The organism is Rhizobium sp. CRRU65, assembly GCF_048551595.1.
GTDB lineage: Bacteria > Pseudomonadota > Alphaproteobacteria > Rhizobiales > Rhizobiaceae > Rhizobium > Rhizobium leguminosarum_J.
Map to the genome: position 1 here is coordinate 55,002 of NZ_JBLYZH010000021.1, position 86,091 is coordinate 141,092.

The window sequence follows — 86,091 nt, forward strand, 5'->3', positions numbered from 1 at the left end:
TCGGATATCGGTTACGTAGGAGGTCGGTGAAATCAAATCGAGGCCGGCGGTGGTAATTTCCGGCAGGAATTTCATTGCTTCTCCGACCCGCGTTTTCGCGCGAACGCCAGACCGGAAGCCTAATCGCGACCGCCGGAGGCTGATAAGCAAACACTTTTCATTTTCGATGACGTCTATAGAATTTATGCTCTTATCTCGACGCTCGATTTCTTTCACCGATAGCATCGTCAGAAGTGGAGACATCGATGAACACCGTGCTAAGGCAAGCAGATCAGATCCGGCCCGTGGCCGACCGTATCGGCAGCGATGATGAGGCGATCGCCACCGCCCGCAGACTGGCGGCACAATTTGCCGCACGCGCCGCCGAGCGCGACGCCGAACGGATGCTGCCGTTTGGTGAACTCGATCTTCTCGCCCAGTCCGGCCTTCTGGCGATCACCGTACCGGCGCAATATGGCGGGCTTGACGTCTCCAACGCCGTGCTTGCCGAGGTCACCGCGATCCTGTCTGAGGCGGACGGTTCGATCGGCCAGATCCCGCAGAACCATTTCTATATTCTCGAGGCGCTCAGAACCGACGGCGGCGAGGAGCAGCAGCGCTATTTCTTCGGCCGCGTGCTGGCCGGCGACCGTTTCGGTAATGCGCTGTCCGAGCGCGGCACCAAGACGGTCGGCCACTACAACACGCGCATCACCCGCGACGGTCCGGGTTACCGGATCAACGGCCGCAAATTCTATTCGACCGGCGTCCTCTTCGCCGACTGGATCACCATCTTCGCGCTCGATCCGGAGGACCGGTTGACCATGGCCTTCGTGCCGAAGGGTACTGAAGGCGTCGAGATCGTCGACGACTGGGACGGTTTTGGCCAGCGCACCACCGGCAGCGGTACGACGATCCTCGACAATGTCTATGTCAGCGCCGATTCCGTGGTTTTCCATCACAAGGGCTTCGAGCGGCCGACGACGATCGGCTCCGTTGGTCAGATCATCCATGCCGGCGTCGATCTCGGTATTGCACGGGCGGCCTTTGCCGAAACGCTGGAGTTCGTCAGGACGAAATCACGCCCCTGGATGGATAGCGGCCTTGAGCGTGCCTCAGACGATCCGCTAACGATCGCCAAGGTTGGCCAGATCGCCATCCGGCTGGAAGCCGCAACGGCTCTGGTGGAGCGCGCCGGGCACAAGGTCGATGCCGCGCAGGTCGAGACGACGGAGGAAAAGGTGATCGCGGCCACGCTTGCAGTCGCTGCGGCGAAGGTACTGACGACCGAAGTGGCGCTCGAGGCCTCGAACACGCTTTTCGAGCTTGCCGGAACCTCGTCAGTACAAACAGGCCTCAACCTCGACCGCCACTGGCGCAATGCCCGCACCCATACGCTACACGATCCCGTGCGTTGGAAATATCACGTCGTTGGCAACTACCATTTGAACGGCGTAACGCCACCGAAGAATGGTGCGCTCTGAAACCTCCATTCCTACCAAGGAAAAGCCCCATTGCCGATGCCGGCAATGGGGCTTCGTTCTTCGATGGAAGAGTGGTCGCCTCAGCTGTAGAGACTGACCTCCGGTATCTTGTCGTTCAGCGCGAATTCGCCGACTTCCCTCGCCTTGTAGAAGACCGGGTCGTGCAGAGTATGGGTGCGGACATTGCGCCAGAAACGGTCGAAGCGGTATTTGTCGGCTGTTGAGCGTGCGCCCGTCAGCTCGAAGACGCGCGACGTGATGTCAAGCGAGACATGAGTGGCGTGGACTTTGGCGGCATAGGCTTCCGCCGCCGCGGCGCCGCGCTCGCGCTCGGTGACGTCGCGGCCGCGGGCAAGACCCGCCTGCACGGCGGCTGCGGCACTGTCGGCAAGGGCCGCCGAGGCCTTCAGCGCGGCAGTGAATTCGCCGACGCGTTCGAGGATATAAGGATCATCCGCCGCCCGCTCGACACCGGAGGTTATCCACGGCCGGGTCGTGTTGCGGACGTAATCGACGGCCGCGTGCAGCGCGCCTTCCGCGGTGCCGAGATAGAAATTAACGAAGACCAGCTGGATGAACGGCGTATTGAAGGTCGACAGCACCGGCGGTGCTGCGTCGGGTGCGGCGGGTACGCCGACGAAATCCTCCTCGTAAACGGGGAAATCATGAAATTCGACGCTACCGCTGTCTGACAGGCGCTGACCGATATTGTCCCAGTCGTCATTGGCGACGTAACCTTGACGATTGGTCGGCACGGCGAAACCGGCGATCTTGTCGTCGAGCGTCGCATTGGCATTGATGTAATCGGAGACCCGCGCTGCCGTGGAGAAGGACTTGCGTCCGTTCAGCACATAGCCGTTGCCGCGACGGGTGAGCACCAGCCCGGGATCGCGCGGATTGACGGCCGCACCCCAATAGAGGTTCCTGGCGACCGTATCGCTGCCCAGCGCATGGGCGCGTGCGGTATCAAGGGCCCAATAGATGTACTGGCTGTTGACATAGTGGTAGCCGAGCAGCTGGCCGATCGAGCTCTCGCCACGCGCGAGAATGCGCACCAGCCTCAGCCCGTCGACCCAATCGAGGCCACCGCCGCCGATCTCACGGGGATGCAGCGCATTGAGCAGGCCGGCATTCTTCAATTTGACGATTTCGCCAAGCGGCGGGCGGCCTTCGCGATCGAGGTCTGCGGCGCGCCCGGAAAGGTCGGCAGAGATATGCTGCGCACGGGCAAAGAGGTCTTCCCGCGTCGGGTTGCGGCTGGTCGCGAAGACGACATTGGACTGGCTCATAGGCGGAACTCCAATTCTCCAAAAAGATGATCCGGCGGGAGACGAGGCTCCCGCCGGAAGGATCGAGGGTGACCTCCTCAGAAAAGCTTGTCCGGAATCCAGTTGGCGGTCGCCGCATCGCTCGTGCTGAAGGCCGGGATCTTTTCGGCCAGCTCCTCGATCGTCTTGACACCGGCTGCGCGCAGGCTTTCCTGCGTCAGAAGGGTCGGCTTCACGGTGATTTGGTGGGGAACCGTCTGTCCGGCGATTTCGAGTGCTGCGGCGCGAATGGAGACGGCGCCGACGACGGCAGGATTGGTCGCCACGGTCGCGACCCAAGGGCTGCCTTCCTCGGTGATTTCCTGGATATCGGCCGTCGAGACGTCGGCCGAATAGATCTTGAGCTTGTTTGATATGCCGAGGTCGTTGGCGGCGAGCTTCACACCGCGGGCGAATTCGTCATAGGGGGCGAAGACGACCGATATATCGGGATTGGCGGTGAGCACGGCCTTTGCTTGATCGGCGGTCGAGGTCGCCGTCGTGTCGCTGACATTGCCGAAACGGGCCTTTTCGACCACGCCTTTATTGTCTGTCTTGAACTTGTCCCAGACCTCGTTGCGGCGGTCGAGCGGCGCAAAGCCCGCGACATAGACATAGCCGGCGTTGAAGCTGTTGCCGTTGTCCTTCACCACCTGTTCAAGCGCCAATGATGCAAGCTCGTGATCGCTCTGCTCCACCTGCGGAATCTTTGGGTTGTTGAGGTTGACGTCGAAGGCCACGACCTTGATGCCCTTGTCGAGCGCCTGCTGCACGACGTCGCCGAGCGATTCCGGCAGGCCGTGGTCGATGACGATGCCGGAGACACCGAGATTGATCGCCTGGAGGATCTGCTCGCGCTGCTCGGCGGCATCCTGCCGGCCGGGGAAGATGCGCAGGTCGATATCCAGCGCCTTGGCCTGGGCTTCAGCTCCCGCCTGGTAGGCCTGGAAGAAATCGCCGGCCGAGATGTAGCTGATTAGCGCTACTTTAACGCCGCCCTTGTCGAAGGGAGCGGGAGCACCGGATAAACCGTCGGCTTTTGCGCCTTGAATGAAAATGAACGGAATGACGGCGGCAGAGAGTGCGAGCCGTGCGAGGGATTTCATCGTCGCGTTCCTTCTAGCAAATCGGGGCGTCGTCTGACAGGTCTGGAAGCCCCTGCGACGCGTTGAATTATTAGATATAATCTCTATGTTTTTAGTAGAGTAAATGATCCGATTTTACCGGCTGCGGGAGATTCTTTGTTCCCTGAGCGTGGCTCGCAGCGGAAAGGCGTGCCTGGAGTTCGACCGCCCGGACAGGGCACACTCCGGCTTCGATTACAGTCCCGGACCTTTGTCGATGCCGCTTCTTCACATTGAAAATATCACCCGCAGTTTCGGGTCGACGCGGGCGCTTGCCGGCGCTGATTTTTCTATGGAACGCGGCGAGATCGTGGCGCTGATGGGCGCAAACGGCGCAGGCAAATCGACGCTGGTCAAGATCCTTTCCGGCGTGCTTCCGGCCGATGGCGGCATGGTCAGCCTCGATGGCCGCGCCTTTGCGCCACGTAGCCCGGCCGAAGCGGCAAGGGCCGGTGTCGTCACGGTGCATCAATCGACGGATCTCGTCGGCGCGGCCGGTCTGACCGTTGCTGATGCCCTGCTGCTCAACCGGTTTGCCGATCGCAGCACACCCTTCTTCGTCTCGCGCGCCGGCATCCGCCGTGCCGCGCAGTCCATGCTCGATGCCGCCGGCTTCACCCTGCCGCTGGACCGCGATTTCGGTGACCTCACCAGCGCCGACCGGCAACTGGTGGCGATCGCCCGGGCGCTTGCCAACCGCGCCGACCTCCTCATCCTCGACGAGCCGACGGCAAGCCTTTCCGGAGAGGAAGGCCGCCGCCTCTTCGATATTCTGCTCGGCCTGCGCAAGCGCGGACTGGCGATCCTCTATATCTCGCACCGTACCGCCGACCTCGAAGCCATCGCCGACCGCGCGCTCGTCATGCGCGGCGGCCGTGTCGTCGGCACCTTCGCGCGGCCGATCGATTTTTCGAGCGCCATCGAGACGATGATCGGCCGCAGACTGGATGCGGCCCGGCCGGATGTGCGGCCTGCGACCGGACCAGTGATTTTCGAGATGCGCGATATCAGACTGCTCTCTGGGGCCGCCTCCTTCGATCTGTCATTGCATGAGGGCGAGGTGGTGGCGGTGACCGGTGTGCTCGGCGCCGGCAAGAGCCGGCTGCTATCGGCGATCTTCGGGGTAACGGCGCTTGCCGGCGGTGCGATGTTCCTCGGCGGTCGGCCCTACCGGCCGAAAGGTCCGGCCGAAGCGATTGCATCGGGTGTCGCCATGGCGGCCGAAGACCGTCATCGTTCCTCGCTGATGCCGCCGGCATGGCCCGGCCATTCGCTGTCGGCGACGATCAGCCTGCCGCATCTTGGCAAATGGTATCCGCACGGTTTCCTTGTCGGCGGCCGTGAGCGACGCGAGGCCGAACAGGCGATCACGCGTCTCGGCATCAAGGCCGCGGGTCCACTCGCCTCGATCTGGTCGCTGTCGGGCGGCAACCAGCAGAAGGCGGTGATCGCCCGCTGGGAGGCGGAACCGAGCCGGCTGCTGCTGCTCGACGAACCCTTCCAGGGTGTCGACGTCGGCGCCCGTCACGACATCATCCGGGCAATTCGCGCCCGCACCGACCGGGCGACGCTGATCGCGACCTCCGACCCGGAGGAGGCCTATGAGGTGGCCGACCGCATCCTCGTGATCGACCACCACGTGTTGAGGCCTGCGGCAGACGGGGCCGCTCTTTCCTCTGCCATCCAGGGAATATCCGCATGACGACGATCGACGACGACACTCTTCCACAGGCAAGCGTCCGGCCGAGGGCCTCGCCGCAAGCCGATAACGGCCGTCTCGCCGCCCTCGGGGCGTTCCTGCGTGCGGGCGCGGTGTTCATCCTGCTGGCGCTGCTCATCGTCGGCTTCACCATTGCCCAACCCGCCTTCATCAATATCGCCAATCTGATGAGCATCCTGCAGGCGGTGTCCGTCGTCGCCATCCTCGGCGCCGGCGTCACCGTCACACTGGCTGTCGGCGGTTTCGACCTGTCGATCGGCGCGGTCGCCGCATCGAGCGTGATGGCGGCGAGTTACGCGATGATCGTCTGGGGCCTTGATGCCTATGCGACGGTGCCGCTGGTGCTCGCCTTTGGCGCCCTGATCGGCCTCGTCAACGCCTTCCTCATCGTGCGCCTGAAGGTGCCGGATCTCTTGGCGACGCTGGCGATGATGTTTCTGCTTTCCGGCCTGCAGCTGATCCCGACCGCCGGCCGGTCGATTTCGGCCGGCCTCACTTTGCCCGACGGCTCGAAGGCGACCGGCGCCTACGACCCCGCCTTTTTGCTGATCGGCCGCTACAGCATCCTCGGCACCCTGCCCGTTTCGGTGGTGCTGATGGCGGTGGTCGCCATCGCACTCTTCATTCTCACCGAACGCACCCGCATCGGCCGGCTATTGTTTGCGACCGGCGGCAACGAGGTCGCCACCCGGCTTGCCGGCGCCTCGACGGCGCGGCTGAAGACGCTCGCCTATGTCCTATCGGGCACGCTGGCATCGCTCGGCGGCATTGTCATCGCCGCCCGCGTCGGGCGTGGTGATATCTCGTCCGGCGGCTCGCTGCTGATGGATTCGGTCGCTGCCGCATTGATCGGCTTTGCCGTCTTCAACCTGCGGCGTCCAAACGTGCTTGGCACCATTGCCGGCGCGGTCTTCGTCGGCGTGCTGCTGAACGGCCTCACCATGCTGAACGCCCCTTACTACACCCAGGATTTCGTCAAGGGCGCCGTGCTCGTCGGAGCCTTAGCGCTGACCTACGGCCTCGGCCGCAGCAATCCCTAATTCCAAGGAAGAAAACATGACCCGCGAAATCAGGCTGAACGCCTTCGACATGAATTGCGTCGGACACCAGTCGCCGGGGCTCTGGCGCCATCCGCGCGACAAGTCCTGGACCTATAAGGATCTCGACTACTGGGTGCATCTGGCAAAGACGCTGGAGCGCGGCAAGTTCGATGGGCTGTTCATCGCCGACGTGCTCGGTGTCTACGATGTGCTGAACGGCAATGTCGATGCCGCACTTCGCCATTCGGCGCAGGTGCCGGTCAATGATCCGCTGCAACTGATCCCAACCATGGCCTACGAGACCGAGCATCTTGGCTTCGGCCTCACGGCGTCGCTCTCCTTCGAGCACCCCTACACCTTCGCCCGCCGCATATCGACGCTCGACCATCTGACCAAGGGGCGCGTCGGCTGGAATATCGTCACCTCCTATCTCAACAGCGGCGCGCTCAATATCGGCCAGCCGGCGCAGACGAAGCATGATGACCGATACGACCTCGCCGAGGAATATCTCGAGGTCTGCTACAAGCTCTGGGAGGGAAGCTGGGAGGATGGCGCCGTCGTCCGCGACCGGGAAAGCGGTATCTTCACCCATCCTGACAAGGTCCACCCGATCCGCCATGCCGGCAAGCATTTCAACGTGCCCGGCATTCACTTGAGCGAGCCCTCGCCGCAGCGCACGCCAGTGCTCTATCAGGCCGGTGCTTCCAGCCGCGGCAAGGATTTCGCCGGCGCCCATGCCGAGTGCATCTTCGTCGCGTCGCCGTCGAAGCCTGTGCTGAAGCGTTATGTCGCCAATGTCCGCGAGGCGGCCGAACGGATCGGCCGCAACCCGCGCGAAATCCTTGCCTTCAACCTGCAGACCGTGATCCTCGGCGAAACGGATGCGGAGGCGCAGCGGAAGTTCAACGAATACCGCAAATACGCCTCCTTCGAGGGCGCGCTGACGCTGATCTCCGGCTGGACCGGCATCGATTTCGGCCAGTTCGGACCGGACGAGGTGCTGCGCCACCGCCATACCAATGCGGTGCAATCGGCCGTCGAAACCTTCACGACAATCGATCCCACCAAGGAATGGACAGTGCGCGAAATGGCCGATTGGGTCGGCATCGGCGGTTTCGGCCCTGTTTTCGTCGGCTCACCGCAAACGGTCGCCGATCTGATGCAGGAATGGATCGAGGATACCGATGTCGACGGCTTCAACCTCGCCTATGCCGTGACGCCCGAGAGTTTCGAGGATGCCGTCGATCTGCTGGTGCCGGAACTGCAAAAGCGCGGCGTCTACAAGACCGACTACGCCAAGGGGACGTTGCGGGAAAAGCTTGGGGGAGCGGGGCCGCGCCTTGTCGCGCCGCATCCGGGTGCTGCCTATCGTAATCTGGCGGGAGAACCGGTCAGGCTTGCCGCCGGCGGCTGACCGGCAGTGATTGATCACAGCGCCGCGCGTCTTTTTAGACGCGCAAAGGTCGCTGTAACACTTTGAATTGCTGCATAATTCCTTAGAATTATGCAGTGGCGAATGCGCACAGGGCAGAAAAATATCTCGCCCGGCTTGCGCATTTGAATTTAATATCCGTCGCAATGATCTTTTCGCTTCGAATATAGTCTGGCGAATTGTTCACCGACCAGGAGGGGTCATGACCGTATCATCTATCTCGCGGCGCACGCTGATGAAGGGCACTGCCCTGCTGCTTGCTTCGACGGCGCTCGCCCGACAGGCGCTTGCGCAAGCTGCTCCCGCCGGCGGCCGGCTGATCGTTGCGGCCGATTCCGAGCCGAAGAACCTCAATCCTGCGATCGTCGCCTCGAACGGCGTCTTCTTCGTCGCAAGCAAGGTGATCGAGCCGCTGGCCGAAGCGTCGTTCGACGGCAAGGACGGGCTTGCGCCGCGCCTTGCCACCTCCTGGGAGGGCTCGGATGACGGCCTCTCCGTCACCTTCAAGCTGCGCGACGGCGTCACCTGGCACGACGGCAAGCCGTTCACCTCAGTCGATGTCGCCTTCTCCGCGCTCAATATCTGGAAGCCGCTGCAGAATCTCGGCCGCCTGGTCTTCGCCAATCTCGAAGCCGTCGACACGCCCGACGATTACACCGCCATCTTCCGCTTCTCCAAGCCAACGCCGTTCCAATTGATCCGCAACGCGCTGCCTGTCGTCACCAGCGTCGTCGCCAAGCACATCTTCGACGGCACCGACATCGCCACCAACCCGGCCAACAACACGCTGATCGGCACCGGCCCGTTCAAGTTCGCCGAACACAAGCCTGGCGAATATTACCGGCTGGCGCGCAACGAGAATTATTGGGACAAGGACCAGCCGAAACTCGATGAGATCGTCTTCCGCGTGCTGCCCGATCGCGAAGCGGCGGGTTCGGCGCTCGAAGCCGAGGAAATCCAGCTTGCCGCCTTCTCGGCGGTGCCGCTGGCCGATCTCGACCGCATCTCGAAGGTCGCCGGCATCAAGGTGATTTCGAAGGGCTATGAGGCTTTGACCTATCAGCTCGTCGTCGAGATCAATCACCGCCGCAAGGAGTTGGCCGACCTCAGGGTCCGTCAGGCGATCGCGCAGGCGATCGACAAGAAATTCGTGGTCGACACGATCTTCCTCGGTTACGCCGCCGCCGCGACCGGCCCGGTGCCGAAGAATGCGCTGCAGTTTTATACGCCGGATGTCGCGGCCTATGATTTCAATCCGGCTGCGGCCAACGACATTCTCGACAAGGCCGGATATAAGCAGGGCCCTGATGGCAACCGCTTTACGCTGAAGCTCCGCCCCGCGCCCTATTTCAACGAGACCCGCCAGTTCGGCGATTATCTTCGCCAGGCGCTGGCCGTGATCGGCATCAATGCCGAGATCGTCAATGCCGATGCGGCCGCACACCAGAAGGCTGTTTATACCGACCACGACTTCGACCTCGCCGTCGGCCCACCGGTTTTCCGCGGCGATCCGGCGATCTCCACCACCATTCTCGTCCAGTCCGGCACCCCAGCCGGCGTGCCCTTTTCCAACCAGGGCGGCTACGTCAATCCGGAGCTCGACAAGATCATCAAGCAGGCCTCCGAAACCGTCGACACGGCGGCGCGCACCGATCTCTACCGCAAGTTCCAGCAGCTCGTCGTCGCTGACCTGCCGCTGATCAACGTCGCTGAATGGGGCTTCATAACCGTTGCGCGCGACACCGTGCTTAACGTCTCGAACAATCCGCGCTGGGCCGTCTCGAACTGGGGCGATACCGCGCTGCAATCGTGATAGGATCGGCGGCAATTCCCTTCCAGAGGCCCTGTCAGGCGTGAAACGAGCCATCATCCTCCTGAGGCGCAGGGCGATCAGTAGTATTCCGGTGCTGCTGATCGTGGTGATCTTCACCTTTTTCTTGCTTGAGTCAGCCTCGGGCGATGCGGTCGACGCCTATCTCGGCTCGATCGGCGGCGGCGATGCGGCACTTAGGCAGTCGCTGCGCGAGAGTTACGGTCTCGACCAGTCCATGCTTGCGCGCCTCTGGCTCTATCTCTCATCGCTGGCGCGGCTCAATCTCGGCTGGTCGGTCGCCTTCGGCCGGCCGGTTGGCGCGCTTATTGCCGAGCGCCTGCCCAATACGCTGCTCCTGATGGGCAGCGCCACCGCGCTCTCCTTCGGCCTCGGCTCGGCGCTGGGCATTCTTGCCGGCGCGCGGCCGGGCAGCATGCGCGATCGGCTGCTGTCGATCGGTTCGCTGATCGTCTATGCCATTCCAAGCTTCTGGCTCGGCCTGGTTCTGAGTATCGCCTTTTCGGTGAAGCTGCGCTGGTTTCCGATCGCCGGCGTCGAGACGATCGCTTCCGGCAAGACAGGATTTTCGCGCGCGCTCGATATCGCCGATCATCTCGTTCTGCCGGTCGGCGCGCTCGCCCTAATCTATCTCGCCTTGTTCCTGCGGGTGATGCGCAGCGGCATGGTCGAGGCGTGGAAGCTCGATTTCGTGCTCTTCGCCCGCGCCAAGGGCCTGTCGCGGAGCCGGATCGTGCTGCGCCACGTGGCGCGCAATGCGCTGCTGCCGCTCGTCACCATGCTCGGACTGCAATCGGCGGCGATGCTCGGCGGCAGCGTGGTGATCGAGAGCGTCTTTGCGATCCCGGGTTTCGGGCGTCTGGCGCAAGAGGCGGTCAATGGCCGCGACGCGCCGCTGTTGATGGGCATCGTCGTCACCAGCGCCGTCCTCGTCATTTCCGTCAATTTCCTCGTCGATCTCGTCTATGCAGCACTCGACCCGCGCATCGGCGCTTCGGAGGGCGGCACATGAGCCGCCTGCTGCGCACGCCGGAAGGCGTGATCGGGCTTGTGATCCTTCTCGTCCTGCTTTCGGCCGGGCTGCTCGCCCCTATCCTTTCACCGGGCGATCCACTGAAGATTGCCGGCCGTGCGCTGCTGACGCCCTTCACCGATCCGGCTTTTCCGCTCGGCACCGACCGGCTCGGCCGCGACGTGCTGGCGGGCCTGCTTTATGGCGCGCGGACCTCGCTGGCCGTTGGCCTTGCGGCAGCGTTTTCGGCCATGGTGCTTGGGCTCTGCGTCGGCATGGCCGCCGGTTTTGCCGGCGGGCTCGTCGACGAAGCGCTGATGCGCGTGGTCGACGCCTTCCAGATCGTGCCGGCTTTTCTGCTTGCCCTTGCCTTCGTCAGCACCATCGGCGTCTCGACGCCTGTCGTCGTCATTGCCATTGCGCTCGGCACCTGGGCCGATCCGGCGCGGCTGACGCGAGCGCAGGTGCTTGCCATCCGCGAGCAGGATTACGTCGCCTCGGCAAGGGTGATCGGCATGCATCCGGCCGAGATCGCCTTCCGGGAAATCCTGCCGAACGCGCTGCCGCCGGTGCTGGCGCTCTCCGCCACCATCGTCGCCGGCGCGATCCTCACCGAGGCAGCGCTGTCCTTCCTTGGCCTCGGCAACCCCAATATCGCCACCTGGGGTTCGATGATCGCCGAGGGCCGCAGCGTGCTGCGCTCGGCATCCTATCTCTCCGTCATACCGGGCGCGGCGCTCGCCATCACCGTGCTCGGCGTCCATCTCTTCAGCGAGGGTCTCGGCAAGGCGCTCGGCGATAACGATGCGAGGGCGGCATGAGCGGCATCTTCTGCAGCCTGCGGCAGCTTTCAGTCACCTATGGGCGCGGCGCTGCTGCCGCGCTCGACAGTGTCGATCTCGATATCGCCGCCGGCGAAAGGCTGGCGATCATCGGCGAAAGCGGCTCCGGCAAGAGCACGCTCGCCCGCGCGCTTGCAGGCCTGCTGCCGGAGGGCGCTAAGGTCCGGGGCGAGATGCTCTGGCCTGCACTTGGCCATCCGCCTCGTCCCGGCCGCGATTTCGGCTTCGTCTTCCAGGATCCGGGCTCCAGCCTCAATCCCGTCCTGACGATCGGCGAGCAGATCGCCGAGGGCGCCAGGCGCCACCTCGGCCTCAGCTGGAAACAGGCCTATGCCAGGGCCGAAGAATTACTCGAGCGGGTACGGATACCGCAGCCCGACAAGGCGATGCGGGCCTTTCCGCATCAGCTTTCCGGCGGCCAGCGCCAACGCGTGGCGATTGCGGCGGCCATTGCCGCGAGGCCTGCGCTGCTGATCGCCGACGAGGCGACCAGCGCGCTGGACGTCGTCGTCCAGGCCGAGATCGTCCGGCTGCTCGACGGGCTGGTGCGCGAGGATGGCATGACGCTTCTCTTCATCACCCATGACATCGCGCTGGTCTCCGGCTTCGTCGATCGCATCGCCGTCTTCCGCAATGCGAGGCTAGTCGAGGCGGGCCCCGTCCGTTCGGTGCTTTCAGCGCCCAAGAGCGACTATACTGCCGCCCTCATCGCCAGCCATCGTGACCTCGCGACGCCGCCGCTGATCGCGGAGGAGCTACCATGAACGATGTGCTGCTTTCCGTCGAAAACCTGTCGAAAGGGTTTGCTTCTGCGGGCCGCCAGGTTGCCGCTCTCGACAATGTGTCGCTGACGATCGCGCCTGGGGAAACGCTCGGCCTCGTCGGCGCCTCCGGCAGCGGAAAATCGACGCTGTCGCGCATCCTGCTGCGGCTTGTTGCTGCCGATGCCGGCTCGATTCGCTTCGAGGGAGAGGATTGGCTCGCGCTGAATGGCGCGCCTTTACGCCGCCGGCGGGCGCGTATGCAGATGGTGTTTCAGGATCCGCTCGCCGCCTTCAATCCGTTGGCGAGCGTTAGTGCAGTGCTCGACGATCCGCTTCGCATCCACGGCGTCGCAAAAGACCGGCGCCCCGGCGAGATCGTCGATCTGCTAGAGCGTGTCGGCCTCACCGCCGATTATGCCGCCCGGCCGGTGCGTTCGCTCTCCGGCGGCCAGCGCCAGCGCGTGGCGATTGCGCGGGCGATTGCGACGCGGCCGTCGATGCTGGTGCTCGACGAGGCGGTCTCGGCGCTCGACGTCACCGTGCGTGGCAGGATCCTGGAGCTTCTGGTCGATCTGCAGAAAGAACAGGGCATTGCCTGTCTGTTCATTTCGCACGATCTGGCCGTGGTGCGCGCCGTTTCCCACCGCATCGCCGTTATCGATGGCGGACGGATCGTCGAGACCGGTCCGGCAGCGGCGGTCGTTGCCGCTCCGCAATCGGAGGCCGCCCGCGCGCTCGTGGGCGCCGTCCCCCGTCTCGTGACCGATCTTTGCTGAAGGAAGTATCCATGTCCGATCTTGGTTGGAATCCCCTGCATGCCGTGCCCTCCTATCCCGCGGAGCGCTACGCCGTCCTTGCCGACAGGATCGGCGACATATTGTGCAGCCGCAACGATATATTACTGGTGCAGGCCGAGGCGGTGGTGGCGCTGGAGGCGGCGGCGCTCAGCCTTGCGCGCCCCGGCCTTTCAGCACTCAACATCATCACCAGTCCCTATGGCGGCTGGTTCGGTCAATGGCTGCGGCGGGGTGGCGCGTCGGTCGCTGATATCGTCGCCGAACCGGGCCTGCCGATCGAGATCGAAACAGTCGCCAAAGCGCTCCAGACAGGTCCGAAGATCGATGTTCTCGCGCTGGTGCACGCGGAATCCGCAAGCGGCATTCTCAACCCCCTGCCCGAGATCTTGGCGCTTGCCCGGGCTCGCGGCGTCGTCACGGTTGTCGACGCGGTCGCATCGGTCGGCGGCCATCAGCTCGATGTCGACGGTCTCGGCATCGACATCGCCGTGATCGGGCCACAGAAGGCGCTCGGCGGTCCGGCTGGCGTGTCCGCGCTTTCGGTCAGCGGCAGGGCCTGGGATTTGATCCTCAGTGACGGCGCACCGCGCGATTCGATCTTGTCTTTGGCCGATCTGAAGAGCTGGATCGACGGCGGCCGGCGTGGCCTGCCGGGAACACCGGCGTCGCTGGAATTCTTCGCGCTGGAGACAGCGCTCGACCGCATCGAGGCCGAGGGTCTGGAGAATGTGGTCGCTCGCCATGCGCTGGCGGCATCGGCGACGCGAGCGGGGCTTGCCGCGCTCGGTGCCCCGGGATGGGTGCCGGCAGTAAAGGCGTCGAACCTGGTCACGGCAGTGCCGGTGCCGGAGGCGCTCGCGCCTGCCGCGCTGATCGCAGCTGCCGGGCAGCTCGGGGTCGAGCTGAGCGAAGGCGTTGGAACAGCGCCGGCCCGTCTCGTGCGGCTGAACCACACGGGTTCGCGCGCCGCATTCCAGACGGTGCTGTCGAATGTCGTGGCGTATGGCGCCGCTCTCAGGCAGGCAGGCCATCCCTCGGATATATCAGCCGCCTCGGAGGCAATATCCGCAGCCTACAGTCGATGAAAGCCGTATTCGGCCCTTGATAATCATGGTTCATCAAGGCAGGAGAGTAGTATCGCGGAGACTTGGTGCAGATGACAAGATTGCTGGATGCGCAGGGCCTGGAGATTTCACATGAGGGGCACCGGACCCGCCTGAAATGGCACCGGTTGCGCAAACGGTTTGCCGATCCGTTGTTCTCAGCCGAAGTGATGGCGGAGGGATTTGCAGCAGGCGCTTCGATGGAGCTCGATCTGCGCGTACGTGCCGACGGCGGTTTCGTCGTGCTGCACGACAAGGATCTCGAAGGCGAGACGACAGGACATGGACCGGTCGCCGAAAAGAGTATCGGTGACCTCAGCGATATCAGGATGCAAGAGGGCGACCGGCCGCTGATCCTCAGCGAGGATCTTGCCGCCATGATGCAATCGACGCATCCAGCCGCACTGCTGCAATTCGACATGAAGGATGACTTTGAAGCGATCGGCGCCAAGGGCGTCGCGCATCTGGCCGCGCATTTTAGGGATATCGCCGCCTCGGTGATTGTCAGCGGCGACAGTCTCGACCTCATCATCGCGGTCAAGGAGAAGCTTCCCCATCTCCTGCGCGGCATCGATCCGACCAACAAGCTCTACGATATCAGGATGGCCAACGGCTGGAAGGCGGTCGAGACGGAACTGCGCGCTGACCTGCGCGGCCCGACTGAACCGGACACGATCTATCTGCACTGGCCGCTGATCCTTGATGCCGCCAATCAAGGTCTCGACTTGATCGCGCTCTGCCGGGACGAAGGCAAACGCGTTGATGCCTGGACCTTCACCCTGAAGGATCCGGAGGCCGGTTTCAGCGAAGAGGAATGGCGAGGCTTTTCAGCGCTGATGGCCCTGAAGCCGGATCAGATCACCACCGACGAGGCGCCGGCGACTGAACGCGGCTGGGGCCGCCGCATGGCGAATTAACCGGTGGGCGTTGGAGCATGATGCCGAAAAAGGTGTGAGAGGCTTTCGCTACCCTGTTTCTAGGTTTGTCGCCTGCTTTTTGCAGTTTGCATCATTTTAAACTTCTGATGCTATCCATAGCCAGCAGACAAATGTTGGTGTCCGATATGCAAATTGTTGATGCCGAAGCAAATACTCGACAAGCAAATTCCAGCTTACAGGAAGCGTGGCATCTTGGATGTACAGGCCGTTCGGTTGAGGCCCTCACGCTGGCCGGCAAAATTCTTGTTGATGCCAAGGCGCGGGGCGACGATCGGCTCGCCGCGCAATGCGACACCGATATTGCCTGGTACTGTTTTCAAATCGGCAAGGCCGAACTTGGGCTGACGCATGTCCGGCGGGCGATAGACTTCTGGAAATTGCACGGGGAGCGCAAAGAGGAAGCCTGTGCCCGGGCCTATTTCGGATGGTTGCTCTTGGAACTGGGCTTGCCGGAGGAAGCGATCGAAGAAGCGACCCGCGCGTTGGATCTGGCCGACAAGGCCGCGGATCCGAAAGCACAAAGCCTGGCCACCAACGTCATAGGGATTATCTTCTGGTGCAACAAACAGCCCGACCGGGCCATCTTGATGAGCGAGAGATCTGTCGAACTCGCCAGATCGATTGGCAATAAGAACTATGAATGCTGGTGGCTTATCAATCTCGGCGGCGCTCATTCGGAAGGTGGATATATCGCGCGGGCGCTCGGCCAGCCGGAGGAAGAACACCAGATGCTGGTCAGGGCGCTGGCACTGACCGAACAGGCGCTCGACATCGCAATCGAGATCGGCGACAGCTGGGCCGCTCGCCTCTGTCTCGGCAACCAAGCCGAATTCTACAGCCACCTGGGCGAGCATGAGAAGGCGCTCCAGTGCATGGCCCGCTATCGGCTGTTTCAAGAGAACAGCTATGTCAGGGACAGGCAGCAATATCTCTACACTTTGGGCCAGATCTACAACAATTCCGGAAAATTCACCGAAGCCCTGTCGCCGCTGCTCGAGGCGGTGGAGCTGATCGACGCCGGCGGCAGTTTCGATTCCTATGTCCAGATCTATCTTTATCTGTCGCAGGCCTATGAGGGGCTGGGACAGTTCGATCCGGCGCTGGCGGCCCATAAAAAATACCACCAAGCCTATTTGCGCAATAGCGCCGAGAGTACGCAGCGACGCGCACGTCTCGCTGAAATCTACTATGAAACCAAACGGTTCAAGGAAGTTGCCGAAACGGAGTCGAAGCGCGCAGAAACGCTGGAGGCATCCTATCAGAAATTGCAGGAGCAAACCGATCTCCTTGCAAATGCCGTCTATCTGGACGCACTGACCGGGCTCTATAATCGCAAATATCTCGACAGCCGCTTTAAAGCGCTGACATCTGAGAAGCGTCCATATTCGATCGCGATGCTGGATGTCGATCACTTCAAGTCGATCAACGACGACTTCTCTCACATGATCGGTGACCGGGTCCTGAGTGCCATTGGAACCATATTGCGCAGCCAGTTGCGCGTTACCGATCAGGCAATTCGGTTTGGCGGCGAGGAATTCGTCGTCCTGTTCGCCGGCGCTCCCCGAGGGGCCGCAGATCTCTGCGAGAGGCTGCGTTCAGCCATTGAACGATGGGATTGGTCTGAGATCTGCAACGGGCTGCACGTCACGATCAGCATAGGTGTCGCCGTCTGCCAAGTCTCCGAACGAGATTTTGGCGATCGCTGATCAGAATCTCTATGCGGCGAAAAAGACCGGTCGCAATCGCGTTGTTGCGTAACGGGCGTTCCGGGCAAAGTTCGCAGTCTCAGAAATCGGGCGGATCCCGTCGCCGGGAGTGGTCTATCTATAGCCCCTCGATGTCGAGGATGAACGCGAACTCGCCAGCAAGCCCCGGCGAGTAGGCGATGACAGGTCCGCCCTGCGCAAGCAGCCTCTCGACCGGCGGCATCGCCACCGCAGCGCCGGCCTCTTCGGCGATCAACGCGCCGGCGAGCATGTCCCAAGCATTGAGGTGGCGTTCGTAATAGAGATCGGCAGCACCCTCGGCGACACGAACGAGGTCGATCGCGGCCGCACCCGTGCGGCGATAATCCATGCCGCGTTCGTGAAGCCGTTTGGAGAGCGCAAGATAGTCGTCGAAGCTCGTCTTGCGGGAATGGCCGAGAATGACAAGCGCATTTGCCGGATCGGCGGTCGCAGCCGCATGCACCGGCAAACCGTCCTTAAAGGCGCCGCCGCCGCGGACGGCGTGAAAGACCTTGTCGCCGGCGGCGTCGTAGACCACGCCGATCTCGACCTGTCCGCCGACGACAAAGGCGATCGAAACGCCCCAGTGCCGGAAGCCTCTGATATAGTTGGTCGTGCCGTCGATCGGATCGACGACCCAGGTGCCGCCCTTACCCGATCGTCCGCCACTCTCTTCGCCCATGAAAGTGTCATCCGGAAAGCGCGAGAGCAGCCCTTCGCGGATCGCCTGCTCGGCCCTCCTGTCGGCAACGGTGACGAAATCCTGCAATCCCTTGTTCTCGACGGCAAGCGCGCCGGGGTCGGAATCGTGCCGAAACCGGGCCGTCTCCCGTCCGACATCGAGGGCAACGGTGATGGCGACCTCCGCCCGTGCGCGGATGGCGGCGGCGTCGAATACGGAGTTCATCAGGCAGTCCTTCTTCTGATCAGTGTCACCGGCGTGAATTCGACACGCGCCGTCAGGTCCGGCTCGACGATGCGGCTCATCAGCAGGTCGACCGTCTTTTCGGCCTGGACGTCGCAGGGTTGGCGGATGGTCGTGAGATCATAGGCCGCCCAGCTCGCCTGAGGAATGTCGTCATGGCCGATGATGGAGAGCGGCGGCGCATCCTCGCGGCCGCGGCCCTGCATGATGCGATCGACCACGCCGCAGGCCATGTAGTCGTTGGCGCAGAACAGCCCGTCGATGCCGGATGCGGCAAGTTCGGTTGCAGCATCGTACCCGCTCCGGTAGTCGTTGATCCTGACCTGCAGAAACTGCGCCTCGACGCCGAGCTGCTTGCAGCGTGCGATGAAGGCCTCGCTGCGCCGCCGCGCCGTATAGGATATGGCAGGGGCAGCCATCACGGCGGGCTTTCGCACGCCGCTGTCGATCAGGTGGGTGGCGGCGAGATGGCCGGCCATGCGGTCGTCGGAGATGATGCGGTCGACGAAGGGAATGTCGTTGCCCTTGTTGATCAGCACGATCGGCACACCCTCGGCCGCGCACTGCTCGCAGATCTCGGTCGGCGGTGCGTCCGAGGTGACGATGACGCCTGATACGGCGTAATGCAGCAGCTGGCCAATGACCGTCGAAGTATCAGCCTCCGGCGAGGTCGGCAGTAGGATGGGGCGGAAATTGCGGGCGAGCAGCACTCTTGCCAGGTTTTCGATTTGCAGCGTGCGGAACGGATTGTCGAGGCCGGCAGCGACAAGGCCGACGAGATCGGAGCGTTTGTTGGTGAGGCTTCGGGCAAGATAGTTGACCCGGTAGCCAAGTTCCTTGGCGGCCTGATAGACCTTCTCGCGCGTCTTCGGCGAGACGCTGGCATCCGGCGTGAAGGCGCGCGACACGGCAGCGCGCGAGACGCCGGCCACACGCGCCACGTCGAAGGAGGTTACCTTGCGCGGTCCCTTATCCCTGTCTGCCAATTGCTTTTTCCTTAGCCGCAGGCGGCCGCATCAGATCGGGTAGATCCGTGCAGATGCCGAGAACCGGAAGCTTCATGAGGTCATCGAGGATGGCCGGCCGTTCCTCGTGCCAGAGCACGATCTCGCGGCCAGCCTCGAAGGCGCGGCGCATCAACACCTCGCTCACCAGATCCTGCGGACGTTCGCCTGCCCTCTCCCAGCACAGATGCAGGATATCGGCGCCGGCCTCGTCGCCGAGCGCGTGCGGATCGTGGCCGACCCGGATCAGCACCGAAAGCGGAAAATCGCAGGCCGCGTCGCGAAGTTCGCGCACCTGTGCCGTGTCGAAGGAGCCGAGACAGGCGAAACGCTGGTTCATCTCGACAAGGTGCTGCCAGCAGCGCAGGCCGGTTCCAGGCGCCTTCAGCTCGACATAGAGACCGGTTCCGGTCTCGCGGCCGAGTGCGGCCACCTCCGAAAAACTCGGCACGTCGACGCCGTCGAGGCGGGCGAGCTCTGCCGCCGTCATTTCGGAAATGCGGCGGTCGATGCCGAAGACACGCTCGAGATGGTCGTCATGCGAGACGACGACTACGCCGTCCTTGGTCAGCTGCGTGTCGAGCTCCCACATTTCCGCGCCGAGTTCGGCGGCACGGCGGAAAGCGGCTATTGTATTCTCGCGTTCATGGCCACTGGCGCCGCGATGGCCGATGCAGAAGGGAAGCCGGCCCTTGGCCGTTGGCCAACCGTAACGCTGGAAGAATACCGAGAAATCGCGGGTCATCAGAGCCTCCTGCCATTTTCGTCGAAAACGAATATGCCGCGGCTGTCGATCGCCCAGCGGACGTCGTCGCCGACGTGAACATCGCTACGCACCGGCTGGATCGAACGCAACAGCGGTCCGCCGGCAAGAGCCACGTCGTAGAGGTTCTCGCGGCCCTGCGTTTCGGCGAAGGTGACCTTGCCCGGGACGGCGATGTCGCCTGCCGGCGTGAAATGCTCGGGCCGGACGCCGAGCATCAGCTTGGTACCTTCGGCGGCACCGACGGTATCGGGCAGCGGCACGCGGATCTCGCTTTGCGGGATTGTGAATGCGCCCTTGTCCACGATGCCGCGCAGGAAGGTGATAGGCGGATTGCCGAGAAAGCCGGCGACGAAGGCGGTCTTCGGATCATTGTACATTTCGGCCGGCGTGGCGATCTGGACGATCTCGCCCTCCTTCATGATGGCGATGCGGTCGCACATGCTCATCGCCTCCACCTGGTCGTGGGTGACGAGAATGGCGGTAATGCCGGTTTCGCGCTGCAGGCGGCGGATTTCCGATCGCATTTCGAGGCGCAGCTTGGCGTCGAGATTGGCGAGCGGCTCGTCGAGCAGCAGCACATCGGGCTTGCGGATCAGCGCGCGCGCCAGGGCGACGCGCTGCTGCTGGCCGCCGGAAAGCTCGGCCGGCCTGCGGCCCATCAAGTTACCGATCTGAACGAGAGCCGCGATACGGTCGACCTCCTTGCGGATCTCGCCAGCCGGCATGCCCTTCACCTTCAGCGGAAAGCCGATGTTCTCGGTAACCGTCATGTGCGGATAGAGCGCATAGGACTGGAAAACGACGCCGACATTGCGAGCCTGGCTCGGCAGGTCGGTGACGTCGCGGTCGCCGAAGAGGATGCGTCCGCCGCTTGGCCGATGGATGCCGCAGACGGAAAACAGCGTCGTCGATTTGCCGCAGCCGGAAGGACCGAGCAGCGCCAGCATCTCGCCGTTGCCGACTTCGAGGGTCATGTTCTCGATGACCTTGGTGGAGCCGAAGCTCTTCGAAAAATTGTCGAGGAGGATTCGCATCAGCCTTTGCTCCCGCCGCCATAGATGTTCATGAGGTATTTGTTGAAGAGCGCGTAAACGATCAGCACCGGAACGAGGTAGAAGACGCCGACGGCTTTGAACATGTTGAAATCATAGTTGTTGTCGTCGGCGAGGAAGGCCGCGAGATAGACCGAAAGCACCTGCACCTGATTACCAGGTGCCAGCACCTGCGGCAGGATGAACTCGCCCCAGCCGGAGAGGAAAGAGAAGAGGCCAAGCGCCATGATGCCGGGCTTGACCTGCGGCAGCACGAGGCTGCGCCAGACCCGGAAGCGCGAGGCGCCGTCGACGACGCCGGCCATTTCGATTTCCCAGGGCACGGTGTCGTAAAAGCCCTTCATCAACCAGATGCCGAGCGGCAGGTCGATCGCCGCCTTTACCAGGATGACGCCGATCAGCGAATTGTAGAGACCGATCATCTGCAGCACGATGAAGATGGCGATGATCAGCGTCACCGACGGGAAGGCATGCAGGACCATGACGCCGGCGAGGAAGAAGCCGCGTGCCGGGACGTTCAGTCGCGATAGCACGTAGCCCGCCATCGACGAGACGATGAGCACGAGGCTGGTGGTGCAGGCCGCAAACAGCAGCGTATTCACGGTCACCTGCCAGATGTTCGCCTTGCCCTCCGTCGTCTGCCAGAGGAAGCGCCAGTGGTCGAGCGTCAAGCCGGAGGGCAGCAGTGCGTCCGCCTGCTTCACGGTCACCGTGTCGAGGAAGAGATAGACATACATCAGGAGCAGCGGCAGGCTGACGATGGTCAGCGCCGTTATGACAGGCCAGCTGCGGTAGTTTGCCGAGGGCTGCGATCGTTCGGCCATGGTCAATCCTCGATCAAGGGCTTGGCGACAAGCGTGCCGTAGTTGAAGACGCGCAGATAGAGGAGCGACAGCGTCACGCCGATGACGACGAGCACCAAGGCCATGGCGGCACCCAACCCGTATTCGAGGTTGCCGGCATAGTTCCTCAGCGCAGTGTGATAGGCCGAGAGCGCCCAGACCTCGGTCGCATTGCCCGGTCCGCCATTGGTGGCGAGCAGGATTTCATTGAAGGAGGCAAGCAGCGACAAGGTCTGGTAGCAGGTAACAAAGAGGATTGGCCAGCGCATCTGTGGCAGAATGATGTAGCGAATCTGCTGCCAGCGCGAGGCGCCGTCGACCTCGCTCGCATAGAACTGGCTCTTCGGAATGGCCTTCATCGCCGAGGAGAACACCAGCATGCCCATCGAGGCGCCGATGAAGCCGTTGATCAACACGACGAAGAACCAGGCGTTGTAAGCGTTGTCGAGAAGGTAGTTCTTTGGCGGATAGCCGAACTTGCCCATCAGGATCGAAATGAAGCCGGTATCCCAGGCAAGCCACTTCCATAGCATGACATAGATGACGACAGGGGTAATGCGCGGCAGGAGCCAGATGCCGCGGAAGATCGAGGCCGGCGTCGGCGGCATGTAATGCGTCCAAATGGCAAGTAGCAGCGCATAACCGACATTGAACAGCATCAGCACCAGCGCGACGTAGAGCACGGTATTCAAGAGTACACGCGCCATATCGGGTGAGGTGGTCATGCGCGAGAAATTGTCGGTCGTCCAAACCCAGCCGGTATAAGTGGCCTTGGCGACCGTTTCCTTCTGCTCCGGTGTCAGTTTGAAACCCAGACTATCCAGCGCCGAAAAGAGCTGCTCCTTGCTGTCGAAGCGGGTGTTGAGGACGGAGCGGTTGAACTGTTCGGAAATCTGCTTGACGTCGCGCGTCGAAGGCCGGTCGGCGAGATCCTTGAGCATGCGCTCGACGTCGCGGCGTGCCGTGAACACCTCACCTGCATGTTTGGCGCGCAATTCCCCAGCAATCCCCGGCGCAAGCCCGAGTCCTTCGACGGCCTTGAGGCCCGCCTCGTCGATCGTGTAGCGCGGTTCGGCCATCTCGGCGGCAATGTCCGGTATTGCCGATTTTAGCGCAATCATGGAGTTGGGTGCGATCTGATAGACGCCGCCGGAAATACCGGTCGCCGTCGTCATGCTGGTCATCGAAAAGACCGCTGTCAGAACGACCGGCATCAGGAAGAAAAGAACGATCATGATCGCCGCAGGCGCGATCATCACCAGTCCGAGCGTTCTGGACGATTTCATGGAAGCCCCTCATCGCGGACCGACCGGGCAGCGGGTTACCGCCGCCCGGAAGAGTGCTTCGACCTTAGCGGATGACGATCTTGTCGCCGAGCGTGCTCTTCAGCTCGCTCTCTGCATCACCGACCGCGGCGTCTACGGTCTTGGCGCCGGTCCAGGATGCTTCGAGGTTCTTCCACATGATGTTCCAATATTTGCCGAAATCGGAATTGTTCGGCATCGCATTGGCATGTGGCAGCAGGCGCTCGGTGGCTTCGCGGGTCCAGCGGTCGGCCGAATAGAATTCGACGGTGGATTCCGACTTGGAGATGCCGAGATGGGCCGATTTGACTGCATGCAGCGCGTTGATGCGTGGCTCGGAGGCGATCTTAACCAACTGGGCGGCGATCTCAGTGTCTTCCTGGTCGTGACCTGCGGTCAGCAGGTAGACGAGCGGATGGGTCAGCGTGTTGGCCTTGCCGCCTTCGCCGGCGGGGATCAGCGTGAAGATCACGTTGCCGAAGAAGTCCTTCAGGCCTTCCTGGTTGACAAGGCGAGCATAGTGCCAGGTGCCGCCGTCCCAGATGCCGGCCTTGCCGGTGGCGACTTCCTTCCACCACTGGTCGCCCGGCATGCCGATGTGGTTCTTCTTGGTAACACCGCTCTTCACGGCATCGGCGAAGAACTGATAGGTGCGGGTCATCGCGGCCTTGTCGAAAACGAGCTTGCCGCCTTCTTCCATCGTGCCGCCGAAGCTGGTGTAAAACTGCCAGTAATCAGGGCCGTTGCTGGTGCGCGGATAGAAACCATAGCCGGGCTGGACGAGGCCCTTATCCTGCATCTTCTTGGCGTCTTCGAGCAGGTTCTTCATGGTGTACTTGCCGTCCTGCACGCTCTGCGGCAGCGCATCCAGATCGGCGTCGCTGTAGCCGATCGCCTTCATGTAAGGCTTCCAGAAGAACATCGGACGGGATTCGGCGTCCTGCGGGATACCGTAGACGGTGCCGTTATAGGACGCGATCTGCAACAGGTTTTCATAGATGTCGCTGAGCGGCCAAGAGTCGAGATCGACATAATCCTCGATCGGTACGATCAGCCCGGCCTGCGACCAGGGTGCTATGTCTTCATGGCCGCTTACGACGATATTCGGAGCGGTCTTGGCTTCGGCGGCAAGGGTCAGCGCCTGCTTGAAGTCCTCCCAGGCCGAATAAGGCTTCTTCTCGACGGTGATCTTCAGGTCTTCGCCCTTAAGAGCGGCTTCACGCTGCAGCTGCTGGGCTGCGATCTCGATGGCGTCGAGGCGATAGACGTCGTTCGGGCCGGTGCCGCCGGCCCAGACGCTGATGTGAACGTCCTTAGCGAGTGCAATTGCAGAGGTCGACGCCAGGATGGCGGCTGCGACGGCAAGGGATTTCAGTGTCGGCAAAATAGTCATCTTCTTCGTCTCCCTAGAAGAGCAGTGTGAGGCCTCTTGACGGGTCAGCACTGCTGATGATGACCGTTCCGAAACCCCACGAAAACGTGGCGTATCCCGCTCTAGGGGTTGAACGTAACGGCCGAATGACAAAATTGAGCACGTGTGCAAAATTATTATGACGATGTCCGCGCGACTTGCAAGCGGCGGTTTTCGGCAGGCGTCTTTTACGCTTCAAATTGCGTATTTCCTGGGCTAGCATCACGTCATGAGCCTTGAATCTGTCCGCGCCTTCCTCAGCGCCCACGCACCCGATATCGAAATCATCGAAACCGCCGAGAGCTCCTCGACGGTTGCGCTTGCCGCCGAAGCCCATGGCGTCGAGCCGGCCCAGATCGCCAAGACGATTTGCCTGCGCGTCGGCGAGCAGATGATGCTGGTCGTAGCCGGCGGCACGGCGCGGCTCGACAATCGCAAGTTCAAGGACACGTTTGGAGCCAAGGGGCGCATGCTCGATGCCGAAGAGGTTGTGGCAGTCACCAGCCATCCGGTCGGCGGCGTCTGCCCCTTCGGCCTGCCCTCGCCGCTGCCCATCTATTGCGATATCTCGCTGAAACGCTTCGATGAAGTCGTGCCGGCCGCCGGCTCGACCAACTCGGCCGTACGCATCGAAACCGGACGGCTGGCTGAGCTGACTGGCGCCAACTGGGTCGATGTCTGCCAGTAACGCATCCGGGGAGCTTCACACTCGGGAAAGAGTACCTATATTAGCTCTCGATATGCCGTGATTGTGCATGACAGGAGATCAGGAATGCCGAGTGCCGTTTCGCGTTTTGCCAAGATCGCGGCCATTGCCGCACTGACGAGCGCTACCGTTTTTGCTTCCCTTGACGATGCAGAAGCGCGCCGCGCCGGCAGCGGCGGTTTCGGTAGCCGCGGCACGCGCACCTTCCAGGCTCCGCCGGTCACCAGCACCGCACCTGGGGCCACAGCACCGATCGAACGGTCGATGACGCCGCGTTCGCAGACCACGGCACCTGCCACCGCGCAGCAGCCTCTTGGCGCCCAGCGCCGTGGCTTGTTCGGCGGTTTCGGCCGTTCGATGATCGGCGGCCTGATTGCCGGCGGCCTTCTCGGCATGCTGCTCGGTCACGGTTTCGGCGGCGGCTTCGGCTTGCTCGGCATGCTGTTGCAGATCGCGCTGATCGGCGGCGCCGTCATGCTCGCCATGCGTTATTTCGCCAACCGCCGCCAGCCTTCCTACGGCGTCGGAGGCCAGAGCCGGTCCTATAACATGTCGCCCACGAATAAGTCGTCGTTCCAGATCCCGACGATCGGTTCGGGGGGCGGTTTCGGCGGGCAGTCGCGCGGCAATCGGCCGAGCGACGAGATCGGGCTGGCGCAAGCCGATCTCGATCAGTTCGAGGAACTGCTGACCCAAGTGCAGACCGCTTACGGCGCCGAGGATTACGGTACCTTGCGCCGGCTGACGACGCCCGAGGCGATGTCCTATCTCGCTGAGGAACTCGGCGAAAATGCCACCAACGGCGTGCGCAACCGCGTCTCCGATGTCAAGCTGCTGCAGGGCGCCGAGGCCTGGCGCGAGGACGGCCAGGAATATGCGACGCTCGCCATGCGTTATTCCTCGATCGACGCCATGGTCGAGCGCGACAGCGGCCGCGTCGTTTCCGGCGACGATCGCCGTCCAAGCGAGAGCACCGAGGTTTGGACTTTCGTGCGCAAGTCCGGCGCTGACTGGAAGCTTGCGGCGATCCAGGGTGCCGAGCAGCGCGCCGCCTAAAGCGACGCGCCAAATCGGTATTTTGCTCTAAAGCGCGTGGCGATCTTTCAGATTCGCCTCGCGCTTTAGATCTTTGCTTTTGCGTAGGCGGTATCGCAAAACCGCTCCACACTTTTGCGCGACATGCTCTAATTCACCGCGACCGGTTTTGAACGCATGCGGGAGACCGTCTCGCGTTCCGCCCGCTTGCAGCGCATCGGCGGCAGGCCGCGATCCATCAGGTCCATGTCTTCGAGCACCATGTCGCCCATCTTCTTGAAGGCACTGTCGAGGGCGCCGGCCCTATGCGCCGAGCGGATGAAACCCTTTAGGCTCCGCACCGGATGATCGGGTGGCAACGGTTCCTCAGGGTAGACGTCGCTCGCCGCGACGATATGGCCTGAAGAGACAGCTGCCATCAACGCATCGAAATCGATGACATCAGCGCGGCTGAGCAGGATGAAGGCCGCGCCCTTGCGCATGCTGGCGAAGGCCTCAGCGCTGAGAAATCCCCTGTTCTCGCTGGTCACGGCAGCGGCGACGAAGACAAAATCGCTCTTTGTCAGGACGTCATCGAGGCTTGCAGGCTCGACGCCGTTTTCCTCGAGGATCGATTGTGGCAGCCAGGGATCGAACACCCGGATCTTGGCTCTGAAGCCGGACAGGACCCGGCGCAGCGCTTTGCCGAGATCGCCGAAGCCGACGATGCCGATCTCGGAGCCGGCGATCAGCCGCGCGCTTGCATTTCCCTCGCCGCCCCAGAGTTCCGTGCCCTGGCGGAAAGCGACATCCGCATCGACGATGCCGCGCGCTAAGGCCAGCGCGAAACCGAGGCCGATTTCGGCGACCGGCTCGGCAAAGACCTGCCCTGTCGTCACGACATGGACGCCGCGTTGGAAGAGCACCTCATAGGGCATGTTGTTGAGCAGATTGCTTTCGACGTTGAGGATCGAGCGCAAGGCCGGCATTCTGGCCAGCGTTTCGGCCGAAAGTGGCGGCTGGCCGATGATGTAGCGTGCCCTGCCGAGGATGTCGTCGCCGAGCCCGGCGATGTTCTCGGGGTCGGCCTCGACGATCTCATATTTCTCCTGCAGTTCGGCGCGCGCCTTGTCGCTGAAGATCAGATCGAGCGTGCGCGGCTCGGGCGCGCTGATCGCCAGCGGCCGTTCGGTATTCGTCATGGGCGTCTCCTCCATCGCGGCAGTCTGCGCCGTCTCTGCCGGACGATTGATAGCCTCTGTGCGGAGTTGTTTCCAGTTCGATCTTGAGGCGCGGCGCGCCGGGAGAAGCTATCGAAAGTGGCATTTGCCTATCAGATAAGCAGTTGAATTGGCTTGGTATTTCTTGGCATTTTTATTTGACGGTATAAATTCTTTGAATTAGCCTATTCCCCGCGACTTTAGAACCATGCCCGGTGTTCGGCGGCCGCAGGATCTTCAAAACTCAAGGGAATCGAACAATGAAATCAGCATTAAAGACCGGTTTGTTCGCCCTTGCCGCCGCAGCACTTCCGGCCGTTGCCTATGCTCATACCGGTGTCGGTCAGACCTCTGGCTTCATGCACGGCTTCAGCCATCCTATTTCCGGTCTCGACCATATCCTTGCCATGGTGATGGTCGGTGTTTTCGCATTCCAGCTCGGCGGCCGTGCGGTCTGGCTCGTGCCGGCGACCTTCGTCCTTGTCATGGCTGTCGGCGGCGGGCTCGGTATAGCAGGCGTGAACCTTCCCTTCGTTGAAGTTGGCATTGCGCTTTCCGTCATCGTCCTCGGCGCAATCGTGGCGCTCAACGTCAAGGCTCCGACTGCGGTAGCGATGGGTATCGTCGGTCTCTTCGCGATCTTCCACGGGCATGCCCACGGCGCGGAAATGCCGGAAAATGCCGGTGGTGCCGCCTATGCCGCCGGCTTCATGTTCGCGACCGCGCTTCTCCATGCCGCCGGCCTCGGTCTCGGCTTACTGATCGCCAGCATCGGTGAGCGTCAGGGTCCCTTCGTCGTGCGGACGGCCGGCGGCCTCGCCGCTGTTGCCGGTGTCGGCATCCTGACGGGCGTGATCTGAGCCGCCGGCAAGACAGATGGTGCCCAGGCGCTTGGTCAAAAGCGCCATTACAGCTGCCGCGTGTCTTTTCAGATGCGAAAAGGACGCTGTAACATTTTGAATCGACGCATCGGCCTGAAAACCGATTCTGATTTTCAGGCCGATGCGCTAGTGGCGATTTGTCGGCTAAAAACCAGCCACACGCTGCACGAACCAGAAGGCCGAGACGGTGCCGATCAGGTAGGCAAGCCAGAAGTGCATGCGCGAAAAATCAAATAAACGTACAAGCCTAAAGCTGCCCACGGCGAGCAGTGCAATCGCGACGAAAGCCAGTTGACCGGCTTCCACCCCCAGATTGAACGTGAACAGGGCCAAAGGCACATCTTTCTGTGGAAGGCCGATTTCCCGTAGCGCGCCGGCAAAGCCGAAGCCATGCAAGAGGCCAAACACGAAACTGATAATCCAGGGATAACGGCTGGAAAGATCGCGCCTGCCGCGACCGCTTCGGATGATCTCGGCAGCGACGAACATGATGCTCAATGCGATCAGCGCCTCGACGGGCGGCTGTGGGAGTCGGGCGACGTCCAGCGAGGCGATTGCAAGCGTGATCGAATGCGCCACGGTAAATGAGGTGATGGTAAGCAGCAGCATTCGCGGGTTGCGGATCAGCAGCAACAGAGCAAAGACAAACAGCAGGTGATCGACGCCTTCCAGGATATGCTGGGCGCCGAGGAAGAAATAGGTCTTTGCCGTGCCCCAGGGCGTCAGGCTTTTAGCGATCGTCAAGTTCGGATCGGAAGGGGCGATGCGGCTTGTTTGGGTCGTGCCGTCCAGGTTGGTTAGCTTTGCCAGCGCATCGGTAAATGTCGATGATAGTCCGCCGATGAATACAGTTTTGCCACTGAGCCCGCCTGGGCATTTTACTTGCCATCGGCTGACATAGGCAGTGTCGATATAGCCTCCGACCGGGTCGGTCATCTGCTGGCAAGCGTCCGGCAAGTGAACAGACAATGCCATTTTGTATTCACCGCGCGCCGGCACCTTCCAGGTGATCGCATAGCTTTCCGGCGCGATCTCGTTGATTTCGAGAAAGGCCGGGCGAAGTTCATGGGCGTTGGCAGTACAAGTGGCCCAAAGTAAACACCCAAAAAACAGACCGAGGATGCGGCTCATGGCAGACTCGACGTCTTGATCGGCGATGTGTCGATGTCTCGCGGCCAGTTGATCTCGATGTCGTATTGCTTCTTCATCGCCGCATAGCGTGCGTCAGCGATGTCTTTGCGTCGGGCACTTTCCCAATCTGCAAGCACTGCGGTCCCAGCGTCGGAAAGTGCGGGCGGATGGCTCATGAGCCGTTCTGAAACGAAGACAAGATGAACGCCGTATGCCGACCGGATCGGCCCGTACCATCGGTTTTCAGGCGCGGACGCCAGTTCGGACACGAAGTCTTGACCGAAGCTGGTCGCGATCAGTTCGGCGTCGCTGAGCACCGTCCTCTCCGGCAGGAGCGAGGAGTCGCCGAGAGAGGTCATATCAATCGACGCGGCGTCGGATTTGAGTTTCGAAAGCACCGCGGTTGCGCTCAGATCGCCTTTGTCACCCGTGCGTTCGCTCCTGAAAAATATCTGCCGGAAGGCGAGCTTTTCAGGCAGCCGGTAGTCTTGCGCATGCGCCGTGAAATAGGCTTCGAGTTCCCCCGGTTTTGGCGCCAGCTCCTCGACGCTTGGCTCGAGCAGAAATTCCATCTTCTGCTGCATGCGCCGCCGGAAGACGGTATCGTCCTGGGCGAGACCCATCTTCTGACCCTCGCGGTAGAAGATTTCCTCCTTGATGTAACCCTCGACGAGTCCCTTCAATTCGTCCTCCGTCGGTGGACGTTGCCAGGTGCGGGAATAGGTGTCGAACATGCGTGCGAGTTGGCCCTCGTCGACAACGATGGCCAGATCCTCTCCAACAGTCATAGGCTGACGTGTCAGCGTATAGAGGCTGAAGACGACGACGCCAAGAATCAGGAAGTGGAACAGGGGTTCAACCAGGACTTTACGGATGAGCATGAGGCAGGCCCTCCGGCCATTGATTGCTAATGCATGTCGCGCAAAAATGTGCAGCGGTTTTGCGCTCACGACATGCGTAAAAACCAAGACCTAAAGCGCGATGAGCGAATCTGAAAGATCGCGACGCGCTTTAGACCTGGTACGAAAACGCGGGTGACTCCCAGATTGACGAGGTGGCAATCGAACGCCGCCACCTCTTTCAAGCCATCCTACCACGTTCACGTCGTCATGACGGGTTGTACCAGATCGGTGACGTAAGGGCGCGCTCCTGCAGCGTCATTGCGGTGCCGGGCAGAGGCTTTACGCCGAAGCGGTATGCGTCGTAGGCAGTCCATCGGGGTGTGGGGATTTCGATCACCCGGCCGTAATAGAACGCCCGCTGCGTCGGATCGAATTCCGGGTCCTTCCAAACAGCCATAAGTTCGGGATCACCAATCGTATTTGTCCACGTGGCGGTCGATAAATCCACCGTATTGCCGACAGGAGGCAATTTCCCATCTGCAGCAGGTTTCCGGTCATCGGACCAGACGACGTCGTATACCTTTTCTTGCGCATTGCCGTCCTTGTCCAACCATCCCTTGACGATCTGGTAGCGATCTAGGTTTGCTCCGATCGGGTCCTTGAGGGCGGCAACCAGGAATGTCGGCACCTTGCCGGTCGGTGCCGCGGTGAGATCACCGCCCATCGGCACGCCCTTTGTATAGCCGATCTCTGCCGGCATACGGTTCTGCGCGTCCTTTGCCTCGAAATCCCATCCTCCGAAGAAGCGAACCACCATCCGCGGGCCAGTCGTCGCATAGGTTTCCTTGCGCTGCATAGCATCCCACACAGCGGCCCGGGTGTTTTCTGTGGCCCACACGGCCGCGTAGCCCGCCGCAGACACCTCCCAGTCCATGATCTTGACACCAGTCTGTTTGTTGTCGACGAAAGTCGCCGTCATGCGATGTGGACTAGGCTCTTGCGGCGTCGTCTTGCCGAAAAAGTTGTCTTCCTCCATTGCGGCGAGCCCGGTATGGGCGTCGCTGCTGCTGATCAGCCCGAACTTGTAGGGATTGGTGCCGAGCTGCTGTTCGAGCTTCATCCCGTTCTTGTAAGCAGAACGCGCGTACTCGAATTCGAGCATCTCGTTCGTCTTGGCCACACTACCGTCCAGATTGCCCTTGTCCCAGATTTCGAAGTCCGCGAACTCGTCGTTCGGCGACAGGAAGGGGTGTGCCTCACCTGATCCCTTGGTTTGCGCCACTTCGTAGAGACGTTCCCACTTGGCGCGGGTCTGGAGATAATCCACGTCGATCTTCTTGCCGAACTGCTCGACGATGGGAAACATCAGGCCATTGCTGAGATTGCCGTTATGCGCGATTGCCAGCACCCGACCTCCCGTCTTCTGCTCGTAGCCCGCCATCCATTTCCAAAGATCGGCAGGATTGTCGCTGCCAAATGGCGGATACACAGTGAACGGCTCGACCTGGCTTGCCTTGTCAGCATTGTCCCGGAAAATAACATTGCGATGCAGGTTGTTGCCGTTGGTATTCGAGGTCCATTCATAACCGATGAAGGCCGTGAAGCGGTTCGGCTCGTTGAATTCTTCTGCGGCAGCGACCGTGTCCTGCCAGGCGCTTCGATAGGAGTCGGTTCCCGGAAAATACATGAGGTCTTTCGGGAACTTGCCGTGGGAGAACGCGACAATAATTTCGATCGCGGCGTCCGCGCCCTTGCCCGATTGCAACATGTCGTACCATTTGCGCCCCGTCGGATCGGCGAGCAAGTTTGGTTTGCCGGCAAACAGATCGGGGAAGAATCCCATGTTGTCGGAGTGGTCCGCGACCACCAGGAAGTCCAGAGGACGCGAAAGCTTCGCAGGCTGTCCCGAGGAAGCTGTGATCTGTTCGCCCCTGGCAAACCGATATGCGTCCCGGGGACCTATCCTCGCGCCGAAGGCTCCGGCATCCATCGAAAATGAGGTGTGAAGGTGCGTGTCCCCAAAGAAGGGGCGCGTTGGAAAATTTCTGTCGGCGTAAGGCGAATAAGGCCGCTGTTTCGGGAAAAGCTGCGCGGCTTTTTCTTTGTCGAGATCCCCGATATCAGTGTGTTCGGCCTCCTGCGACCAGACTGGGTGACACAAGCCGACTGCCAAGACGCCGGCTACAACTGCAGCTGCCCCGGTTACGGATTTAAGATTAGCGGTCATTGCGAATACCCTCCATTGAAATCAACAGCTGCGTATTCTGTTGCACCTGCGGCCCGATGGCTGAGGGTGTATTGCCGAGCCCTGAGCGAAGCTATTCGAAACAGAAATGTATATGTAAGTCTGTTTGCGTGGCCATCCCGGCGGGATTGATCCCCGAGGTTAGCTGAACACTACTTTAGCAATATGTAAAGTACATCACGGAAACATTGTGGAAACAATCTCAAGGCGGTGCGCCTCGATAACCACTTCGGGCTTACGGCTTCAATTGAAATCAGGAAGTAAAGCCACCAAGACATTACGATCCAACCAGAACGCTCGGCATGCACCGCGCATTGCCGAGCGTTTCTGCGCCATCGCTGCAAGTGCTGTAGACTTGATCCAAGTCAAATCGGCCTGCGCCGCACCCGGCTATATCTACTGCATGTTGCCCAAAAATGTGCAGCGGTTTTGGGATAACAACATGCATTAAAACAAAGACTAAATCGCGTCGCATGAATCCGATTGAACGCGACGCGCTTTAGCCCACCATCAACGAACGGACATCCAAATTGACGCAGGCCTGCCTTGCCGATTGCCGGCGAGACGCGAAAGTCAGTATAGTGATTTCAGAAATTTCTGAAATCACAGACGCAACGGAAACGACCATGAACCTTCCGCCTCTCGTCCAGTCCTTCGTTCTCCACTTCGGCGAAATGGGGTCCCGCTGGGGAATCAACCGCACGGTCGGCCAGATCTATGCCCTGCTCTTCGTCTCGCCCGCGCCGGTCTGCGCCGAAGAGATCGCCGAGTCGCTCGGCATCTCGCGCTCCAATGTTTCGATGAGCCTGCGCGAACTGCAGGCCTGGAACCTTGTCATCCTGAAACACAAGCCGGACGACCGTCGCGATTTCTTCACCACGCCTGATGATGTCTGGCAGATATTGAGGACGCTTGCCGAGGAGCGAAAGAAGCGCGAAGTCGATCCGACGCTGTCGGTTCTGCGAGAGATCCTGATGCAGCGGCCGGCCAGCGACGCCGAGCGGCATGCGCAGCAACGGATGAGCGAGATGCACACGCTGATCGAGCAACTGACGCATTGGTATGAAGACGTAAAACAACTTGAAACAGAAAGGCTCGCAACGCTACTCTCGCTGGGCGCGAAAGTGACCAAGCTTCTGGAGGCCAAGGACCGGGTCGTTTCGCTCGGCCGCAGCCGCCGGCCAAATCCTGCGAACAAGAGTTAGCGCCATGGGCACTGCTTTCTTCGACGCGAAGGACGGACGGGGCGCCGAGCCGGTGCCGGACGGCGATACAGTCTCGCCTGTCACCCGCCCCGATAATGTCAAAGGCGGGCTGCGCAGGGCGGCAATGCTGCAGGCGCTGGCCGCCGCCGTCTGGATCCCGCAGGCGGCATTGCTTGCCGTCTCGGTCGGCCGCATCGCCGATGGCGGCGGATTGCATGACGTTCTCTGGCCAGCCCTCGGCATCCTCTCCCTCGGATTTGCAAGAAGCTGTCTCGACGCGGCCGGCGGTCGCCTAGCTTTTCAAGCCGCCCGCGCCGAACTCAGCCGCAGGCGCCAGATCGCCGTCGCGGCACTTTCCGTGTCGTCGCCGGTCGATCGCGGCCGGCCTGCCTCGGGCAAAGCCGCAAGTGTCATTGGCGAGCAGGCCGAACTGATCGTGCCTTATCTCGCCCGTTTCCAGCCGGCACGGATGAAGGCGAGCCTCGTGCCGCTTGTCATCCTTGCCTTCATCCTTCCGGTCTCCTGGATCGCTGTGCTGGTTCTGCTGTTCGCCGCGCCGCTGATCCCGATCTTCATGTCGCTGATTGGCTGGCGCGCCCAGGCGGCCAGCGAAAGGCAACTCGTCGCGACCGGCAGCCTCAACGGCTTCCTGCTCGATCGGCTACGCGGACTGGCGACCATCCGTGCGCTCGACGCAGTCGATGCAACCGCGCTACGGCTGCGTCGGGAGGCGGAGTCGCTGCGTACGCGCACCATGGCGGTGCTGAAGATCGCCTTTCTCTCCTCGGCGGTGCTCGAGCTTTTCGCCGCACTCGGCGTGGCGATGATTGCCGTCTATGTCGGTTTCAGCCTGCTCGGCGAAATTCGCTTCGGCACTTGGGTGGGCCGGCTCGACCTGACCGAGGGACTGTTCATCCTGCTGCTCGCGCCGGCCTTCTTCGAGCCCCTGCGCGAACTCTCCGCTGTTTGGCACGATCGGGCGGCCGGCGAGGCGGCGCTGAAGGCCCTGGACGCCCTCGCTGCCGGCCGCCTGTCCATTCGAGGTGCAGCCGACGTCGCGCCGGCGGTATCTGCCGTCGCCGAGGCGCCGGCCATTCGTCTTGAGAATGTCGATTTTCGCTACGACGCCGGCGAACCGTTGATCCTTGACGGTTTCAACCTCGATATCACCGCTGGCGAACATCTGGCGCTTCTCGGCGCCAGCGGTTCCGGCAAGTCGACGCTTCTTTCGCTGATTTCAGGACTAGTGCCCTGCACCGGCGGATGCATCATCATCGGCGGCGTCGAACTTGTGGATGACAGCGCCCATGCCTTGCGGGCCAGCATGGCATGGATCGGCCAGCGACCGCATATTTTTGCCGGCACCATCGCCGGCAATGTCGCACTCGGCAGGCCTGGTATCCTGCGCGACGACGTGACGGATGCGCTCGACGCCGCCAGGCTCGGAAAAGTCGCCGCCGCCTATGGCAACCGGCCGCTCGGCGAAGGCGGGATCGGGCTTTCCGGCGGCGAGGCGCTGCGGCTTGCGATTGCGCGGGCGGCCTGCAATCCGCATCTCCGGATTATCCTGGCCGACGAGCCGACCGGACATCTCGACGCTACTACCGCCGCCGAGGTGACCGAGAGCCTGCTTTTGCTCGCCAGGGGCCGCACCCTTATTGTTGCGACTCACGATCCGTTGCTTGCCGCCCGCATGCATCGCGCCATGCGCGTCGATGCCGACATCGTTATAAGGGAGGCCGCCGAATGAGCGGATCTGCTGCAGACCTCAAGCCGATTCTGCATCTGTTCCTTGCCGAGCGCCGGCGTGCGCTGCTGCTCGGCGCAGCACTTTCGGCGGCGACGGTGACGGCTGGCATCGCCCTGCTCGGACTGTCCGGCTGGTTCATCACCGCCACCTCGCTCGCCGGCCTTTCAGCCGCTGCCGTCATCACCTTCGACGTCTTTGCGCCCTCAGCCGGCATCCGCCTGCTTGCCATTGTCCGTACGGCCGCGCGCTACGGCGAAAGGCTTGCGACCCACGATGCAACGCTCGGTGTGCTCGCCGCCCTGCGCGAAAGGCTGTTTCGTGGCTTTGCCGAGCCGGGTGCGGCTCGCACCCTGTTGCATCGTCCCGCACGGCTGCTTTTCCGGCTGACGGCCGATATCGATGCGCTCGATTCCCTCTACCTGCGCATTCTCGTGCCGGCTGCGGTCGCGATCGCTGCAGCCCTGGCGGCAAGCGTGGTGCTGGGGCTGATGCATCCCCTGTTCGGTCTTTGCTTCGGCCTTTTTCTCGCCGGTGCCGGCCTGGGCCTGCCGCTGATCGCTGGCCGGGCGGCGCGCAAACATGCCCGCAGACGCACCCATGGCATCGAGGCGCTACGGTCGCGAACGATCGATCTCATTGCCGGCCAGACCGATCTGCTGATGGCCGGCCGGGTTGCCGCGCAAAGGGAGGCGATTGCCGCAGCCGATCGTTACGCCGGCCGCGCCGACGACCGGTTGAACCGCGTCGAGACCCGCCTGACATTCGGCTTCGGCCTTGTCTCCACCGTGCTGCTGACAGCAGCGCTGCTTGCCGTCGCGGTCCTTGCGGAAACGAAGGTGATTACCGCTCCTGTCGCGGCACTCGGCCTGCTCGTCGCGTTTGCGGCAGTCGAACCCTTTGCGGCGCTGCGCCGTGGCGCACTGGAGCTCGGCAGGACGCTGCTTGCGGCACGGCGCATCGCGCCGCGGCTTGCCGTCGCGGCGGCACCCGAACCATTGCCGGCGCCGTTGCCGGGATGCGCTTTTTCGCTGGTGAAGGTGTCAGCCTTCCATGAAAACTCCGCCGTGCCGGCGCTCGAGGATATCGAACTTGCGCTTCAACGGGGCGAACGCCTCGCCGTCATCGGCAGCAGCGGTGCCGGTAAGTCGAGCCTGCTTGCTCTCCTTTCCGGTGAATTGCCGGCAAGGACGGGAGATGTTGCCGCGATGACGGCGACGCTGCTCACGCAACGGACGGAACTTTTTGAGGACAGCCTGCGCGGCAACCTGCTCCTTGCGAACACGGATGCGAGCGAGGCCCGGCTTCGTGAAGCGCTTGCCACCGCCGGCCTGCTTGCCGATATCGAGGCCATGCCGCAGGGGATCGATACCCGGCTCGGCGAAGGCGGGCTCGGTCTTTCTGGTGGCCAGTCGCGCCGGCTGGCGCTTGCCCGGCTTTTCCTGCGCGACACGCCGTTCTGGCTGCTCGACGAGCCGACCGAGGGCCTCGATGGAGTCACCGCCCGCGACGTGCTCAGCCGTCTGTCGGCCATGGCGACGGACCGCTCGCTGGTGATCGCCACGCATATCCGCCGGGAGGCATCAATCGCCGACCGCATCGCCGTCATTGAAGGCGGCCGCATCATAGAAGTTTCGGGCCGTGGAGAGGCGGCGTTCGAAAAGGCGCTCGACCGGCTTCGGCCGGACTAGAGCTAGACTGCATACCCTCACGCGCCGGCCGGTGCTGAGGAACGCCTTGTACCCCGTGGGACCGTGGGAGAAAAACAATGGAACTAGATATCGTCGCGTTATCGCGCTTCCAATTCGCGCTGACGGCGCTTTACCACTTCCTGTTCGTGCCCTTGACGCTCGGCCTGTCCGTGCTGCTGGCGATCATGGAAACCGTCTATGTCATGACCGGCCGCCAGATCTGGCGGCAGATGACCAAATTCTGGGGCGGGCTGTTCGGCATCAATTTCGTGCTCGGCGTCGCCACCGGCATCGTCATGGAATTCCAGTTCGGCATGAACTGGAGCTATTACAGCTATTATGTCGGCGACATCTTCGGCGCGCCGCTGGCGATCGAGGGCTTGATGGCCTTCTTCCTCGAGGCGACCTTCGTCGGCCTGTTCTTCTTCGGCTGGGACAAGCTGTCAAAGGTCGGCCATCTGGTCGCCACCTGGGCGGTGGCGCTGGGCTCGAACTTTTCTGCCCTCTGGATCCTGATTGCCAATGGCTGGATGCAGAACCCCGTCGGATCGGCGCTCAATCCGCAGACGATGCGCATGGAGATCACAAGCTTCTTCGACGTGGTCTTCAACCCCGTTGCCCAGGCGAAATTCGTCCACACCGTGTCGGCGGGCTATGTCTGCGCCTCGATCTTCGTGCTCGGTGTTTCTGCCTGGTATATCCTCAAGGGTCGACATATCGAGCTTGCCAAGCGTTCGATGACGGTCGCCGCCTCCTTCGGTCTCGCTTCGGCTCTATCAGTCGTCGTGCTTGGCGACGAGAGCGGCTATCTCGCCACCGAGAACCAGAAGATGAAGCTCGCCGCGATCGAGGGTATGTGGAAGACGGAACCGGCGCCGGCAGCCTTCACCGCCTTCGGCTTCCCCGACCAGGAGGCGCGCGAGACGCATTTTGCCGTGCACATTCCCTGGGTCATGGGCCTGATCGGCACGCGCTCGCTGACCACCGAAATCCCCGGCATCGACAAGCTCGAACAGCAGGCCGAAACCCGGATCCGCGACGGCATCAAGGCTTACGACGCGCTGATGCAGATCCGTTCGGCACCGGCACAGGGTCAGGTTGCGCAGGAAGTGCGTACTTCCTTCGAGGATCTCGGCCATGATCTGGGCTACGCTCTTCTGCTGAAGCGCTACGTCGACGATCCGCGCCAGGCGACCGACGAGCAGATCGTTCAGGCCGCGCGTGATACGATCCCGCACGTGCCGACGCTCTTCTGGTCTTTCCGCATCATGGTGGGCCTCGGCATCTTCTTCATCCTGCTGACCGCCACCTTCTTCTGGCTGTCGGCGCGCCGCCATCTCGACAAATATCCGCTGCTTCTCAGGATTGCCGTGCTGGCGATCCCCCTGCCTTGGGTCGCCATCGAGCTCGGCTGGGTCGTCGCCGAGTTCGGCCGCCAGCCCTGGGTGATCGAAGGCGTGCTGCCGACGGCAGCAGCCGTCTCCAGCCTCGGCGCCGGCACCGTGCTTCTGACCATCATCGGTTTTGGCGCACTTTATACCGTGTTGATCGTCATCGAGATGGGCCTGATGATCAAGGCAATCAAGCAAGGACCGGAGCCGGACGACGAGCCGGAAGCGGTTCTGATTTCCGAAACCCTCGTCCCGGCCGCGGAGTGACCTGCCATGATCCTTCACGAACTCATTGACTATGAAACCCTGCGTCTCATCTGGTGGCTGCTACTCGGCATCCTGCTGATCGCCTTTGCGACGACAGGCGGTTTCGATCTCGGCGTCGGCACGCTTCTGCCTTTCGTCGCCCGGACCGATACGGAACGGCGCGTGGCGATCAACACCATCGGCGCCACCTGGGAGGGCAATCAGGTCTGGCTGATCCTCGGCGGCGGCGCCATCTTTGCTGCCTGGCCACCGCTTTATGCGGTGTCCTTCTCGGGCTTCTATCTGGCGATGTTCGCGATCCTCTTCGCGCTCATCCTACGCCCGGTCGGCTTCAAATACCGGTCGAAGCGGGAAAGCGCCAGTTGGCGGAGCGGCTGGGACTGGGCGCTCTTTATCGGCGGTTTCGTGCCGTCGCTGATCTTCGGCGTAGCCGTCGGCAACGTGCTGCAGGGCGTGCCCTTCCGTTTTGCCGACGATATGCGGATCTTCTATGAGGGCTCGTTCTTCGCCCTGCTCAACCCCTATGCTCTGCTCTGCGGCCTGCTTTCCCTAGCCATGCTGACGATGCATGGTGCGGCATGGCTGGTGTTGAAATCGAGTGGCCCGGTCGCAGTGCGTGCCAGAAGCTATGGCAGCATCGCCGCCCTTGCCGTCATCGTGCTTTTCGCACTCGGCGGCCTCTTCCTGTGGATCGGCGTCGGTGGCTATCGCATCACCAGCGATATCAGCCCGATCGGCCCCTCCAATCCGCTGCTGAAGACCGTGGCGCTGGAGAAAGGCGCGTGGCTTACCAATTACGCCGCTCATTCCTGGATGATCATCGCGCCCGTCCTCGGCTTCGTCGGCGCGGCACTGGCCTTCATTGCTATGCGGGCAAGGCGCGAGGTCATGACGCTGCTCTTCAGCAAGGTGGCGATCTTTGGCATCATCTCGACGGTCGGCCTGTCGATGTTCCCGTTCATCCTGCCCTCCTCGCTCGATCCGCGATCAAGCCTGACGGTCTGGGATGCATCCTCCAGCCATATGACACTGTTCATCATGCTGGTCGTGACGGCGATCTTCCTGCCGATCATCTTCGCCTACACGGCCTGGGTCTACAAGGTTCTGTGGGGCAAGGTCGATGAGAAGTCCATCACTGATAAAAATAGCCACGCTTACTAGAGCGATTCAGGAGAACCGCTCTAACCTTTTGTTTTTACGCAATTCCGGACGGAAAAGCGCTTCGCACTTTTCCTGGAATTGCTCTGAGGGAGACCAAACGATGTGGTATTTTGCATGGATGCTCGGCCTGCCGCTGGCCGCAGCCTTCGCCGTCCTCAACGCCATGTGGTACGAGTTGATGGACGACGCGGCCAGGAAGAAAGCTTCCGAGCTGCACAAGTAGAAAAGCAAAGGGCGCGGTTCAAACCGCGCCCTTTGCTGTTGCTTCAGCCTTCCAGCCACTTCACCTGATCGGGCGTCAGCTTGATGTCGAGCGCCGAGAGGCTGTCTTCCAGTTCGGCGACGGTGCGCGGCCCGATCAGCGGAATGACCGGAAAAGGCTGGGCGATCACATAGGCAAGTGCGATGTGGATCGGATTGCGGCCGAGTTTGTTTGCCAGTTCGATAGCACGGTCGCGACGTCCGAAATTGCGCTCGGAATACCAGACCCGGACAATCTCCTCATCATCTCGCTTGTCGCGGCCGGCGCGGTCGGTAAAGAAGCCGCGGCCCTGGCTCGACCAGGCAAAGTTCGGGATCTGCTTCTCGTTCAGCCATTTCTTCCAGTCGTCGTCGGAAGCAGCAACGCAGCCGGCCCAGATCGGATCGAGCATTTCGGCAAGCGAGAAGTTGTTGGAAAGCGCTGCCGGCGCCGTCTTGCCGGTCTTTTCGGCATAAGCGATCGCTTCGTCGAAGCGCGCCCTTGTCCAGTTCGAGCCACCGAATATGCCACGGATGCGTCCACGCTTGACCTCGGCATCCATGGCATCGACGAACTCGCCGACGGGCACGTCGGTATTGTCGCGATGCATGAAATAGATGTCGACATAGTCGGTCTTCAGCCGGGCAAGCGACTGGTCGAGCTGCTTTGCGATCATATCAGGATAGCAGAGCGGCGAATGGGCGCCCTTGCCGATCAGCACGATCTCCTCGCGAGCCACCTTGCGGCTCGTGTGCCAGTCACCGAAGATCGCCTCTGTCTTGCCACCGCCATAGACATAGGCCGTGTCGAAGGCATTGCCGCCGGCTTCGTAAAAGGCGTCGAGCGTCAGCGAGGCAGAGGCGAAGTTCGGGAAGAATTCGAAGCCGAGTGTAACGACCGAGGCCGGCTTGGAAATGCCAGGAATCTGACGCTGCGGAACGGTATTGCCGCGCGCGATCGCGCCGCCGGCAATGTTTGCCGTGCGTTTGCTGGCTTTTTCCACGCCGTATTCGAGGCCGACCGAGGCACGCCACTGGTCGAGCACACGCAGGTTTCCGATCGAATCCGCCCAGCTCATGCCGGGAGAGCTGAATTCAGTCTTGCCGGCGCGGATGGCATCGCCGGCCGCGTCCGCCTCGAAGGAATAGAGCCAGCGATCCTCCCTGAGTTCGACGGTTTCTCGGCTGCTGCCCTTGAAGATCTCGATCTTGCCGACACCACCCTTGTGGCCGGAGGCAAACCAGAAGTCCTGGACCTCGATCCGGCCTTCCGAGCCGATGATGCGCAGCACATTGTCCTGCTGCGCCATGATCGAGCAGGAGACTTCGGCGATGATCTCGTTGGGGAACTTGAGGACGGCCGATGCCCATTCATCGACACCGCTCTCTCCGAGATGGGCGACGCCCGAGACCTTCTCCGGTTCGAGGAAGGCCTTGCCTTCCGCGGCGCCGGCAATCAGTCTGGCCATCGAGACCGGATAACCGCCGACATCGAGAATGCCGCCACCGGCGGTGTCGTTGGCGAAAAGCCGGTGTTCCGGCTTATAGCTGCCCATGTTGAAGCCGAAGCTCGAGCGGATGATGCGAACGGTGCCGACGACGCCGCTTTTGACGAGTTCGACCAGCTTCTCCGTCTGCGGATGCACGCGGTACATGAAGGCTTCCCCGGCGAACACGCCGGCTTTTTTCGCCTCGTAGTAAACCGCTTCGGCATCGTAGGCCGAGAGCGCGATCGGCTTTTCCACCAGGATGTGCTTGCCGGCGCGTGCCGCCTTGATCGCCCATTCGGCATGGCCGGTGTGGGGGACGGCGATATAGATCGCATCGATCTCCTTATCGGAGAGCAACGCCTCGTAACCATCGACGATGCGGGCGCCGGGGAAACCTTCGGCAAGACCCGGCTTTGCAGGATTGCGGGTGGCGATCGCCACCAGTCTGCCGGTGCGCGAATGAGCGACGCCATCGGCAAAGGTGCGGGCGATGGTGCCGGGGCCGATGATGCCCCAGCGGATCGGTTGATCTGAAGTCATGGAAAATCCTCTTTCGTCTTTGTGTCCTGGGATTTTAGTTCAGCGAAGCCGCTTGCCGGCGCCGTCGAAAAGGAATGAGCGGTTGGCGGGAAGGCCGACTGTCAGCGTGTCGCGATTGCCGACGACGCGCGATTCCGGCCGCTCGATGATCAGTTGCTCGGGGCCTATGGTGGCGTAGATGTAACTGGTATTGCCGAGGTGTTCGGCGACGTCGATGGTGACGGTGAGGTCGGCATCGCCCGTGCCCGCATCGACGAAATGTTCGGGACGGATGCCGAGCGTCACTTTTGCGCCGGCTTCGATGGTATCGGCGACCGGCAGCGTCAGGCGGGTATTGGCGTCGCTTTCCAGCGCGATCACCGCCCTGCCCGGCTGCGTCTCAACCACCACGGCCTTAAGGAAATTCATCTTCGGCGAGCCGACGAAGCCGGCGACGAACTGATTGGCGGGATCATCGTATAGGTCGAGCGGCGCGCCGATCTGCTCGATATTGCCGGCGCGCAGCACGACGATCCTGTCGGCGAGCGTCATCGCTTCCGTCTGGTCGTGGGTGACGTAGATCATCGTCGTACCGAGCTTCTTGTGCAGTCTTGATATCTCGACGCGCATCTGTACGCGCAGTTCGGCGTCGAGGTTCGACAAAGGTTCGTCGAACAGGAAGACCTGTGGTTCGCGGACGATGGCGCGGCCGATCGCGACGCGCTGGCGCTGACCGCCGGAAAGCTGCTTCGGCCGACGCTTCATCAACTCGGTGATCTGCAGTATCTCTGCGACATGGCGCACGCGCCGCTCGGTGTCGCCCTTCGGATTGCCATTCATGCGCAGGCCGAAGCTCAAATTTTCCTCGACGGTCAGGTGCGGATAGAGCGCGTAGGACTGGAAGACCATGGCGATGCCGCGATCGGCGGGCTCGACGTCGTTGACGACCCTGCCGCCGATCTGAAGCTCGCCTGACGTAATGTCCTCGAGGCCGGCGATCATCCTGAGCAGCGTGGACTTGCCGCAGCCGGACGGGCCGACGAAGACGACGAATTCGCCGTCCTTCACCTCCAGATTGGCGCCGTGGATGATCTCAAAGCCGCCGAAGCGCTTGACGATGTTGCTGAGTGAAAGCTCTGCCATGCAGCCTCCCGATTATTTGCCCGATTATTTGATTGCGCCGGCCGCGATGCCGGCGATGAAATGGCGTTGAAGAGCCACGAAGATGACGAGGATCGGCGCCGTCAGGAGCACCGCGCCAGCCATGATGCCGCCCCAGGAGACCTTGGTGAGGCCGATCAGCGTTCCGAGCGCCACAGGCGCCGTCATCATTCCCGGTTTGGAATTGATCAGCAGCGGCCAGAGGTAGTTGTTCCAGGAGGCGAGGAAGAGGATGATCGCCAATGCGGCCATGGTCGGGCGCGCCAGCGGCAGGGCGATGCGCAGGAAGATCTGCCATTCCTTGACGCCCTCGACGCGGGCGGCATCGAAAAGCTCGCCCGGCATCATCGAGAAGGACTGCCGCATGAACAGAACGCCGAGCGAATTGAACAACGGTGGCACGATCAGTGCCACCCAGGTGTTTGCCAGCTTGAATTCTCGGGCCACCATGATGAATTGCGGGATGACGACCACCGAAAACGGCAGCGTGATGGTGCCGAGGATGATGGCGATGACGATGGAGCGGCCGACGAAACGGTAACGCGCCAGGGCCCAGCCCGCCATCGAAGTCAGCAGGACCGACAGGACCGTATAGATGAGCGCGACGCCGATGGAGATCACCATCGCACCGATGAAATCGGTATCGGCCTGCAGGTTCTTGAAATTCTCGACGAAATTCGTCGATGGCCAGAGCACGATGTCAGGGCTGAAGATGCCGTTGTCGGGCATGGTCGAGAAGACGAACATCATCCAGAGCGGAAACAGCCAGATTATTGCAAGCGGCGCCAGTGCGGCATGCAACGCGATCTGGCGCAGCAGAAGGGATTGCGATCTGGATTTCATTTCGGATCCCTCCCGACCCAGAGATTGAGAAGCGAGATCGCCACGGCAAGGGCAGCCATCGTATAGGCGATCGCCGAGGCATAGCCGAAGTTCAGCGAGGTGAAGCCCTGGCGATAAAGCAGCAGGCCGAGCGTCTCGGTGCCGCCGCCGGGACCGCCACGATTGGTGATCAGGAAGGGCTCGGTGAACAGCTGCATGGTGCCGATCACCGAAAGAACCACGCAAAAGAGGATGATCGGTTTCAGAAGCGGCAGGGTGATATGAAAGAATTGTTGGATCTTGCTCACCCGGTCGAGTGTCGCTGCCTCGTAAACGTCCTCGGGAATCGACTGCAGACCGGCGAGGATGATGATCGCGTTGTAGCCCGCCCAGCGCCATGTGACGGCAAGGATGATCAGCGCCATGGCGGCATTGGCGTTGTCGAACCAGGAGACCGGGCTGAGACCGACGGCCGAGATCAGCTTGTTGGTGATGCCGAAATCGAGGCTGAACATGAGCCGGAAGACGGCAGCATAGGCGACCTCGCCGACGACGACAGGCGCAAAGAAGGCGAAGCGGAAGAGCGGCCGCGCTTTTAGCAGCGGCGAATTGAGCATTACGGCCATGACCGTCGCAAGCGCAATCATCACAGGCACCTGGATCACCAGGATGATCAGCGTATTGTAGAGAGCGTTGTAGAAAGCCGGGTCATAGAAGAGCCGGCCCCAATTGGCCTGGAAACTGAATTTCCACGGATTGATTCGCGTGTTCTGAAACGAAATCAGGAACGAATTGATGATCGGCCAGACCCAGAAGGTGGCAAAGACCAGCAGATAGGGGGCGAGGAACGCATAGGCGCTCCGGGTTCTGAACGGCATCAAGCCTCCTCCTCACGAACGAATGACCGGCCGCTTTGCAACCGGGGGAAAGCCGGGCGCCTGAAGCGCCCGGCATCGTCATTCATTGCGCGATCGGAAGGCCGGTCGCCGAAGCGATCTGGTTGGCGGCATCGTCGAGAGCCGCCTTCGCATCGGGATAGCCGCCAGCGAAGAACTTCGTCTGCGTCGCCTTGAAGATGGCTTCCGCATCGCTCTGGAAGGCGGTGCCGCGGCTCGGTACGATCTTCGGCAGTGTCGCCAGAATATCCGCCCAGACCTTCTGGCCGCCCCAATAGGGCTGCGGCTCATTGACGAAGGGATCCTTCTCAGCCGAAAGCAGCGACGGGACCAGACCGAATTCCTTCAGCATGGTGATCTGGCCCTCATCCGTGCCGAGGGCGTAGTTGACGAATTTCCAGGCGGCTTCCTTATTCGCGGATGTCGCCGAAATGGCGAGCGACGAACCGCCGAGATTGGCCGCATGCGGGCCATCGGCCGTCAGGCTCGGCATTTTGTAGACGCCCCACTTGCCCTTGAGATCGGGAGAGGTCGAGCGCACGGTGCCCTCATACCAGCCGCCATAAAGCTGGCTTGCGGCCTTGCCGGCGGTATTGGCCTGGATCTTTTCGTCCCAGTTGGCCGACGTCAGCGTCCCGGCATCCTTCATCTCCTTCACCTTTTGCAGTGAGGCGACGCAGGCCGGCTGGTTGATGGTGATATTCTGGCCGTCGGTCGAGTAGTAGCCGCAGCCCTGTTCGTTGGCGAGCATGCGAAACCATTCGCTGTCGCCGTTGAAGTCGGCCTGCGCCATGACGACACCGGGATTGGCGGCGGAAATCTTTTTGCCGGCAGCGATGAAATCGTCCCAGGTGCTGATCGTGCTCGGATCGACGCCGGCCTTTTCGTAGAGATCGCGGCGGTAGAAGACGGCGACAGGACCGGAATCCCACGGCATGGCATAGGCGACATCGCCGACTTCAAGCTCGGTGCGCTTGAAATCAGGGAATTTCGCCTGGATATCGGCTGTGTAGCCGAGCTCCTTCAGATTGGCGAAGCAATCCGGGAAACGGCTCCAGAAGATTTCAGCCTCGAAATTCTCGATGCTGACGATGTCGGGCAAACCGTCGCCGCCGGCGGCGCAGGCAGCGAGCGTCTTATCGAAGACCTGGCTGTTGCCGAGGTCCTCGACGGTGATCTTGATATCGGGAAACTGTTTGTTGAAGCCTGGAAGCGTGGACTTCAACGCCGACGCGGCGACATTCCAGCTCCAGATGGTAAGATTGGCCGACTGCGCGTATGCGGAGCCGGAAGCAAGCACTGCGACAGCTGCGGTCGCAGCGAGAAGTTTGAAGCGCATTGAAAATCCTCCCTTTTCAATTGCCGATCTTTCACGAACGCGGTTAGACTATCTGTAAGGGAGCGGGTGTCTCCTAAAAAGGGAACATGAATTTGGCGGAAAGTAAGGTCGGGACACGTGCAATCTATCAGCCCGGCGCGAGCAGCATCGAGGGTTTGCCGACAGCGCTGCAGATGTTTCATGCCCATCCGCCTGTAATGGCCATGCCGCACTGGCACGCGCAGGTCGAAGTCAACTATGTGATGCGCGGCACCGTGCACTACCGGATGAGCGATCACGAATTCCGGCTGAACGCCGGGGAAATGTGCCTCTTCTGGGGTGGTCAGCCGCATCAGATGGACGAATCCTCAGATGATTCGCTCTATGCCGGCGCCCATCTGCCGCTCGTCTATTTCTTTCGGCTGCGCCTGCCGATCAGCGTTTCCAGCCGGCTTATGAAGGGTGAGACGCTGCTGACCTCGGCAACGGATGCCGCCGACAACGAAAACTTCGCCCGCTGGTTCCGCTATGCCAATTCCGGCGACGCGGCCAAGGCCCAGCACGCCGTCGACGAGCTGCTGCTGCGCATTGAGCGGATCGCGCTCGAACCTTATTCGATGACGTCGCAGGCCATCATCAGTCTCGAAGGTGATCACCCGCACCCGCATTCCTCGCGCAGCGTCGCGCGCATGTGTGATTTCATCGCCGCCAATTTCCTGCATGACATCGATTCGGTCGATATCGCCCGCGCCGCCGACCTGCATCCGAAATATGCGATGAACCTGTTCAAGCGATCGACCGGCATGACGCTCAGCAAATATGTGACGCTGCTGCGGCTGTCGCGCGCCCAGGCGATGCTGATGAGCGAGGGCGCCAACGTACTGCAAGTGGCGATGGACAGTGGATTCGGCTCGATCAGCGCCTTCAACAAATCCTTCCGCCACATCGCCGGCATGTCACCATCGGACTTCCGCCGTGATATCCGGCTGGTGACGACGGTCCCGGCGGGGGCTTTCCGGAACTAGCTCAGGGCCAGCCGCAATTCGGCGATCTGTGCGTCTGCCTGCGACTTGTTTTTCACTGGGCAAAAAAGAACCAACGCCTAAGGTGGGAGAATATGCACATTTTCTGTGCAAGTGCATGCACTATTGCATCTGCGAGGGAATCGGCGCCATCGCACTCTCAATAAAATCAATGATTTATAATTTGGCACGCACTTTGCTTCGATGGTTGCAGAGTTGGTGGCTAGGGTTCCGGCGTCGCAAGGCGTGGCTGGTCCGAGAGCTGCCACCGGCAGGGGAGACATCCCGCCGGGTGCACGGCGGGACAAAAGCCCGGGAGACCTCGTAAGCCAAGGGATTGGCGGCACGATGGTCATTGCCGATCCCTTTTGAAGAAAAGCAAAAGGGGAATTTCAATGCAGACTTTTTCGAAGATTCTATCGATTACCGCACTGACGGCGTCCCTGGCGCTGGGACTGGGCTCCATCGCCAAGGCCGAACAGAAGACCGACTTCAAGGTCGCATGGTCGATCTATGTCGGCTGGATGCCCTGGGGTTATGCTGCTGATCACGGCATCGTCAAGAAGTGGGCCGACAAATACGGCATCAAGATCGAGGTCACCCAGTTCAACGACTACGTCGAATCGATGAACCAGTATACCGCAGGCGCCTTCGACGCCGTGACGCTGACCAACATGGACGGCCTGTCGATCCCGGCCGCCGGCGGCGTCGATACGACAGCCGTGATTGTCGGCGACTTCTCGAACGGCAATGATGCCGTCATCCTCAAGGACAAGGCGGGCCTTGCCGACATCAAGGGACAAAACGTCAATCTCGTCGAATTTTCCGTCTCGCACTACCTGCTCGCCCGCGCGCTCGAGAGCATCAAGCTGACCGAGCGCGATGTGAAAGTCGTCAACACCTCCGACGCCGATATGGTCGCCGCTTACAAGACGGCTGACGTGACCGCGGTCGTCACCTGGAACCCGCTGGTCTCGACCATTCTCGAGGATCCCACGGCCAAGAAGGTCTTCGACAGCTCGCAGGTGCCGGGCGAGATCATCGACCTGATGGTCGCCAATTCAGGCGTGCTGAAGGACAATCCGAATTTCGGCAAGGCGCTCGCCGGCATCTGGTATGAAACCGCAGCACTTCTGACTGCTGACAGTGCCGACGGCAAGGCTGCGCGCGAGGCGATGGGCCAGGCATCGGGCACCGATCTCAAGGGCTTCGAATCCCAGCTTGCCGCCACCAAGCTGTTTGCCAAGCCGGCCGATGCCGTTGCCTTCACTTCGTCGGGCAGCCTGCCGAAGACAATGGATCTCGTCCGCAACTTCCTGTTCGAAAAAGGCTTGCTCGGCAATGGCGCGCCATCGGCCGACGTCATCGGCATCGAAATGCCTGATGGCAAGATCCTCGGCGACAGCGGGAACGTCAAGCTACGCTTCACCGAGACCTACATGAAGGCCGCCGCCGACGGTTCGCTCTGAGCCATGTCAAAGCAGCGGTGCGGAGTTGACCGCACCGCCCACCCTTCATCAGCGGAGCTTTCCCTATGCGCTGGATCAACACGAGGCCGAGCCGGGGTGCGCAGCTTACCTTGACGCTGCTGCCCTTCGTGCTGCTGATTGTTGCCTATACTTTCGGCTCGGCAGCACGGCTGGCGGAAAACGCCAACGACAAGCTGCTGCCCGGTCTTGCCGGTTTTGCCGATGCGATCGACCGCCTCGCCTTCATCGCCGATCCGCGCACCGGCCAATACCTGCTCTGGTCCGATACCGGGGCGAGCCTGATCCGTCTGTTTGCCGGCCTTGGCATCTCCACGATCACCGCGCTCGTCATCGGCATGCTGATCGGTATGCTGCCTTATCTCCGGGCGCTGCTCTCCCCTTTCGTCGCCGTTATCTCGATGGTGCCGCCGCTGGCGCTGCTGCCGGTCCTCTTCATTGCCATGGGTCTCGGTGAAGCCTCCAAGATCGCGCTGATCGTCATCGGCGTCGCGCCGACGATGATCCGTGATCTTGCGCTGAAGGCACTGGAGCTGCCACGCGAACAGATCGTCAAGGCTGAAACGCTCGGCGGTTCCTCCTGGCAAATCGGCCTTCGTGTCGTGCTGCCGCAGATCCTGCCGCGGCTGATCACCTGCCTCCGGCTTCAGCTTGGCCCCGCCTGGCTGTTCCTGATCGCCGCCGAAGCGATCTCGTCGGATTCCGGTCTCGGCTACCGCATCTTCCTCGTCCGCCGCTATCTCTCGATGGACGTCATCTTTCCCTATGTCGTCTGGATCACGCTGCTCGCCGTGATCATGAATTATATCCTCGATCGCATCCGCATCGCCGTCTTCCCCTGGTCGGAGTTGGAGAAGCAGGCATGAGCGAATTGGTGATCGAAAAGGTCTGGAAGGAATATGGCGACCAGATCGTGCTTGAGGATGTGTCGCTGACCGTCGCTTCGCGCGCCTTCGTCGCCCTTGTCGGCCCGTCCGGCTGCGGCAAGTCGACGTTCCTGCGTATGCTGCTCGGCCAGGAGCGGCCGACGCGAGGGACAATCCTGCTGGACGGCGAAGCCCTACCGCAGGAGCCGGGGCCGGATCGCGGCGTCGTCTTCCAGCGCTATTCCGTCTTCCCGCATCTAACCGTGCTCGGCAACGTGCTGCTTGGGCGGGAACTCTCAACGTCCCGCTACAAGGCCAAGCTTTTCGGCGCCGCCCGTCGCGACGCCATCGACGAGGCACGGCGGCTGATTGCCGAAGTCGGCCTTTCCGGCGCCGAGGACAAATATCCGGCGCAACTATCAGGCGGCATGCAGCAGCGCCTGGCTTTGGCGCAGGCGCTGATCATGAAGCCGAAGGTGCTGCTGCTCGACGAGCCCTTCGGTGCGCTTGATCCCGGCATCCGAGCCGAGATCCACACATTGATGAAGCGGCTCTGGCACGAAACGCAGATGACCGTCGTCATGGTGACACATGACATGCGCGAAGCCTTCACGCTGGCGACGCGCGTCGTCGCCTTCGAGCGCAAGCGTGACCGCCCGGAGGAAAAGGAGCGCTACGGCGCGACGATCACCAAGGATATTTCGATCTGGCCGCCGAGGCTTGCCGGCGCGCCCTCCATCTTCAGCCCCGACCGGGACGGCCCGGTCATTTCTCTGGGCCTTCGCCGGGACGACCCGGCTTCCAGTCCGTCAGGAGAAAAACCATGATGCATGTCAGACGTTCGCCCGAGGAGATCGCTGCCAACCGGCAGCGTTACGAGGAACATCAGAAGAAGGGGCTGGAATTTGCGCCGAAGGCCTTTCCGGCGCCGAGCCCTCTGCCGGCCCCCGCAATCGATGCGGCTGCAATCATCCATCAGGAAACCATCCCCGGCGGCTGGCACTGGTCGAGCGCGCTGAAGCGCGGCGAGGCTCTCCGCATCGATCAGGGCGAAGGCGGATCGACCGTGGCGCTCGTCGCCTGGAACGCCGCTGACACGAGCGAACGGCTCAATCTCGTCGATACGGTCAAGGTGCAGTGGACGACCGCCCTCGGCAAGGGCCGCGTCATCTTCTCAGACATGGGCCGGGTGATGTTTTCGCTGATCGAGGATAGCTCCGGCGCCCACGACTGCCTGATGGGCGGCTCGACGGCAGCTTCGAACGCTGCCAAATATCCCGGCGTCAAGACCCGCAACACCCGCGACAATCTTGTGCTCGTCGCCGGCAAGCTTGGTCTCACCAGGCGCGATATTCCCGCAATTCTCAATCTCTTCGCTTCCGTCCGCGTCGACGATGACGGTGGCTTCCACTGGCGCGGCAAACTCTCCAACAGCGGCGACTATGCCGAGCTGCGCGCCGAGATGGACATGATCGTCGGCTTCTCCAATTGCCCGCATCCGCTCGATCCCGATCCGGTCTATGCGCCGAAGCCGGTGATCGTCACGCGCTTTCGCGCGCCCGCTCCCGGCGCCGACGACCTCGCGCGCACGGCGACCGCCGAAGCCCTTCGCGGCTTCGAGAACAACGCCTCGATGCTGGCCTGAGGAGAATGACGATGACCGATTTCATCAAGACTTCAGCTTCGCGCAGCCTCGAAAACGCCGTGCAGGATCATTTCATTCCGGCCGAAGCGCCATGGTCCGGCATCGTCCGCAAGGGCCAGACCATCCGCATCGAGGACAGCTACGGCCAGCAGGCGATCGATACGCTGTTCTACCGCGCCGATGACTTTGCCGAGCGTTATTCCAACCAGGATACGATGCGGGCTCAAGGCGGCGCCTATATCGGCACCGGCACGAAGATCATCTCGAACGAAGGCAACGTCATGCTGGTCATGACGGCCGACAGCTGCGGCCGCCACGACACATCCGCCGGCGCCTGCTCCTGCGAAAGCAACACTGTGCGCTTCGGCCACGGCACCAAATACCTGCATGCCTGCCGCGACAATTTCGTGATCGAGGTGACCAAACACGGCATGAGCAAGCGCGACATCGTGCCGAACATCAATTTCTTCATGAACGTGCCGATCAAGCCGAATGGCGAGATGACCATCGTCGACGGCATTTCCGCGCCCGGCGACTATGTCGAGCTGGTGGCGGAGATGGACGTGCTCTGCGTCATCTCCAACTGCCCGCAGATCAACAATCCCTGCAACGGCTTCGATCCGACGCCGATCCGGGTGCTGATCTGGGACGGCGAGGATTGATCGATGTTCACCAAGGTCCTTATCGCCAATCGCGGCGAAATCGCCGTCCGCGTTATCCGGACATTGAAGAGGATGGGCATCGCCTCGGTCGCCGTCTATTCCGATGCCGACCGGTTCTCGATGCCGGCGCTGACCGCCGACGAGGCCGTACGCCTCGGCCCGGCGCCAGCCGCTGAGAGCTATCTCAACGTCGATGCCGTCATCGCCGCCTGCAAGGTGACGGGGGCGCAGGCCGTGCACCCAGGCTACGGTTTCCTCTCGGAGAATATCGGCTTTGCCGAGCGGCTCGCCGCCGAGGGTATCGCCTTCATCGGCCCGCGCCCAGAGCATCTGTCGGCCTTCGGCCTGAAGCATACGGCGCGCGAATTGGCGAAAGCGAGCGGCGTGCCGCTGCTGCCCGGCACCGATCTCTTGCAGAGCGTCGAGGATGCGCTTTCGGCTGCCGAGATCGTCGGTTATCCCGTCATGCTGAAAAGCACGGCCGGCGGCGGCGGCATCGGCATGCAGCTCTGCGCCGATGCCGCCGGCCTCAAGGCTTCCTTCGAAAGCGTGCAGCGGACCGCGCGCGCCAGCTTCGGGGATGCGCGCGTCTACATCGAGCGTTTCGTTGCCGAAGCGCGCCATGTCGAGGTGCAGATCTTCGGCGACGGCAAGGGCGGAGTGATTGCGCTCGGCGAACGCGACTGCTCGCTGCAGCGGCGGAACCAGAAGGTGGTCGAGGAGACCCCTGCGCCTGGCCTTTCCGCGGAGATACGGGCGCGGCTGCACAAGGCGGCGGTCGATTTGGGAAGTTCGGTCTCCTATGAATCGGCCGGCACCGTCGAATTCATCTATGATCCCCAGCGCGAGGAATTCTATTTCCTCGAGGTCAATACCCGCCTGCAGGTCGAGCACCCGGTGACGGAAGCCGTCTTCGGCATCGATCTCGTCGAATGGATGATCCGGCAGGCGGCCAGCGAGGACGTGCTCTCCGGAGCTATGGGCCTGACGCCGAAGGGTGCGGCGATCGAGATGCGTGTTTATGCCGAGATGCCGCATGCCGATTTCCGCCCGAGCGCAGGCCTGCTAACCGAGGTCGTCTTCCCTGACAATGCTCGCGTCGACGGCTGGATCGAGACGGGAACCGAGGTGACGCCCTTCTACGACCCGATGCTTGCCAAGCTGATCGTGACGGCGGAAGACCGGCCGGCGGCGATCGAGAAGCTGAAGGCAGCACTCGCTGAAACGTCGATATCAGGCATCGAGACCAACCTCGATTATCTCAGGACGATCGCCGCTTCCGAGCTGCTCGCCGGCGCCAAGGTGGCGACGACGGCGTTGCGCGACTTCGCCTTCGTTCCCGACGTCGTCGAGGTGCTTGCGCCCGGCGCGCAGTCGAGCATTCAGGAACTGCCGGGCCGGCTCGGCCTTTGGCATGTCGGCGTGCCGCCAAGCGGTCCGATGGACGAGCGCTCCTTCCGCCATGCCAATCGGCTGGTCGGCAATGACGATGTAACGGCCGCACTCGAACTGACCGTTTCCGGCCCGACCCTGCGGTTTTATGCCGACCAGACGATCGCGCTTGCCGGCGCCCGGATGGCGATGACCTGCGATGGTGCAAAGCTGCCGCATGATACGCCGGTGCTGATCCGCGCCGGCCAGGTTCTGTCGATCGGCACGATCGAAGGACCCGGGCAGCGCGCCTATCTCGCCGTCGCCGGCGGTTTTGCAGCTCCCGTCGTGCTCGGCTCGCGGGCGACGTTCGGCCTCGGCCAATTCGGCGGTAACGCCACAGGCACGTTGAAGACGGGGCATGTGCTTCATTTTGCCCGGCAGGTGGCAACCGAACCGGCGACGCCCGCAAAGGAGCCGGCCACCTTGACGCGCGAATGGGATGTCGGCGTCGTCTACGGCCCGCACGGCGCGCCAGATTTCTTCGAGGATAACGATATCGAGACGCTGTTCTCGACGGCGTACGAGGTGCATTTCAACAGCGCCCGCACCGGCGTTCGCCTCATCGGCCCTGCTCCGGTTTGGGCACGCCACGATGGCGGCGAGGCGGGGCTGCACCCCTCCAACCTGCACGACAATGCCTATGCGATCGGGGCGATCGATTTCACCGGCGACATGCCGATCATTCTCGGCCCTGACGGCCCGAGCCTTGGCGGCTTCGTCTGCCCGGCGGTGATTGCCCGCGACGAGCAGTGGAAGATGGGCCAGTTCAAGCCCGGCGACCGTATCCGTTTTCATGCAGTGGCGCGGCCGGAAGACCCGATCGCCGGCCCGGCGGTGCGGCGGCCCACGGAAGAAACAGGTTCGCCGATCCTCGGCATCAGCGAGGATGGCCCGGTTTCTGTCGTTTATCGCCGCCAAGGCGACGACAATCTGCTCGTCGAATATGGGCCGATGACGCTCGATATCGCGCTTCGCCTGCGGGTGCATCTGCTGATGCAGGCGGTCATCGAGGCTCGCCTTCCTGGCATCGTCGACCTTACCCCCGGCATCCGCTCGCTGCAGATCCATTATGACGGCACGCAGCTGACGCGAAAGCGCCTGCTGGGGCTTCTGGCGGCGATCGAGGCGACGCTTCCGGCAGCGCAGGAGGTCACGGTGCCGAGCCGCATCGTGCATCTGCCGCTCTCCTGGAACGATCCGGATGCGGAGCTTGCGATGCGCAAATATCAGGAGCTGGTGCGCCCGAATGCGCCCTGGTGCCCGTCGAATATCGAGTTCATCCGCCGCATCAACGGTCTTCCCGACGAACAGGCCGTTCGCGATATCGTCTTCGATGCCAGCTACCTGGTGCTGGGTCTCGGCGACGTCTATCTCGGCGCGCCGGTTGCGACCCCGACCGATCCGCGCCACCGTCTCGTGACGACGAAGTATAATCCCGCTCGCACCTGGACGCCGGAAAATGCCGTCGGCATCGGCGGCGCCTATATGTGCATCTATGGCATGGAAGGACCGGGCGGCTACCAGCTCTTCGGCCGCACCATCCAAGTCTGGAACACTTGGCGGGAGACGCCGGTCTTTGCCAAGGGAAAACCTTGGCTGCTGAACTTCTTCGACCAGATCCGTTTCTTCCCGGTCAGCAATCAGGAGCTGACGGAGGCGCGCGCCGCCTTCCCGCACGGGGGCTATCCGATTCGGATCGAGGAGACGGAATTCTCCTATGCCGCTTACGAGAAGGAATTGCAGGCGAATTCGGCGTCGATCGGCCGTTTCAAGGCAACGCAGCAGGCCGCCTTCGATACTGAGCGCCAACGCTGGAAGGAAGCCGGGCTCGACAGCTTCGTCACCGATGAAGGCACGGGCGAAAGTCCGGATGGGGATATTCCCGACGGCTGCTTCGGTGTTGCCAGCGCCGTGCCCGGCAATATCTGGAAATTGCTGGTCGAGCCGGGCGCCTCGGTTGCGGCCGGCGATACACTCGCCATCATCGAATCGATGAAAATGGAAATCAACGTCACCGCCCATGCGGCAGGCCGCGTCCGCGACCTGCGCGCCGGGCCGGGAAGAAACGTCAAAGCCGGCGATATCATCGTCGTTCTGGAGGAATGCTGACATGCTGCCGACCATCCTCGATCTCTCAAGCCTTCGCGCCGCCTATCAATCCGGCCTGACGCCGCTCGACGCCATCGAAGAGGTGATCGCGCGGCGTGCCGCCTCGAAAGATCCGGCAATCTTCATCACCCCGGTGCCGGATGACGAGCTGCGCGCGGCCGCAAAAGTGCTGATGGCACGCGCGCCCGAGGCAAACAGCCTGCCGCTTTGGGGCGTGCCCTTCGCCGTGAAAGACAATATCGATGCCGCCGGCCTGCCGACGACGGCCGCCTGCCCGGCATACGAATATCGGCCGGAAGCGGACGCTACCGTCGTTGCGCGGCTGAAGGCAGCCGGCGCCATCATCATCGGCAAGACCAATCTCGACCAGTTCGCGACCGGCCTCAACGGCACGCGCTCGCCCTATGGCGCGCCGCGTTCGGTCTTCGATGCGGCCTATATCTCCGGCGGATCGAGTTCCGGATCATCAGTCACGGTGGCCTCCGGCCTCGCGGCCTTTGCGCTCGGCACCGATACGGCAGGCTCCGGCCGCGTGCCTGCCGCCTTCAACAATCTGGTCGGCATCAAGCCGACGCCGGGCCTTGTGCCGAATACCGGCGCGGTTCCGGCCTGCAAGAGCGTCGACTGCATCACGATTTTTGCGGCGACCGTCGGCGACGGTGTTGCGATCCGCAAGGTCGCCGAAGGCTTCGATGGCGCCGATGCTTTCTCGCGTCACGCCAAGCCGGCGAACCTGCCGGTATCGGGCTTGCGCATCGGCGTTCTCACCGATGCCGAGCGGGAATTCTTCGGTGACAAGGAGGTGGAGGCGCTCTACGACCAGGCGATCGAGCGGGCCAAAGCGCTCGGAGCGACCATCGTGCCTTTCGATTACGCGCCATTCCGCGAGGCCGCCGCCCTTCTCTATGACGGGCCGTGGGTCGCCGAGCGTCTGGCGGCGGTCGAGACCTTCCTCGCCACCAACGCCGCCGATTTCGACCCGACGGTCAGAGGGATTATCGAAGGCGCCAAGGGCAAGACCGCGGTCGAGGCCTTTAACGGCCGATACCGGCTGGAGGAGCTGCGCCGCAAGACCGAAGCCGAATGGGAAAAGGCGGACGTGCTTCTGCTGCCGACCGCACCGACCACCTACACGGTCGCCGACATGCTGGCCAATCCCGTCGTGCTCAATGGCCGCCTCGGTCGCTACACCAATTTCGTCAACCTGCTCGATTGCGCAGCGATCGCCGTTCCGGCCGGTTTCGGCAAAGACGGCCTGCCGGGCGGCGTCACCGTCATTGCACCTGCCTTCACCGACGATGCCCTGGCCCCACTTGCCGATGCGCTGCACCGCGCAGCAGCTTCCGGCATGGGCATCGACCGGCAGGCGGCAATACCGGAAGCGAGCCGTGTCGTGCCTGGCGATGACGGTTTCATCGAAATCGCGGTCGTCGGTGCGCATCTGACCGGCATGCCGCTCAATCACGAACTGGCAGGCTCGGGCGGGCGTCTGGTCAAGACCTGCCGCACATCAGGCGATTATCGCCTCTTCGTTCTGCCCAATACCATGCCGCCGAAACCGGGGCTGCTGCGCGAACCCGGCCATAGGGGGCAGGGGCTGGAGGTCGAGGTCTGGGCACTGCCGGCCGATGCTTTCGGCAGGTTCGTCCAGAAGATTCCGGCACCCCTCGGCATCGGTAAGCTGACGCTCGAAGACGGTTCCAGCGTCTCCGGCTTCGTCTGCGAGGCCCATGGGGTGAAAGGTGCTGAGGAAATCACCGCACTTGGCGGCTGGCGCAACTATATCAGCGCCAAGCTGGCGAGCTGAGGAGAGCCTTGCATGGCGGCAAAACTCATCCGGCGCCTGATCGATCTGCTGCGGGACGGTCTGACCGCCCGCAGCGAAGGGATCGGCAGCACCTGTGTCAGCCCTGGCGGTTCAGAGAACGTTCGGCAAGCTCGACGATAATGCCGTCGGGATCGCGAACGAAGGCGATCTTGTTCAGCATCTCGGAGTGGACCGCGAAGCGCGGCCGCTCCTTGATCTCGACACCCGCCTGTTCAAGGCGGGCGAAGGTCTGTTCGACATTGTCGAAACAGAAGGTGAGGTGCCGGACGCCGGCCGTATCGTCAGGCACGTCGACCGCCGTCGACGCGCCGCCGGGCGGCGCAAAGACCTCCAGCATGCCGCCGCCTGCATCGAGGAACGCGACCTGCATGCCATTCGCCATCGTCTTGCGCAGCACGAGGCTGAGGCCGAGCAGGCCACAGTAGAAATCGACGGTGCGGTCCATGTCGCCGACCGTCATGCCGACATGCTCGAAGGATTTCAGCATCGGAGAGCCCTTCCCGATTCAGACGGTGGCCGCAGCCCGCCATTCCCCTGCCGGAAGCCAGGAGCGATAGAGCGGATGATCGGCGGCGATCGGCATCGGCGTCGGTTGTCCGGTTCGCTGCGAGAAATAAGCGGCCGTTACCAGTTCCAGCGAATTGCGGGCATCCTGCAGCGTCACCGGTGGGTCGGTGTCTTCGACGATCGCCTTATGGAAGAGCTCGAACTGACGGGTGTAGCCATCCTCGCCAGGCACATGGGCGGCGAGCACTTCGTCGATCCGCGCCTGATGTTCCTCTGTCCCGGCGACGAACGTCCACGGATCACGGCCCATCGTGTAGGGTTCGATGATGCTTTCGGCGACGAGGTCGTTGAAGCAGAAGCGCAACCGCGAGATCTCCTTGCGCGAACCCAGCGTCATCGACAGCGTCGCCAGCGAGCCATTCTGCATCTTCACCGAAAGGGCTGCCGTATCCTCGACCTCGATCGGATTGACCAGCGTCGCCCCATAGGAAAACACCTCGGCGCAGGGGCCATGCACATAGTTCAGCATGTCATGGGCGTGGATGGCGTGGCCGAGAAGGCCACCGCCGAGTTCGCTCGCCCATTTGCCGCGCCACGGCACGGCATAATAATCCGGCCCGCGCCACCAATGGGTTTCGATCGTGGTCAGGAACGGCTTGCCGGCCAGGCCACGTTCGATCAGCAGCTTCAGCTTCTGCAGGCCGGAACCATAGCGATACTGGAAGATCGGCATCAGCTTCTTGCTGGGGAAGCGGGCAAGGATGCGCCCCATCTCGTCGACCTCGGCGATCGAGCCGAAGAGCGGCTTCTCGCAGATCACGTGCTTGCCGGACTCGATACCTTTGCGGCACAGTTCGAAATGCGAACTCGGCGGCGTCGAAATGTCGATGATGTCGAGATCGTCGCGGGCAAACAGCGAATCCGCATCCTGCGTGTATTCGGCAATGCCGAACTCCTCGCACAGCGCTCTGCCGCGCTCCTCATCGAGCGAGCAGAGCACGGGAACTTCGAAAAGCTCCTTGTTCCAACCGAAGCCGGCCAGATGCCGCGCAGCGATGCCTGCGCCGATGACGCCGACGCGCAATTTCCTGGTCATGATTTCCTCCTCAGCGAGCGCCGATGCGCGCGGCTTTCGCCTGGGCTTCGAGCGAAAGACGGCAGACTTCAAAAACGTGATCCTGGGTCATCGCCGTCTGCGTGCGGTTGCCGACGTCGGCGGTGAAAGCGTCGAAATAGTCGAGTTTTTCGCCACTGCAATCGATATGGGTCATTTCCTTGCCGTTGACCAGGAAGAGGTGATCCTTGCCCGGCCGGCCGGCGATATCGATATATTTGCGCAGTTCGATGTAGCCTTCGGTGCCGAGGATGGTCAGGCGCCCGTCACCCCAGGTCGGCAGCGCCTCCGGCGTGAACCAGTCGACTCGCACATAGCCCGCCGCCTTGTCGGAGCGCAGAAGCACCTCGCCGAAATCCTCGAAAGCGGGCTTGTCGGGCATGCCGAAATTGCCGATCGAGCTTGCGATGACCTCGCCTGTGGTCGAGCCGGTATAAAACAGGAACTGGTCGACCTGGTGCGAAGCGATATCGACGATGATGCCGCCGAAGGCTTCGGGATCGAAGAACCAGTCCGGCCGGGTCGGCAGTTGCAGCCGGTGTGGACCGACGCCGAGCGTCTGGATCACCTTGCCGATCGCGCCTTCAGCGACGAGCTTGCCGGCCTTGACGGCGGAGCGGACGCAGTGGCGCTCGGAAAAGCAGATCGAGAAGATCTTGCCGGTCTCGGCAACGGTACGCCTGACGTCCTCGAGTTGGGCGAAGGTCGTCACGCCCGGCTTGTCGGTCATCACATCCTTGCCCGACCTCATTGCGCGGATGGCAAGCCCGGCACGATCACGCGGAATCGCGGAAATGCAGATGACATCGATCGACGGATCGTCGAACAGCTTTTGCCTGTCGATCTGCGGCGCGTCAGGATAGGTCTTCTCGAAGGCCTCGCGCAACGCCGGCACCGAGGTCTGCGGGCAATAGCCGACGAACTCGCCACCCGCGGCCAGCAATCCCTTTACGTGATCGAACGTGTGCCCATGGTCGATTCCGACGACGGCAAATCTCAACATCGCTGCAATATCCTCCTGGGATTTTCGTGTGGCCGCCTGACGCCAGCCTCCTCCATGTCGCGCAAAACAGATAACGAAAGCCGCCGCCTGTCAAGGCGAGATGAAGGGGGAAATCGACAGGGTTGCAAATTAAACATATGAAATATAACGATTAATTTGTATCTAAATAGTTATTTTGCAGGTTTTTACGCTTGGTCTTTCGACAAAGGGCCACGGCTTGAACCGATCGGGCGAAAGTCTTTTTCCCCGGCGCATCTTGCCCCATCTCCGTGAATGTGATCGATTTCGGCTGCCGCCGGGCTGGAGGGCGGCAACACCCCGCAATGTTTTGAAGAGCGCTCCCCGCTCGCCTGTGACGGAAGATCCACCATGTCTCAACCTCTGCTCGATATCGCCGCTTCGGATGGTCTTTTTGTCGGCCGCGCCTGGAATCCCCAGGTTGCCGGGCCGAGCATCGTGGCGCTTCGAGAGGGGGAGCTGGTCGACATCACCTCGCGCGAGGCGCCGACACTGAGCGCGCTGCTCGAGCAGCAGGACGCTGCTGGTTTCGTGCGCGCTGCAAGCGGCAAGGCGATCGGCTCGTTGCAGGATATCGCCGCCAACAGCACCGGCACGCCGGATGAAGCGCGTCCCTATCTCCTGGCGCCCGTCGACCTTCAGGCAGTGAAAGCCTGCGGCGTCACCTTTGCGCAGTCGATGATCGAGCGCGTCATCGAGGAGAAGGCGGCCGGCAGTCCGGAGCGTGCCGCCTCGATCCGCGAGCGCGTCAGCACGCTGATCGGTGGCAGTCTCACCAATCTGAAGGCCGGTTCGCCGGAGGCTGCCAAGGTCAAGCAGGCACTGATCGACGAAGGCATGTGGTCGCAATATCTCGAGGTCGGTATCGGGCCGGACGCCGAAGTCTTCACCAAGTCGCCGGTGCTCTCCTCCGTCGGCTGGGGTGCGGATGTCGGCCTGCATCCGATCTCGACCTGGAACAATCCCGAGCCGGAAATCGTGCTCGCGGTCAACAGCCGCGGCGAAATCACGGGGGCGACTCTCGGCAACGACGTCAACCTGCGCGACGTCGAGGGCCGCTCGGCGCTGCTGCTCGGCAAGGCCAAGGATAACAATGCCTCCTGCTCGATCGGTCCTTTCATCCGCCTGTTCGATGCCGGCTACAGCCTCGATGATGTACGCAAGGCCGAACTCGACCTGAAGGTGTCAGGCCAGGATGGCTTCGTGATGCACGGCAAGAGTTCGATGTCGCAGATCAGTCGCGATCCGACCGATCTCGTCAAGCAGACGGTCGGCGCCCATCATCAATATCCCGACGGTTTCATGCTTTTCCTCGGCACGCTGTTTGCGCCGACTCAGGACCGCGACGCGCCGAAGCAAGGCTTTACCCACAAGATCGGCGATGTCGTCGAGATTTCCTCGGCAGGCCTCGGCGCGCTCATCAACACCGTGCGCCTCTCCACCGAATGCCCGCCCTGGACCTTCGGCATTTCGGCGCTGATGAGCAATCTGGCAAAGCGCGGCCTGCTTTGACGTGCTGATTTTTGTGCATTTCCGGGCAGAAAACCGCTTCGCGTTTTCTTGAGATGCTGAATTACTGGTTTCTCCGCCTACCCTGCAGCAGGTCGAGAACGGAGTTTGCCGCCTCAAGAACGTTCGTTCCCGGGCCGAACACGGCTGCAACGCCGTGTTCATGCAGGAATTCATAGTCCTGCCGCGGGATAACACCGCCGCAGACGACGATGATATCACCACCGCCCTGTTCCCTCAGCCTGTCGATCAGCTGTGGCAGCAGCGTCCTGTGACCGGCCGCCAGGGACGAGACGCCGACGACGTTGACCTTTTCGCTGAGTGCGACACCGGCGGCTTCCTCCGGTGTCTGGAACAGGGGACCGGCGAGCACGTCGAAGCCGATATCGCCGAAGGCCGAGGCGATCACCTTTGCGCCTCGGTCGTGTCCGTCCTGACCGAGCTTGGCGACCATAATCTTCGGCCGGCGCCCCATGGCTTCCGTAACCTCCGTCATGCGAGTCTTGAGCACGGCGAGTTCCGGCTCGTTTTCATACGCTTGGCCATAGACGCCCTTAATCACCACTGGCGTGGCGGCATGATCGCCGAAGGTATCGCGCATCGCATCCGATATCTCGCCGACCGTGGCGCGGGCCCGCGCCGCCTCGATGGCGGCTTCAAGCAGGTTGCCCTTGCCGCTCTGTGCGATCTCGGCCAGGGCCGCCAAGGCCTCGCGCACGGCTTTGCCATCGCGCCGCCGCTTGGTTTCCTCGATACGTCTGATCTGCGCTTTGCGTACTGCGCTGTTGTCGATCTCCAGAATGTCGATCGGCTGCTCGTTGTCGAGCCGATAGCGGTTGACGCCGACGATGACCTCCTCGCCCTTGTCGACGGCCGCCTGGCGGCGTGCGGCCGCTTCCTCGATCAGCCGTTTCGGCAGGCCGTCTGCCACCGCCTTGGTCATGCCGCCGAGTGCCTCGACTTCCTCCATCAACGCCCAGGCCTTGTCTGCCAGTTCGGCCGTCAGGCTTTCGACATAGTAGGAGCCGGCGAGCGGATCGACGACCTTGGTGACGCCGGTCTCGTGCTGCAGGATGAGCTGGGTGTTGCGGGCGATACGAGAGGAGAACTCAGTCGGCAGCGCAATCGCTTCGTCGAAGGAATTCGTATGCAACGACTGCGTGCCGCCGAGCACGGCCGACATCGCCTCGAAAGCGGTGCGGATGATGTTGTTATAAGGGTCCTGCTCCTGCAAGGAGACGCCGGAGGTCTGGCAATGGGTGCGCAGCATCAGCGAGGACTGTTTCTTCGGATGAAACCCTTCCATGATCCGCGTCCAGAGCAGGCGGGCGGCGCGCAGCTTGGCCGCTTCCATGAAGAAGTTCATGCCGATGGCGAAGAAGAACGAGAGCCTGCCGGCGAACTCGTCGACGCTCAGGCCTTTGACGATGGCGGCGCGGACATATTCGCGGCCGTCGGCCAGCGTGAAGGCCAGTTCCTGCACCAGTGTCGCGCCGGCTTCCTGCATGTGGTAGCCGGAGATCGAGATGGAGTTGAACTTCGGCATCTCGCGGGCGGTATAGTCGATGATGTCGGCAACGATCCGCATCGATGATTCGGGCGGATAGATATAGGTGTTGCGGACCATGAACTCCTTCAGGATGTCGTTCTGAATGGTGCCAGAAAGGTCGGCTCGCGAAACACCCTGCTCCTCGCCGGCCACGATGAAGGAGGCAAGGATCGGGATGACGGCGCCGTTCATCGTCATCGACACCGACATTTCAGCCAGCGGAATGCCGTCGAACAGGATTTTCATGTCCTCGACGCTGTCGATTGCCACACCCGCCTTGCCGACATCACCCTCGACGCGCGGATGATCGCTGTCATACCCGCGGTGGGTGGCAAGATCGAAGGCGACCGACAGGCCCTTCTGGCCGGCCGCCAGATTGCGGCGATAAAAGGCATTCGATTCCTCTGCCGTCGAGAAGCCGGCATATTGGCGGATCGTCCAGGGCCGGCCGGCATACATCGTCGCCCGCGGGCCGCGGGTGAAAGGCGAGAAGCCGGGAAGCGAACCAAGATGCCCGGCGCCGTCAAGATCCTCGGCCGTATAGAGCGGCTTGACGGCAATGCCTTCCGGCGTCTGCCAGGTGAGCTTCTCGGGCGAGGTGCGCAGTTCCTTTTGCGCAAGCTCCGCCCAATCCGACAGCGTCTTCTTCGTCATGCGGTTCCTCCGGCTTTTTTCATTCCCACCCTACCATTTCACCGGCTCCTCGTGCGATAGAGCCCGGACAGGATGATTTTAGGCCGAGCCGGCCCAAAATCTGAATCCTGTTCTATATTATATAGTTAGAGCATGATGTCGTCCGAAAACCGCTCACACTTTTCGGCATCATGCTCTAGGATTATTAATGCGGCAAATCCTTGATTTCTATTGCCGGCTTTGGGACCCGCCTCATGAAGACCATGCAGATCTATGCTTTTGACATGAACTGCGTCGGGCATATCAACCACGGCCTGTGGACGCATCCGCGCGACCGCTCAGCGCATTATACCGATCTGGACTACTGGACAGAGTTTGCCAAGACCGCCGAACGCGGCAAGCTGGACGGCATCTTCCTGGCCGATATCGTCGGTGTCTATGACGTCTACAAGGGTAGCCCGGCGCCGGTGATCGAGACGGGCGCGCAGATCCCGGTCAATGATCCGATGATCCCGATTTCGGCGATGGCCTATGTCACGAAACATCTGGGTTTCGGCGTCACCGTCAACACCACCTATGAGCCACCCTTCCTGCTGGCGCGGCGCATGTCGACGCTCGATCATCTGACCAAGGGACGGATCGGCTGGAACATCGTCACCGGTTATCTCGACAGTGCCGCCCGCAGCATGGGTTTCGACAAGCTGCCGGAACATGATGCGCGCTACGATGCGGCCGAGGAATATCTCGAAATACTCTACAAGCTCTGGGAAGGGAGCTGGGACGACGATGCGGTGGTGCGCGACAAGGTAGGCGGTGTCTATGCCGACCCCTCCAAAGTGCGCTCTGTCCGTCACGACGGCAAATATTACCGGATGGAAGGCATCCATCTTTCCGAGCCCTCGCCGCAGCGCACGCCCCTGCTCTTCCAGGCCGGCGCCTCGGCACGCGGGCAGGATTTCGCCGCACGTCACGCCGAATGCGTCTTCATTGCCGGGCCAAATCCCAAGGCGGCCAAGCCGACCGTCGATGCGCTGCGGACGAAGGCGAAGGAGTTCGGCCGCGGCGCCGACGCATTGAAGATCCTGAGTCTGATCACAGTTGTCGTCGGGCGGACGGAGAAGGAAGCCCAGGACAAACTCGAGGACTATCGCCGCCATGCGAGCGTCGAGGCCTCGCTTGCGCATTATTCAGCTTCGACAGGTGTCGATTTTTCGAAGTATGAATTGGACGACGTCATCGACCAGAGCTCGACCAACGCCAATCAATCCGCACTTGCGGCCATCACGAAACAGGCAGCGAAGCCGGTGACGCTGCGTGACATCATCGACCAGATGGTACTCGGCAGCCGGATGAAGCCGATGGTGGGCTCGCCCGAGCAGATCGCCGATCATCTCACGACGTGGATCGGAGAGGGCGGCATCGACGGCTTCAACCTGGCGCGGACCGTGGCGCCGGAAAGCCTGCGCGATTTTGTCGACTTGGTCGTCCCGGTGCTGCAGGAGCGCGGCGTCTTCAAGGCGGACTATGCTGCAGGACCCTTGCGGCAGAAGCTTTTCGGCGGCGGGAACGGCAGGTTGCCCGCCGCTCATCCCGCTGCCCAGTTCCGGCGCTGACTTATCGGTGGTCCAACCTGGCGACCAGCCGGTCGCCAAGCCACTGGATTCCGCAGACGAGCACGATGAGGACGGCCACCACCGCGATCATCACGCTGGTTTCAAAACGTTGATAGCCATAGCGGATGGCGAGATCGCCGAGGCCGCCGGCGCCGATCGCGCCCGCCATGGCCGAGGCGCCGATCAGCGTTACCAGCGTGACGGTGAAACCGGCGACGATGCCCGGCAGCGCTTCAGGCACCAGCACCTCGCGGATGATCGTCCAGCGGTTGCCGCCCATGGCGCGCACGGCGTCGATCAGCCCGCGGTCGACCTCGCGCAGCGATACTTCGGCGATACGGGCGTAGTAGGGCGTTGCAGCGATGGCGAGCGGCACGATGGCCGCCCAGGTGCCGAGCGCGGTGCCGACGATCAGCCGCGTCAGCGGGATCAGCGCCACCAGCAGGATGATGAAAGGCACCGAGCGGAAACCGTTGATGACTGACCCGAGCATGCGATTGATCCAGAGGTTTTCGGCGATGCCGCCGCGCGCTGTCGCGACCAGAGCAAGGCCGAGCGGCAGGCCGGCGACGAGCGAGATCAATCCCGAGGCGAGGGTCATCAGGACCGTCTCCCAAAGGGAGCGAATAAGCAGTTCAAGCATGATCGGTGTCATAACCAAGCACCTCCACCCGGGCGGACCGGGCCGTCAGGAATTGTTCGACTTTTCCGGCAAGCGCGGGGTCGCGCGCGGGAACGGCGATGAAGAACCGCGCCACCGGCTGGTTCTGGATATGGTCGATGCCGCCATGGACGAGGCGGAAGGAATGCGGCAATGCTGCCGAGAGTTCGGCAAATAGCGCGCCCTGCGCCTGTGGCCCGGCGAGATCGACGCTGAGGATCGCTTCGCTGCCCGCCGTCGCCGACAGCCGGCCGGCGATATGCTCAGGAAGCTGCGGGCGGATACCGCCAAGCAGGCTCCCGGTGATTTCAGCCTGCGGATTGGCAAAGACCGACCAGACCTGCCCTTCCTCGACGATCCGCCCGGCATCGATGACCGCGACGCGATCGGCAATGCCGCGTACCACTTCCATCTCGTGGGTGATGAGCAGAATGGTCAGTCCGAGCTTACGGTTGATGTCCTTCAGCAATGCCAGGATCGACCGGGTCGTTTCCGGATCGAGCGCCGATGTCGCCTCGTCGGACAACAGCAGTGCCGGGCGTGCCGCCAGCGCCCGGGCAATGCCGACGCGTTGTTTCTGGCCGCCGGATAGCGATACGGGATAAGCCTTCGCCTTGTCGGCAAGGCCGACGAGTTCGAGCAGCTCGTGCGCCCGTTTCAGGCGCTCGCTCTTTGCAAGACCCTCGATCTTCAGAGGCAGCGCGACGTTTTCTTCGACGGTTTTGGCAGAAAGCAGATTGAAATGCTGGAAGATCATGCCGATGCGGCGCCGCAGCGGCTGTAATTCCTGTTCTGAAAGTCCGGTGATATCTCGGCCTTCGATGAGGATCTCGCCGCTATCGGCGCGTTCCAGGCCGTTCAGGCAGCGGATCAGCGTCGATTTGCCGGCGCCGCTGCGGCCGATGATGCCAAGGATCTCGCCTCTCTTCACCGTCAGCGAAATGCCGTCGAGTGCTGCAGTGGTTCCGAACCGCCGCTTCACACCGGTAAGCCTCACCACCTCTTCGGTCGCCGTTTGCGGCTCTGCCTCGATCGCCGTGGTGGAAACAAAGGAATTCATGTGTTTTTCCTTGCAAATGCTGAAGGCGGCCCGGGCAAAGAACGCCCGGACCGCCTCTCGGCAGGCCTTAACCCCAGCCCAGCCTCTGATCAATAGGCGCTGAGACCGGTGCCCTTATAGACCTTCTCGAATTCGGCCTTGACGGTGTCGTTTTGATAAGAAGACACAAGCGTCTTGACCCATTCGGCATCCTTGCTGTCGTCCTTGACGGCGATGAAGTTGCGGTATGGATTATCAGCGATCGGCTCCTGGGCAATGCGTTCGGCCGGCGAAAGACCGCTTTTCAGCGCCCAGTCGGTGTTGACGATACCGGCATCCAGATCGTCGATCGAACGGCCGACGATGCCGGCGTCGAGTTCCTTGATCTCGATCTTCTTCGGATTGTCGGTGACGTCGGCGACGGTCGCGAGAATACCGGTGCCCTCCTTCAGTTTGATCAGGCCTTCGCTCTGGAGAACGCGCAGCGCACGGCCTTCGTTCGAGGGGTCGTTCGGCACGCCGATGACGGCACCTTCCGGGATCTCTGCGACGGACTTGTATTTCTTGGTGTAAAGGCCGATCGGCCAGACCCCGGTATAACCGACGCGAACGATGTGATAGCCGTGCTGCTGGATCTGGTTGTCGAGATAGGGCTGGTGCTGGAAGGCGTTGGCATCGATTTCGCCGCGCTCCAGCGCTTCATTCGGCTGGGTGTAGTCGTTGAAGATGACGGTTTCGATCTTGAGACCCTTCTTGCCCGCCTCGCTCGCGACCACGCGCCAAATATCCTCCTCCTCGCCGGCCATGATGCCGACCTTGATCGACTTGTCCTCGGCAAAGGAAGGCGCGGGTGCGGCAAAGGAAAAGACTGCGGCAGCAGAAATGGCGACGGCGGCAAGAGCCGCCCGGCGCGAAAGGTGGAAGCCGTGAAGATTTTTGTTCTTGGTCATTGTATATCCCGTCTGACTGAATGAGGCCGAACGCCCCGAGCAGGCCGATCATGGCAAATGCGCAGATCGCGAGCGAAGCACGAATGTCTGATGTGGAGCAAAGCCCAGAAAAACTCTTGCCCTGCCATCGATATCGGCAGGATAAATTTCCACCAAATTTATGGATTAATTGCGGCTTGAGAGCATGCTCCAAAAATGAAAACGGCGCCCTCGTGGCGCCGTTTCAAGCTTATCCCGACGCTCTTTACTCGGCAGCGATCAGCGCCTGATTCCGGCTGGGAAAGAACGCCTCGAGCTCGCCGATGACCTCGCTGATCCGCTTGGACAGCGGATCGGATGAGACACGGTAATCGGTGAAGTCACGGTCGGACGCGTAAACGGCGGTCGGCAGCGTGTGTGACATGAAAAAACCGAAGAGTGGGCGGAGCTGGTGCTCGACCATCAGCGCATGGCGGTCACCGCCGCCGGTCGCAGTGATGATGATTGGCTTGGCGCGCAGCTCATGCGGGTCGATCAGGTCGATCAGATGCTTGAAGAGACCGGGATAGCTGCCCTTGTAGGTCGGCGCTCCGATGACCAGCACATCGGCATTGACGATGTCGTCGATGACTTCCCTGGCGCGACCGTCGAGATCGTCACGGCGCAGCGCCTGGCCAAGCGAGGGGCCGACATCGGTCAGATCGTAGATGGTGTTGTCGAAGCCGTATTTCTCACCGGCGAGACCGGCAACGTTTTCGACAAGCGCAAAGGTCTTCGAGGGGCGGTTGAAGCTACCCGCAAGGCCGACCAATTTGTGAGCAGACATGCCATTTCCTTCCAATATCGTGCCGAGACCGACGTCATTATCGGACGAATATTATCTATAAAAATAGTGGATTAAAGGAATGGTGATCCCTCTTCCCCATAGCAGGAGAAAAATACGTTCGGGCCTATGGGCGAAGGCGACGTGCGAAATCGAGCCGGAGTGTCGGTGACATTCCGGCTCGATCGATTGTCCGTAAGCGATGTCGCCTCAGACTGGTTTCTGCTTGGGAATACGCGGCAGGAAGACCGTGAGGAGACCGAGCAGCGGCAGGTAGGAGCAGATGCGGTAGACGAAATCGATTCCATGGGTGTCGGCGAAACTGCCGAGCAGGGCTGCACCAAGCCCCCCTGCCCCGAATGCGAAGCCGAAGAAGACCCCGGCAATCAGCCCGACGCGCCCGGGCACCAGTTCCTGCGCGAAGACGACGATTGCAGAGAAGGCCGAAGCGAAGATCAGGCCGATGACGACGCTGAGCACACCCGTCCAGAAAAGGTTGGCATAGGGAAGCAGGAGCGCGAAGGGAATGACGCCGAGGATCGAGAACCAGATGACAAAACGGGCACCGAAGCGGTCACCGATCGGCCCGCCGAGGAAAGTGCCAACGGCGACGGAGCCGAGGAACAGGAAGAGCATCAGCTGTGCCTGCTGCACGCTGAGCTCGAACTTGTCGATGACATAGAAGGTGAAGTAGCTCGATACGCTGGCCATGTAGACATTCTTCGTTGCCGTCAGCAGCACGAGGATGAGCAGCGCCCAGACGACCCTGTTCTGCGGCAGCGGAAGGGTCCGGCTTACCGCCGGCTTGCTGGCATTCTGGCGCCTGTGGCTGATGTACCAGTTGCCGACCCAGCTCAGCACGACCATGCCGACCATGGCGATGGCGGCGAACCAGGAGACGCTGTGCTGACCGAGCGGCAGCACGATGAAGGCGGCAAGCAGCGGACCGATCGCCTGGCCGGCATTGCCACCGACCTGGAAGAAGGATTGCGCGAAACCGTGGCGGCCGCCAGAGGCAAGACGGGCAACGCGCGACGATTCCGGGTGGAAGACCGCCGAGCCGAAGCCGATCAGGCTTGCGGCAACCAGCAGTAGTTCGAAGCTGCCGGCATTGCCGAGCAGAATGAGGCCGCAAAAGGTACTCGCCATGCCCACAGGCAGCGAATAGGGCATCGGCCAGCGGTCGGTGACGATGCCGACCAGCGGCTGCAGCAGCGAAGCCGTGACCTGGAACGTCATGGTAAGGAGGCCGATCTGCACAAAATCGAGATCGTAGTTCGCCTTGAACAGCGGATAGAGCGAGGCGAGCAGTGACTGCATGATGTCGTTCAGCATGTGGCAGAAGCTGACCGCCATGAGGATGGACATCGTTGTTTTTTCGAAACGGGGCGCGCTCTCGGCAACGGTTGCCATCAATGCTTCTCCTGCACAGGCACGGCCGGTGCCGTGCCACGTCGATTTTATTCGATGGATTTTCGGGCGATCGGGGCTGGGAAGACTCTCGTGCGGCGGTCGCTGAACTGCATTTAGCGTAAGCGGGGACGCAATTACAGCCCAGTTTTATCCGTATTGGTACGGCTTTTGTTCGATTTGCTCTCCGAACAAGTGATTTCTGCCTAGCTTAGCGTCTTTCCAGACGGGCATTCATATCACAGTCAGTCGCGATCATCGCATATCCAGTATGCTATGTGAAAACAACCATGGAAAAGCCATGCAGGGGATACTACAGCTGCACCGATTGAAAAAAGCGATCGAGGCTGAAAACACACGATGAATGTCAAGACAGCGAATGCAATAGACAGCTATGTCGGAGCGCGCATCAGAATGCGCCGGCAGTTGCTCGGGATGAGCCAGGAACGGCTTGGCGAGCAGATCGGTGTGACCTTTCAGCAGGTTCAGAAGTACGAGAAGGGCATCAACCGCATCGGCGCCAGCCGGCTGCAGCGGATCGCCGAGGTGCTTCAGACGTCGCCAAGCTTCTTCTTCGAGCAGGAGAATTCCGAGCCGTTGACGCTGCAAGGGCTGGATCTATCCGCGAATATGGACCCGGTCGCTGAATTCCTGCGAACGAAAGAGGGATTGGTGCTCAATCGCGCTTTTCTAAAGATCGCCGACAGCAATATCCGCGAAACGGTCATCGCATTGGTGAAGGCGATGGCGCAGGCGGAAAGTCGCGGCGTAACATTGGGAGCCTCCGTAGCGGATATCACTCTTCCGCTCGGAGAGTAATCAGGCACACCGAGGTGATACTCGCATAGAGCTCAGGCTCGCGTCATTTGGCGAGTTGCGGCTGATCGACCCAGACGGGCAATCGGTGGCGCTTCCAGAAAAGGGGCCCACTTGGCATAAGGAACAATATCGCGAGGCTTCGCACGGGCCGGTTTCTGAGATCTGAAAGGCGGCGCAGTCCTGTCACGCGCGTCTTCGTTCAAGAGAACCAAGTTGTCTCCGCTTTGGAGCACGCGTGGGCAGAGGAAGCCGCAAGGACACCCAGATGCCCGAAACAGCCGAGGCAACAGTTACGCAGATGAGTGGGGAACAGGTCAAGGAGCTGGCCGCTGGCCAGGCTTATGGCGTTTGCCTCCCCCGGAAAGGGCCCACGACGGTTCTTTACCCGGCACGCGGGACTTGAAACGGATGCTGACTGGCAGGTGCTTTGCCGCAATGGCCCGAACGCATCTTGCGAGGGCTTTCGCGCGATGAAGGTTGCTCACTGTGGCGCGCTTCCCATCTTGTCAGCAGACTTTTACGACGTCCAGATCCAGGAGTTTTCCAAGCTTCTCGATGCGCCCGGCAATGTGTCCGACGCCAACTGCGCAATGGTGGGCAGGTCCCTGCGCGTTCCACGTCTCAACAAAGCGCCGGGCTCCAAGTGGAAATCGATAACGGCTGTTGGTGTTGCCGATTTCGAGGATCGGGCCCGCCACAGAGGCGCCTTCGGCGCAAAGCAGCCTGATGTTGCCGGCGTCTTCGACGATAGAGAGCAGCGTCACCGGCCCGTGCTGAACCGACATTTCAACGCTGACGCCAGAGCCGACCTTGCCGTGAAAAACGTGGAGGGGCCGGATCTTCGTACGCCCCTGGGCAATTTTCGTATGCCCCGGTCCGTCATGCCCCATCAGCACGACATCTGCGGCGAAATCCATGGCATAATACTCGGTGAATGAGCCGCCCGCACCGAAGCTGTCCATGATTTTCATCGCCTGGGCGTTCTTGATCTCATATTCGCCAGCAACCGGCACGCCGCTGGCCGTTAACATCGAACAGCCGACGATGACCGAGGTGATGATATCCTCATATTCGTGGCCGGGCTGGGATTCGTAGTAATAGGCAAGTGAGCCGAGCGATTTCTTATCGACCAGCTTGCGAAGCGCCACGGCGGTCTTTGCCGCACGTGCCAGTTCTTTGGGGTCGCAATCCGGCTGGACATCGAATTCGGCGATGATCGTCGCCAAGCAGGTGGAGACGTCTTCCTCGCTCAAATCACGCCGCAACTGCGCCAGTTCGTCGATTTCCAGCACCTCGATATGGGTGCCGAAGGCCGCTGCCTGCGCGGTGAGATCTGAATAGATATCCAGCATGCCGTTGTAGTAGCGGCCCATGACGCCGAGCCGGTTATGCGCCATCACATGTGCGACGCGGGCGGCCTCGATCCAGCCGTCGATCTCGTTTTCGACGACGGGATCGCCGGTGAGAACGCCGGTCACCTGGTGAAAGCTGATGCCCGCTCGACGGAAGACATTGGCGATTTCGGGGACGGGGCAGGCAGAGCAATGCGCCAGCCAGTCGCCGGTCATCGCTGTCCGATCGCCGAGGGCGTTGAAAGTGGCATAGTCGATGGCCGCGGTCGGCTGCAGATTGAGGATGATCACCGGAACCTTGGCGCGACGGACTACTGGAAGAACCGTCGACGACAACGCATAGGTGGTGATGTAGAGAAAGATGATATCGACATCGGCCTGGCGAAACTGGTGACCGGCCTCGATCGCCTTTTCGGGCGTGTCGATCAGCCCGAGGTTGACGACCTCGACGCCTGGGCGCGCAAGCTTTGCCTCGACGGTATCGACATAGCCGCGCAACCGCGCTTCCAGACCGTTGAATTGCGACCAATAGGCCTCCAGACCGATACCGAAAAGGCCGGCCTTCAGGGGGCGTTCAGACATTTCTGTTTCTCCGATGGGGTGAGAATGACGTCAGCTCTGCAGGCGCACTCGAAGCTGATCGAGGCCGACGGCCATTAGAAGGACGACGCCTCGGGTCACGTCCTGCCAGAAGGAGGACACGTTCATCAGCGTCAGGCCGTTGTTCAGCGTGCCGAGGATCAAAACGGCAATCAGCGTGCCCCAGACGCTGCCGCGTCCACCAAAGAGGCTGGTGCCACCAAGGATGATGGCGGCGATGATGGTGAGCAGGTGCTGGCCCGCGGCGTTGGGTGCTGCGGCGCCGAGCATCGCTGCAAGGATGATGCCAGCTGCCGCCCCCGAAAGGCCGGAGACGACATAGAGCACCATCTGGGTCCGCTCGACGGGCACGCCGAGCAGGCTGCTTGCTTCCGGATTGCCGCCGCTCGCATAGACGAAGCGTCCGAACGGTGTCTTCGACAGGATCAGCCAAAGTGCGATGAAGACCAACAGCATCAGGATGATCGGAAACGGGATTCCAAAAAGGCGCCCTGACCCGAGCCAGTTGAAAGCCGGAATGAAGAGCGGCTTCGAAAGGCCGCCGGTCAGCACCATTGAGAGGCCGGAAAAGATGCTCATTGTGCCGAGCGTGGCGATGAGCGGGTTGAGCTTCAGTCGGGTGACGATGAAGCCGTTCAGGACGCCGACCGCGCAGCCGATGAGGAGAGCGGTGCCGCAGCCCGCCCAGATGTTGATTCCCTTGGCATGCATCAGCGCCACAATGACGCCGGCAAGACCGGCGACGGCGGCGACGGACAGATCGAGCCCTCCGCCGATGATCAGCGGGGTGCCCGCGGCTGCCATCAGCCCGATGAAGGCCATGTTGGTGCCGATGTTGGACAGGTTGCTCAGCGTCAGGAAATAGGGGGAGAAAACCGAAAAGGCGATCAGCAGCAGTACGTAGAACACCAGCAAGAGAGCGATGCCGGCGGCCGGGCGGCCAAGAAGGTCGCTGCGTGATTTTGCCGACCTCTTCGACGATTCCGACGCTGCGGGAATGGAAGACGAGTTGGTCATGTTTTCTCCAGTTCATTCCTATCGCGGAGGGCTGCCCGCGGCTCGGCTGCCTGCATCAGATCCGTCGCGGTTGCGTCCTGCCCAAGCTCGGCGACGACCTTGCCATCCTCGAGAACGAGGCTGCGATCTGCGAGCCCCGCCACCTCTTCCGCATCCGAGGAGACGATCAGGATCGCCAGCCCCGCCTCTGCCAGCCGACGTATTTCCATGTAGATCTCGCGCCGGGCACCAAGATCGACCCCGCGTGTCGGCTCTTCGAGGATCAGAACATTCGGGTTTCCGAGCAGCCAACGCGCAAGGCAGATCTTCTGCTGATTGCCGCCGGACAGAAGGCGGATCTCTTGGTCCGGACCTGAGGTCTTGACCCGCAGGGTTTTGATCCATTCACGGGTGCTGTCGTCTTCCCGCTTTTGGTCGACAACGCCGGATTGCGTGAACAGGCTGAGATAGGGCAGTGTCGTGTTGGTTCGCACTGACAAATTGCCAATCAGGCCCTGGCGCTTTCGCTCTGCGGCCACGAACCCGATGCCGCTATGCACTCTCTTTCGCGGCCCAGAGAGACCAATGTCCACATCGTTCAGCAGAATGGCCTCGGCATGGGCGGCAGGCTCGGCGCCATAGATTGCCCGGCCTATTTTCTCGGCGCCGGAGCCGATAAGGCCGAAGACGCCGAAAACCTCGCCGCGTCGCACGGTCAATGCCACGCCGTCGAGCCATCCGGGAAGTGACAGTCCATCGACGGACAGGACGGTCTTTGCGTCCTGAAGCACTTTCGATTTTACGGGGTAGAGGTCGCCGAGTTCGCTGCCGAGCATCGCCGTCAGAACTTCGTCGCGATTGGTGTCGCGGGTTTCGAACTGACCTCGGACCTCGCCGTCACGCAAGACAACGATACGGTCGCTTAGCCGGAAGACCTCGTCAAGATAATGCGAAATATAGATGATGGTGACGCCTTGGGCTTTCAGGGCCTCGATGACCTCGAACAGATTGTCGGCATCTGCCTCACTCAGCGACGCCGTCGGCTCGTCCATGATCAGGATCCGCGCCTTGCCGGCCAGCGCGCGGGCGATTTCGACAATGCGCTGTTCGGACAATGGCAGCGAGCCCATGCGCCGGCCGGGCTCGATATGGTCGAGCCGCAATCGCTTCAGGAGCGCCCGCGCCTGTGCGTCGACGGCCACCTGATCGATCATCGGAATACCCAAAAAGCGGCGCTTCGGCATGGAGCCAAGCGCGATATTTTCGGCGACCGAAAGGTCCGGATGTACGGAAAGCTCCTGCGGCATCAGCCGGATGCCGGCCGCAACGGCATCCCGAGGCGTGGAGATATTCCTGGCCGTGTCGTCAATTCTAATCTGTCCGGTGTCCAGCGTGTAGACACCGGAGAGGATTTTCATGAGCGTAGACTTACCCGCGCCATTGGCGCCAAGAAGCGCCACGATCTCGCCCGCATCGGCAGAAAGCGACACGTTCTTCAGTACCGTCACGCCGGCAAATGCTTTGCTGACATTGGCGATCTGGAGCCGCCGATTGCGGCTCCCTTCGGTGCTCTGGACGGTCATGTCACGCTCCCTGACGCTGTCTCGCTCATTGCTGAGGGAGAATGGCCTCATAGCCCTTCAGCCAATCCTGCTTCTTCAGGTCTGCAAGGTAGGTTGAAAATTCCGCTTCCGGAAACACGTATCCATCCGCCTCGCCGGCACAGGGAAACTCCTTGTAGAACTTGCAGATATTGGCCTTGGTGACCATTTGGTGCGTCACGAAGGTCGCCTCCGGAACCGGCTTTCCGGCAAGAGCGGAGAGCGCGATCGGAATCAGATAGTTGCCGTAGCTGCCGGGGAATGAACCAGTGGCAGCAACCAGGTTCGGATCGGTGGCGAGCGCCTCGGCCTCATCTGCCCCGTTGCCGACCGCAATTGCCTGATCGACGCGACCGGCAGCCCGCACGGCCTGCAGCATCCCCATCGTCGCCTGATCGTTGATGGCAATGATGAGGATGGGCGCACCGGGCGGAATGCGACCGATGACATTGTTCATCTGCGCAAAAGATTCCTGCAGCGTGTTCTTGGTATCGATCTCGATGATATGATCGGCGGGGAAATCCTTGGTCAGCGCCATAAAGCCGGCCCGCTGGCCATCCGTGCGCATGCGCGGGATGACGCCCGACTGCGGTAAAGCGCCGACGACCAGATAACCGGTCTTTACGACATCGGCGCCGAATTTCTTTGCGGCCGCCGTTGCGAGATAGGACCCACCCATGAAGCCAGATTTCGGGTTATTGACCCCGAAGAAGCTCGCGCCCGGCATCGGGATGTCGATCGCAGTGACCTTCGTGCCATCCGGTTTGAACACATCCATCACCGTCTGCCCGAAATTGGCGTCCGTCTGAAATTCGATGACGTAGTCAACCTTGCGCTCTGCAAAGGATTTGGCATTGGCGAGCGCAGTCGGCCCGTCGAGGCGGTTATCCGCAATCACAAGTTCGACGCCGGCAGCATCGGCATTTTCCTGGATCCCCTTTTCGACGAGCACGCCGAAGGCGATATCGCGCTGCAGATTGGCGAAACCAATACTGTAGCTCTTTCCGTTTCTCGGCGGCTTTGCCTTGGTCGCATCGACCACCATCGCCTTCAGATTTTCGGTCGATAGCATTTTGCCGTCGAACTTCGCCGGATCGAACCCGTGAAAGTCCTCGGCATAAGAAGCGGAAGCCGCAAGGCACGCGGCAACCACCACCAGTGTGGCTTGATTTTTCATGTCTTTCTCCTCCCGGCCACTGCCCTCCCCGGCAGCGGCGGCCCGCTGATGATCTCAGCAAATATTTTGCAGCGTCATTCTAAAACTGACCTTGCATAGTGACGTTAACACTAGGAATTTTCGTTGACACGTCGGCAATTTCCGCAAAAGTGATCTTTTGCATGCAAAATATGATCCTCAGACTTGGCCGCTATCATGCAGAGCTACTTCGTCTACATGCCCGACAACCGCCTCTGCGCCGCCTGGGGCTGTACGGCCATCTCCACTGGGTACACAGAGATCGGACCGAATTCCGACTACCCACCGAGCCGTCATCCCAACGACCACCATTTCAGCTGGTCGCGTGGCCGTATCCTGAGCGCCTATCAGATCGTCCACATCAGCGCGGGCAGCGGCAGGCTGGAGTTCGGACCAGAACGTCGGCAGGTTACCATCGCCGAAGGCTCTATTTTCCTGCTCTTTCCCGGCGTCTGGCACCGTTTTGCTCCGGACCGCCGGACTGGATGGGTCGAACATTGGATCGAATGCCGGGGAAGCGCCTTCGATTTTGCGCGCGATGCAGGCCTGTTGCGCCCCGAGCTGCCGGCCCATGCCAGCAGCTCCGAGATTTCTGGTGTTTTCGCGTCGATTCACGCGCTGGCGCAGGACGATTGCCTGCGCAATCAGCCGCTGCTGTCGACCCTCGGCCTTCAACTGCTGGCCCTTTTATGCCGCCCCGCCGATCTCAATAGCAATGCTGCCGATAGGCTCGTCGATCGTGCACGGATGATTCTGATGGAGCGCTGCGGCCAGCCTCTGTCTGTCGAACAGCTCGCCGACGAACTTGGCGTCAGCTATCCCTATTTCCGGCGTCTTTTTCGCGAGCAGACTGGCATGTCGGCCAAGCAATATCAGATGAGGGTGCGCATCCAGCGGGCCATCGACCTTCTGGTGAACACCGACAAATCGATCAAGGAGATCGCCGGTCTCCTGGGTTTTCACTCGGCGTTCCATTTTTCGACACAGTTCCGACAACTGATCGGCTCGAGCCCAACGGATTTCAGGGCGGCTAAACGCTCGTAACGTAAGCCTCGTCGAGACTAACCTTATATTCCTTGCCTTCGAATCGGCCGGCGGGTTCGTATCGCAGGCGCGGTTGCGTGCGGAGTGGGATGCCCTATTCTGCGCTCGTCAACGCCTATCGCATTTCGAACCGGAGTGTCTCGCATGCTCGGAAAGTTGCGGCATGGATATCAATTACCTGGCGCCAGTCTGTCGGAGATCGAGGCATGTGAGGCTTCGCTCTCGATCATCTTGCCGGAAGACTACAAGGCGTTCTTGCGCATCTCGAATGGATTCAACGATGAAGTCGGTCAAGGATATCTCGTTCTGTGGAGTGTCGCGGAGCTTGCCAAGGCCGACGGTTATGAACTCTTCGAGTTTCAGGTCGACCGGTTCTTGATTGGTTCGAATGGCGGCCCGACCGCTTATGGGATAATCGGCGGAAGTTACATCTCCGTTCCGTTTGTCTTTGCCGGCGCGTGGTCGGAAGAGGTCCGCGTGCTTGGACGGACATTCGATGAGTTCATTAAAGCCGTTGAGGCGGGCGAAGGCTCATAGCGATCGGCACCTCCTTATGATGCGATGACTGACAGCCTCTTCATCGGCGCCGGTATTGGATCAGCGTCTCCTGCGAGGCCGACAATCGATAGAGCAGTTGCTGTGCGGGATATCGCTCTCGAGCGAACTGCCGGCCCGGTGCCAGGGGCAGCCGAGTCCGGTGGGCTGAGTGATGAGGTTGGGAACGGCTGCACTTGATCTTAATCTGCATCGGGAAGAGGCTTGATACAAAAAAGCCTGCCGCGGGAGGAGGTGCGGCAGGCTTTTTGAAGATCGAACAGCGACTGGGAGGAGGAGTGCCGCTGTTTTTACAGACGCCCCATGGGAGGAGAAGTGGGCCGGCTGAAAGCGAAGCTTTGCGGGAGGAGGTGCATTGCTTCGACAGATACGATCATACACAGACCCCGGACGATGCAAATGTCTTATGTTGCACTGCAGCCATGCGTAAGGCGCAACCCGCAAGAATCCAATACGACTGGAGCTCCATACGCCGCCGGGGCACGGCCCTCGACGCAAAAATGCCCGCCTTAGGAGCGGGCATCAACTAATGTGGATTCAAGTCGTGCTGGGCGGTTAGCGCGCGATCGAGGCGCGGGCAACGCTGCGAATGTCTGCTCGATCGATGCCGAGGTCCTGCAGTTCGCGGCTGGACATGCGTCCGAGTTCGGTGACCGTCTGACGGAACTTGCGCCAGTTGTTGAAAGAGCGTGCTACGTTCATGATGATCCCCTTTCATGAGGGCTGTCTGACGTCAGCAACCTTGGTTGGTTCCGGCGCCGTTTCGATGATGGAGATATAGGCGCTTCAATCGGTTTAAAACAGCCACAATCTCTCATCTCAGCTATGCGGTGAGCGCATGATGTGCTTCTTTTTTGCGCAAAGACTCCCTTTTCAAACCGCGGACGAATAGCAAGTGGGACCTCACCTCCGTGGCTTGCGCCACGGAGGTGAGGTCGATGCTACAAACGGCTTGGATAATAATGGAAGCGGCCGATCGGTTTCGGTTACCTCAATCAGACGCCGAATGCGTCCAGTCGATTTTACGGGCGCCATTCCTGCTTATTGCGATCGTCGAGGCGAATTCCCCGATCGACCGCCACCCAGCACATGAGCCTCGAATGGAGAAGCTCCTGTGGCTCGCGGCGCATTTCCCAGATCCTCGCGTCAGATGACATGGCCGCGATTGGACCGTATCTATCAAAGCGATCGTAGGCGCCCTCTGCCTTGGGAAGCCAAGCCCACGGTCCCTGATCGTCGGTGAGGAAGATGAAAGTGCCGCGTCTCCGCTCGCGGAACCTTCAGATTGCGGCCTGCATGAGGTAGGGAGATTGCTCGACGGGAACCTGCGCTACGATTTTCATTACGAGTGTGGGAGCGACATCAGGAACAGACCGAACTCGTCCGTCTTTGTAGACGACCCGCAAGAGGCAAGCCTTGTCGTCGTATTCAAGTTCCGCGATCGTCTTTGAATGGATCAGAAATTGCATATTAAGCTACCTCCCTGCACTACAGCATGACCAAGATGAACCGACCGCCGCCGAGGAGAAGGGTTGATCGGCACGAGAACTCATTGCCTCTTCGATGATCGGCGCTGTCAGAAATGCGATCCAACGACAAGCGCTCTGCGTCCCGGCGAGATTACGAAAAAATCTAATAGAGCCCACTTTGGAAATCGCGTGAAATCAACGTGACACACGTCTGACGACTATTTGGCACGGGCATGCCAGAAAAAGATGTGAGCACGACGCCCACTGTCGAGCTAATGGCCGCAATTCCTCGCAGGTGCGGGTGGGCCGCCAGGTGAATTGTGCCGGACGAGCGTGGCGGACCACTTCCGGCCAAAACTTCAGACGTGCGGGATTAGGCAGCAACTGCCGCCAACGATCACCTCGACATCGTCGGGCTCGGAAATTCGGATGCTAACGATCCTGAACTGGGCGCCGTTGTCACACCATCCGATGTTTTGCCTAAAGATTTCGATAGCGATGTCGGGACCGATGGCCCATCCACGTCCTAGAAGGAAATCGAAACGAAAACCGGAGGATGGAGAGCATGGCGCTTAAGCGAATGGACAACATCGGGATTGTCGTCGAAGACCTTGCAGTGGCAATAGACTTTTTTCAGGAGTTAGGCCTCGAACTCGAAGGCCGCGCGACGATCGAAGGCGAATGGGCCGGTCGTGTCACGGGTCTTGGCGATCAGCACGTCGAGATCGCCATGATGCGCACGCCGGACGGGCACAGCCGGCTGGAGCTGTCGCGCTTCCTCAGACCGGATGTCGTCGCGGATCATCGGAACGCCCCGGTCAACGCCCTTGGTTATCTGCGAGCCATGTTCACGGTCGACGACGTCGAAGAGACCGTTGAGAGGCTGCGCACGCGCGGCGCCCAGCTTGTCGGCGATGTCGTCCGGTATGAGGACGCCTACAAGCTCTGCTACATTCGCGGACCCGAAGGTCTTCTTATCGGGCTTGCCCAGGAACTTGGGTGAGCAGCGACGAGCGATCGGTCGCGCCTGGCTCATCCTGCGAATATCGCGCTCGTTGACGAGGAACGCTGGTGATCCCATCTAGGCGCCATGCCGAAACACGAAAAGAACGATGTCGAGCTGGTCAAGACGTGGGTGCTGCCGCCAGCAGCGACCCTCGGATCGTCGATCCGCGCGAAGGGAATTCTGCTCGAACTCCGTGCACGGCTCCCGGTCGCTTCGAAGAAGTCGCTCGATATCGAGCAAGGAGAACTCACGCTGTCGATGCCTGCAAGTGTCAAGACAGAATTCCATGCAGCGGCGTCTGTTGTCGCCAGTGCGCTGAAAGACATCGAAGGCCTGCCGGTAATCCCGCGCGAGATCCAGGATATCCTTTCGATCAAGACGAATGAGCGTCATCGCTGGCTCAAGGACGGCCGCCTACCGAGTGCTGGAACGCGCACGGTGAAACTGCGCGGTCGCGCGCGGAAGATCACGTTCCACGTCTTCGACCCGCGCGTCGTGGAAGACCTGCTCGATCGAGGCGTCGTCGAAGAATGGCGCGAGGAGGATGCGGCGGCGGCGGTGGAGAACCGACGGCGGGCGGCATATAAGGCGAAGTTGACGCGGTCGCTGAAGAAGGGCAAGACCGTCAAGGGGGATACCGTCGCCGGATCCGACGAGGCACCTCGCACGGAACTGGCAGGCTGGGAGGAGTTCGGACGCGACGGATTGCTTCGCTAAGGAGGCCTATTGCGGGTCCCAGCGGTTCTAAAGCAAGGTAATCTCCGGGCCGCTTCGTATGGCAGGCCTTGAAACGGACGCTGTGCTCGACTATCTTCAGGTCATCGGCGTTGCTGGTGAGCGCTCCACGAGAGTGTTCGCGACTGCCGAAGTCGCTTATCTGCTTTTGACCACGGATGTACTGGCACTGGTGTGAAGAGCGATGTTTGAAAGGTCGGTGCGGTTTCGCCCCGGCCTTTTTTATTGCCTGCCGGTCAGGGCAAAGCTCCCGACCAATCGTTGGACGGCTCTTCAGCCTCTGCTCCTGGAATTCTTCCGTAGGATCGGGGATCGCGTTCGTAGGCAGTTCGGAGATTTCCGAGCAGGAAAGAACAGGTCGCGACGCGTCAGGCACCAGACGACCTTGCCTTTGGTACGCGCGGCAATCCCGGCCACGAACAGGGTGGCTGCCGCCACGTCGACGGTGCCGACCCCGCCGCCAGCGCACTCGTGCAGCGCCCGTAGGCCAAGCGCTTTCCAGGTGCGCGATCTGCTCGCACAAACTGTCAAGGACGGCCTTTGGGCGGCGGAGTTCATGATCTACCTTCAACGGCAACCCGTTTTCAGCTTGAGTAGGAGCTATATGTTCTATATTTGTTCTTAACGCGTAAATGAGTCAATGCGCATATGACCGCTGAAGTTGACCGCGAGTGCAAGGCAGAATAATCGCCATCGGATTCAAGCGGATGGCAAGGAAGGTTATTTTCGGATGCGCCGAACGCGGCTTGTGGACGATGCGATCCCTAGACTGAAAGATCACAAGGTCCCGGTGGTTGAACTCCTCTGCCGTCTGTGCGACCGCCATTGCGCGCATGAGCGCAGGCTGTTGGTGAAAGCGTTTGGCGCAAGTGTCAGCTTCGCGGAAATCCGCCGACGCATGGCCATGGGCTGCGAGCGCATGCAGACGCCCGGGGGTGACAAGTGTGGGGCACATTTCCCATGTTTGGGTAGTGGTCTAGCTGATGGAAGCTAGGGGATGACGGGTGAAGAAAGCCGAGTGCGGCCGCGCAAGATCGTGCATGTCGACATGGATGCCTTCTACGCATCGGTCGAGCAGCGTGACAATCCGGAGCTGCGAGGCTTGCCGGTTGCCGTCGGCAGTCCTGCTGCCCGCGGCGTGGTGGCGGCCGCCAGCTATGAGGCCAGAAAGTTCGGTGTGCATTCCGCCATGCCTTCGGTGACTGCGCAGCGGAAATGCCCGGACCTCATCTTCGTCAAGCCGCGCTTCGATGTCTATAAGGCCGTCTCGCTGCAGATAAGGACGGTCTTTGCCGAGTACACGCCGATGATCGAGCCGTTGTCGCTCGACGAGGCCTATCTCGACGTCACTGAAAATCTCAAAGGCATGGAGATCGCCACCGAGATAGCTGCGGAAATCCGCGCCAAAATCAAAGCAACCACCGGGCTCACCGCCTCGGCCGGCATTTCCTACAACAAGTTCCTCGCCAAGATGGCATCCGACCAGAACAAGCCGGACGGCCAGTTCGTCATCACGCCGAAGAACGGTCCGGCCTTCGTCGAGCGCCTGCCCGTCAAGAAGTTTCATGGCGTCGGGCCGGCAACAGCCGAGAAGATGCATCGGCTCGGGATCGAAACAGGCGCGGACCTCAAGGAGAGAACGCTCGACTTCCTCGTCGAACATTTCGGGAAGTCAGGACCGTATTTTTATGGCATCGCCCGCGGTATCGACAATCGCCAGGTCAAGCCGGATCGGGTGCGGAAATCCATCGGAGCGGAAGACACGTTTTCGCAGGACATCCATTCCTTTGAGCCCGCGCGCGAAGGGCTTCAGCCGCTGATTTCGAAAGTCTGGAGCTACTGCGAGGCCAATGAGATCGGCGCCAAGACGGTGACGCTCAAGGTCAAATATGCCGACTTCGGCCAGATCACCCGCAGCAGAACCGTTCTGGCTCCCCTGCCGGCGATCACCGATCTTGAGGAGGTGGTCGACCTACTTCTCGCGCCAATCTTCCCGCCGCGAAAAGGGATACGTCTGCTCGGCGTCACGCTGTCCTCACTGGAACGGCAGAGGTCTGACACGACGCCGCAGTTGCGGCTTGCGCTTTAGACCGCCAGCATCGGCTGGGCCGGAGCGTCTGAATGGCGCCCGATCCGGAGTGTCCCCGACGGTAACCATGGCAAACCGGCCCCGCAGCGCGGTCGATCCGATGGATGCCGCCGAAGCATGTTCGAGGCGGCAAAGAAACTGGGGAACGGGCATCGAGCGAACGGTGCTGCCGACCAAAGCTTGTTTCGATCAAAATCGACAGCGACATGCTCGCCTACTTGCAGGAAGACGGTTCCGGCTGGCAGGATTGCATCAATGATATTGCGCGCTGCGATAAAGGGCAGGCTCTGACGCTATTGTACGGAGCCGCGCAGGCCACGCCATCGGGTCGTTGCCCGTTATTTTTCACGGCCGGCAACGCAAGTGTCGGATTGTCCATATTGTTTTGAAAGCTGGAAAAGCAGGGGAAGGACATAACCATGGGGTTTCATATCTGCACCGCTTGCGGCACTCAGTTCGACGAGCGCTTAAAGCCGCCGCCCGCGTGCCCCATCTGCGAAGACGATCGTCAGTTTGTCCCTGCATCGGGGCAGGCGTGGACGGACATCGCAGCACTTGGTCGCACCCATGATGTGACCTGGCGTCAGGAAGCCGGAGGCATCCACAGCCTTCAGGTTTCGCCTGATTTCGCGATCGGCCAGCGCGCCTTCCTGATCGAGAGCCCCGACGGCAACATTCTTTGGGACTGCCTCAGTCTCATTGACGAGGCGAGCATAAACCGAATTGGTGCATTGGGAGGTCTGAGCGCCATCGCCATTTCGCACCCGCATTTCTACACCTCGATGATGGAATGGAGTTCCGCTCTGGGCGATGTGCCGATCTACATTCATTCCGACGATGGCGAATGGGTACAAAGGTCTGGCGGAGCGCTCAATCAATGGAAGGGTGAAAGCGTGCAACTCGGTCGGTCGACCCTGATCCGATGCGGCGGCCATTTCCCCGGTAGTTCAGTCATGTACTGTCCCTGGCTGGCGGACGGCCAGGGCGCCTTATTCGCCGGCGACACGATGCAGGTTACACTCGACCGCAAATATGTGAGTTTCATGCGCAGCTATCCCAACCTCATTCCGCTCGGCCCAGAGGCGGTGAGACGTATCGGGGAAGCGGTACGCCCATATCGGTTCGAGGCGGTCTATGGTGGATTTTCGGCCGAACGATCGAACGAGAAGGGTCTCGTATCGTGGACCAGTCGATGACAAGATATTTGAGTGCCATCGAGGGGTGAGCATTGATGACGCGATAGGACTCGTTATTGTGGAAGAGGAAAGACGCGACGAACGCCGGGCCCGACGATTGCTGTCGGCCTGTTCCGCGAACGTGCGGGCATGACCATCGACGATACTCGACAGTTGCGGCACTCATCGAAGGCTCAATTTGGGGATGGTGGAAATCGAAAACCGCCTTCGCGAAGGGCATCCGATCGTTCAGCCGGTGATCAAGAACTGCCGAGATCTTGGAACTCCCTGCTTGCGTCAACGCAGTCATCGATCATTCAGTCTTGAATTCCTAATTTTAGAATAGGCGCGTATGCTGCAGTGGGGGGACTGCAGTATCCATAACCTTGAGGGGTCGAGGACAATGTGCTGGAACACATCGTCGGCATTCAAGCCGGTCGGACTAGCTCTACGCGGCCCGGCCACGCATAAGATCGTCCGGACGCTCGGCGATGCCGCGGATATCCTGATCAGGGACTGGCCATCCGATGACGGCGAGGAATATGTCGCCGCCGTGAAAGCTTGTGTCGATGCAATCAGTGGGCAGATTCCTCCGGAACAATTTCGCGAAGCGCTTTTGCGCGCGGCCGAAGAGGCAGGCATAACAGCTCTCACTGTCGTGGCGCATTGATCCACATCGCTCACCCTCGGAACTGTATCGGAATGTTGTCTCGTCACAGTTCAGCCTCTGTAGTTCCATCTCATGTTCGTCGAGAGCGAGTGAACCGCGGACTTATGGCATCAAGCAATGGCGTCGTTTTGATTTGTCCATGACAACAACTCGGTAATCCGAGAATGTTTGGGGCCGCTGACGATAGCGGTGAGCGAGCCGGTCAGGTAGGCGAATGGATCGATAGCGTTGAGCTTCGGGATGCTCTTTTGCGTGCGGCCGATGAGCGGGCATCGGGCCGACAGGCTTCGTGGCAGCTTGCCGCTTCGATGAAGACCACCATATAACGCGCGATGACGTTTGATTCGAAAATTTTTGTCGGCCTGAGGCCAACGAGCAAAAAATCAGCTCTTCCCCCCGAGCCTTCCCAGTCGAAATGCCAGTGGGACGGTTGCGAAAGCGGCGGTACCAATCGTGCGCCCGTTGGGCGAGATGCGGAGGGTTTGTACCTGCTGTTCTGCCCGCAACATGCGAGAGAATACAATAAGGGATATAATTTCGCGAGCAATCTGTCCGATCCGGTGACCGCCCGCT

75 protein-coding genes, 4 pseudogenes and 1 riboswitch (1 of these 80 cut by a window edge) are annotated in these 86,091 nt (G+C 61.4%); of the genes and pseudogenes, 44 read left to right on the top strand and 35 right to left on the bottom strand.

The window, feature by feature from the left end:
• Positions 1 to 75: the 5' portion of a hypothetical protein gene (locus tag ACM5SV_RS31790; protein ID WP_017997197.1), read on the bottom strand. 69 nt of this gene lie to the left of the window's left edge; the window shows 75 of its 144 coding nt (coding positions 1-75); it begins with the start codon at positions 73 to 75; its stop codon lies beyond the left edge, outside the window.
• Positions 76 to 245: 170 nt separating this feature from the next.
• Between ACM5SV_RS31790 and ACM5SV_RS31795 the strand changes: the two genes are divergently transcribed.
• Positions 246 to 1,463, top strand: coding sequence for an SfnB family sulfur acquisition oxidoreductase (locus ACM5SV_RS31795; RefSeq protein WP_026157696.1), 1,218 nt, complete (start codon positions 246 to 248; stop codon positions 1,461 to 1,463).
• An 80-nt stretch (positions 1,464 to 1,543) separates the two neighbouring features.
• On the opposite strand, the gene ACM5SV_RS31800 is transcribed toward ACM5SV_RS31795, so the two are convergent.
• Both ACM5SV_RS31800 and ACM5SV_RS31805 read right to left on the bottom strand, forming a co-directional pair.
• A complete protein-coding gene (locus ACM5SV_RS31800; RefSeq protein WP_017997199.1) occupies positions 1,544 to 2,752 on the bottom strand; it encodes an acyl-CoA dehydrogenase family protein in 1,209 nt (402 codons plus the stop codon).
• A gap of 77 nt (positions 2,753 to 2,829) precedes the next feature.
• A complete protein-coding gene (locus ACM5SV_RS31805; protein ID WP_017997200.1) occupies positions 2,830 to 3,876 on the bottom strand; it encodes a substrate-binding domain-containing protein in 1,047 nt (348 codons plus the stop codon).
• A gap of 235 nt (positions 3,877 to 4,111) precedes the next feature.
• Here ACM5SV_RS31805 and ACM5SV_RS31810 point away from each other — a divergent pair, with 235 nt between their 5' ends.
• The 11 genes and pseudogenes from ACM5SV_RS31810 to ACM5SV_RS31860 all read left to right on the top strand — a co-directional run bounded on the left by ACM5SV_RS31810 (position 4,112) and on the right by ACM5SV_RS31860 (position 17,131).
• Positions 4,112 to 5,596, top strand: coding sequence for a sugar ABC transporter ATP-binding protein (locus ACM5SV_RS31810; RefSeq protein WP_017997201.1), 1,485 nt, complete (start codon positions 4,112 to 4,114; stop codon positions 5,594 to 5,596).
• A complete protein-coding gene (locus tag ACM5SV_RS31815) occupies positions 5,593 to 6,654 on the top strand; it encodes an ABC transporter permease (protein WP_017997202.1) in 1,062 nt (353 codons plus the stop codon). The genes ACM5SV_RS31810 and ACM5SV_RS31815 overlap by 4 nt, the downstream gene beginning before the upstream one ends.
• Before the next feature lie 16 nt (positions 6,655 to 6,670).
• Positions 6,671 to 8,068, top strand: coding sequence for an LLM class flavin-dependent oxidoreductase (locus tag ACM5SV_RS31820; protein WP_017997203.1), 1,398 nt, complete (start codon positions 6,671 to 6,673; stop codon positions 8,066 to 8,068).
• A gap of 220 nt (positions 8,069 to 8,288) precedes the next feature.
• Positions 8,289 to 9,899: an ABC transporter substrate-binding protein gene (locus tag ACM5SV_RS31825; RefSeq protein WP_017997204.1), complete on the top strand. Its 1,611-nt coding sequence runs from the start codon at positions 8,289 to 8,291 to the stop codon at positions 9,897 to 9,899.
• Positions 9,900 to 9,939: 40 nt separating this feature from the next.
• Positions 9,940 to 10,929 carry an ABC transporter permease gene (locus ACM5SV_RS31830; protein WP_017997205.1) on the top strand — a complete coding sequence of 330 codons (990 nt, stop codon included), beginning with the start codon at positions 9,940 to 9,942 and terminating at the stop codon, positions 10,927 to 10,929.
• Positions 10,926 to 11,750, top strand: a complete 825-nt coding sequence (locus tag ACM5SV_RS31835; RefSeq protein WP_017997206.1) for an ABC transporter permease — start codon at positions 10,926 to 10,928, stop codon at positions 11,748 to 11,750. Before ACM5SV_RS31830 ends, ACM5SV_RS31835 begins: the two co-directional genes overlap by 4 nt.
• Positions 11,747 to 12,535, top strand: a complete 789-nt coding sequence (locus ACM5SV_RS31840) for an ABC transporter ATP-binding protein (RefSeq protein ID WP_017997207.1) — start codon at positions 11,747 to 11,749, stop codon at positions 12,533 to 12,535. The genes ACM5SV_RS31835 and ACM5SV_RS31840 overlap by 4 nt, the downstream gene beginning before the upstream one ends.
• A complete protein-coding gene (locus ACM5SV_RS31845; protein WP_017997208.1) occupies positions 12,532 to 13,311 on the top strand; it encodes an ABC transporter ATP-binding protein in 780 nt (259 codons plus the stop codon). The genes ACM5SV_RS31840 and ACM5SV_RS31845 overlap by 4 nt, the downstream gene beginning before the upstream one ends.
• 11 nt (positions 13,312 to 13,322) lie before the next feature.
• A complete protein-coding gene (locus ACM5SV_RS31850; protein WP_012760039.1) occupies positions 13,323 to 14,417 on the top strand; it encodes a pyridoxal-phosphate-dependent aminotransferase family protein in 1,095 nt (364 codons plus the stop codon).
• 71 nt (positions 14,418 to 14,488) lie between these two features.
• The gene (locus ACM5SV_RS31855) at positions 14,489 to 15,352 is read left to right on the top strand and encodes a glycerophosphodiester phosphodiesterase (protein WP_172643745.1); all 864 of its coding nucleotides are present in this window, start codon (positions 14,489 to 14,491) and stop codon (positions 15,350 to 15,352) included.
• Positions 15,353 to 15,483: 131 nt separating this feature from the next.
• A pseudogene (locus ACM5SV_RS31860) lies at positions 15,484 to 17,131 on the top strand (diguanylate cyclase).
• 66 nt (positions 17,132 to 17,197) lie between these two features.
• Here ACM5SV_RS31860 and ACM5SV_RS31865 read toward each other — a convergent pair.
• The 7 genes from ACM5SV_RS31865 to ACM5SV_RS31895 all read right to left on the bottom strand — a co-directional run bounded on the left by ACM5SV_RS31865 (position 17,198) and on the right by ACM5SV_RS31895 (position 24,386).
• Positions 17,198 to 18,007 carry an inositol monophosphatase family protein gene (locus ACM5SV_RS31865; protein ID WP_017997211.1) on the bottom strand — a complete coding sequence of 270 codons (810 nt, stop codon included), beginning with the start codon at positions 18,005 to 18,007 and terminating at the stop codon, positions 17,198 to 17,200.
• On the bottom strand, positions 18,007 to 19,011 hold the full coding sequence (locus tag ACM5SV_RS31870) for a LacI family DNA-binding transcriptional regulator (protein ID WP_012760035.1): 1,005 nt from the start codon (positions 19,009 to 19,011) through the stop codon (positions 18,007 to 18,009). Before ACM5SV_RS31870 ends, ACM5SV_RS31865 begins: the two co-directional genes overlap by 1 nt.
• Positions 18,995 to 19,774 (bottom strand): glycerophosphodiester phosphodiesterase, encoded by a 780-nt coding sequence (locus tag ACM5SV_RS31875; protein ID WP_017997212.1) that lies wholly within the window; start codon positions 19,772 to 19,774, stop codon positions 18,995 to 18,997. Before ACM5SV_RS31875 ends, ACM5SV_RS31870 begins: the two co-directional genes overlap by 17 nt.
• The gene (locus tag ACM5SV_RS31880) at positions 19,774 to 20,829 is read right to left on the bottom strand and encodes an ABC transporter ATP-binding protein (protein WP_017997213.1); all 1,056 of its coding nucleotides are present in this window, start codon (positions 20,827 to 20,829) and stop codon (positions 19,774 to 19,776) included. Before ACM5SV_RS31880 ends, ACM5SV_RS31875 begins: the two co-directional genes overlap by 1 nt.
• Positions 20,829 to 21,671 carry a carbohydrate ABC transporter permease gene (locus ACM5SV_RS31885; RefSeq protein WP_026154681.1) on the bottom strand — a complete coding sequence of 281 codons (843 nt, stop codon included), beginning with the start codon at positions 21,669 to 21,671 and terminating at the stop codon, positions 20,829 to 20,831. The genes ACM5SV_RS31880 and ACM5SV_RS31885 overlap by 1 nt, the downstream gene beginning before the upstream one ends.
• 2 nt (positions 21,672 to 21,673) lie before the next feature.
• Positions 21,674 to 22,975, bottom strand: a complete 1,302-nt coding sequence (locus tag ACM5SV_RS31890; protein ID WP_012760031.1) for a carbohydrate ABC transporter permease — start codon at positions 22,973 to 22,975, stop codon at positions 21,674 to 21,676.
• Between the two features lie 64 nt (positions 22,976 to 23,039).
• The gene (locus tag ACM5SV_RS31895; RefSeq protein ID WP_003552053.1) at positions 23,040 to 24,386 is read right to left on the bottom strand and encodes an extracellular solute-binding protein; all 1,347 of its coding nucleotides are present in this window, start codon (positions 24,384 to 24,386) and stop codon (positions 23,040 to 23,042) included.
• A 247-nt stretch (positions 24,387 to 24,633) separates the two neighbouring features.
• Here ACM5SV_RS31895 and ACM5SV_RS31900 point away from each other — a divergent pair, with 247 nt between their 5' ends.
• Together ACM5SV_RS31900 and ACM5SV_RS31905 are read left to right on the top strand one after the other, a co-directional pair.
• Positions 24,634 to 25,092 carry a YbaK/EbsC family protein gene (locus ACM5SV_RS31900; protein ID WP_017997214.1) on the top strand — a complete coding sequence of 153 codons (459 nt, stop codon included), beginning with the start codon at positions 24,634 to 24,636 and terminating at the stop codon, positions 25,090 to 25,092.
• 84 nt (positions 25,093 to 25,176) lie between these two features.
• On the top strand, positions 25,177 to 26,166 hold the full coding sequence (locus ACM5SV_RS31905; protein ID WP_222017803.1) for a TIM44-like domain-containing protein: 990 nt from the start codon (positions 25,177 to 25,179) through the stop codon (positions 26,164 to 26,166).
• 128 nt (positions 26,167 to 26,294) lie between these two features.
• Here the strand turns inward: ACM5SV_RS31905 and ACM5SV_RS31910 are convergent, their stop codons facing one another.
• Positions 26,295 to 27,326 (bottom strand): hydroxyacid dehydrogenase, encoded by a 1,032-nt coding sequence (locus ACM5SV_RS31910; protein WP_222017800.1) that lies wholly within the window; start codon positions 27,324 to 27,326, stop codon positions 26,295 to 26,297.
• A 278-nt stretch (positions 27,327 to 27,604) separates the two neighbouring features.
• Between ACM5SV_RS31910 and ACM5SV_RS31915 the strand changes: the two genes are divergently transcribed.
• Positions 27,605 to 28,204 carry a HupE/UreJ family protein gene (locus ACM5SV_RS31915; RefSeq protein ID WP_222017798.1) on the top strand — a complete coding sequence of 200 codons (600 nt, stop codon included), beginning with the start codon at positions 27,605 to 27,607 and terminating at the stop codon, positions 28,202 to 28,204.
• A 165-nt stretch (positions 28,205 to 28,369) separates the two neighbouring features.
• Here the strand turns inward: ACM5SV_RS31915 and ACM5SV_RS31920 are convergent, their stop codons facing one another.
• The 3 genes from ACM5SV_RS31920 to ACM5SV_RS31930 form a co-directional block, all read right to left on the bottom strand.
• Positions 28,370 to 29,356 (bottom strand): HupE/UreJ family protein, encoded by a 987-nt coding sequence (locus ACM5SV_RS31920; RefSeq protein WP_222017796.1) that lies wholly within the window; start codon positions 29,354 to 29,356, stop codon positions 28,370 to 28,372.
• The gene (locus ACM5SV_RS31925; protein ID WP_128449559.1) at positions 29,353 to 30,237 is read right to left on the bottom strand and encodes a peptidyl-prolyl cis-trans isomerase; all 885 of its coding nucleotides are present in this window, start codon (positions 30,235 to 30,237) and stop codon (positions 29,353 to 29,355) included. The genes ACM5SV_RS31920 and ACM5SV_RS31925 overlap by 4 nt, the downstream gene beginning before the upstream one ends.
• 226 nt (positions 30,238 to 30,463) lie before the next feature.
• Complete coding sequence (locus ACM5SV_RS31930; protein WP_222017795.1) at positions 30,464 to 32,425, bottom strand: DUF3604 domain-containing protein; 1,962 nt, start codon at positions 32,423 to 32,425, stop codon at positions 30,464 to 30,466.
• Positions 32,426 to 33,069: 644 nt separating this feature from the next.
• On the opposite strand from ACM5SV_RS31930, the gene ACM5SV_RS31935 reads away from it, so the two are divergent.
• The 6 genes from ACM5SV_RS31935 to cydX all read left to right on the top strand — a co-directional run bounded on the left by ACM5SV_RS31935 (position 33,070) and on the right by cydX (position 40,128).
• Positions 33,070 to 33,648 carry a GbsR/MarR family transcriptional regulator gene (locus tag ACM5SV_RS31935; RefSeq protein WP_026157699.1) on the top strand — a complete coding sequence of 193 codons (579 nt, stop codon included), beginning with the start codon at positions 33,070 to 33,072 and terminating at the stop codon, positions 33,646 to 33,648.
• Positions 33,649 to 33,652: 4 nt separating this feature from the next.
• Complete coding sequence (gene cydD / locus ACM5SV_RS31940; RefSeq protein WP_222017792.1) at positions 33,653 to 35,398, top strand: thiol reductant ABC exporter subunit CydD; 1,746 nt, start codon at positions 33,653 to 33,655, stop codon at positions 35,396 to 35,398.
• Positions 35,395 to 37,086, top strand: a complete 1,692-nt coding sequence (locus ACM5SV_RS31945; RefSeq protein WP_222017790.1) for an amino acid ABC transporter ATP-binding/permease protein — start codon at positions 35,395 to 35,397, stop codon at positions 37,084 to 37,086. Before cydD ends, ACM5SV_RS31945 begins: the two co-directional genes overlap by 4 nt.
• Before the next feature lie 77 nt (positions 37,087 to 37,163).
• A complete protein-coding gene (locus tag ACM5SV_RS31950) occupies positions 37,164 to 38,744 on the top strand; it encodes a cytochrome ubiquinol oxidase subunit I (protein WP_222017788.1) in 1,581 nt (526 codons plus the stop codon).
• 6 nt (positions 38,745 to 38,750) lie between these two features.
• Positions 38,751 to 39,905 (top strand): cytochrome d ubiquinol oxidase subunit II, encoded by a 1,155-nt coding sequence (cydB, locus tag ACM5SV_RS31955; RefSeq protein ID WP_222017787.1) that lies wholly within the window; start codon positions 38,751 to 38,753, stop codon positions 39,903 to 39,905.
• 100 nt (positions 39,906 to 40,005) lie between these two features.
• Entirely contained in the window at positions 40,006 to 40,128 is a 123-nt protein-coding gene (cydX, locus tag ACM5SV_RS31960) for a cytochrome bd-I oxidase subunit CydX (RefSeq protein WP_222017785.1), read from the top strand.
• A 43-nt stretch (positions 40,129 to 40,171) separates the two neighbouring features.
• Here the strand turns inward: cydX and ACM5SV_RS31965 are convergent, their stop codons facing one another.
• From ACM5SV_RS31965 to ACM5SV_RS31985, 5 genes are all read right to left on the bottom strand, one after another.
• Complete coding sequence (locus tag ACM5SV_RS31965; protein WP_221975080.1) at positions 40,172 to 42,175, bottom strand: aldo/keto reductase; 2,004 nt, start codon at positions 42,173 to 42,175, stop codon at positions 40,172 to 40,174.
• Between the two features lie 39 nt (positions 42,176 to 42,214).
• A complete protein-coding gene (locus tag ACM5SV_RS31970; protein WP_012760016.1) occupies positions 42,215 to 43,297 on the bottom strand; it encodes an ABC transporter ATP-binding protein in 1,083 nt (360 codons plus the stop codon).
• Positions 43,298 to 43,321: 24 nt separating this feature from the next.
• Positions 43,322 to 44,158, bottom strand: a complete 837-nt coding sequence (locus ACM5SV_RS31975; RefSeq protein ID WP_012760015.1) for a carbohydrate ABC transporter permease — start codon at positions 44,156 to 44,158, stop codon at positions 43,322 to 43,324.
• Positions 44,155 to 45,015: a carbohydrate ABC transporter permease gene (locus ACM5SV_RS31980; RefSeq protein WP_222017783.1), complete on the bottom strand. Its 861-nt coding sequence runs from the start codon at positions 45,013 to 45,015 to the stop codon at positions 44,155 to 44,157. Before ACM5SV_RS31980 ends, ACM5SV_RS31975 begins: the two co-directional genes overlap by 4 nt.
• An 82-nt stretch (positions 45,016 to 45,097) precedes the next feature.
• Entirely contained in the window at positions 45,098 to 46,372 is a 1,275-nt protein-coding gene (locus tag ACM5SV_RS31985; RefSeq protein WP_017997227.1) for an extracellular solute-binding protein, read from the bottom strand.
• 86 nt (positions 46,373 to 46,458) lie between these two features.
• On the opposite strand from ACM5SV_RS31985, the gene ACM5SV_RS31990 reads away from it, so the two are divergent.
• From ACM5SV_RS31990 to atzF, 8 genes are all read left to right on the top strand, one after another.
• A complete protein-coding gene (locus tag ACM5SV_RS31990) occupies positions 46,459 to 47,376 on the top strand; it encodes a helix-turn-helix domain-containing protein (RefSeq protein ID WP_012760012.1) in 918 nt (305 codons plus the stop codon).
• Between the two features lie 209 nt (positions 47,377 to 47,585).
• Positions 47,586 to 47,694, top strand: a riboswitch (guanidine-I (ykkC/yxkD leader).
• 74 nt (positions 47,695 to 47,768) lie between these two features.
• Entirely contained in the window at positions 47,769 to 48,842 is a 1,074-nt protein-coding gene (locus tag ACM5SV_RS31995) for a putative urea ABC transporter substrate-binding protein (protein ID WP_128407588.1), read from the top strand.
• A 65-nt stretch (positions 48,843 to 48,907) separates the two neighbouring features.
• A complete protein-coding gene (locus ACM5SV_RS32000; protein ID WP_128407587.1) occupies positions 48,908 to 49,726 on the top strand; it encodes an ABC transporter permease in 819 nt (272 codons plus the stop codon).
• The gene (locus ACM5SV_RS32005; RefSeq protein WP_012760009.1) at positions 49,723 to 50,553 is read left to right on the top strand and encodes an ABC transporter ATP-binding protein; all 831 of its coding nucleotides are present in this window, start codon (positions 49,723 to 49,725) and stop codon (positions 50,551 to 50,553) included. The genes ACM5SV_RS32000 and ACM5SV_RS32005 overlap by 4 nt, the downstream gene beginning before the upstream one ends.
• On the top strand, positions 50,550 to 51,371 hold the full coding sequence (locus tag ACM5SV_RS32010) for an urea amidolyase associated protein UAAP1 (RefSeq protein ID WP_012760008.1): 822 nt from the start codon (positions 50,550 to 50,552) through the stop codon (positions 51,369 to 51,371). The genes ACM5SV_RS32005 and ACM5SV_RS32010 overlap by 4 nt, the downstream gene beginning before the upstream one ends.
• Before the next feature lie 11 nt (positions 51,372 to 51,382).
• The gene (locus ACM5SV_RS32015; RefSeq protein ID WP_012760007.1) at positions 51,383 to 52,033 is read left to right on the top strand and encodes an urea amidolyase associated protein UAAP2; all 651 of its coding nucleotides are present in this window, start codon (positions 51,383 to 51,385) and stop codon (positions 52,031 to 52,033) included.
• A 3-nt stretch (positions 52,034 to 52,036) separates the two neighbouring features.
• Positions 52,037 to 55,576, top strand: coding sequence for an urea carboxylase (gene uca / locus ACM5SV_RS32020; RefSeq protein ID WP_012760006.1), 3,540 nt, complete (start codon positions 52,037 to 52,039; stop codon positions 55,574 to 55,576).
• 1 nt (position 55,577) lies between these two features.
• Positions 55,578 to 57,383 (top strand): allophanate hydrolase, encoded by a 1,806-nt coding sequence (atzF, locus tag ACM5SV_RS32025; RefSeq protein ID WP_012760005.1) that lies wholly within the window; start codon positions 55,578 to 55,580, stop codon positions 57,381 to 57,383.
• A gap of 97 nt (positions 57,384 to 57,480) precedes the next feature.
• Here the strand turns inward: atzF and ACM5SV_RS32030 are convergent, their stop codons facing one another.
• The 3 genes from ACM5SV_RS32030 to ACM5SV_RS32040 are packed head-to-tail and all read right to left on the bottom strand — an operon-like array spanning position 57,481 to position 60,028.
• A complete protein-coding gene (locus ACM5SV_RS32030) occupies positions 57,481 to 57,891 on the bottom strand; it encodes a VOC family protein (RefSeq protein ID WP_012760003.1) in 411 nt (136 codons plus the stop codon).
• Positions 57,892 to 57,909: 18 nt separating this feature from the next.
• Positions 57,910 to 59,007: a Gfo/Idh/MocA family protein gene (locus ACM5SV_RS32035; RefSeq protein ID WP_164047269.1), complete on the bottom strand. Its 1,098-nt coding sequence runs from the start codon at positions 59,005 to 59,007 to the stop codon at positions 57,910 to 57,912.
• 10 nt (positions 59,008 to 59,017) lie between these two features.
• Entirely contained in the window at positions 59,018 to 60,028 is a 1,011-nt protein-coding gene (locus ACM5SV_RS32040) for a Gfo/Idh/MocA family protein (protein ID WP_003549180.1), read from the bottom strand.
• 369 nt (positions 60,029 to 60,397) lie between these two features.
• Here ACM5SV_RS32040 and ACM5SV_RS32045 point away from each other — a divergent pair, with 369 nt between their 5' ends.
• Complete coding sequence (locus ACM5SV_RS32045) at positions 60,398 to 61,558, top strand: fumarylacetoacetate hydrolase family protein (RefSeq protein WP_017997238.1); 1,161 nt, start codon at positions 60,398 to 60,400, stop codon at positions 61,556 to 61,558.
• Between the two features lie 61 nt (positions 61,559 to 61,619).
• Here ACM5SV_RS32045 and scpA read toward each other — a convergent pair whose 3' ends face one another.
• Entirely contained in the window at positions 61,620 to 63,758 is a 2,139-nt protein-coding gene (gene scpA / locus ACM5SV_RS32050) for a methylmalonyl-CoA mutase (protein ID WP_222017780.1), read from the bottom strand.
• 233 nt (positions 63,759 to 63,991) lie between these two features.
• Here scpA and ACM5SV_RS32055 point away from each other — a divergent pair, with 233 nt between their 5' ends.
• Positions 63,992 to 65,350: an LLM class flavin-dependent oxidoreductase gene (locus tag ACM5SV_RS32055; protein WP_221992532.1), complete on the top strand. Its 1,359-nt coding sequence runs from the start codon at positions 63,992 to 63,994 to the stop codon at positions 65,348 to 65,350.
• A 1-nt stretch (position 65,351) separates the two neighbouring features.
• On the opposite strand, the gene ACM5SV_RS32060 is transcribed toward ACM5SV_RS32055, so the two are convergent.
• From ACM5SV_RS32060 to ACM5SV_RS32070, 3 genes are all read right to left on the bottom strand, one after another.
• Complete coding sequence (locus ACM5SV_RS32060) at positions 65,352 to 66,005, bottom strand: methionine ABC transporter permease (RefSeq protein WP_029874964.1); 654 nt, start codon at positions 66,003 to 66,005, stop codon at positions 65,352 to 65,354.
• Positions 65,986 to 67,071 (bottom strand): methionine ABC transporter ATP-binding protein, encoded by a 1,086-nt coding sequence (locus ACM5SV_RS32065; RefSeq protein WP_026157700.1) that lies wholly within the window; start codon positions 67,069 to 67,071, stop codon positions 65,986 to 65,988. Before ACM5SV_RS32065 ends, ACM5SV_RS32060 begins: the two co-directional genes overlap by 20 nt.
• An 89-nt stretch (positions 67,072 to 67,160) precedes the next feature.
• Positions 67,161 to 68,000: a MetQ/NlpA family lipoprotein gene (locus tag ACM5SV_RS32070; RefSeq protein ID WP_128449539.1), complete on the bottom strand. Its 840-nt coding sequence runs from the start codon at positions 67,998 to 68,000 to the stop codon at positions 67,161 to 67,163.
• A gap of 50 nt (positions 68,001 to 68,050) precedes the next feature.
• Between ACM5SV_RS32070 and ACM5SV_RS32075 the strand changes: the two genes are divergently transcribed.
• Positions 68,051 to 68,269: a hypothetical protein gene (locus ACM5SV_RS32075; RefSeq protein ID WP_128440163.1), complete on the top strand. Its 219-nt coding sequence runs from the start codon at positions 68,051 to 68,053 to the stop codon at positions 68,267 to 68,269.
• Here ACM5SV_RS32075 and msuE read toward each other — a convergent pair.
• On the bottom strand, positions 68,245 to 68,805 hold the full coding sequence (gene msuE / locus ACM5SV_RS32080; protein WP_113545327.1) for an FMN reductase: 561 nt from the start codon (positions 68,803 to 68,805) through the stop codon (positions 68,245 to 68,247). The two genes, ACM5SV_RS32075 and msuE, sit on opposite strands and share 25 nt — an antisense overlap.
• A gap of 207 nt (positions 68,806 to 69,012) precedes the next feature.
• On the bottom strand, positions 69,013 to 70,215 hold the full coding sequence (locus ACM5SV_RS32085) for an MFS transporter (protein WP_026157701.1): 1,203 nt from the start codon (positions 70,213 to 70,215) through the stop codon (positions 69,013 to 69,015).
• 357 nt (positions 70,216 to 70,572) lie between these two features.
• On the opposite strand from ACM5SV_RS32085, the gene ACM5SV_RS32090 reads away from it, so the two are divergent.
• Complete coding sequence (locus ACM5SV_RS32090) at positions 70,573 to 71,031, top strand: helix-turn-helix domain-containing protein (RefSeq protein ID WP_017997246.1); 459 nt, start codon at positions 70,573 to 70,575, stop codon at positions 71,029 to 71,031.
• Between the two features lie 506 nt (positions 71,032 to 71,537).
• Here the strand turns inward: ACM5SV_RS32090 and ACM5SV_RS32095 are convergent.
• From ACM5SV_RS32095 to ACM5SV_RS32110, 4 genes are read right to left on the bottom strand one after another with little or no spacing between them, the layout of a single operon-like run.
• A complete protein-coding gene (locus ACM5SV_RS32095) occupies positions 71,538 to 72,965 on the bottom strand; it encodes an arabinose isomerase (RefSeq protein ID WP_221975094.1) in 1,428 nt (475 codons plus the stop codon).
• 30 nt (positions 72,966 to 72,995) lie between these two features.
• Positions 72,996 to 74,000 carry an ABC transporter permease gene (locus tag ACM5SV_RS32100; protein ID WP_113545325.1) on the bottom strand — a complete coding sequence of 335 codons (1,005 nt, stop codon included), beginning with the start codon at positions 73,998 to 74,000 and terminating at the stop codon, positions 72,996 to 72,998.
• Positions 73,997 to 75,562, bottom strand: a complete 1,566-nt coding sequence (locus tag ACM5SV_RS32105) for a sugar ABC transporter ATP-binding protein (protein ID WP_128407569.1) — start codon at positions 75,560 to 75,562, stop codon at positions 73,997 to 73,999. Before ACM5SV_RS32105 ends, ACM5SV_RS32100 begins: the two co-directional genes overlap by 4 nt.
• A gap of 25 nt (positions 75,563 to 75,587) precedes the next feature.
• On the bottom strand, positions 75,588 to 76,757 hold the full coding sequence (locus tag ACM5SV_RS32110) for a sugar ABC transporter substrate-binding protein (RefSeq protein ID WP_221964885.1): 1,170 nt from the start codon (positions 76,755 to 76,757) through the stop codon (positions 75,588 to 75,590).
• Positions 76,758 to 76,952: 195 nt separating this feature from the next.
• Between ACM5SV_RS32110 and ACM5SV_RS32115 the strand changes: the two genes are divergently transcribed.
• Positions 76,953 to 77,819 (top strand): helix-turn-helix domain-containing protein, encoded by an 867-nt coding sequence (locus ACM5SV_RS32115; RefSeq protein WP_032997060.1) that lies wholly within the window; start codon positions 76,953 to 76,955, stop codon positions 77,817 to 77,819.
• A 144-nt stretch (positions 77,820 to 77,963) separates the two neighbouring features.
• Positions 77,964 to 78,356: an SMI1/KNR4 family protein gene (locus ACM5SV_RS32120; protein WP_113545323.1), complete on the top strand. Its 393-nt coding sequence runs from the start codon at positions 77,964 to 77,966 to the stop codon at positions 78,354 to 78,356.
• A gap of 573 nt (positions 78,357 to 78,929) precedes the next feature.
• Here ACM5SV_RS32120 and ACM5SV_RS32125 read toward each other — a convergent pair.
• Together ACM5SV_RS32125 and ACM5SV_RS32130 are read right to left on the bottom strand one after the other, a co-directional pair.
• On the bottom strand, positions 78,930 to 79,076 hold the full coding sequence (locus ACM5SV_RS32125) for a DUF1127 domain-containing protein (protein WP_003552150.1): 147 nt from the start codon (positions 79,074 to 79,076) through the stop codon (positions 78,930 to 78,932).
• Positions 79,077 to 79,654: 578 nt separating this feature from the next.
• Complete coding sequence (locus tag ACM5SV_RS32130; RefSeq protein WP_017997253.1) at positions 79,655 to 79,843, bottom strand: hypothetical protein; 189 nt, start codon at positions 79,841 to 79,843, stop codon at positions 79,655 to 79,657.
• 565 nt (positions 79,844 to 80,408) lie between these two features.
• Here ACM5SV_RS32130 and ACM5SV_RS32135 point away from each other — a divergent pair.
• The 8 genes and pseudogenes from ACM5SV_RS32135 to ACM5SV_RS32170 all read left to right on the top strand — a co-directional run bounded on the left by ACM5SV_RS32135 (position 80,409) and on the right by ACM5SV_RS32170 (position 85,518).
• Positions 80,409 to 80,846 carry a VOC family protein gene (locus ACM5SV_RS32135; protein WP_012759983.1) on the top strand — a complete coding sequence of 146 codons (438 nt, stop codon included), beginning with the start codon at positions 80,409 to 80,411 and terminating at the stop codon, positions 80,844 to 80,846.
• An 87-nt stretch (positions 80,847 to 80,933) separates the two neighbouring features.
• Complete coding sequence (locus tag ACM5SV_RS32140; protein ID WP_222017775.1) at positions 80,934 to 81,566, top strand: hypothetical protein; 633 nt, start codon at positions 80,934 to 80,936, stop codon at positions 81,564 to 81,566.
• A gap of 58 nt (positions 81,567 to 81,624) precedes the next feature.
• Positions 81,625 to 81,762: a hypothetical protein gene (locus tag ACM5SV_RS32145; protein ID WP_017997256.1), complete on the top strand. Its 138-nt coding sequence runs from the start codon at positions 81,625 to 81,627 to the stop codon at positions 81,760 to 81,762.
• 552 nt (positions 81,763 to 82,314) lie between these two features.
• On the top strand, positions 82,315 to 82,578 hold the full coding sequence (locus ACM5SV_RS32150) for a hypothetical protein (RefSeq protein ID WP_017997258.1): 264 nt from the start codon (positions 82,315 to 82,317) through the stop codon (positions 82,576 to 82,578).
• A gap of 3 nt (positions 82,579 to 82,581) precedes the next feature.
• Positions 82,582 to 83,673 (top strand): DNA polymerase IV, encoded by a 1,092-nt coding sequence (dinB, locus tag ACM5SV_RS32155; protein ID WP_222017774.1) that lies wholly within the window; start codon positions 82,582 to 82,584, stop codon positions 83,671 to 83,673.
• A gap of 104 nt (positions 83,674 to 83,777) precedes the next feature.
• Positions 83,778 to 84,062 carry a BrnA antitoxin family protein gene (locus ACM5SV_RS32160; protein ID WP_409565781.1) on the top strand — a complete coding sequence of 95 codons (285 nt, stop codon included), beginning with the start codon at positions 83,778 to 83,780 and terminating at the stop codon, positions 84,060 to 84,062.
• A 30-nt stretch (positions 84,063 to 84,092) separates the two neighbouring features.
• A pseudogene (locus ACM5SV_RS32165) lies at positions 84,093 to 84,898 on the top strand (MBL fold metallo-hydrolase).
• 353 nt (positions 84,899 to 85,251) lie between these two features.
• Complete coding sequence (locus ACM5SV_RS32170; protein WP_012759978.1) at positions 85,252 to 85,518, top strand: DUF982 domain-containing protein; 267 nt, start codon at positions 85,252 to 85,254, stop codon at positions 85,516 to 85,518.
• 110 nt (positions 85,519 to 85,628) lie between these two features.
• Here ACM5SV_RS32170 and ACM5SV_RS32175 read toward each other — a convergent pair.
• Positions 85,629 to 85,754, bottom strand: a pseudogene (locus tag ACM5SV_RS32175) (transposase domain-containing protein); the annotation flags it as partial.
• Positions 85,755 to 85,850: 96 nt separating this feature from the next.
• On the opposite strand from ACM5SV_RS32175, the pseudogene ACM5SV_RS32180 reads away from it, so the two are divergent.
• Positions 85,851 to 86,091: pseudogene (locus tag ACM5SV_RS32180) on the top strand (molecular chaperone DnaJ); the annotation flags it as partial.

Bases quoted from the DNA above. Each gene is read 5' to 3' on its own strand.
- ACM5SV_RS31795 (WP_026157696.1), top strand. From the start codon at position 246: ATGAACACCGTGCTAAGGCAAGCAGATCAGATCCGGCCCGTGGCCGAC.
- ACM5SV_RS31800 (WP_017997199.1), bottom strand. From the start codon at position 2,752: ATGAGCCAGTCCAATGTCGTCTTCGCGACCAGCCGCAACCCGACGCGG.
- ACM5SV_RS31805 (WP_017997200.1), bottom strand. From the start codon at position 3,876: ATGAAATCCCTCGCACGGCTCGCACTCTCTGCCGCCGTCATTCCGTTC.
- ACM5SV_RS31810 (WP_017997201.1), top strand. From the start codon at position 4,112: ATGCCGCTTCTTCACATTGAAAATATCACCCGCAGTTTCGGGTCGACG.
- ACM5SV_RS31815 (WP_017997202.1), top strand. From the start codon at position 5,593: ATGACGACGATCGACGACGACACTCTTCCACAGGCAAGCGTCCGGCCG.
- ACM5SV_RS31820 (WP_017997203.1), top strand. From the start codon at position 6,671: ATGACCCGCGAAATCAGGCTGAACGCCTTCGACATGAATTGCGTCGGA.
- ACM5SV_RS31825 (WP_017997204.1), top strand. From the start codon at position 8,289: ATGACCGTATCATCTATCTCGCGGCGCACGCTGATGAAGGGCACTGCC.
- ACM5SV_RS31835 (WP_017997206.1), top strand. From the start codon at position 10,926: ATGAGCCGCCTGCTGCGCACGCCGGAAGGCGTGATCGGGCTTGTGATC.
- ACM5SV_RS31840 (WP_017997207.1), top strand. From the start codon at position 11,747: ATGAGCGGCATCTTCTGCAGCCTGCGGCAGCTTTCAGTCACCTATGGG.
- ACM5SV_RS31845 (WP_017997208.1), top strand. From the start codon at position 12,532: ATGAACGATGTGCTGCTTTCCGTCGAAAACCTGTCGAAAGGGTTTGCT.
- ACM5SV_RS31850 (WP_012760039.1), top strand. From the start codon at position 13,323: ATGTCCGATCTTGGTTGGAATCCCCTGCATGCCGTGCCCTCCTATCCC.
- ACM5SV_RS31855 (WP_172643745.1), top strand. From the start codon at position 14,489: ATGACAAGATTGCTGGATGCGCAGGGCCTGGAGATTTCACATGAGGGG.
- ACM5SV_RS31865 (WP_017997211.1), bottom strand. From the start codon at position 18,007: ATGAACTCCGTATTCGACGCCGCCGCCATCCGCGCACGGGCGGAGGTC.
- ACM5SV_RS31875 (WP_017997212.1), bottom strand. From the start codon at position 19,774: ATGACCCGCGATTTCTCGGTATTCTTCCAGCGTTACGGTTGGCCAACG.
- ACM5SV_RS31880 (WP_017997213.1), bottom strand. From the start codon at position 20,829: ATGCGAATCCTCCTCGACAATTTTTCGAAGAGCTTCGGCTCCACCAAG.
- ACM5SV_RS31885 (WP_026154681.1), bottom strand. From the start codon at position 21,671: ATGGCCGAACGATCGCAGCCCTCGGCAAACTACCGCAGCTGGCCTGTC.
- ACM5SV_RS31890 (WP_012760031.1), bottom strand. From the start codon at position 22,975: ATGAAATCGTCCAGAACGCTCGGACTGGTGATGATCGCGCCTGCGGCG.
- ACM5SV_RS31895 (WP_003552053.1), bottom strand. From the start codon at position 24,386: ATGACTATTTTGCCGACACTGAAATCCCTTGCCGTCGCAGCCGCCATC.
- ACM5SV_RS31900 (WP_017997214.1), top strand. From the start codon at position 24,634: ATGAGCCTTGAATCTGTCCGCGCCTTCCTCAGCGCCCACGCACCCGAT.
- ACM5SV_RS31905 (WP_222017803.1), top strand. From the start codon at position 25,177: ATGCCGAGTGCCGTTTCGCGTTTTGCCAAGATCGCGGCCATTGCCGCA.
- ACM5SV_RS31910 (WP_222017800.1), bottom strand. From the start codon at position 27,326: ATGACGAATACCGAACGGCCGCTGGCGATCAGCGCGCCCGAGCCGCGC.
- ACM5SV_RS31915 (WP_222017798.1), top strand. From the start codon at position 27,605: ATGAAATCAGCATTAAAGACCGGTTTGTTCGCCCTTGCCGCCGCAGCA.
- ACM5SV_RS31920 (WP_222017796.1), bottom strand. From the start codon at position 29,356: ATGAGCCGCATCCTCGGTCTGTTTTTTGGGTGTTTACTTTGGGCCACT.
- ACM5SV_RS31925 (WP_128449559.1), bottom strand. From the start codon at position 30,237: ATGCTCATCCGTAAAGTCCTGGTTGAACCCCTGTTCCACTTCCTGATT.
- ACM5SV_RS31930 (WP_222017795.1), bottom strand. From the start codon at position 32,425: ATGACCGCTAATCTTAAATCCGTAACCGGGGCAGCTGCAGTTGTAGCC.
- ACM5SV_RS31935 (WP_026157699.1), top strand. From the start codon at position 33,070: ATGAACCTTCCGCCTCTCGTCCAGTCCTTCGTTCTCCACTTCGGCGAA.
- cydD (WP_222017792.1), top strand. From the start codon at position 33,653: ATGGGCACTGCTTTCTTCGACGCGAAGGACGGACGGGGCGCCGAGCCG.
- ACM5SV_RS31945 (WP_222017790.1), top strand. From the start codon at position 35,395: ATGAGCGGATCTGCTGCAGACCTCAAGCCGATTCTGCATCTGTTCCTT.
- ACM5SV_RS31950 (WP_222017788.1), top strand. From the start codon at position 37,164: ATGGAACTAGATATCGTCGCGTTATCGCGCTTCCAATTCGCGCTGACG.
- cydB (WP_222017787.1), top strand. From the start codon at position 38,751: ATGATCCTTCACGAACTCATTGACTATGAAACCCTGCGTCTCATCTGG.
- cydX (WP_222017785.1), top strand. From the start codon at position 40,006: ATGTGGTATTTTGCATGGATGCTCGGCCTGCCGCTGGCCGCAGCCTTC.
- ACM5SV_RS31965 (WP_221975080.1), bottom strand. From the start codon at position 42,175: ATGACTTCAGATCAACCGATCCGCTGGGGCATCATCGGCCCCGGCACC.
- ACM5SV_RS31970 (WP_012760016.1), bottom strand. From the start codon at position 43,297: ATGGCAGAGCTTTCACTCAGCAACATCGTCAAGCGCTTCGGCGGCTTT.
- ACM5SV_RS31975 (WP_012760015.1), bottom strand. From the start codon at position 44,158: ATGAAATCCAGATCGCAATCCCTTCTGCTGCGCCAGATCGCGTTGCAT.
- ACM5SV_RS31980 (WP_222017783.1), bottom strand. From the start codon at position 45,015: ATGCCGTTCAGAACCCGGAGCGCCTATGCGTTCCTCGCCCCCTATCTG.
- ACM5SV_RS31985 (WP_017997227.1), bottom strand. From the start codon at position 46,372: ATGCGCTTCAAACTTCTCGCTGCGACCGCAGCTGTCGCAGTGCTTGCT.
- ACM5SV_RS31990 (WP_012760012.1), top strand. From the start codon at position 46,459: ATGAATTTGGCGGAAAGTAAGGTCGGGACACGTGCAATCTATCAGCCC.
- ACM5SV_RS31995 (WP_128407588.1), top strand. From the start codon at position 47,769: ATGCAGACTTTTTCGAAGATTCTATCGATTACCGCACTGACGGCGTCC.
- ACM5SV_RS32000 (WP_128407587.1), top strand. From the start codon at position 48,908: ATGCGCTGGATCAACACGAGGCCGAGCCGGGGTGCGCAGCTTACCTTG.
- ACM5SV_RS32005 (WP_012760009.1), top strand. From the start codon at position 49,723: ATGAGCGAATTGGTGATCGAAAAGGTCTGGAAGGAATATGGCGACCAG.
- ACM5SV_RS32010 (WP_012760008.1), top strand. From the start codon at position 50,550: ATGATGCATGTCAGACGTTCGCCCGAGGAGATCGCTGCCAACCGGCAG.
- ACM5SV_RS32015 (WP_012760007.1), top strand. From the start codon at position 51,383: ATGACCGATTTCATCAAGACTTCAGCTTCGCGCAGCCTCGAAAACGCC.
- uca (WP_012760006.1), top strand. From the start codon at position 52,037: ATGTTCACCAAGGTCCTTATCGCCAATCGCGGCGAAATCGCCGTCCGC.
- atzF (WP_012760005.1), top strand. From the start codon at position 55,578: ATGCTGCCGACCATCCTCGATCTCTCAAGCCTTCGCGCCGCCTATCAA.
- ACM5SV_RS32030 (WP_012760003.1), bottom strand. From the start codon at position 57,891: ATGCTGAAATCCTTCGAGCATGTCGGCATGACGGTCGGCGACATGGAC.
- ACM5SV_RS32035 (WP_164047269.1), bottom strand. From the start codon at position 59,007: ATGACCAGGAAATTGCGCGTCGGCGTCATCGGCGCAGGCATCGCTGCG.
- ACM5SV_RS32040 (WP_003549180.1), bottom strand. From the start codon at position 60,028: ATGTTGAGATTTGCCGTCGTCGGAATCGACCATGGGCACACGTTCGAT.
- ACM5SV_RS32045 (WP_017997238.1), top strand. From the start codon at position 60,398: ATGTCTCAACCTCTGCTCGATATCGCCGCTTCGGATGGTCTTTTTGTC.
- scpA (WP_222017780.1), bottom strand. From the start codon at position 63,758: ATGACGAAGAAGACGCTGTCGGATTGGGCGGAGCTTGCGCAAAAGGAA.
- ACM5SV_RS32055 (WP_221992532.1), top strand. From the start codon at position 63,992: ATGAAGACCATGCAGATCTATGCTTTTGACATGAACTGCGTCGGGCAT.
- ACM5SV_RS32060 (WP_029874964.1), bottom strand. From the start codon at position 66,005: ATGACACCGATCATGCTTGAACTGCTTATTCGCTCCCTTTGGGAGACG.
- ACM5SV_RS32065 (WP_026157700.1), bottom strand. From the start codon at position 67,071: ATGAATTCCTTTGTTTCCACCACGGCGATCGAGGCAGAGCCGCAAACG.
- ACM5SV_RS32070 (WP_128449539.1), bottom strand. From the start codon at position 68,000: ATGACCAAGAACAAAAATCTTCACGGCTTCCACCTTTCGCGCCGGGCG.
- ACM5SV_RS32075 (WP_128440163.1), top strand. From the start codon at position 68,051: ATGGCAAATGCGCAGATCGCGAGCGAAGCACGAATGTCTGATGTGGAG.
- msuE (WP_113545327.1), bottom strand. From the start codon at position 68,805: ATGTCTGCTCACAAATTGGTCGGCCTTGCGGGTAGCTTCAACCGCCCC.
- ACM5SV_RS32085 (WP_026157701.1), bottom strand. From the start codon at position 70,215: ATGGCAACCGTTGCCGAGAGCGCGCCCCGTTTCGAAAAAACAACGATG.
- ACM5SV_RS32090 (WP_017997246.1), top strand. From the start codon at position 70,573: ATGAATGTCAAGACAGCGAATGCAATAGACAGCTATGTCGGAGCGCGC.
- ACM5SV_RS32095 (WP_221975094.1), bottom strand. From the start codon at position 72,965: ATGTCTGAACGCCCCCTGAAGGCCGGCCTTTTCGGTATCGGTCTGGAG.
- ACM5SV_RS32100 (WP_113545325.1), bottom strand. From the start codon at position 74,000: ATGACCAACTCGTCTTCCATTCCCGCAGCGTCGGAATCGTCGAAGAGG.
- ACM5SV_RS32105 (WP_128407569.1), bottom strand. From the start codon at position 75,562: ATGACCGTCCAGAGCACCGAAGGGAGCCGCAATCGGCGGCTCCAGATC.
- ACM5SV_RS32110 (WP_221964885.1), bottom strand. From the start codon at position 76,757: ATGAAAAATCAAGCCACACTGGTGGTGGTTGCCGCGTGCCTTGCGGCT.
- ACM5SV_RS32115 (WP_032997060.1), top strand. From the start codon at position 76,953: ATGCAGAGCTACTTCGTCTACATGCCCGACAACCGCCTCTGCGCCGCC.
- ACM5SV_RS32120 (WP_113545323.1), top strand. From the start codon at position 77,964: ATGCTCGGAAAGTTGCGGCATGGATATCAATTACCTGGCGCCAGTCTG.
- ACM5SV_RS32125 (WP_003552150.1), bottom strand. From the start codon at position 79,076: ATGAACGTAGCACGCTCTTTCAACAACTGGCGCAAGTTCCGTCAGACG.
- ACM5SV_RS32130 (WP_017997253.1), bottom strand. From the start codon at position 79,843: ATGCAATTTCTGATCCATTCAAAGACGATCGCGGAACTTGAATACGAC.
- ACM5SV_RS32135 (WP_012759983.1), top strand. From the start codon at position 80,409: ATGGCGCTTAAGCGAATGGACAACATCGGGATTGTCGTCGAAGACCTT.
- ACM5SV_RS32140 (WP_222017775.1), top strand. From the start codon at position 80,934: ATGCCGAAACACGAAAAGAACGATGTCGAGCTGGTCAAGACGTGGGTG.
- ACM5SV_RS32145 (WP_017997256.1), top strand. From the start codon at position 81,625: ATGGCAGGCCTTGAAACGGACGCTGTGCTCGACTATCTTCAGGTCATC.
- ACM5SV_RS32150 (WP_017997258.1), top strand. From the start codon at position 82,315: ATGCGCCGAACGCGGCTTGTGGACGATGCGATCCCTAGACTGAAAGAT.
- dinB (WP_222017774.1), top strand. From the start codon at position 82,582: ATGACGGGTGAAGAAAGCCGAGTGCGGCCGCGCAAGATCGTGCATGTC.
- ACM5SV_RS32160 (WP_409565781.1), top strand. From the start codon at position 83,778: ATGCCGCCGAAGCATGTTCGAGGCGGCAAAGAAACTGGGGAACGGGCA.
- ACM5SV_RS32170 (WP_012759978.1), top strand. From the start codon at position 85,252: ATGTGCTGGAACACATCGTCGGCATTCAAGCCGGTCGGACTAGCTCTA.